This is a genomic window from Neolewinella aurantiaca (genome assembly GCF_008014675.1).
GTDB classification, from domain to species: Bacteria; Bacteroidota; Bacteroidia; order Chitinophagales; family Saprospiraceae; genus Neolewinella; species Neolewinella aurantiaca.
In genome coordinates this window covers 115,343-230,685 of record NZ_VOXD01000001.1, presented here as the reverse complement: position 1 = coordinate 230,685, position 115,343 = coordinate 115,343, and the positions used below count along the sequence as shown (strand labels likewise).

The window sequence follows — 115,343 nt, the reverse complement described above, 5'->3', positions numbered from 1 at the left end:
CTTGTTTGACCCAGTGGGTGAGGTGCGTGGTGATCGTGCTCCGGACCAGGTCCCTCAACTTAGCGATTTCCTCTACCGTCTTTCCTTCGCGGAAAAGATCAAGTGTCACCTTGCGGGTATCCGCCTTGGCGACGGAGAACAGGTCGGTCTCTGCCTCGTCTCGTTTGTCCAGGTATTCGCGGACGATCTCGATCAGCGCCAGACCAAACTCCTCGAAGCGCTTCGGCCCGATGCCGTTAATGCGGAGCATAGATTTCTTCTCCGTTGGTAACAGCGCAGCTATTTCAAGCAGGGTCCGGTTGTGGGCGATGTTGTAGGCGGGCACTTCCCGCTCTTCGCTTACGGCCTGCCGCCAGTCGGCAAGGCGTTGGTAGAGTTCGGGATGGGCCAGATCTTTCGGCAAAATGACCTTCTTCTTCTCTGGCTGCGCAGCAGACTTCTTCTGGTCTTTCTCAAAATCGATCTCAGCATTAGCGCGGGCAGTCAGGTAGGCTTTGGGGTCGAATCCGTTCTCGAGCGTTGCGAATCCCTTGAGTTTTTTGAACAGCTGGCGGATGAGCTCGTGGGAGCGTTCCTCAACTTGCATTTTCACCGATTTATTATCGGTCATCACCCCAAACATCGCCATGGCGGGCAGGAAGTCTTCGGCGAGGAACTTGGTGAAATAGCCCCCGGCTTTTTTCAGCCGATCGGTCAGTTCCGGGTTTTTACTCGGCAGCTCGTCGGCTTTACCGTACCGCTCGATATGACCGATGAAGCCATGACCGACCTTGATTGCCTTAGTCTGCAAATCTTCCTTCATCTTCCAGAACTCCCCGTGGGCGTCGCCCTGGATGGCGCGTTCGTGTTCGAAGAGCGCGCGGTGGAGCTGGTTGGCGGCGTAGTCGGCTTCCTTAAAGGTAAAGAGTTCTTTGAGGCAATCGATCTCGAACCGACGCCGATCTGCCCGCAGGGTTTCCTCCGTCGGCTGGTTTTTCTCCGCGTGGGCGGAGTAACTGCTCACGATGGCGTCGGTCTTCACCGAAGCATCTCCGATGCGGGTGCGGAGAACGATGCCCTCGAAGGTGCGGCAACGCGACAGGGCCACGTACACCTGGCCGTGGGCGAAGGCCGCGCCCGCATCGATCACGACTTTATCGAAAGTAAGGCCCTGGCTCTTATGGATGGTAATGGCCCATGCCAACCGCAGCGGGTGCTGCTCGTAGGTGCCGACCACGTCTTCCTCTACCTCCTTGTCTTTATTGAGGCTGTATTTCCGGTTTTCCCACTTCACGGGTTCAACGATGATGGCTCCTTGCCCGGGACAGCGAACGGTGATTTCGTCGCCGTTGATTGCAGAAATGGTCCCGATTTTACCGTTGAAGTATTCCCGCACCTCACCGGTATCGTTTTTGTTGAACATCACCTGAGCGCCGACCTTGAAGGTCAGTTCTTCCTCGTTGGGAAACATCGAGGCGGGGAAATCTCCTTCGACAACGGCTTTGAACTTACGGGGCTTTGCATCGAGTTCTTTCAGTTTCTCCTGGTTGATTTTCCGGGCCGTATTGTTGTGGCTGGACAGGGTAATATAGCCTTCTTCCTTGTCGGGACTGAAGTTCTCGACGTAGCGGCTGTTGAGTTGGTCCAGTACTTGCTGGTCCATCTTATTGTTACGAACCTTATTGAGCAGGCCGATGAATACATCATCTTGCTGGCGGTAGATGTGCTTCAGCTGAATCACCTGGGCGCGGGCTTTGCGCAGGGCCAGGCTGGCGAAGAAATAGCTTGTTTTGTAGACTTCGCGCATATCACGCCAGTCTTCGTCTTTCACGACTGGTGGCAGCTGGTGGAGGTCACCGATCATGAGTAGTTGTAAGCCGCCGAAGGGTTCCTCGCTGCGGCGCACGTAGCGCAGCACGGCGTCGATCGCGTCCAGCATATCAGCGCGGACCATACTGATTTCGTCGATGATCAGCAGATCGAGCCCCCGGATCAGGTCTCGCTTCTTGGCGCTGAAGCGGCGTGTTCTGACCTCGGTTTTCATTCGTTCCGGCATCAGCGTCCCGAAGGGAAGCTGGAAGAGGCTGTGGATGGTCACCCCCTTGGCGTTGATGGCCGCAACGCCGGTTGGTGCCACAACCGCCATGCGTTTTGGAATTTCAGACCGGACCTTGTGTAGAAACGTTGTTTTCCCCGTTCCGGCCTTCCCCGTCAGGAACAGATGGCGGTTGGTTTGGGCGATGTACTTGTAAGCTAATTCTAGTTCGGGGTTGGATTGCATAGTCTGTTAATCTGGGCGCGGGCGCGGGTGCAAAGAACGGTTTTCGGAGGCCATTCTTCAACTTTAAAGGACGGATTAAAAATAAGACCGGCCATCTTTCTCTATGGCTGGCTAAAAAATACGGGTTTGGATACCCGCAAAAAAGGCCCGGAGGGCCGTCTTCCGGACAATCGAAAACGATGGGTTACTCCCCCGTCGCTACGAGAAACAGAGCTCTGGCCCTTACACAATTTAGCAAACCTTGCAATTCAACCGTCCCCGGAACCTGCGTCCGCGCCGCCTCTATGAATTCCGGTAGTTTCGTCGATTACCTGTTTACCGGGACGTACCGAAGAAAGCGACTGTATAATTTTGCTACCACGAACCTACCCACGCTCCAAAAATCAGCCTTCCTATGAAAAACACGCCCATACTCCTCTTTTTGATCCTTCTTCTCATCAGTTTCGCAGTAACCGCCCAGACAGAAAACGTCGTTTATCCCAGGCCTTACGATTCAAAGCTCTCCGACGTGTACATAAGTGACAGCGGCGAAGGCCTAGCGGTAGGTTCCTGCGGCGTCATCCTGAGTACTACCGATGCAGGAATGAACTGGGACCTTGTTTCCGACGCCGGTGGCGGCTGGGATTACACGACCGTCGCCTGCCCCAACGACGACTGCAGCAAGGCCGTCATCATCGGCGACAATATTATCCTGCGCCGGCAACCAAACGGCAGTTTCACTACCGAAATCGACGAAATGTTCACCGACATTTTTGTCATTCATCACCTCACAGGCGGCGTGCTCGTCGGCGACCGAACGTTCAATGGCTACATCCGCAGCGGCGATGGAGGAGTAACCTGGACAGAAATGACCCTTACGGGAACTCCAAACCAGGACAACCGCATGTCTTTTGTCAATAACACGCTAACCGGCTATTCCTTCAATACGGAACATGAACTGCTGAAAACTACCGACGGTGGGCTGACCTGGGCACCTACCGGATTCGTTAACACGGATTCCCACCTGAATATGCACTGGCGCACCGAATCACTCGGCTGGGTCAGAAACGGATCGAGAGAGCCATTTCAACGTACCACCGATGGTGGCCAGACCTTCACTACAGTACCTACCGACCTGCAAACACGCCTCTACTTCCTGCAGTCCCTTTCCGACGACCACCTCGTTGGCCTGGGCTTCGTCAGTGAAGTATTCGAAAGTACCGACGGTGGTACAAGCTGGTCACAAATAAGCATGGGCAACGCCAATGGAACCCGGCCCAACTTTTACGGGAATTTCCACCGCCGGGGTGATGAGTTTTTCATGCCCGGAGACGGCTCCCAGGTCTTTTACTCCGCTGCCGGCTTCCAGGACTGGGAAGGCCTGATCAACGACGGCCGGGGCGGCAGCGGCCCAATTTCCTTCTTCAACGACGATATCGGCATCGTAACCGGCCCCACCAGCTTCATCATCAAAACCGAAGACGGCGGTAATACCTGGGCACCGCTGGTGACCAACAGCCCCAACCCCAACGCCCCGGTCAGCAGCATTGACTTCCGCAGTGAAAACGAATTTGTCCTCTACTACGGCAATGCTTACCCCCGGATTACAACAGATGGCGGAGCAACCTTCGAACAGTATTACGGCGAAGAGACCGGCATCAGCCAGGGAGAATCGGATGTTTTTCATAACTACGACGACGGAAGAATTCTCGTTATGGGGCGCTTTGATTATGCTATCTCCAACGAAGACCAAACTTCCTGGACCGTTAACACCCATGGCTTTGAGCGTACCATTTACGACCTCCACTTCTCTTCCCCTTCAATCGGTTATGCCGTTGGTGACAAACTTATAGCTAAGACCACCGATGGTGGCCTGACCTGGACAGAACTGCCGCTTCCCGAATTTCAACAGAACTCTATTTGGGAGAGCGTTCATTTCTATGATGACAACCGCGGAATGATCGGAAGAGCTAACCGCGAGGGTTTCCTCACCACCAATGGTGGCCAAACGTGGACCACAAAAGGTGCTGCCGCTGCAGGTATATACGCCTTCGATTCTACCAGCGGCACAACTTATAGTGTCTCTTATGAAACCGGAAACAATGGTTACCTCAACCGGAGCACAGACCTGGGTGAAACCTGGGAGCGCGTCTCCTACATGTGCGCAGCGGGCAGAGCCATCGCTCTGACGCCCTCCAACCAATTTGTCTTCTTGGGTGGAGATGGTGCCCACGTCGAGAAGCACCGGACAGCAGACCTGACAAGCACCCGGTCTACCCCCCGTGCTGTAGCAGACCTCCGCCCTTTTCCTAACCCAACCAGTGGCAGAATCAGCCTGACACTTCCCCGCTCTTCATCATCTACTCTGATTTCAGTTTACTCGGCCGAAGGCAGACAGGTCACGGTATCGACAGTTCCTGCAGGGACAGAAATCTTCGACCTCGACCTGTCTGGCCGAAGCCCTGGCATTTATTATTTACGCTGGTTGGATGCTGCCGGCGCGCAGCACACTGGTTGCTTTGTGTTGCGGTAGCCAGTAACTGGCTACCAGCGGGAAACCGAAAAATCAATTGCGTTTACCAACGTTTAGCCTCCCTGAGACGGTCTTACCAGCAAAGACCAAAACCATGAAGTACGCATTTTACCCCGCTTTACTGTTTTTCCTGGTTCTTCTCTCCTGCGAGAAGGACCAGCCGATTGTTCCTTCCGAACCGGAACGCAATCCTGATCGTCTCGACTTTCAGGCACCTGTCGTTGGCCAGTCCAATACTTTTGAGATTCGTTCTTACGAATGTGGCGAAGAAATTCCCACAACCGGAGGGGACCTTGAACTGAGTATTACCGCCGTAACCGATGAGGAGATTCAGTTCACCGAAAGTACCGGAAACGGTACGCCCTTCGTGTTCTCCGCGCGGCGCGCCGAAGGCGCGCTGGTCATTAGCCCTGAAGACCGGCAGCAAAGCCAACTGTTCTACTTCTACGGTTCGGATACTTTACGTCTGAGCGCTCCACCGGTCGTTGAGGTCACTTATCAGGACTGTGTTTTCTACAACGACGGTGAGAAGTTCACGGGCGACTACGTGGCCAGCCTCCCTTATCTGGAACTGGATGGAAAAACCTTCACCGATCAAAAGGTGGTGAGTTGTGTCCCCGTGGTACTCTCCCTCGATGGCTACTTGTTTTACGATGAACACGGCCTTTCGGCGTCCATCACCGTCACTGAAGGTGGCTTCGGCGAGTTGACCACATCCACCACGGCGTATTTATTAAAAGCCGAAGGAGAATAATACGGCGCAAACGCAGGTGCAGGGAACGTTAAAGGCCCGTAGGTCACCACCGCAAACAAAGAACGGCCTCCAACTTGCGTTGGAGGCCGTTTCGATTACCGTGTACCCGGAACGGGGGTCGAACCCGTACTTCCTCAATGGAAACTGGATTTTAAGTCCAGCGCGTCTACCAATTCCGCCATCCGGGCGGTACGTCGGCAAAGGTACTCCTTTAACTGAATTTTGCAAGCGTCCTTTTTATTTAGCGCTTTGCATATTCCAAAAGTTGCAGGATTGGTTATTACTGATCTATCGCTTTATCAGCTTTCGAACGATATGTCCGGAACCTTTCTGGTAAAAGTGTAAATAATAAACTCCCGAAGCCAAATCTCCGGTATTAACCCTAAGTTCTTCCGCCGCCATCGTAAGGCTGAATTCAGATAGTGTTCGGCCCAAAGCATCGATAAGAACGACCTTGAGGTTGCTGTCTCCTCCCGGGTATTGAACTGTAAGCTGATCGTTTACCGGATTAGGGTAATACCGCAGGTTTCGGTTCCAGAGAGGTTCATCGTTTCCGGAAATGACATCGGGCAGGCCACAAGGAGAGTTCTGGAGTGTATCCGGAGCGGCTCCGATAGCGATGTAATCAAAGTACAGGTCATTTCCGGGGAAGTTGTCATTGTTCTGGTCCAGATAAATCCATGCATCAAGCAGATCCGATTGATCGAATCCGGCAAGGTCCGTTTCAGAGAAGGTATACACCAGCGTGGTCCATGCATCCAGCGTTCCGTGTATAGTTTGGGTCATTACGTTAGTGCGGAAAGAGGGACTTCCATCTCCAGACCGAAGTACAACGGAGAGTGGCATATCCGCAGCACTACGCGCCCGGACGTAAACATTTACTTCGCCTTCCAACTCTTTGATATCTACTCCCTGCTCCGACACCGGGTTGATGACAAGCGGACGAAAAGCCTGCAACGGGGAGTTCTCCGGATCAGTAACAGAGACCATCAGTTCTTCACAGTCTTCGTTTACCGTCAGGCTTAATCTTGCGGCTTCCGTCCCGGTGAAAAGGCTGGCATTGTCCGTTTGCCACTGTTCAACAAAAGTCGAAGGCTCTTCGGAGGTGGTACAGGGAGAATTCCGGGCTGGATCTACCGCCCCGCCAATAGCGATGTGATCAAACTCAATGAAATTTCCGGGGAAGTTCGGTACACCCCGTTCCAGGTAAAACCAAAAATCACGGATATCGGCGGGGTTCAGGCCTTCGAGGTCTTCGGCCGTGAAGTTCACCTCAAACTCCGACCATTCAGCCAGGTTTCCTGGAACTACAATCTCCTTCAGGGCCGTCCGTTCGTCCGCAGAGCCACCGCCTGACCTGAACAATAATCCTACGGTTACGGTACCCGCCGAGCGAACGCGCATAGAGACCGTCATCCGGTCCGTCAAATCTGTTACCTGATTCCCCTGGGCATCGTTCACGCGAACGGCGTACGGGAAGTACTCTCCTAATGGGTTTTCTGCCGGGTCGGTTACCGTCAGGATCAGCGTTTCACAAGTGGTATCAATCGTGAAAGTGGTGGAAACTCCCGCCGAGCTTTCGGTATTGATGCTGATCAGGGAATCTCCCTCAAAGTAGTCCGCGAAGAATGGATCGTCCGTTATGCCGCCGCCGTCGAGAGAACAACCGGAATTTCTGTCACTGTCCGGCGCTCCGCCAACGGCGATGTGATCAATGTAGAGTTCGTTGCCGGCGAAGTTGTCTGTGCCCCGGTCCAGGTAGAACCACAAATCACGGATATCGGCCGGATTAAGACCTCCGAGGTCACCGTTCTCATAGGCAATGGTTACCTCGGTCCACATACTGTCCCCTCCCGGCACCTCAAAGGATTTTAATTCAGACCGTTCATCGGAGGTTCCACCTCCGGACCGGAAGAGGACGCTGATGGTCATTGTTACTGCTGAGCGTACCCGCATGGTGACGTTGAGGTTGTCCGTCAGGTCGGTCACCTGATTTCCGGCAATGTCCCTCACCCGGTAGGCATAAGCTGAGAAGCCCCCCAAGGGGGCATTGGCCGGGTCGTTAATGGAAACCCGGAGGGTTTCGCAGTCTTCATCCAATGTGAAGGTGCTTACCGTTCCCGCTGAAGTCCCTGTGTTGATTGAGGTGAGGGTATCTCCCTCAAAGTAATCAACAGAAAGTGGCTCTACCTGAGCCTTCAGCGAAGAAATAAACAGTGAAGTGAGAACGAGGACTGTAAAGCGAAAAGCATTGATCGATTTCATGTTATTCTACTTATTGATATGAGCATAATAGGCGGAAGGCGTCGTAAAGCGGACACCTTGTTTTTTGAGGTAGCGCACGATTCTTTTAAAGCGCCGAAACCTCTTTGGAGAATCAACCCAACTGCGTGGATGTCCCTGAATTATCAGTAATGGCTCGGTCCGGTTTTCTTTAAACCCAGCGCGTAGCTTATCTACTCTGGGAATATGTACCGGATACTCGATGTTGACTGCGTGAATACGCTTAAAGACATGCTTTTCCGTTGGAGCTGAAGTTTCTTTGTACATCCAGGTAGTGATGTCTCCGAGTTCTGCCAGAGCCCTTATGGTCGAAGAATCGGTGTTGTTGTACGGAGCGCCAAAACTCAGAAGTGTAAGACCGAGTTTTTCCCTGGCCAGTTGCTGTGTTTTCTGCAGGTTATCGAGTTGGTAAGCGTAACTGGTACCTCTGAACTCCCGAACTTCCTTCCCCGCAACCGTAGGCCGGCAGTGACAGTATCCGTGGTGCCATATTTCGTGCCCTTCGGCGTGCCGGCTTTTGATCCAGTTTATGTATTCCTGGTCACCTTTTTCTAACGAGTTACCGATCAGCCCGATGGCCCCCGTTACTCCCTCCTCATTCAGGAAGTCCATTACCTGTTGCCAGCCAGGATGTACCAAGCCGCTCTCGTTTTTCAGGTCATCGAGCTTCAGGATTACCTGAGGCGAATCCTGCCCCTGCAGTGGCCAATAAAAAGCCAGTACTACAGCCAGGAAATAAATGCGGTTTCTCATGATTTGCTACTTGATTATTTTAGCTATGAATTTTCGACCGTTTGCTTCCCGTCCCTGGACGATGTAGAGTCCGGAGGGCCATCCCGACGTATCCAACTCCTGTGAATTCTTCACCTCCGCGATTACCTGGCCCGCAGCGTTGTGTACGGCCAGGGACGCTAACGGAATTTCCGTTTCGATAAATAAGCGGTTAGTCACGGGATTCGGGTATACTCTGACACCCTCCGCTACGAGGTCAGAAGCAGATACCGACAGGCTGGTAGTTACCGGATTAGAGAATGGTGAAGGACAGTTGGGTCCCGTTGCATAAACCCGGTAGATCAACTCTCCTCCTGCCGGATTTTGGTGGACATAGCTGGTTGTATTGGCCGGCAGTGATGTTACCTGGCTAAAGTTTTCTCCGCCATCGGTGGAGTATTCTACTTCGTAACCGTTTTCGCGGCTGGCAATATCCAGCCAGTTCAACTCGATGCTATTTTCTCCGGTAACAGCCGTCAGCCGGGCCGGAGCATCCGGAGCGACACCGTTCAGTTTCCGCCGGGCCAGTTGTGTCTCGAACAATGAGGAAATCAAAGGGTCCTGGTTGGTTTGTTCTACATACCCAAGGGGTTTGATGAACATTCCGATGTTATCGACGAATGCTTTACATCCCACCGCATAGTTCTGCCGCAGAGGAGGTTTATGCAGTAAAATGTACCGCAACGGAGGCATAGTAATATTCCAGGCGACACTGTTGGTTGCCGACCATCCGTGTCCGGTTCCAAAGCTCCCCCGGTTGTACAGGCCAAGCAGGGTAAAACCGCGTGGTTCCAAAAAGGTGATATTATCGAAAAGCAGCCCCTGGCTCCACCGCCGGTGTCCTTCGCTGGCGTTGTAATCTCCGGTCGTCTCTCCGTCGTGAAATACGACTCCCCCAACACTACTCGCCCCGTTGGAAGCAAAAGTATGCCGGCCGTCTGAGGCGGTATTATCAGTAAACAAAACACTACCCGACTTACTGCCTACCGTGAAATTGTACCGGCGCGCTCCGATGATCGGAGAATGAGGCTCGAGCGCAGCACAACCAGTTACCGTGAGCCGGCTGGTTACCCGGGTATCGACCAGAGCGAAGCTGAAATGCAACGCCGTTACGTTTTTCACCCAAACGTCTTCCGTACCAATAAACTGGATTCCGTTTTTAGCGTGGTTCTCAACTTCTTCTCCTTCAGTGACGATGTCTATCCGCAGGTTCTCGACGCCAATGTTTCGTCGGATACCAGGCTCGTCCAGTACATATATTTCTGCCTGCGCCAGTGCGCGATCAAAATGATCGAAAATTGGTGCATCGAGGGTGATTTTCCCTTCGGGGATATTGACGTCGGTGATGTACCGGTTGAAGTAAATGTCGATTTCGCCGGGTGTCCAGGGAGCATCTACATCGGTGGCACCGTACTCTACGGAGGCGAGCCAGTCGTCGGTACTGGGATGGTAGACGATCACATTGTCTCCGACGCTGTAAAGCTCGGCTCCCGCTACCTCCAGCGAACGGGAACCCGCCGGCAAAAACGGATTAGTGATGGCCGACCGGGTTCCGGGTACAGCTCCCGTCCAGTTTACACCGGGGACGTCCCCAACGGTGATTATGTCCCGCATTACCGGTGTATCCCCGAGGCCACGGAGAATGGTGTTCGTTGACGGATCCGCGCCCTGCCCTGATCCGCGGAGCACCACGCCGTCTTCCTGAATATGAAGCGTCCCTTCAATATCGTAGACTCCCGGATTAAGCAATACTGCTCCTTTAACCCCGTCTGCACCTGCGTTCAGCGCCGCTACCTGATCAATTGCCGCCTGAATATGTGCAGTATTGTCTCCTTCAATGGCATCTAATGTTACCCGAACTTCGGCATCAGGAAGCGGAACATCACCGTTCCGGTACCCTACATGACTGAAATCCGGCAGGTAATTGTTTTCGGAATCCGCAACGTATCGCAGGCACCCTGAAGCATCTTCATAAACCAGTTTCGAGGCGGTCTGCGCGGCCAATTCTTTCCCGTAAGCAAACAGAGGAATAACAAAAAAAGCATAAGCAATGGTTTTAACCAGTGCCGGGCCATATTGGCCACGCAATAAAATTACATTCATAAAAAAAGTATTATGGATGATACATTCTCAGCATTCTGAAACCACCCCGATTAATTTAGCTATTACTTCTTATACCTATTTATGAACCTTGGCTCTGATGAGTCAGAATCGGCGAAAATCATTACTCGGCACCTCTGTTGATCGTCAGATAAGAGCCTTTGAAATCCTGGTTACGGGCCTCGAATACAGCGTAGCCCTCAGCGGGTTGCCATTCTATCGCTGCCTGGCCGTTTGCCATTTCCACCACCCGACTGCGGGTCGGTGTCCCGTAGTCGACAAGCAGTTCCCCGGCACCGTCGTGGCTGAAGTAAACGCGCCCCTCATAATCGAGCACCCGCAATCCGTTTTCGTCAACCATAGTGGCTTGTATCAGCTCGTTTCCATTGGCCAGGGCCCGGTGAGACAATACGATTTCCTTCGCTGTCCCCCCCTTTTCGTAGCGGTAGTTAATTTTCAGCGTATCACGGGCAATAACTTCATCCTCCTCGTACCCCAGGGCGATCAATTCATTGGTTCCCGGGGCGAACAATACCGGCCAGTGTAAACCGGCGGCGGGCAACTCCCCCACTTTCCGCTTTCTGGTCCCCAGGCTCATTCCGTTGTGGATGAGTTCCACATCCGTGCAATTGCTGTAAACGCTTATTTCGCGCGCCCTGCCTTCAGGTCCGCTACGTTCCGTCCAGGTGTGTGATTCGATGTAGGTGAACGGATCGTCTGACCAATAACTCTTGAAGACGTAGTAAGCATCTTTGGGCTTACCGGCCCTGTCAACGAGGCCTTTTTGATTCAGGTAAGGGATCGGGTTTTCCGGCCGGAGAGGCGTCCCGAAATCTTTGAAAGCCCATTGGGCATTACCGGCAAACCAATCTGTACTTTCGCTCACGCTGAGGTGCCAATCGAATAAATCGACAATGTAGTTTTCGGTCCAATCCCCCTGCTGGGCGATGTTTTTAACGTCCAGTTGGTTGATCGACTCCGCCCATTCGTCGGCGTCCACCACGCCATCGCCGGTGATCGGGGTTTCAGTATGGCGGCCTACATGACTCGACCCGCCGTATTCCATGTGCAAAAAGGCGGGATAAAGCGAACGTTGTTTTTCCAGCGTAGGCAGATAGTTTTTGTATACCCCTGCGTACCAGCCGGACCAAATAGACGGCGAGAAAACGTCCACCAGATCAGCACCATCGTAATACTTTCTGATGGCCGTAAGGCGCCCCGGATCGAGGGCGTGGGCACGGTCGTTCAGTTGGGTGAGAAATGCATTCATTTTTTCCGGATCATCGCCGCCCGGGAAATCGGGCAGCCAGTAAATCTCATTCCCGAGCGACCAGAAGAAAATGCTCGGATGATTGAAATTCTGCTCTATTTGCTCAACGAGTAACCGTTCGGTGTTTGCCTGCCACTCGGGGCCGCCAAGACCGCCACGGCACCAGGGCAGCTCATCCCAGACAATAATGCCCAGAGAGTCACAGGCACGGTAAACTTCAGGATCCTGAGGGTAATGCCCGAGGCGAAGAAAGTTTACGCCCATGTCTTTCATTTGGGCGACGTCGCGCAGGTGCAGGGTATTGTTAAGGGCAGCTCCGAAGCCGGCGTGCTCCTCGTGCCGATGGGTGCCACGCAGTAATAGCCGTTTACCGTTGAGGTAAAAGGGTCCGTTCTTTTCAAAGTGGTAATATCGGTACCCGAAGGTTTCGGTTACTTCGTCCGTCGGTTCTCCGTTCCGGATCAGAGTAAGCCGTAGTTGGTAACGATCAGGTTGATCCGGAGACCATAGTTTTGGGTTCCTGAGAGAGGGAAAATTCAGCTTTATTTCTTGTTGCCCATTCGCAAGTTTCACCCTTTCATAGCCTACTTTTTCTCCCGTTGATGGATCGATCAGTGTTCCCTCCAGACGAAAGTCTCCGGACTGAAGGCCGGTAGAAATATGAACGACAGCATTTGTTTCAGCTTCCTCGTCTGTCACCTTTGGCGTACTTACAGCCACCCGCTCAATGTGAGATACCGGAACGGTCTTAAGCCATACATCCCTCGTAAGACCACCATAAATGAAAAAGTCAGACTTCTGAGACGGGATGAGGTTTGGATCGTAGCCATTGTCCACCCGAACAGCTATGTCGTTGAACTCCCCCGGCCGGGCAGCTTCCGTCAGATCTACTTCAAAGCCGAGGTAACCACCTACGTGTCCGCCTACTCTTTTCCCGTTGCAGTACACATCGGCCTTTGTGTTGGCTCCTTCGAAATACAGGAGTATCCGGCGATCTTTCATTGAGGGGATAAACAGGCTTTTTTGATACCACGAGGCGTCTCTGCGGTAACCTGGCAGGTTGTCTACGGCATCCCACTGGTTCCAGGTATGCGGGAGGTCAACCGTCTCTCCCCCACCCCTGAAGGCAGAACTATCAGGCAACCGGGTATTATTCCCGAAGTATTTCCACCCCTTGTTTATGTTTTTCAGGGTACGCATTTCTGCTCCGGTTCCATTCTGAGGTATGATGGATACAGTAGCCGAAATGGTATACCCTACCAGGAACAAGCCGAGCACCAACAGAATTTTATCTAATCTCATGTTATTATCGTAAAAAATCATTGATATTATTAATTATCGGGTCAGGGTTTGCTCGATGTCTTTGAGCCTCAGTAGTGCTTCGATGTAGTAGTAGTCCGCATAAATAATGGGCACGTCGACTTCTGAGTTACCCGGTTTACTTCCGGTACTGTGGTCCAGGAGGAAAGGCGCCACATCCGATTGGTACTCCGGTAGCAGCAGGCTATCCATGATGGGATCCACCCATGCCAGGTATTTGTCCCGTTGGCCTGGGTCACTGTTGTACAGTGCGAGCAGAGCAGAAGCAGCAATAGTTGCTGCGGAGACATCGCGGGGGGCATCAGGCCCGGTAGCATCGAAATCCCAAAACGGGATGTTATCTGCGGGCAGATTCGGGTGGTTGAAGAAGAATTCGGCAATATTTCGGGCCTGCTCCAGAAAAACCGGTTCGCCCGTTTCTTCGTAGCACATTGCAAACCCATAAAGGGCCCATGCCTGGCCCCGTGCCCAGGCAGATTCATGCGCCTTACCCTGGTGGGTATGCCGGTTACGGACCTCCCCCGTTAGGGTGTCGTAGTCGATTACGTGATAGGAGCTGTAATTTGGGCGGAAGTGATGCTCCAGCGTCGTAAGAGCGTGTTGTCGCGCTACTTTTGCGAAGGAGGAATCACCGCTTATTCGCGTGGCGGCGAAGAGCATTTCGAGGTTCATCATGTTATCGATGATTACGGGAAACTCCCAGACGTCAGCGTTAAAATCCCAGGAGCGAATAGCTCCGACAGTAGGATTATATCTTTTGATCAGAGTTTCGGAAGCCTCCACAATTACCTGGCGGTACGGTTCTGAAGGTTCAACTTCCAGGCCTTCACCAAAACTGCAGAAGATTTTGAATCCCAGATCGTGGGTATGGGTATCGTGCTTTTCTTTTTCCTCCAGGCTAGTCCACTGCCGGGCTGCTGCAAGCAGCCTTTCGTCTTTGCTGTGCCGGTACAGTTGCCACAGCATTCCGGGGTAGAAACCACTGGTCCAACTCCTGGAGGTTGTTTTTTCAACGGCTCCCTCAGGGGTTCCTGCACGCGGAAAACCTGCTGCCTGCACGGGAACATGCTCTAGATAAGCGACACTTTTATTGGCTAATTCATTGAGTCTTTCCTCAGTACTCTTGGGTTTTTCCATCTGCTTGGAGATGGGATTTGCAGGACCGCAGCCTACAAGCAGCAGCAATAAGCCCAGCCAGGGGATTAATTTCATGGTATGGAGGTAATATTCGTGATCGTCGAAAACGGTAGTAAGGGCAGAAGAAATGAGCCCTACGTACCGGCATTCAACAGTTTACTTGCCGGCACCACTTTTCAACTTATGAAACAGTAGTACCAGCAAGTATTTACAACTGATTGATTATCTATCAGTAACGCGACAAACAGGTTTATTGAGAGACAAATTTCAATGACTGCTCACCCTGTCGGGTTTGCAGGCGGGCAACATAAATTCCTTTAGGCAAAGTACCGGCGGGCTGCCAGTCGACGCGTTGGATCCCGGCAGCCTGATTAGCATGGTGGATTACACTAACTTCGCGGCCTACGGCGTCGTAGATGGCAATCCTTACCGGACCAGCCTGGGCTAATTCGTAAATGATCGTAGTAAAGGCACCTACCGGATTCGGGCTGAGGCTGAACTTCAACTGACGGGTGAGCTCGGGCGCATACGTATCGGTAGAAAGTTCGGAGCAAAAATCCACCGCACCTACGGCTCCACCATCTGTAGCCGCAGTAGCTGAAATTGCAGTAGCAGGATAACAAGGAGAAAAAGTCGAGAAATCGAAGAGGTTACCGAAGTCGAGCGGTGTTCCCGCCAAAGAAATATCTTCAACGATAAAATCGTACATATCCGTTGCTGCGGGGTTAGCGTAAACATCTTCGATGTACTCCAGGATGCTTGGCGGTACGGCTTCAAGTTCTACTACTTCCTCGAAATACGTAGAAGGAGCACTGGCCCCCAGGTGCTGAAGGATCAGGTCGCTGTACACTTCCGGCCGGCTTACGGAGTCGATTGAATTGAACAGGTCAAGTACATCCTGAGTGTAGTAAATATTATTTGCGGCGAATTCCAGGTTTGCATCGTCATACAGGGTGTCCAGGGTGAACACCTTGAAAGACTCGTTATCCGGCTGAGTCTGCTCATCGGTAAAGGCCGGGGTGCTTCCCAGCAGGATCGGGTTGCGTAAAAGATTATTAGTGATTTTGACTGTTTTTGCCAATCCGAATTGGAAGCATCCGTGGCGGCCTACGTGATTGAAGATGGTATTGTGGTCAAATTCAATGTAATTGTGAGGCTCTACACCACCCTGGCTGCGGAGAATCCGGTCAGCAATATTGTGGAATACCGACTGGGTAACGACCAGCGAGTCGAAAGCATAGTTCCGGCCGTCAATTCCCCGGCCATTGCCCTGGAAGATTTTTCGGTTTCCACCGTTGCGGAAAATACTGTTATTGACGTAGCAGCGGATGTTATTGGCGTTAACCTGCAGGAAACCTCCCCGGTCTTTTTCGATGATACAGTGATCGATGACTACTTTAGAGTTTTCGCCGTACAGACGAATCTTTCCCCAGTCGTGCTGCGCACCTGGTCCTCTTTCTCCGGCGACAACCCAAAGGTTACGCAGGGTCATGTCACCTTCCGGCCAGAATACATTGGGGTAAACACCAGATGAATTCGGGATGCGGGTAATTCGTGGCTTATTTTCAGTATCCGTCAGGTCCTGTGCCTGAATTTGAAGCGGCCAATCAGGTTTGTTCACGATTTGGCGGCGAACGATGTATAACTCTCCGTTCTCAAGGGTGTAAATGGTGTTGTTGTCTGTCCGTTCTCCGGTGGCAGTCGTATCGCCCTGGATGATGGTGTAAATATCCACCGGTTGGTTTGGATCAGGGTTGGCAGGAATGTGGACAATGCGCTGGGCCGTGAGCGGCAGCAGACACAACAGGCACAGGATGCCAAAAGTGAATCGGGTTAAATTTTGCATACGAGTCTAAGTATTGAGTTGATTAAAAAATGATAAGAATACTGGGCGGGCACAACGGCTGAGGCTTAGTCAGAGAACTTTCCCTGCACCTGCGTTTGCGCCCTTACGGAACATGCTGCAGCCGGAAGAAAAACCTTGCGGCGGATGAGCTACAGTTTGTATTGTGCACCGATGGTGCCGGTCATCCCGTAGGTCTGAATACTCGAAATGAAGTTTTCATTCCGGATGTAGGAGATGTCCTGCTGATTGGTGACGTTGTTGAGGTTCAGAAAGAAACTGAGGTGGTCGCCCACTTTTTGCTTCACGGAAGCATCCCAGCGCCAGAAGCTCAGCGAGTAGCGGTCGAAATCTTTGTTTTGGCTGTATACCGAGGCTTTTGATCCCTGGTAGATACCGGATATTCTGGCGGAGAATTTCTTGTAATCGTAGCCTACCGACAGGTTCAGGTTATCGGGTACCTGGCTCGGCATGGTTACCTGACGCGCGTTACTTTCGTATTCCACCCTGAAGAACGGGAAGAAATAAGTCTGAGAGGTGAGGAAGTAAGTCGTTGTTTCAGAAAAGAGACGTGCGTAGTTCACATTCACGACCAGCCCATTGAAGGGAGCGGGCAGAAAGTTCAGGTTCGTCTGGACGTCGAATTCGAATCCGTATACTTTCGATTCCGGAAAATTCGAGTAACTGTTGAGCAGGTATTCCTGGTAATCAGGGAAGCCTCGCTCTTCCGCTAAACCATCAACCAATTGCAGGGACTGAGGAATGAAGATATTGTCGATATTCTTATAAAATGCACCTACAGAAATCAAGCCAAGCCCACCTTTATAGGCTGAAACCGAGAGGTCGAAGTTCTCGACCCGCATATGGCGCAGATTGGGGTTTCCAGAGTTTATGACAAGACTGTTGTCGTTGATCTGTGTGCGGGGCGTTATGTAAGAATAATCCGGGCGGGCCAGGGTTGTTGCGTACGAGAACCGGACATCCAGCCAGTTTTCAGGCTCGTACTTCAGATGGAAGTGGGGTAAAAATTCTCCGTATTGCTGAAAGGTGGTCGTATCCTTATAAAAGCCTTCCACGCCGGCAAATTCGTTGGTGATGGAGGATATTCCCGAACGGTATTCATTGTCGGAGTACTCGTAACGAAAACCAGGGGTCAATGACAGCTTTTTACCGATGTTGATTTTTGCCATCAGGTAACCAGCCGTTACACTCTCACTTACCCCGAAATTATCTATTCGTGAGTTGCGGTTGATGTTAAGTATGTCTTTCTGCTGATTGAACCAGTCTTCGACCAAAGCATCGTTAAGCACTACATCGAAATCAACCTGTTCTCCCTCCCGGTTCTCGAAGTCGATGGTTTCGCCAGCCTCAACGAAGTTGAGCAAGCTTATCTGCTGAGGATTAGCCTCTGAAAAGATGAGTTGTCCGTCGTAGGCATCCCGGGCATCCCTTGTCACTTCTCCACCGAGGTAATAGAAGTTCTCACCTAATGAAAAGACTTCACGCTCACGCTCGATAGACCGGTACCGTCCACCTGCCTTGAGGTAACCATTGATCTTGGGGGAAGCCTCAAAAGGAAGCTTGAGGTTCAGCGCAAATTCCTGATTATTTTCCAGGGTTTGCTTAGCCTCGTTTTCGTTATTGTTCAGGTAGGCACTCCGTAAATCAGGGTTCGCGGCGTCGTAATAATTGGCGGGGTTCCCTGTACGGTCCAGGCCGGAATCAAAGGGTTGTTGGTCATCAACTATTTGCAGCGTAAAATCGTAGGGAGTACCCGTATTTGAGCGGGAAGCAGAAGCCACCCAATCGACGGAGAGTTTATTCAGGCTGTGCACCCCGGTGAATGTCCCCATGAACAGGTCCAGGTCTGTCTTGATTCCGTTTGCATTATACTCTATACCATTGGAGGGGGCGTACCTGTTTTGCAGGATAAACTGATCGCGGCTCGTATTGCTGTACAGACCAAAGAAGCCGAAGGAAGATTTCCCGACGTCGTAATCGAGATTCACACTTGCGTTGTTTCTCCGCCGCTGCTCCGCGCGGTCTTCCAGCCGAAGGTTGGAACCGAGAATCGAAGTAGCACCTGTCTCTGGATTGGTTTCTCCCTGAGACCAGCCGTACGTGATAATGTCACCGCCCCGGTTGAATTGCTCGACGTTGGCCTGTGCAACAAGGCCAACCTTGTTCTTGAGGAAACGCTGGCTGTACTGCAGTACTCCTTTATAGTCGCCGAAATAACGGTTTACATCGTTATAGCCCACCAGACCACGTACAAGAAGCGAACGCTCTTCGGGTGCTTTCCTCAGGCGCAGGTTTACTGTACCACCTACCGATTCTGCGTCCATATCTGGCAAGGGCGATTTATACACTTCAATACCATCCAGGAGTTCAGGCGATATCATGGAGAGGTCTACTGAGCGATCGTTGCCAGCGTTGGCCGGCAGGCGGACACCATTTACCGTAATAGCGTTGAACTTGGGCTCCAGGCCCCGGATGACGACCTTCTGCCCTTCTCCCCCGCTACGATTGATGCTGATACCGGGAAGGCGAGCTACAGCCTCTGCTGCATTGACGTCAGGAAGTTCCTGAATTCGGTCGGCACTGACAATATTTGCAATAGACTCGGCATTCAGTTGCTGGTTGATGGCTTTGGCCTGCCCCAGCGCCTGGGCGGTAACCAGCACTTCTTCTCCGACAACAGAAGCGAACGAAAGCGCGACATCCTGAACGGTTACTTCTCCTGCGGCGACCGATACGGTTACCTGTTTTTCTTCGAAGCCTAAAAAGGCATATACGATTTGAAGCTCTCCTTCAGGCAAATCATTGAGGACGTACTGCCCGTCGATATCAGACACTGCTCCTTTGGCGGGATTACTAAGTAGATAGACACTCGTTCCTGGCAGTGTGCTGCCGTTCTCGGCATCTGTGATTGTCCCTTTTACCAGCCCCGCCTGAGCGCTTACACTGGTTAAAAGGCAGAGGAAGGCGATTAATTGGCCATATCGTTTGAGCATAAAATAACAGTTTGCATGATCGAAATAAACAAGCGCCGTCCCTTTTAAGGAGGGTTGTCCGGCTTGATGGTAAATGTAGGAGGAGCCCGGTAACGAAAAGTCCAGAAGAACCGTGACAAAAGTCTATTTCGTAACTATAGTCAGTAAACACTGGGGTTCCAGGCCAAAATACGCGGAGATTGTGAAGGAAAATTCCTCCCCATTTTTTGAAACCGCGCAAAAAAACACTACTTGCCCCTCATCCTGAACTCCGTAGGCGTCGCCTCAAAGTACTGTTGAAAGCACTTACTGAAGTACCTGACGTCTTTGAAGCCAACCTGAGCGGCAATACGGCTTACCTGAAAGTCGCTGTCAACAAGCAGCTGAGCCGCTCGCTTGAGTCGAAGTCCACGGAGAAACTTATTCGGCGTTTTGCCGGTAAGAGCTTTTAGCTTGGTAAAGAGCAAGGCTCTGCTCACCGCCAGTTGCCGGGCGAATTCTTCCACCTTGAAGTCTGAATTGCCGATGTTCTCTTCCGCGATCTCCAAAGCCTGTTGGAGAAAAGCTTCGTCAAGCGTAGTTACCTGCACGGGGCTCGGATCAAGAGACATCACCTTCCCGAAGCCTTCCCGAAACCGCCGTCTGGTCGTCAGCGTATTTTCCACCCGCAATCGGAGTTCCTCGGGGTTGAAGGGTTTTGTGATGTAATCATCGGCTCCCGCCCTGAGGCCGCCAATCTTGAACGGTTCGATGGACCTTGCGGTGAGCAGAATCACCGGAACGTGGCTCGTGGAAATGTCCTCCTTTATGTGCCGGCACATCGTTTCCCCGTCCATCTCCGGCATCATCACATCACTGATGACCAGGTCAGGCTGCAGGGAACGGGTTTGCCGAAGCCCCTCCTGACCGTTGGGAGCACAGACCAACCTGTAATAGGGTTTAAAGATGTTTTCCAGGTAGGCGCTCACCTCCGGATTGTCTTCAACGATAAGTAGTAAAGGCTCTGAAGACTCTCTACCCCGCTGTTTACCAGCCGGAGACTTACTAACAACAACTTTGCCGTCCTCGGAATCCGGCACTGCCAGCGCCGGAGACTGTATTTCCGTATCCGGAACATTAGCGAACGCAATGTGAGCCGTTGGTCCAAGCGGTAACCGGACAATAAAACGAGTCTCGACGCCCGGCTCGCTCTCTACCGTTATTTTCCCATCGTGAAGTTCCACCAACTGGCGCGAAAGCGCCAGTCCGATACCCGACCCGGCCCCGGTATTGTTCCCGGCGGTAGAATGATCTTCGTAAAAGCGTTCAAAAACGTGCGGTATGTTCTCGGGAGAAATCCCCCGGCCTGTGTTGCGCACGGAGACCTCGAACCGGGCATTCACCAAAGATGCGCACAGCGCAACCCTGCCTCCCTTCGGGGTAAAGGTGAAAGCATTGGACAACAGGTTGAAGAAAACCTTATCCAGCTTATCCCGGTCAAATTCAAAGTAAAGCGAGTCTGTCTCTACTTCCCACAAAAAATCGATGTTCTTTATCCTCGCGGTTTCTTTGAAAGACAGAAAGATATCCTTCAGCATAGCGATAACATCCTCCCGCGCGGTATTGAGCGGCGCATGGTCTGCCTCCATTTTACGGAAAATCAGAATCTGATTGACCAGATTAAGCAGACGTTTGGTGTTTCGCTCGATGCCAACCATCCTCTCGTAGTCGGAACTCTCCCGGTGTTTCTGCAACAAGTCCTGAAGTGGTCCCAAAATCAACGTAAGCGGTGTGCGGAATTCATGGGTGATGTTAGTGAAAAAACGGAGTCGCGATTCATGCGCTGCTTTCTGCTGTTCTTTAGCGATTCGCTCCAGATCGAGCCGGTGACGAAGCCTGACGAAACGGAACAACCCGTATACCAGCCCTATGACCAGAATGCTGTACGCCAGGTAAGCCCACCCTGAGCGCCACGGCGGTGGCAACACCTTAATACTGATCGTTCTTTCCGTGTTGTTCCAGACACCCTTGCCGTTTGCTCCCTTTAAACGAAAAACATAATCCCCGGACCGCTGTATCGTGTACGTTGCCTCAGACTCTCCCCTGCTGAAAGTCCAGTCCGGCTCCAGCCCTTCCAGACGATAGGCGTACTGGCTGTTGGCGGGATCCAGGTAATCGATCAGGGCAAAACCGATCGAGAAATTGGCGGAGTTGTAGTCAAAAACCAACTCATCGGTATAATTCAGGGCTTGTTGCAAAAGACCATCCTCGGAAATAGGGACTTTTCGGTTTGCGCGCTTCAAATCAGTAAACACTATCGTTGGTGGCGTGGAATCGGGCCGGAAATTTTCAGGAGAAAAGACCGTTAGCCCCTGCAAACCACCAAAAAACAAATCTCCGGATCCGGCTTTATAATACCCATTGAAGTTGTATTCCAGATTTTGCAGGCCCGCTGCTATCGAGAAAGCCGTAGCGTGCATGCTTTCGGGATCGAAACTGACAATTCCGTTATTTGTGCTCAGCCACAGCATCCCCTGGTTGTCCTGAAGGATACCGAATATGCTATGCCCCGGCAAACCATTGACCTCCGTGAACTGGAGCCAACTGAAATCATCCGGATCAAGGACAAATAGCCCATCGTTCAGGGTACCGGCCCATATCTTTCCGTCTGCGGCCTCAGTAAGTGAGTACACCCTTCGTCCCTGCAGGAGGCGCTGAAAGTGAGGTGTACTTCCGCCACCATCCACACGCAGATTAAGCCCGTTCTCGGTACCTGCCCAAAACCGGCCTTTACTATCGCGTAGTAACACCCGCCCCTGGTTAGAACTGAGCGAGGTGGAATCTAATCGTATAGTGCTGAAGTTTTCGAACTCTCCGGTTTCCAGGTTAAGCATATCCAGGCCCGCCCCGAAAGTCATTATCCAGAGTCGGTTCTCTTCCAGTAACAGATCGTACACGTTGTTGCTGCTCAGCCCGTTTTCCTTTCCCTCTTTATACTGGTATTGCTGCCATTCGTTTACATCCGGTTTGAAGTAGTTCAGGCCGGCATCGAATGTACCCACCCACAGGCCTTCTCCGTCCCAAAGCAATGATTTCACGTTATTGCCGCTGAGTGAGTTACGATTGTTTTCCTGATGCAGGAAAGCTTTGAAGGTGTTCGCTTCGTAATCGAAATAGTTGAGCCCACCACCTTCCGTACCTATCCAGAACTTGTTGCCTCCTGTGCCTACTATGTCACTGACGATATTGTTACTAAGAGATGCCGGACTTCCGTCCTGACGGTACTGCCGGAAATTAGCAAGATTGGGGTGATAATAGCTCACTCCGCCGTGATACGTCCCGGCCCAAAGCCCACCCTGCTTATCGATGAATATTTTGCGAATGGAATTATGGCTGAGGCTCGCCTGGTTGCGGTCGTCGTGTAGAAAACGTTGAAAAGCGGTCTCGCCGGCCACCAGTCTGTTCAAGCCCAGGAAGGTACCGATCCAGATGTTCCCCTTTGCGTCCTGGGCAATTGTTCGTACGTTATCGTTACTCAGTGAGGTCTTCTTGTTTCGGTTGTGCCGGTACACTACCGGGGATGCGCCGCTGTCGGGCCAACAGAACAATCCGCTTTTCTCCGTTCCTGCCCAGAATTTCTCCGAGCGATCAAAGAATACTACCTGTATTTCTTCTTCAGCCGGGGCCTCGGGATATGTGAGAGCTACTGTTCCGCCCTTTACTATGTGCGGTACGCCCGCCATGGATTCCTTCAGCGCAGCCAGCCCCGTGGCGGTACCCAGCCAAATCCGCCCCTGTTTATCTTCGGTTATACTATGCACCGCGGGAGCTTTTACTCCCGGCGCAGGCGCTACCTGCCGGAAACTGTCCGTTTCCGGATCATACAGATCAAGCCCGGCTCTCGTTCCTACCAGAAGTCTTCCGCTACGGTCTTCATAGATGGTCAGGATGTAATTGGAGCTCAATCCACTTACTCCGTATTTATAGTTCGTGAACCGGTTGGTAACCAGATCCAGTCGGCTTAGCCCTTCCAGCGTACCGATCCACATTGCCTTTCTGCCTGCGTCAAAATACAGTGCACGCACATCGTTACCTACCAATGTGTTTTCCTCGCCGTGTTTGTGATGATAAAGGGTAAAGTTATACCCATCGTAGCGGTTGAGGCCATCACGGGTCGCAAACCATAAGAAGCCCTGGTTGTCCTGCGCTATCGAAAAGACAGAATTTTGCGACAGTCCGTTCGACTGGCTGAAGCGGCGAAAAACCGCTTCTTCAGGTCCGATTGCTGCAAGCTCGATGTTGACGACAAAGCACAACGACAGGCTCAGCATAATTTTGACCCACAAAAATTTCTCTCTCTTCACTTTCAATAAAAGTAACTATTTCTGAATTTTATCGCACAGAAACGGATTAGGGCGCGGCCGCAGGTGCAGGGTGAAGTTAGTAACCCTTCCTCAGGAACTCCAGCTTTTAGTTGCTCCTCCGAAAAACTTAACACTGTACCTGCGGCCGCGCAAAAGGTACTCCTTAAACTGAACTTTGCAAGCCTGCTTACGGACAACCTGGAAGAATATTCTTTCCCGGAAAAGTTTCGGGCAGTGTAACTTCCTCTCCCTCCCGACAAAGCCTATATTGTCAGCGACAATATTTGCTCTGATCTGCCAAAACGATTTTTCGGCGGGTTGATTTTTCAGCTCACGAACTAAAACGTACCGCCAAAGAAACAGCCGGTGACCAGACCATCTTTTCGGGTGCTAACCAGATTGTCGCCCCCTCTCCCCAGCCTCCCCACATCGCGACGCTGGGGAGGAGCAATCGCGACAATCTGATTTGCGCCCATCTATTCCGTAAATCTTGTCGCAGTTCCCTTTCCTTATCTCCATAAATCTCAAATCCACCTCCCCATGAAAGTACGGTTTATCTATCTCAGAAATATAGCTGTATTCATCCTGTTTTGCTTGCCACTTTCCGGTTCAGGACAGCCGGAATGGAAAGCGGAGTTGCTCGACGAAAAACTGGAAGCCATCAGGGAAGCGACCAAAACCGTCGGCTACTCAGTCGCCGTTGTGCGCGGCGACAAAGTGATTTACGCCAAAGGCTTCGGCTACCGGGACCTCGCCCAACAACTGAAAGCCGACGTAAATACCGTTTACCCGATTGGCTCCACTTCCAAGGCGTTTACCGTCGCCCTCCTGGGCCTGATGGTAGAAGAAAAGGGCCTGAAGTTCTCCGACAGCCCCCGCAAATACCTGCCCGAACTGGAATTCTATAATGATGACCTGAACGCCAATGTTACCATTCTGGACATGGTAAGCCACCGGACCGGCCTGCCGAGACACGATTATTCGTGGTACTTATTCCCGACCGAAAACAGAGACAGCCTCCTGGCACGGGTAAAATACCAAGAGCCGTTCACCGGCCTGAGGGAGCAATGGCACTACAACAATTTCATGTACCTCGCTCAGGGAATGATTACCGAAAAGCTTACAGGCAAAAGCTGGGAAGAAAACATCGAAGAACGGTTTTTCGCTCCCCTCAAAATGGTGACCTCCAGCCTGAATATTGAAGGCCTGAAGCAACAGAAAAACGCCGCAAAGGGCTATAGCCTGAAGGACTTTACGACGAACGAACTCATGCCCTACTACAACATTGCAGCCATCAGTCCGGCAGGGAGCATTAACAGTAGTGTTGGCGAAATGGCTAACTGGTTACGCATCTGGCTGAACGAAGGCAAATTGGACGATACCCAGGTTTTACCCAAAAGCTACCTGCTCCGGGCCGTTAACCCGCTGATGCTGGTGGGTACCGGAATGCCCGATGCCAACTTCCCCGATCAGCACCTCAACAGCTACGGCTACGCCTGGTTCGTATCGTCTTATAAGGGCCAGTACCGGATGGAGCACGGCGGAAACATCGACGGATTTTCCGCCAACGTATCTATCTTCCCTGCTAACGACCTCGGGATAGTTGTGCTGGCCAACCAGAACGGCTCGGCCCTGCCGGCCCTCGCCAGAGACATCATCGCCGATGAGTTTCTGGGCCTGAAAGCAACCGACAGAGTAGCTTATTACAACGAAATGCTGGACAAACTGATGGAACAGCAAAAGACGGCAAAAGCGAACAAACTGTCCTCGCGGGTTGCCAATACCTCTCCGTCGCACACCCTCAATGAATACACCGGAGTGTACCATCATCCCGGTTACGGAGCGTTCAGCATTACGCTGAAAAACGATTCGCTCTGGGGCCAGTTGCCCCGGGAAAAAATTTACCTGAAGCACCTCCACTACGATGTGTTTGAAACTGTACCAGTCACCAACGGAATTGTAGCCGACGAAGAAGACGGAGGGCTCAACCTTAACTTTCAGGCCAACGATCAGGGAGACATCACGGGCGCAAAAATAAAACTTGAGCCCACGCTCGATCCTATCTCTTTTACAAGAACTCCTACCGTAACCGAAGTCTCTTCTGATGTGCTCGCGTCTTACGCCGGCTCGTACGCTCTGGCAGGCGCCGCCCTGAAGGTATCGCTGGCGGACGGTGGGCTGACCCTTCTGGTTCCCGGCCAACCGGAGTACACGCTATCTCCCGTTAGTAAAAATGAATTTGTGATAAAAGGCCTACCCGGTTACAAGGCAAAATTCGATACGACCAGTTCTCCGGTTAAGTTAATCCTGATCCAACCGAACGGCACCTTTTCCGCCGAAAAGCAGTAGTTACCTGAGATAAAAGAGCGTTTTCGAACCATCTCCCGCGCCCTTTGGCCTAAAATCATACATCATGAATCGTATTACCGTGGTAGGTTCCGGCATCATCGGGCTTACCTCAGCCCTGGAGTTGCAGAACGCCGGCTTTGACGTCAGAATAGTAGCGAAGAACAGACACAAGAACACCCTGTCTAATAAGGTAGGCGCCATCTGGTTTCCGTTTGCCGTTTCTCCGGTGGAGAAAGCAACGGTGTGGGCTACGGCGGCTTACTACCACTACCAACGCGAAATCCGGCCCGGTAACGGTGTTGCGTTCATACCTTTCATTACGGCCTATTCGCCGACGAGCGATACGAGCTGGACGAAGCAACTACCCGATGGAAAGGTCAGGGAAGCCAGACAAGATGAATTGCCACCGGGCATCAGCGCAGCCCTCGTTGCTGAAGTTCCGCTCGCCGAGCCCCATCTGTATTTGCCACATCTCTTCGCCCGTTTTGTGGCCAACGGCGGCATTTTAGAGGTCGAACACGTTAACTCCCTCCAGCAACTGTCAGCCCTGGATGAACTCGTGATAAACTGCACCGGACTGGGGTCCATCGAGCTGTGCAACGACACAGAGATGCAGCCGATGCGTGGACAAATTTTGCGTTGCAAAAAAATGGACCTCCCTTCGTTTGCGGATGCTACCCGCAAGGGAGCGCTGAGTTACGTCATCAACCGGCAGGAAGACTGCATCGTTGGGGGAACAGATTACGAGAACGACTGGAACGAGAGCGTAGAACAATCTGACACCGACCTGATTCTGAAAAGGTTGAATTCGCATTCCCCAAACGGCAACACACCCCAAATACTTGAAACCCTGGTGGGGCTGCGCCCCAAAAGGAGTGCGATCCGCTTTGCCTTCGACCCCGATTATCATAACGTTTTTCACAACTACGGTCACGGCGGCGCCGGCTTTACGGTGGGTTGGGGATGCGCCATAGAACTCGCCCGGACAATCAGTACCCGGAGCCAGGCTCTCCTGTGAACCACTTCGGATAATCAACAGACACCGAAGGCACAGCGAAGCAAAATTCTCACAGCCCCACCCGCGCATTGTAACCTCCACGGCACCTGCGCCCGCGCCTGAAAAAAGGACGGGTGTGCCGACAGCAGACATATGCCTAAGCCGGACTTCCGCGTTAAATCAGTCATTTTCAATCAGCACCGACGTCACCCCCCAAACCTTTATCTTTGGCCCTATGCAATACTTCACCTATCCGCTCTTCGCCGTCCTGCTTCTGTTCACTGCCTGCAATGGCAGTAATGAGTCTTCCTACGATATGCCCCGCGAGCCCTACGCCGTTTCGAGCATGGACGGTGACGCCCTGAACGTAATCGTCGAAATTCCGGCAGGAACCAACCACAAAATCGAATACAAAACCGAGACCGGCTTCAGTAATGACACCCTGTTGGGAGGTGCAACCCGGGTAATAAACTTCCTGCCCTACCCCGGAAATTATGGTTTTGTGCCTAACACATTGATGGACAAAGACCGGGGCGGCGACGGTGACCCGCTGGACGTACTCGTGGTCTGTGAATCCGTTCCCAGCGGCACCCGGCTTACCGTTAAACCGATCGCAGCTTTGCTCCTCCGCGACCGCGGAGAGATAGACACCAAGATAATTGCCGTGCCAACCGATTCCACCCTCCGGGTATTCAAACCGGAGAATTTCATGGAGCTTGCCCTTGAGCACGACGCGGCGCGCTCCATCATCGAATCCTGGTTCCTGAACTACAAGGGGCCTAAACAAACCGAACTGATCCGGTGGGAAGACGAGACCTACGCCTGGCGGGAAGTCCGGAAATGGAAGAGGGATTAATACATTTCAGTTAAATTAAATTGTCTGCACATACCATTCCCTCAACAAGTCGCGTTAAAGCCTTACTAAAAGTGACCACTTCCTAATCTATTTTCACAAAAAGGTGTTAAAAAAGGGCAATTAGAGGCAAAAAGGTGATGTCAAACGGGTATATCCGGTTACTACTTCCTTAATTTGCGTCTAACTATTTGAGAGTCTTGTCTTCCCCTCGGAACAAATCGTTTAATAATCCCCAACTTTTAAGATGAAATACCTACTCACATTTGCCCTGGCCTTTGTTGCCATCACGGCCAGCAACGCCCAGACATTCGAGTGGAATACTAAGTCCGCGGAGGCTCACCCTAACGAAGTCAGCCCCAACGATCCTTCCCGCATCGCTTTCGACAAGGCATACAACGAACGACAAATTGGTATGGCTGGCGTGTACAACCCCAACGCTCAGGGCCAGCGCACTGCTTACAACGAAACCTACGTAAACAAGCAACTGACCGCCAGTCATGCTTTGCTGCCGCTGGGTACTCTGGTTCGTGTTCAAAACCTCGACAACAACCGTTTCGTCAGTGTTCGGATCAATGATAAAGGCCAGGAATGCTCTGATTGCCTGCTGATGTTGAGCCAGGCCGCGGCCACGCAACTCGGCATCAACTACCGCGGTCGGGTTTCCGTCGAGCGTACCGGGTTCAGCAACTGGAACCCTGCTCCCCCTCCAACAAACTATACTGCAGCCGCTGCGCCTCAGGCTTACGGTACCCAGTCTTCAGTTACGCGCCCGGTACAGATCAACAACAGTCAGTGGCAGGCGCGGGGCAACAGTACTCCGTCTCCCGTAGCTTACGGTGCTCAGACCCAGAACACCCAGCAAGCGACTACTTACAGCCAGCCTTCAGCTTACGGTACAGCTAATGCACAAGCAACTTCCGGCAACTATGCGGTACTGAGTGCACCCACTACTCCGTCCGTCGTTTCCCGCGAGGTTCAGCCCGCTACGGTTTCGAACCAACCTACTACGTACAGCCGCTACCCAACTGCTGCAACGCCGGCGCCGACATACAACCAGCCACGCGTTTACCAAGCGGCACCGAGTACTTACAACACTCCGGCACCGGTTTACCAGCAGCCGGTTCCCGTACAACAGCAGCCGGTTACCCAGCAGCCAACAACGCAGCAAGCGACTCCCCCGCCATCGACGGTTAAACTTTACCAGGAGTCCAGAACTGTTCCTGCTCCCGCAACTTACCAAACACCAACGGCTTACAGTACGCCCCAGGCTTACAACCCTGCCAATGTTCAGGCGCGTGGTGTAGCAAATCCAACGGCTTCGGCGCCCGTTACCACGGCGCGCGAGTATGTCGTTCAGCTTGGTGCTTACAACAACGAAGCTTACGCCCAGGCGCGCGTGGATCAACTCCAGAAGATGGGCCTGAGCAATATCTTCTACCGCTCCGTACAAAAGCCGGACGGTCAACTGATCAATCGCGTTTACGCAGGCACCTTCGGCACAATGGCTGAAGCCCAGCAGGCTGGCAAAATCATTCAGGGTACTTACCAGATCGCTGGTATTGCTTCTGTACTTCACTAATAAGCAACTCTGTTTCGGGAACGCGGATCCTCTTTAGGGAGGGTCCGCGTTCTTTCGTTGTGGTGTTTCCGTTTCACATCGGCAGAAAACCGGTACTTTCAGCTTTTCTTCTCCGCCTTTGGTTATACCGATAAATCCCGTATACGCTATGAAAATCATCCAGAATAACGATATCCCCGCCCCGAAAGGTCATTATAGTCCGGTGGTAGAGCATAACGGAACGCTCTATATTTCCGGCCAACTCCCCAAAATGAACGATGGTAGTATCCCTGAGGGCATCGAGGCTCAGCTCGAACTGGTGCTTGAGAAACTCGACCATCTCCTCAGCCATTCGGGCAGCGACCGCAACCACGTTCTGTCGGTAAGAATTTACATTCCTGACGTAAAGTACTGGGACCAGGTAAACGCCACTTACGCCCGTTTTTTTGGAGACCACCGCCCGGCCCGCTGCGTTGTCCCCTCCGGGGAGCTGCACTATGGCTGCCTGGTTGAACTCGAGGCAGTAGCTTGTACCGTTTAGCGTACCTTTGCCGCCGGGAACCAACGTCAACCCACAACCGAATCACACAAATACAGTAAGTGGCGCGGTCGCAGGTGCATAGTTTAGGTTTCAAGAACGTATACTTCCGTAGCACCAACCTCCCCTTTTACCTCCCACACCGGAACGCAAGTTGCTTGTTCCTGGAACTCATTTTGCTATGACTTTTGCCGATCTCAACCTGAACAATCAGTTACAAAACGCCCTCGACGTCATGGGCATCACGAAGCCCACTGCGATCCAGGCTAAATCCTTCGGGCCGATTATGGCGGGCCGCGATGTGATCGGGATTGCTCAGACGGGTACCGGAAAAACGTTTGCTTACCTTCTGCCGTGTCTGCGGTTGTGGCGGTTTACAAAATCTCCTTTCCCTCAGATCCTGATCATCGTTCCTACCCGCGAACTCGTTCTTCAGGTGACCCAGGAAGTGGAAAAACTGACCGAGTTCATGTCAGTAGAAGTAGTAGGTGTTTACGGAGGAACAAACATCAAAAAACACAAAGCCGAAGTTGAAGTCGGGGTTGACGTACTGGTTGGCACCCCCGGGCGATTGGTAGACCTCCTGAAGGACGGCGTGCTCCGGCTCAAGAATATCAAGCAACTCGTACTGGATGAAGTAGACGAAATGCTTGACCTCGGCTTCAGAACCCAACTCAACGATATCGTCGACTTTCTGCCCAAAAAGCGCCAGCACCTCTTCTTCTCCGCAACTATGATTGATGAGGTGATGACCACCATCAGTCAGTTTACCGACTACTACGAGGTTATTGAAGCAGCACCTTCCGGAGCTCCTCTGGAAAACATTGATCAGTACGCTTTTGAAGTGCCGAATTTCAACTCCAAAGCCAACCTTCTGGAGCTACTCCTCCGAGAGCATCCTGAGATGAAGAAGGTTCTGGTCTTCGCCGCAACCCGCCGCATGGTAGATGCGCTTTACGAACGCCTCGAGCCTGTTCTTGGCGAAGAACTTGGCGTCATCCACTCCAATAAATCCCAAAACAACCGCTTCGGTACGGTTGCATCCTTCGAGGACGGAACTTACCGGGTCTTGATAGCGACGGACATCGTAGCCCGCGGCCTTGACGTATCCTCCGTAACGCACGTTGTTAACTTCGATGTCTCAGACAACGCCGAAAAGCACATTCACCGGGTCGGACGTACCGGCCGGGCAAAGGAAAAAGGAGTCGCGATTCTTTTTGTTTCCGAAAACGAAGCGGAGTTCAAAGCCAGCATCGAGGAACTGATGGGGCGCGAAATTCCCGTCCATCCGCTCCCCGCCGGCACCGAACTATCAGATGAACTCATTGCCCTGGAGAAGGAACCAGAGTTCGTAGCTGAAAATACGGAGTTCATCAAGATCGATCCTGAACGCTCCGCTTTCCACGAAAAGAGTGAGAAAAATAGCAAGGTCGCCGTCCGTCAGGGTCGCCGGGATAAAATGATGAAGAAGTACAAGAAACCTCAAACCAGAGGGCAGAAACCCCGAGGTAAGAAGAAGAAAAAGAGGTAGCAGTAGTTGGTTCGGGAAGAACGCTCGCGTTTAATTTTTCACACCACCGGGGCTACAACCTATAGCCCGGATGGCTACCCGGGTCAGTTCTCCAATCCGGCGGGGTGCCCGCATGGCAGAATAATTTACCGGAGAAAAGAACCACCGTTGCATAGCATTGGCGGCGTAAAGACGGAAGTAAGTATAGTTTCCGTTGTATTCTGAGGCCGCCCAGAGCCCCACCGCTTCTTCGTACCGGTCGCAGTCTAACGGATAGGCGGTTTGGTCGCAGAAGCGTGGTGTTTCTCCTTTACGCATATTAGACCGGATCCCCATGCTGAAGGGGCTCATGGATGTTTTACCGAAGTAGTGTAACCACTCCCGCCAGGGGATGTCGTTCTTATTGTCTTCTGGGTAAGCAGCAGCCCGGTAAGCGATGTACAGGCCGGTGGCACTGGCGGTAGGCTCCAGGGTACAACGGTTGGTAGCACTGAAAGCAGAGCAAGGCAACCTGGATTCGGCGTAATACAGCTCATCTTTCAGGTAAGTTGCCCAGTCGTTGTAATTGGCTTTGGTGTAATTTGTACCATACAACTGATCGAAAAGGCTTAGGGTGTACAGAGCAGCGGCATTATCTGCCGGTCTGAAGAAGTCTTCCCCCGGTCGGCTCAGGAGGTGCTTGTACCTCCCACGCTGCAGGCGTTTACCCAAGTGTTCTCCGATGTTTTTGAACGCCTGCTCGAATGTCAGATCATTCGTAACCAGTTGGTAGTGCCCCAGGGTTGCTCCCGCGTGGGCAAGGAAGTAAGCCTCACGGTCCCAGTTTGCATTTCGTTGCCACTGCCGCAGGTTGCTGCGGTCGGCTACCCAGGCCGCCATGATATAAAGCGTGGAATCCACGGCTCCTTTTCTTTCGGGAATATACGCCGCAGTGCGGTATAGAGCCTGGCTGCCGAGGCTGGTCAGCAGAAGCAACTCATCTTTGTTGGTGAGGTCATTCGCTACGTAGATGTCGGCTATACGGAGCTGGTCTAACAGGACCTCTGCGTCCGCAATCGCCTGTTTGTGGTTGGTGTCGTCCAGTTTTATTCCGAGGGTAAAACCGAGGAGGATCAGGCAGGTCAGGAACGGAACTGCTGCCCATGCGCGGAGCTCTCCCCGCCAAAGCCACCAGGTAGGCAGCAAAAAGAACATACTGAACAACAGCGCAGGTAGCATTGGTTAATGTTTTAAACATTTATATCCCGAGGCGACAAACATACAACGGCCCGGGATAAAACCCGGCCAGCAAGATCCCTTTGCATCAGAAAAGGCTGACGCTCCCCATAAAAACCTGCTGTTTAACGCATACTGCACCTGCGTACGCGCCTGCTTCTTGTTTTCCGGAGCACTACTTCTCCACGCCCGCTAAAAAAGGCACGAAACGGCAACCTCCCAGCTCTTCTTCAGTCCACTTTGTTTCGCTGACCCGACGAACCTTAAGCATTATCTGCTCCTCTCCGGCGGGGCCAACGGGGATAATCATAATACCCCCTATTTTGAGCTGTTCCCGTAGTTGTGGAGGTACCGCCGCGGCACCGGCAGTCGCCAGAATACGATCGTAAGGGGCCATCTCGGGCAAGCCTTTAGAACCATCACGGAGGTAACACCGGATGCGATCCAGTTTCAGTTTCTTGAGCGTCAGCTTCGCTTTTCGGTACAACGGTTTGTGGCGCTCTACGGTAAAAACACGCCCTCCCAGCAACGATAAAACAGCCGCCTGGTAACCAGACCCCGTGCCGATCTCGAGGACGTGCTGGCGCGGCAACAACTCCAGTTCAGTCGTTTGCCAGGCCACCGTACTCGGCTGGCTTATGGTCTGCTCGCAGCCAATCCGGAAAGCCTCGTCTTTGTACGCGAAGGCGTGAAAGGAACTTTCCAAAAATACGTGGCGCGGGATGTTAGCCATCACATCCAAAACCTTCGAGTCAAACCTGTTCTCAGCCCGAAGCTGATCAATTAGTTTTTTCCGCTGGCCGCGGTGGAGATAGCTGTCCATTGTTGAATTATCGGATAAAGAATGGCAATAAAGGAAAATATACGGAATTAGCCTGGCAAAAACGGAAAGGTATTTCGATAGCAAAAAACCAATTGCAGCACTGAAAGTACCACCAGTCAACTCTTTTCCTTTTACCAGGGCGGAGACCGCTCTGGCGGAAAGACTCAGGACCAGGAAGTGTTCGCGAACTGCAATTGGTTATGCATATGATTTTCTCGTTTTACCTTTCCAACATCCCTTTGATATCAGCCGGGGAATAATTGACGTTTTTGAGCACCTTGCGATCGTCTTCCCGGTACACCAGAAAAACATCTCCGCTTGTTTCGATGGAACTGTTCTGTCCGAGTTTGAGGTAGTGCGCAACGGTTGCCTCGGCTTCCTCGCGGGAAGCGCAGGTTTTACTCATGTTGGAGCGGTGTACTTCCTCGAACAATCCCCGGAACTTCTCCCCCAGGCCAAACTCGAGGATTGCACCGCTGAGAACGTATTGGATATCGGCGAAAGCATCAGCTGCTTCGACCAGATCGTTAGCGGCGATTGCTTCCTCGAGTTCTTTCAATTCCTCCCGCAGGAGATTGATACGTAGCCGGCAGCGGTCAGCATCCGGGATTTGCGGTGAATCAAGAACCGGCAAGTGAAAAGTACGGTGAAACTCAGCGACGTCTTCCAAGGCTTTCGGACTGGTCATATTTGTGTTTTGGTTCGTTGGTATGTTGGTTCGTCGGGGCAAGGTACGCCACAGCGATGTAGTGCCGAAGTTGTGCCGGAACTTAAAGCTTCCTGATCTCAGAACGCCCGCTTTCCACCAACCCACGTTTGGAGCACTTCAGTATCCATGATCTGATCATCTTCGCAACTCAGCAGGTTGTTGGAAAGAACGATGAAATCTCCGTTCAGCCCGGGAATCAACTGACCGAGTTTATCTTCCTGAAAAGCGCCGTAAGCGGCAGCCCCGGTGTAGCTGTGCAGTCCTTCTTCGCGCGTCATCGCCTGCTCGGGGAAGAACGTCGCTTTGCCGTCTGCCCGTTTGCGCGTTACGGTAGCGTAGAAACTCTCGATGGGATCAACGTCTTCAACGGGTGCATCGGTACCATTAACGATAACGGCTCCGGCATCGAGGAGGCTGCGCCACGGGTAAGCACCACTACGGGCACGTTCGGTGCCCAGACGATTTTCGGCAAAGAGGGCATCGGAAGTACAGTGAATCCCCTGCATAGCAGCAATTACGCCCAACTCGGCAAACCGTGGGATATCATCCACCGCCAGGTGCTGAGCGTGCTCGATGCGCCAGCGGCGGTCATCGTCACGGCTTATGTATTTCTCCATCACGTTGAGGGTTTCGTGGTTGGCTTTATCACCGATAGCATGGACACACAACTGCATTTTATGCTTATCGGCCAGCTGGGCGATACTATCCACCGTTGCCACCAGTGTAGTGTTTTGCCCCACGAAGCCGGGATTGTCGAAGTAAGGTTCGATGAGCCACGCACCGTAGGAGCCGAGTGCTCCGTCGAGCTCAGTTTTGATTGCTGCGCAGGTGAAACGGTTGCCGTAATGCGGCAGGTCATACTCAGGGATATAGGTGGCCATATCCTCATAACTATGCCGCAGCATTACCCAAAGGTTCAGGCGCAGGCTATCGGCCTCGTCCAGTTCCCGGTACCAGGTTACTTCCTGAAAATGCGTGCCTGCATCCTCGAAGCTTGTTACGCCTTTGCGCAGACACTCATCCTGCGCTTCCTTGATGCCCGCCAGCCACTCTTCCTTACGCGACTCGGGTGTCATCGTTTGAATCCAGTTCTGGTACGCATCAGTAATGAGGTCCATTGCCCGTTCCTCGAATACACCGGTAGGGTCGCCGTTGGCGTCCCGCAGTACCCGGCCTCCGCGGGGGTCGGGTGTCTCGCGGCTCACCCCGGCTATTTCCATTGCTTTGGCGTTGGCAAAAAGACCATGCCCGCTTGCGTGGCGTAAAACAACGGGGTGGTTGGCCGTCATCCGGCTGAGTTCGTCGTGTACAGGGTAGCCGCCCACCGAGTGGTCGTGCGGTTTGTCCCATTTTTCCTGATGCCATCCCCTGCCGCTGATCCAGTCACCTTCGGGCGTTTCTTCCGCCCGCTCTGCAACCATCGCTACAATTTCATCCCAGTTCTTTGAGCGCAGGAAGTTGAGATTCCGCAAAGAACTGCCTAGGCCGCTGAAGTGAGCATGACCTTCCACGAAGCCAGGCATCACAAATTTCCCGCCCGCGTCCATGCGTTCGGTGTCGTCGTGAAGCATGTCTTGCCACAGTGTGGTATCGTTACCTACGGCAACGATCTTCCCATTCCGGATCACCATTGCCGTGGCGCAATAATCATCTCCTGCGGCTGTTTCAACGCCGGAGCAGCCTTGGCCGGTCCATATTTTCGCGTTGTACACCAGCAGGCCGGCCTCGTCACCCGTAGCGGGGTCGTTGGGTTCACAGGCCCAGAAAAAGAATGGGGTAAGGAGTAAGAATAAGTGTTTCATTTAGTTGATTATTTTTTGGAATGGGTCTGGGTTGGTTCTCTACCAATCCCGGGGTTCGATCAGTTCTTCTACGTCTGCGTCAACAAATCCGTATGCGGAGGCTATGAATTCAAAATCGGCTGCGATGATCTCGCGAGCCACCGTGTCTAGTTCGCTGTCGTTCTCTAATAGTTCTTCTCCTAAATTGTTGAACAGCAATGTAGCCTGGTGAGTGAGTTGGTACAGACCAGCAAGATTTTTTGGTTGCTCTTTTTCCATGGCCAGGCATAAGTCTTCCAGTATTTTAACTCCCTTTAGTACCAGGGGCTGAGGGAAAAATGCATCGTCCATCATTTCGCTGAGGAAAGGATGTCTTTTTGCTTGCGGATTAAGAATTTCCATTCGTACTTGTCTGGGTTTTAGGATGCAAAATTTACTCTAACAGGTCTTTCAATTCGGACGGAGGCACAACCTGTACCGGCCGGTTGATTGATTCTTCGAGGGAGATGAAGGTTTCCGTTCGCTGGATGCCCTCGTACGCCTGGATACGCGCCAGCGTATCCCGTAAATGATCAGTATCCCGGCAGACAACCTTGAGGAAGATACTGTAATTTCCGGTAAGGTAGTGGGCCGTAACAATTTCGGGGATGTTGGTTAAGTAATCCGTAGCGTTACCGTACTGGCCACTGCTCTTCAGAAATACGCCCAGGAAGGCGGTTATATCGTAACCGATCCGGGCCGGATCGACCTGCAGCGCGGCCCCTTTTACCACTCCGGCAGCAATGAGCTTGTTCATCCGTACGTGAATGGTTCCTCCGGAGACGAAGAGCTTGGCTCCCATCTCGGTATACGGCCGTTTTGCGTTCTCCATGAGTAAGGCCAGAATTTTGCGATCAAGGTCGTCCAGTTCGTACGTTTTCTTCATTGTTTTCACTTTGCAGCCGGGAAGATAAGGGGGATTTTTTTGTGTCTCCGGCAGAATCTGATAAGTCGAACCTGCTTCAGCACCGGAGCATCTCGCTACCCAACCAGCCCAAACGGTAGCCCGTTTTCCCGGTCTCCTTCCGCAACGATTACCTGGTCCCCGGTTCCCATCAGTTGGAGGATGTGCGCTGCCACTTCATCATCGTAGCCGGTTTTCCGCTCTGGTGTTTCCATCCAGAGCACGAAAATAACGTTGTGGGTATCATCGCAACGGCGACGGGCTTCGGCCCAAAACCAATAGTTTGAATTAGGTGCAGGCTTCCTGCGCCAGGTGTACCACCACAGGCGGAACCTTCGCCACCAGTTTCCCCTCAGGTAGGCGTCTACTATTCGGATAAGGCGTTTACTGTCGTGGAACTTTGTCGAAATATCCTTTGCTAAAAGCGCAGGCGTTTTGCGGTTGGCCCGGTATTCCTGTCCGTCGCGATCGCTGATGCGGGGCCGGAAATTTTTCACCTCAATCAGCCAGAGCTTTTCATCCGGCGACAACGCAATGAAATCCACTCCTTTCAAACCATGCCCGCTCAACGATTGGTACGCAACGGTATCATCGTATTTCCGAACGATCCAGTCGTCGGGGAAATGAAAAAGCAGGTCCGACTCGGGAAAAGTAGCGACGGGAGACGATTTAGTAATTGGCTAAAGTTAGCGCTTTTCCGGCGATAAGGGATACGTCTTGAGCACCTGGTGCCGGGGTGCAGCACATACAATCCGGTAATCTCCGGCATCCCGTGCACGGAGCTCCATGGCCTATCCTTTGCCTTTCTTTTTCTTCTTCCGCTTCAGGGTTTCCTCTACTTCATCCATCAAAGCGCCAAGGTCCATGTTGTCGATCCGATTGAACTCTTTGGTTTGACGGTAGACGGCGCGGTCTACGTCGATGACCTTAATTTCGGTGCCGGTGTAATTTTCGACGGCGCGTAGTTTGTCGTGCTCTTCCGGAGCACAGAAGGTATAAGCGATGCCTTTGTTGGCGCCACGGCCGGTTCGGCCTACGCGGTGAACGTAGTTGTCTGGCTGGTCCGGCAGGTCGTAATTGATCACGTGCGTCACGTCGGGGATATCGATACCACGGGCACTGACGTCGGTGGCAATCATGAGCCGTTTTTCGTTGTTGCGGAAAGACTCCAGCGCGGCAACGCGGTCTTCCTGACTCATATCCCCGTGAAGGATCAGGCTACTGATGTTGGCCCGGTTCATGGCTTTGGCGACTCTTTCGGCGCGGACGCGGGTGCGAACAAAGCTTAGAATCTTTGCTTCGGGATGCTCCTTATAAAATCGTTCCAGAAAGAAGCGCTTGTCGTCCATCTCAATAAAAACGACGGAGTGCTCGACGTTTTTAGAGATGGGGTCTTTCGGACTGATCTGAATCCGGATCGGCTTCTTCACCAGGGTGTACGCCAGCTTTTTGATCTGCTCATTGATGGTAGCCGAAAAGAACAGGGTCTGTCGCCGCATTTTCAGGTGACCGAGCACCCCTCTGATGTCTTCGATGAAACCAAGGTCAAGCATCAGGTCTGCCTCGTCCAGGACGAGGATGTTGACGCGCTCCAGGCGCAGGACTTTCTGGTTCAGAAGGTCAAACATCCGGCCGGGGGTGGCAATCAGGATATCGACACCGTCTTGCAACTGTTGGATTTGGGGATCCTGCTCTACCCCACCGGTGAGGGCGAAGACGTTTACCCTTGTTCCCTTAGCGAGGCTGGAGAACACTCCGTCGAGCTGCATCGCAAGCTCGCGGGTGGGTACCATGATCAGGCACTTGATACCGTCTTTGCGGCGGGCGTTCTCCTTGCCGGTGTGGATCATCTGCAAAACAGGGATGGCAAAGGCAGCCGTTTTACCGGTTCCGGTTTGCGCAATACCCATCACATCCTCTCCCTTGAGGATGTTGGGAATGGCCTTGTACTGGATGTCCGTTGGGCGTTTCCAGCCGAGCTTGCCAATGCTTCGTTTGATTTCGGGGGCGAGGGGGTAATCTGTAAATTTCACAAGGCGAAGATAGCTCGTTCCCGCGGACTCCATCACTATCCGTCCCGCTGACTTTGCCGAGGCTGTCGCGTCCGGCTTCGTCCCCTGCCAATTATAGGGTACCGCTATGCTCGTATGAATGGCTACATCCTATTTATAGTTTCCTCGGCCACCCAGGTGATTTTTGGCGGCCGCTTTTAACATATGGCCAAAATTTCACCTTTTATGACCGGAGGCAACTATAGATCAATATTACCTTGACGTGCGGCTGGACGATGCTTACCAGTTGGTCGTTCATCCACCGCCGACAACCTCGAACTAGTCAACCAGCAACCTGCAACACAGTTTCAGGCGATCTAAGACAATACAATTTTAAGCCATGATTACTGGGCGCAAATCAAATTGAAGCGATTACTCCTCCCCAGCGCAGCGGTTTGGGGAGGCAGGGAGGGGGTTGAGCGACAATCTGGTTTGCGCCCTTTCAACCTTCCCTTGCACCCGCGGCCGCGCCAGCTGCTCCTACAAAGCCTCCAACAACTCCCGCTTGAGCTGGATAGCATTTAGTATTTCCGGCATCCGGGCGCAGGTATGTTCGTACCCCAGATCATGCATATCCTGCAGCCTGGTGAAATTGAAGATATTACAATCGTTGAGCATGGAGGGCTCAATGATGATATCGCAGACGTCCATCCCCGGAATCGTATTACTCATGATCGAGAGCTCGAAGGTGCGCCACACCACGTCGATTACCGTATTGATGTTGGCGGGCGGCAGCAAACCGTAGGGCATCAGGTTACTGCCTATAATGAAATCGGTATCATGCAGCAACGGTTCTACGGGCATATTGCGGATTACACCGCCGTCTACGTATTTATAGCCGTCGATCTCTACGGGCTTGAATACGAATGGGATGGAGCAACTTGCCGCAAGGATATCGTGCAATGGCCCCGTATTCACCAATTCCTGCTTTGCGGTATTGAGGTTTGTAACCCCAATGTGCAGGGGATACTTCAGGCCCTCAAAGGAATTGTCCGGCCAGATGATCGCAAGACGCTCTTTCAGATAATCCAGCGAGGTAAGTCCGGTCAGCGGAATCCCGAGTTTGATCACCCGCAGCATCGAGGATTCGAGGACGAATTTCAGCATCTCGTCCGGTGCCATCCCCGTGGCATACAGCGTTGCCACAATGGCGCCGGAGCTTACGCCCACCAGACGATTCGGGACCACTCCCGCTTCGAGGAGTGCTTTCAGCACACCAATATGGGCTGCTCCCCTGGCACCACCTCCGGAGAGGGTGAGGCCGATGGTTAGATCGGAATTTGACACGGTTTGATTAATTTCTCGGGCAAAGATAAGGCTCCGATGAGTTGAATTCCGGTCGTTGCCTTTTTTAGGTTCATGCCTAATAAAAATGAGGGGTTCCACCAACGGCTACCGCCGTTCGTGAAACCCCTCATTACGTCAGGTTTTCTTTGGGAAAGCTGGAATATTAAAGTTCCAGCTCGCCGCCTACTTCTTCGTTCCAGGGCAGGCCGTGCTTGGCCAGTTTTTTCAGGAACGGGTCGGGATTGAACTGCTCGACGTTGTAAACGCCGGCACCTTTCCACTCGCCGGTCAGGAACATCATCGCGCCGGTCATCGCCGGTACACCGGTGGTGTAGCTTACGCCCTGAGCGCGGGTTTCTTTATAGGCCTGTGCGTGGTGGCAGTTGTTCCAGATGTAGTAGGTTTGAGGCTTACCGTCTTTGATGCCCCGGATGCGGCAACCAATGCTGGTCTGCCCCACGTAGTTTTCGCCCAGATCACCCGGATCAGGTAGCACTGTTTTGAGGAATTCAAGCGGGATGATCTCCACACCTTTGTGCATCACCGGCTCGATACCCGCCATGCCGATGTTCTGGATCACACGCAGGTGGGTGAGGTACTCATCACCAAAGGTCATCCAGAAACGGGCGCGCTTGATGGTCGGGAAGTGCTTCACGAGGCTCTCAAGCTCTTCGTGGTACAGTACATAGCTGGCTTTGGGGCCAACGTCCGGGTAGTTCAGGTCCTTGCGGATACTGAAGGGCGGGATTTCAATCCATTCGCCGTTTTCCCAGTACTTACCGTTTTGGGTAATCTCCCGGATGTTAATCTCGGGGTTGAAGTTGGTCGCGAAGGCCTTGCCATGGTCGCCGGCGTTGGCGTCTACGATGTCGAGATAGTGCATCTCGTCGAAGATGTGCTTCGCGGCGTAAGCCGTGAAGACGCCCGTCACGCCCGGATCGAAGCCACAACCGAGGATGGCAGTGAGGCCAGCCCGCTTAAAGCGGTCATGGTATTTCCACTGGTGGCTGTACTCGAACTTAGCCTCTTCTTTGGGTTCGTAGTTCGCGGTATCGAGGTAGTGAACGCCGGCGGCAAGACAGGCTTCCATGATGGTAAGGTCCTGATAAGGCAGCGCAACGTGAATGACCATCACCGGCTTGTATTCTTTAAGCAGGTTCGTTAGAGCAGGAATGTCCTCCGCATCAACTGCGGCGGTGGTAATCCGGTCGTAACCGAGGTCCTCTTTGATGTCAGCCTGAATCTCCCGACAGCGGGCGACGGTACGGCTGGCAATCATAAACTCACTGAATATCTCCGGGTGTTCGGCACATTTATAGGCAACCACGCGGGCGACGCCTCCGGCGCCAATGATCATTACTTTAGACATGGGTAGGAATATTGATGGTAGGCAGCACGAAGTGCTGTCACAGATTGGAAAAGGATAAAGACATTGAGCCTTATCACTTACGCACGGGCGGAAACTTCCGGGATCGGTTAGTGCCTTTATATTCGGACATAACCTCCCCCGTTATTCGTTTCGTATGCCTCTCGACTAAGGAAGATCCGGAAAATCGACTTTTGAAGGACGTGGTACCGGAGCGAGCATAGGCAGCCCGACAACTTCGGCCTCCTGGGGCCCGATGGTCATGAAACGCATGAAACCACCGTGTGCCTCAGCAATGTGCTTAGAGAAGGACATGAAGCTTTTGTAGTACAGGTAACCAAACGGAAGGTCCAGTTTAGTCAGGATTGAATTGAGCATCGAGAGACGGGCAACCACTTCGTTCTGGCGTGGCTCCAGTGCATCGGGTAATTCTTTGAGTAGTTGTTGAATGCGATCGGTCAACCCCTCATCGATTGTCTCGTAATAAGCAATGATGTGTCCCCGGTTGTTGAAACTCCGAATGTCTGCCAGACGCTGAGCCTCGGCGAGTTCCACCTCGTCGATGTCGTCGTCAGCACCAGCTACGAGGATCACGATCAGAGGGATGGCATCGAACATTTGCTGTTGCTCGGCGGGGGTCAGTTTTTCGAATTCTATTAGCATAGTTAAGGGTTAATTTGGCGCAAATATAAGCGGTTGTTTGTTGTCTGTTGCCGTTGGCGCCAATATACCAACGTTCAACCAGCTACCAACATTACCTTCGCCGTTATGCAACATCTTCCCTTTTACCTACTCGCCATTGCGGCGGGCCTGATGCTACCAATTCAGGCCGGACTGAATTCCGAAATGGGCCGCGCGCTGAAAAGCCCGGTCTACGCCAGTATCGTGTCCTTTGCCGTTGGCCTCATCGCACTGCTGCTCTATGCCTTCATTACGCGGATGCCCTTCGGAAACCTTCGCGACGGCCTTACGCTGCCCTGGTATTATTGGATAGGAGGAATACTGGGAGCCTTTTATGTCTATGGTATCATCGTCCTGACCCCGCGCCTTGGTGTAGCGCTCACTTTTGGTCTCACGGTGGCGGCTCAGATGCTTTTTGGTCTTATGATGGATCACTACGGCTGGCTGGATATTCCTGTCTCACCGGTAAGCTGGCCCCGGATCGTTGGTGTCGTAATGATTATCGCAGGTGTGGTCCTTATCCGTTCTTACTGAATTCCGGCAGGCGCGGCCGCAGGTGCCCGGGCGGGTTGACGGGCCAGGGTCTTCGCTTAAAATATAGCATGCTGAGCTATAAACAATTCTCGGTATCCTCTTATCTTCCCCCAATGAAAAGGTTAATCTTCTCCTCGCTGTCGCTCCTTTTGGTGCTTCTGTTCTGTTCGTCGTGCAACAACGACGCACCTAAGTCGTCACAGCCAATGGCCGAAACCACCGGACCGCCCAATATCCTGGTTATCAATTGCGAAGACATCAGCCCGATGCTTCCTATGTTCGGCGACAGTACCGCACGAACGCCCAACCTGAGTCGCCTGGCGGCCCGCGGAATCCGTTATCCCAATACCTTTTCGGTAGCCGGCGTCTGCGCACCGAGCCGTCACTCCCTAATCACGGGTATGTACCCCATCAGTACCGGAGCCCATCATATGCGTACCGTCTGGAGCAAAGAAATTCTCGCCAAAATCGGTCTGGAGCCTTACGGTGCCCTGCTTCCGCCAGAAGTCAAAGTCGTTTCCCAAATCTTTCGCGAAAACGGTTACTTTACCTCCAACAACAAGAAGACGGACTACCAGTTCCATCCGCCCAAAACGGCCTGGGACGAGTCTGGCCCTAAAGCGCACTGGCGCCACCGGACCAGGCCGGACCAACCTTTCTACGCAGTCTTCGATCTCGAAATCACCCACGAGAGCCAGATTTGGACAACACACAGAAGTAAGCTCCGATTTCAAAACGGCTTCGAAGAAGCCGTAGAAACAACATTCAAACGGAGCGACGTACTTCCTCCGGGTGAACGCCCGCCGCTAACTATACCGGCAGATGCAGATTTACACATACCTCCCTATCTCATCGACTCAGAACCAACCCGCACTGATATCAGAAGGGTGTACTCCAACATCGAAATTATGGATCAGCAGGTGGGGGTACTCATCAAGCAACTCGAAGACGACGGATTACTGAACAACACCATAATATTTTTCTTCAGCGATCACGGAGGACCTCTCCCCCGCCAGAAACGGCTCATGTACGACAGCGGACTACGCGTCCCTCACATCGTTGCTTTCCCCGACAACCGTCAGGCGGGCAGCATCGATTCCAGTCTCGTAAGCTTCGTTGATATGGCGCCAACCATGCTTAACCTGGCTGGCATCCCGCTGCCGAGCCACCTGCAGGGACAAGCCTTTCTCGGCCCCGAACTTCCATCGGCCCGCAAATACGTATTTGCGGCCGTAGACCGGACCGATGAGCACTACGACCGCATCCGTGCCGCCCGTGACCGGCGCTTCAAGTACCTCCGCAATTATATGCCCCAACAGAGCTATTATCTCCCTCTCGAATTCCGCGAGCAAATGGCTTCTATGCAGGAACTTCTCAAAGCGCGTGACGCAGGAACGCTCAATGATGCCCAGGCCCAGTGGTTTCGGAAATCGAAACCCGCCGAAGAACTCTTCGATACCCAGGCTGATCCGCACGAGCTGAACAACCTCGCTGGTAATCCGCAGTACGCCACTAAACTGGCTGAGCTGCGCTCCGCCATGGACAACTGGCTGAATGAAGTCGGCGATCTGGGCGCCGAAGACGAACGTGAAATGGTTTCCCGCTTCTGGAACGGACAGCCCGAAATGCCGACCACTGGTCGGCCTCAACTGAAACGGGACAGCATGGGGCGTTTCGTTCTCGAAAGCAAAACCGAAGGGGCTCAAATAGCCTATCAGATCACCCCTCCGGGCCAGCGGCCCGGGAAGTGGCAGGTTTACACCGGCCCGTTCGAGTACCAGAGGGGCGACAGCCTGCGGGCCGTCGCGCACCGGATCGGCTACAAAGAAAGCGGAGAGAGCATCGGCTGGTAAGCCTCTCTGTGTCAACACTTTGATTGACGAAAGAGAGTTGATCGATTCAGGATTACTAATCGATTCGCTCGCTCCGCCACTCCCCCTTTACCATCAATGGTCTTTCGTTCAGCTGCATGAAATGTTTATCGAGTTCCTGAGAGCGGATATAGCGCTTGGCGGGTATGTCCGTATAATCGGCAACTTCTTCAATAATGGTATTGGGCTCGGTTGAGAAAGAGAAATTCCGTTCTTTCAGCAGGTTACCTTGTTTATCGCTCAGGCTGTGAGTTACGGAGTACCCATGTTCGCCAGCTTCAAATTCTTCTATTTTCAGCATTCTCCCGTCTTCAGCGCGAAAATTCCGCGATTTGATCTCGGCGTCACCCTCACTGGAATCATCCATAGAGAGGAGGTCCCAGTTTTCAAGTTTGAAATGTCCGAAAACGGGAAAATCAAATTCTTCATTGCTGATAACTGCATTCCCTTTCATCGCTCCTTTTTCCTTCACGGCTCCGCCGAAGACCCATCCGTTCTTACCGTCGGCTGTAGTAATCCGGTACCAGGGTTCGTTGTAGGCGACACCGCGCAAAACGATGGTTTCTGCCGAGGGAGACGTCTCGCCGGTCAGGGTAAGCGGTTCTTTGGACGTTACGCGCGCCACCACCTTGCCTTTCGTGCCTGGTAAATCCCTTACGTTCAACTGGTCCACCCAGGTGTAGCGAATTTTGCCGGACGTAGTAATAGCGTCAGTGGGCTCGGCAGCAGGTGCAGGGTCGGTTGAAACAGCAGACTCCTCCGGGCTCACCGCTTTGTCGTTCTTGCAGGCCGTCAGCGCGAGGCCAATAAGCAAGCAGTGGAAGACGTGTTTGATCATAATGATAGTATTTCAGTCTCAAAACAGGTGGAAAGGCCGGCAGGAAGATGTGCCTGCTACAACTCCCGGACCCAAATATTACGGTAAGCCACCAGGTTACCGTGGTCCTGAAGGCTGATACTGCCGGTTTCGGGGTGCGCCGTGTACTTGTGCAGGCCAATGTAAGCGGTCGTGCCCTTGATTTCCCAGTGGTTCTGCACCAATACACCGTTATGGAATACGGTCACGTAAGCCGGGCGGATCAGCATACCATCGTCGTTAAAAACCGGAGAGCTGAAAACAATGTCGTAGCTGTTCCAGTCTCCCATTTTCGAAGTTGCGTTGACGAGGGGTGGGTTTTCTTTGTACACCGAGCCGGCCTGGCCATTGGTATAGGTGTCACTTCCATTGCTCTCGAGTACCTGAACCTCGTAACGCCCGTGAAAAAACACACCGGAGTTACCCCGTTGCTGGCCTTCTTTATTGGGTTCATTGGGGCTGCGCCACTCAATGTGCAGTTGTACGTCACCGAATTTACGGCGGGTCTGGATGGCTCCTGCACCGGGCTTAACGACCAGGGCGTCACCTTCTTTGGTCCATTCTACTGCTCCACCTTTGCCGTTGGTCCATTCGCTGGCGTCTGCTCCTTTCCCCAGCAGAACGATCGCATCGGAAGGGGCAGGCGTTGTAACCGGAGCGGCCTGGACTTTAGGCGGTACCGGCTCGTAAAATTCGGTGGCTTTGGGGTCTGTGATTTGGGCGGACATTGCTCCGGCGATCAATAGAAGGAGAAGAGTCAGAAGTTGCTTTTGCATGATATTGGGTATGTTTTGCGGCAAGATAGGAAATGGTTAGCAGCTGTTCGGCAGCACGCACAACCAGTTCGGCTAAAAATCAATCCGATCCGTAAAAGTGCATGAGGCCGCTGTGGTTATCTCTTCTTACCAGGTTGCTAAAACAAGACAGCGCCACCCGACGAGGTCGGGTGGCGCTGTTCTGTAATTTCGATAACCCGCAGCCCGGGGCTGTGGTTACTGGTTTATACCATGAGGCGGATCGGGTCTTCGAGGCAGGCCTTCACGTCGTTGAGGAAGGCGGCGGCAGAAGCGCCGTCTACTACGCGGTGATCACAGCTGATGGTAACCTTCATCACTTTTCCGGGGACTACCTGTCCGTCACGAACAACGGCTTTGTCCTGGATGCCACCAACGGCGAGGATCGCCGCGTTTGGTGGGTTGAGGATGGCGGTAAATTCTTCGATGCCGAACATTCCCAGGTTAGAAATGGAGAAAGTGCTCCCGGTCATTTCTTCGTTGCTCAGCTTCCGTGCCTTTGCCTTACCTACGAGCGCTTTCACGTCGAGGTTGATCTGGCTGAGCGACTTCATGTTGGCGTGGCGAACCACAGGCATCATGAGGCCATCGGGGATTGCGACAGCACAGGAGATGTGCACCTCACCGTTTTCGCGGATGGTATCGCCCTGCCAGCTGGAGTTCATAACGGGGTGCTTCAGCAAGTTTACGGCACAAGCCTTAACGACGAGGTCGTTGAAGCTGATTTTAACCGGGGCTACTTCGTTAATCCGCTTGCGGAATTCCCAAACTTTATCCATCGCGATCTCGACCGTCACGTAGAAGTGAGGTGCGGTGAATTTAGAGTTGGAGACGAGGCGGGAAACTGCTTTGCGCATCTGGCTTACCGGTGTGTCCACGTAGTTTTCTCCGCTTGCTCCGAATGCGAAAGCGGGAACGTTAGGTGCAGGAGCTGCTTCGGGAGCAGGTGCAGCGGGGGCAGCAGCTGCTGCGGGAGCCGGAGCCGGAGCAGCTTGTGCTTTTTCGACGTCAGCCTTCACGATCCGGCCACCTTCACCAGAACCGGTGATGGTAGAGATATCGATGCCGGCTTCTTTAGCCATCGCCTTAGCAAGTGGACTTGCCTTCAGGCGGTCATCCGAACCGGATGCGGGGGCAGCCGGAGTGCCGGGCGTTCCGGACTTGGAGTTATCGGCCGTGGGGGTCGGGTGAGAGTAGTCCGTGGTAGTGGCAGGAGTTTCTTCCTTCGGAGCTTCTGATTTAGCAGGGGCAGCATCGCCGCCGTCAGCTTCGAGAGCCGCTTTCCAGTCTTCTCCTTCTTCTCCGATTACGGCAATCACTCCGTCTACGGGTACGGCACCGCTTTTCACAGCGATGTGCAGGACTACACCTTCGAAGTAAGAATCCAGCTCCATAGTAGCTTTATCAGTTTCTACTTCAGCCAGGGTCTGGCCAACTTCAACACTATCGCCCTCGGCAACGAGCCAATCGACAATATTGCCTTCTTCCATAGTGTCGCTCATCAGGGGCATCCGAATAATATCAGCCATTTGGTATCTCTTTTGGGTTCCTTTCTTTTTAAGATCTTTTTGAGTCGGCAAATTTGCCACTTATTTATGGGTATTGCAAACCGGGAAGGTGATGGTTTGTTGTGTTTTACAGCCCCATGAACTTAATTCGGTTCAAATCATAGCTCTTTTAGCGTTCTTTGCATCCTGCGTGCGCGCCCTTATCAGTCTGTTAGTCCGTCAGGTAGTTGGTTATTCTCCCCGCAAAACCTTCTACCGAAACAACTGAAGACTGGAATACTAACAGACCAACAGACTACAATGGAGTTCTCCTCAAAATTAATCGAAGAAGCCGTCAATTCCTTCGCCTCCCTGCCCGGAATCGGCAAAAAGACAGCGTTGCGGCTCGTGCTTCATTTGGTACAGCGCCCTACCGAAGACAGCGTTCATTTTGCGCGGTCCATCGCCTCAATGCGTGAAAACATTCAGCACTGCACCACCTGCGGCAATTTGTCGGATGATCACATTTGCTCTATTTGCCGGGATGAGCGCCGCGACCAGTCAATGATTTGTGTAGTTGAAAGCATTCGTGACGTGATGGCCATCGAGGACACCCGTCAGTTTCGGGGGCTCTATCACGTGCTGGGTGGTATCATCCAGCCCGTTGAAGGCATCGGGCCAGCCGATCTCAACATCGACACGCTCGTTGAGCGTGCGCGGAAACCAGAATGCCGGGAGATCATCATGGCCATCAGCCCCACCATCGAGGGCGACACTACCATCTTCTACATCAATAAGTTACTCAACGGGATTGACGTTTCGGTCAGTAATATTGCCCGCGGTGTATCATTCGGCGGCGAACTTGAATATGCCGATGAGGTAACCCTGGGTAGAAGTATCGTGGCGCGCACGCAGGTGCACTAGCTGAGGACAGGGAGCAGAGAGGTAGAAAGCGAAGGGCAGAATTCAGAGAGCAGAGCACAGAAGGCAGAACTCAGGGTGCAGAATGCAGCTTGGTTTTTCGGCGATGCCTGCCCGATTGACACTAATAAATTCGTGTTAAGTAGTCCCGTAAAGACATCTCTTTGGGGATTTGGTACGTCTTTAGGCTGATTACAACAACGCGCCTCCGGGCATGACACCCAATGAAACTACAGCTCCTTTCCCTTTTCCTGCTGTTCTCCGGCCTGCTTACCGCGCAATCCGTTGCGGGGAAAGTAACCAACGAATTCGGCGAACCTGTACCCTACGCTAACATCCTGGTTCAGGAGTTGGGCACCGGTACCACCACCGACGATGAAGGCAATTACGTCCTCAACCTGTCTACCGAAGGCAATTATCGTCTCATTTTCTCCAGTCTGGGTTATACGAGTACCAAAGAGAATATCATCCTTACCCTTGAACCCCTCACGCTGGACGTGAAACTCAATTCTTCCGATCTCCAGCTTCAGGAAATCACCGTTTCGGCCGGTAAGAAAGACCCCGCTTACGGCATCATCCGTAAGGTGGTGGAGCGAAAAGCGAAACACCTGCGGGCAGCCGATTCGTACCGGACCAAAGTTTACGTCAAAGCCGTCGAGGAGGTAGAGCGCCATAAAAAAGGAAAACAAACCGACGAGGTCCCCGCAACCGGTGAAGAGCCGATGAATGCACCGGACCCTTTCGCACAGGAAGCCAAAGAGCGGGCAGAATTGCTCGGCAGTCTCAACTTTCTGGAAATGGAGGTTACCCTTAACTTCCAGCAACCGCGCAACTACAAAGAGGAACGGACCGCGTACCAGGCGTACGGAAATACGCGGGGCTTATTTGTACCCCGCTTCGGCGAGACGGATTTTAACTTCTACCGGAACATGGTGCAGCTCACCAATATTTCCGATGCTCCCGTCATCTCTCCGCTGAGCAGCACCGGTATTCTTTCTTATAAGTTCAAGCTGGAAAGCACTGATCTGGAAGGCGATCAGATCGTCTATAAGATCAAAGTGATTCCACGCAAAAACGGCAACTCCACCTGCCGGGGCTACTTGTGGATCAACGAGGATACTTACACCATCAATCGCCTTGATCTGGAGTTCAGCAAATACCCGCTCAAATTTTTCGATGAGTTCCGGCTGAAGCAGGAATACGTCCAACACGAAGACAGCCTGTGGACCGTCGGGAAGCAAGTCTTCGACTACGTGGCCAAGCAGGGTAAACGTGCCACCTTCCGGGGCAACACCACGCTACGTTACTCGGACTATGAGCACAACTTCGAGTTTCCCGCTAAGTTTTTCGGCAACGAGGTAGCGGTAACCACCCGCGAAGCTTACGATCGTGACAGTACCTACTGGGCAACCGGACGTACGGTACAGCTTACGGAGAAAGAGGCCAAAATAGTCCGCATCCGCGACAGCATCGAGGCCGTGGTGAACAGTAAAGCCTACCAGGACAGCATTCAGGACCGGTACAATAAGGTTACTCCCCTCGAATTGATCTGGGACGGAGTCGGCTTCCGGAACAATGAAAAAAAGAGCCATCTCTACGTTGGCTCGATTCCTGAACTGATTGGGTACTCAGTAGTTGGGGGCTGGGAGATCAACCCTTACGTGAGCTACAACCGGCGATACGAGAACGGTAAAGTGCTCAGTACTTCCGGTTCTCTGGGGTACGGTTTTCTCAACCAAAACCTGACCGGCGACTTCAGCATCTGGCATCGGTACGATGCCTTTAACCTGGGTGAGGTTGCCCTGAGCGGCGGCCGTAGTTTCGAATCCATCAACCAGAACGACGCGTACCTCAACCAACTTAAGGCATCGAACTATATTCTTAAGGATGCCTTTCGGGTCGGGCACGGCATCGAGGTGGTCAACGGTATGATCTTCAGTGTCAATGCCGAGATCAGTGCCCGCCGGCCAATCACAGGTTTCAAGACCAGCAATCTCTTCGGAGGTATTATCGATGACGACGAAGAGCCGCTCGATTTCGAAGCTTATGAAGCCTTCATCACCACCACCTCGCTTTCCTACACCCCCGGCCTGAAGTATATGCGGGAACCGGACCGTAAGATTCGCCTGGGCAGCAAGTGGCCCACCTTTACCCTTTTGCACCGCAAAGGGTGGCAAGGCCCGCTCTCCAGCGACATCAACTTCGATTACCTGCAGGCCTCCGTTAGCCAGAACCTCCGTTTCGGGGTGCTGGGAAACTCCAATTACGAACTCAAGGCCGGTAAATTCATCAATACACAAGATCTGCGGTTTGTAGACATTAAGCGCTTCCGGGAATCAGACCCCTTACTGCTCTCAGACCCGACCAATACCTTCAACGCGCTGGATACCTCCCTGAATACTTCCAATCTTTTCTTTGAGTTTCATCACATCCACCACTTCAACGGTGCCCTGATCAACAACATTCCGTTGCTGAATAAAACCCGGATCAAGACCGTTGCGGGAGGAGGGTTTCTCTACCTTCCTTCGGAGAAGTTCCGTTATCAGGAAGTATTTGTTGGGCTGGAGCGGGTGTTCAAGGTCGGCGCAAGGCGCCGGCTGCGGGTAGGCACCTACGCCGTCCTTGGCGACGACAACAACGGGCGGGCCAATACCTCCTTCAAGGTCAGCTTCGACCTGATTGATCTCTGGAAAAAAGACTGGAGTTTCTAACTCAGGCCGAGTCTTTCCACCCGATCCCCAACCGTGACGCGAATCATCTCTCCTTCCAGATCAGCGAAGGATTCCGGCCCGGCACTCTTCACGAACAGACCATCCCTCAGCAGATGAATCTCGTCGCAGGTGTCGGTCAGGGTTGAATAGATGTGGGAGGAGATCAGAACCGTTTTGCCCAACCTGCGCAATTCCCGGATGATTTCGGCGATGATGATGTTGCTCTGGATGTCGACACCATTGAAGGGCTCGTCGAGGATCAAGCAGTTATTACCTTGCAACAGAACACCGAGGAGCGCGAGTTTCTTCTGCATCCCGGTGGAGTAATTGCGGGCGTATTCGTCTAAAGGAAGGTCAAATATGTTACGGTCGTCGAGGTCGCTTACCGGCAGGTGACGGGCCCGAATCAGCAACCGGAGGTACTCCCGGCCGGTCATCATGGGGAGCAACAGATTATTGGTCTGAAGAAAACCGAGGTGATGGTTGAAGTCTGCCGGCGCTTTGAGGATTTCTCCCTCAAAAGGAATCAGGTCAGCGATGCAACGGAACAAAGTGGTCTTTCCTGCACCATTCTCCCCGACGATACCGTAGACTTTACCGGCGCTGAAAGTAGCCGAAATGCCTTTCAGCACTTCTTTAGGTCCGTAGCTTTTGCGTAAGTTTTTCAGTTCGAGCATCATCAGGAAGTTTTTGGGGGCCGGTTATCGTCCAGGGAATTTAACCGGGGAAGCTGAACCGCCAGAACCGGCAAAGCGCGGAAATAATAATAGGGCAACAGAAAAAGTAAGAACGGCCACAAAATCAGGCCGGTCATCAATGCCAGCGAATCGACGATGTTGAGCGGGTGCGGAAAGACGCTGTATTTGATGAACAGGATCAACGCCAGGTTCAGTCCCGCAATTACGGGACCAATCAGCAATGACCAGCCAACTTCCGGAAAGAAGAAAACGATACTGATCAGGAACGGAATAGCCAACAGTAATTGGTAGCCCAGGGCTACGGCAAGTTTACGGACTAGAAACTGCTGCGGTGTATCCGCATGAATCCAGACGTAGAAGGCTGGTTCTGGTTCCGAATAGAACATCAAATACAAAAACATCAGCCCGCCGTAACTGAAGATCGCCAGTTGCATATTATCGGCCCGAACGCCCATTACGAGCAGAAAAACAGCAACGGCAACCAACCACCAAAACCGCCTGAAACCTACGGCGGCTTCGAATGGGTAGGCACCGAAAGGTGTAGGAATAGTAAAAGCCGAAGTTGGTGCTAAGCGCAGAGAGCTCATTGCTATCCCAACCCCACCCTGCACCAGCGCCAGCGCCCAGTCGCCTTTAGCTAAAAGAACCACCAAAAACGGAAGGCAGACTATGCTGTTTTCCAGCAGCCGGATTTTCCGGTACGCAGCCCGGTCGAAAGTGATGGCGAGGAAATCGTTTCGTTCCCGCCCGCTAAGCCAACCAAGCAACCAGCCCCCCACTGCCAGTATACCGTAACCCGCAAAACCGGTGCGTGAGTACGCCAGCAAGCAAAGACCGAGAAAAAGACCTATGCCCAATACATAACCAAGCCACGGCCGAACGCCCCAGGCAACCAGATGGCGGTCAATTATCGTTTTTTGAAGCTGAAAGTAATGTTTCACTTAACGGTAAAGTTACGGAAGCGGATGTATTGGCAGCGCTACCAGGCGCTGAACTCCACCACGTGCAGGTTAGGATTGGCGCTGTACCAGGTACAAGAAATCCTTGTTTAGCTACAAATCAACTCCGGTTTTCCAGCCTTGCCAGCCCTAAGATTGGACGTTAAAAGAGGATTAGCCGAATGGTTAGGAACAACACATAATTTGCCGTCCAGCATTCGGTAACATGGTTAAACGACCAGCAGGCCGTAGGCCCTCACCATTTCCATCTCTTCGGTGTACCAGAATTCTTCGAACGATTCGCCCGTTACCGTTTCAAAACTGAACCTGAAACGTTCCAACGACAAAGGCTCCTCTTCGGCATCCCCCAAGTCTATCAGTTTGTCGTAGAGCCACTTACCGATCTCCAGCGGAAGTAGCAGGTGGTCTGCATCACGACGGTCGAACAGGCTGAGTTCCAGTACTCCGTCTTCCAGCGTCAGGCAACTCGGCTCTCCGCCCAGCCATACGATACGGGCGTTGGAACGACTCAGTTGATCGTGCTCGTAATCAAGGCAATCGGCGATAAAATCAGGCGCGATGTTGGTCTGCGGAATCGGAAATTCAAACCACTCGGAAAGCGGATAATCGAAGCACAGGCCGTGCATGTAATTGAGCAGTGACTTTTTCAGTCCGTAACTGAACTGCTCGTGATCGATGCCCGTAGCATCCGTAAACTGGACGTCGTTGTTGGCAAAGGTAATTTCGTTGTAGTGTGGTATGATGTTGTAACTGTCGGGGTCGAGGCCAACGGGACTATGCGCGGTGAGCGCAAACTGGTGCCAGAACCCGGATTGAATCACTCCCGCCTGAAAGAGTTGCCGCACCATCTCCAGGCTGTCGACCGTTTCCTGAACCGTTTGGGTTGGATAGCCGTACATCAGGTAGCTGTGCACCATTATTCCTGCATCGGTGAACGCGCCGGTTACGCGCGCAACCTGGGTAACGGTTACGCCTTTTTTGATGAGGTCGAGCAGGCGGTCCGAAGCGACTTCCAACCCTCCGGAAACAGCAATACATCCGCTGGCCTGAAGGAGGCGGCAAAGATCGGGCGTAAAGCTTTTTTCGAAGCGGATATTCGTCCACCAGGTCACCCGCAGTTTCCTGCGGATTATTTCCAGGGCCAGGTCGCGCATGAGGGCCGGTGGCGCTGCTTCATCGACGAAATGGAAACCTGTCTCTCCGGTCTGGTCTATGAGTTCTTCCATTCTGTCTACCAGCATCGTTGATTGTACGGGTTGGTAGTTGCCGATATAGTCGAGGCTCACGTCGCAGAAGGTACATTTCCCCCAGTAGCAGCCGTGGGCCATGGTGAGTTTGTTCCACCGGCCATCGCTCCACAGGCTGTGCATCGGGTTGGTGATCTCGATGACCGAGACGTAACGGTCAAGCGGAAGCCCCTTATAGTCGGGTGTCCCGACTTCGCTCTGGCGGTAATCGCGTTGCAGGGCAAAGTCATTGTAAATAACCTCGCCGTTTTCGAGGTGAAAGGTCCGTTTAAATAGTGGCTTAACGGGCTCGGCAGCAGGTGCAGAGAGATGGTTGATGAGCAGTTCGAGGGGCAACTCTCCGTCGTCGAGGGTGATGTAATCAAAATAGCCAAAAACCCTTATGTCACTTACCGAGCGGAGTTCGGTATTCGGGAATCCGCCGCCCATCGCCGTTTTCACCCCGGGGTAATTAGACTTGATGTGCTGCGCACAGCGGAAAGCTGAATACAGGTTGCCGGGGAAAGGGACGCTGAAGCAGGCTAAAGGATATGCAATTGGCGATTGGCGATTGGCGATATTTGATTTAGCTGCCGCCTGGGGGAAACTCTTCGCAAGTTTTTTGTCCAGCAGCTCAAGCGTGATGGTATCGATATAGGTTGGAGGCTCCTGTAGTTTAGCGTGGAGTTCATCGAAGTTATTGGCGGAGCGCCCCAGGCGCTCGGCGTAGCGGCTGAAACCGAAATCAGGGTCGATGCACTCAACGATAAAATCGGACAGGTCTTCGAGGTAAAGCGTAGCGAGGTGTTTGGCTTTGTCCTGGTGCCCCATTGCTCCGAAGGCGAGGTCGAGTTCAGCGAGTTGATCGAAGCGTTTTGCCTGCGGCAAAAAATTCTCGCTGGCGATCTGCCGGGCGAGTGTAGGTTGCTTTCCCTGCAGGAAAGCGATCACACTGCTGATGGTTGCCAAATACTCTTCGCGTAACGCGAAGATGCGGGCAACGTTGGCCGTCACGTCCCCACCCTGCACCTGCGGCCGCGCCATCTCAAACATTTCGCTCAGCCTGTCCGGCGTGAACAGTTCGAGAATGACCTCGATGCCGAGGTCCATCTGGTCGGCAGGGATTCCTTTCTTTTTGAGAAAACCCATCAGGTAGGCCGTTGCCGGATACGGGGTATTCAGCTGCGTGAAAGGAGGCGTTATGAGAAGAAGTTTCGGCACGGGGGCGAAGGTACGGATTGCAACGATGGGGCTCTTACGGCTGCGCTTTGGTAACAAGCAAGGCAGGCGATTACTGCCTGCCGTTAAGCCAGCGAATCATAGATCAGTATCCCGAAAATAATCGCTGAAGTCATGGCGGAGAGCATCACACCCGCCGCTGCAATATCCTTGGCTTTTCCGGCGAGTACGTGGTACTCCGGCGAGACCAGATCAACAACGTACTCTACCGCTGTATTCAAAGCTTCGGTGGTGAGCGTGAAGCCGATGCAGAAAACGATAGCCACCCATTTCCAGGTCGGGAAATCCAGAAACCAGGCCGTGCCAAGCGCTACGACGATGGCCGCGAGGTGGACCAGTACAGGCTCCTGGTACAGGAGCAGGTCAACCAGGCCATCCCAGGCGTATTTGAAGGCTTTTAAACGGGAAACAATAAAATTAATCAACAGATAGTGAGCTTTTGTACGGAGGTCTAATTCCCGAATCCAATCGATTTTTTACCCTCCGGTTTTTCTTTACGAAGCGCAGCCATGCGCAGTGCTGTAACCGCTGCTTCTACCCCTTTGTTCCCGTGCTTGCCGCCCGCACGATCTACTGCCTGCTCGTGGGTGTTCGGCGTCAGCAGACCGAAGATGAACGGCCGGCCGGTAGAGATGCTGAGGTTCATCAGCCCCTGCGCAACGGCATTGTTGATGTACTCGTCGTGCTGGGTTTCGCCCTTGATTACACACCCTAAACAGATCACCGCGTCGAGTTTCTCGCGGCCGGCAAGAATACGTGCGCCAGCGGGGAGCTCAAATGCCCCCGGCACCTGAGCAACAGAAATATTCTCTTCCTTCGCGCCGTGTTTCAGCAGTGTTTCCATGCACGCTTCGTAGAGCGCATGGGTGATGTCCCGGTTCCAATCGGCAACAACGATGCCGAAGCTTAACTCGGTTGCATCGGGGATATTGGAATCGTCGTAAGTGCTCAGGTTCTTTAGGGCGGAAGCCATGGATAGAAGTTAGATGGTTAGAAATTGAAGGCTGGAAACAGAGATCGGTGGGCAAACTTACCGAGTCTCCTTATTCCGAGAAACAATACAAACGAGACATTTACTTTGTTGCTGTATTTCTTATTCCCTTACCAGCACGTTTTGCGGTCTTTACACCTCTGGCTTCACGAGTCAGGCTTTGCTCCATACGGCCAAAGCGGACAATTTCAGCGAGTACATCAGCAATTGAATTTCCCCAAAGGTAAAAGATTCGGGTCTACGAACGTCGGTATTTACTACCTTTGGCGGACTTCAATACAACCCACCCGGAATCACATCCCTTCCATGTCTAAAAAGATCAAGCACGTAGCAATCGCCGGAAACATCGGCGCCGGAAAAACAACCCTGTGCAGTAAACTCGGCCAGCATTTCGACTGGGACGTCCACTACGAAAGCGCCGACGACAACCCCTATCTATCTGACTTTTATGATGATATGAAACGCTGGAGTTTCAATCTTCAGGTTTACTTTTTGCACAACCGGTACGGCCAGATCCTCGGAATCCAGGAAGGCGAACGGACCGTTATTCAGGACCGTACCATCTACGAAGATGCCTACATTTTCGCGCCCAACCTTCACGATATGGGCCTGATGACCACGCGTGATTTCAACAATTATACCGAGCTTTTCGAGAAAATGACGAAGCGCATCAGCCCTCCTGATCTGCTTATTTACCTCCGTGCCGGTATCGGAACACTGGTGGCACACATCGAAAATCGCGGTCGTGACTACGAAGGCAGCATGAGCCTCGATTACCTCAAGAAACTCAACAACCGCTACGAGTCCTGGATATCAACCTATACCGAGGGAAACATCCTGATCATCGATGTGGACAACCTTGATTTTGCCAACAAGCCCGAAGACCTCGGCATGGTAGTTGAAAAAGTACAGGGGAAATTGCACGGACTCTTCGAATAGCCCCCAATTGCTCCGCTGACTGTTGAATACTGAAATATGAACCTCAATGCAGACCTCGGCGAAAGCTGGTACAAAAACACGGTAGGCAACGACCAGGAATTGATGCCTCTGCTCGACAGTTGCAACATCGCCTGCGGCTTCCACGGCGGAGATGCCTACACCATCCTCAAGACCATTGAACTGGCCGTGGAGCACGGCGTAGCCGTCGGTGCCCACCCTTCTTTTGCGGATCGGGAAAATTTTGGCCGCAAGCGGCTTGAGGTGGAAGACGAAGTGCTTTACGCGCAACTTTTGTACCAGGTCGGGGCGCTGAAATCGATGGTGGAAAGCCTTGGTGAAGAACTAAATCACCTGAAGCCCCACGGAGCGCTCTATCATTACGCCAACGAATCCCCCGCAGCGGCGCAATCCATCGCGATTGTCGCGGCGGAGCTGGAGATACCGATCATTTACGGTCCGCCGAAAGGGTATTTGCGGGAATTCGCGGAAGCTGAAGGCCTGGAGTTCTGGGCCGAGGGCTTTGCCGACCGTGCCTATGAACCCACCCTGCACCTGCGCCCGCGCAACCAACCCGGAGCCGTTCTGGAAAGTGAAGAGGCGGCGCGCACGCAGGTGCAAAATATGTTGAAAGGCCATGTCGTCGCTACCGATGGTAAATCCTACCCGCTGGAAGTACAAACCATCTGTATCCACGGCGATCACGAAGGTGCCGTCGAACGGGCAGAAGCCGTGCGGGAAATACTGAATTCAGCTCCGAAATCCCGTATCAGGAAAAAATTGCAGTGAGTCTGCATTCGTCGACAATAATAACAGCCTGGTAAAACACACTCTCCATGAAACTACCACTGGATTGCACGGTCGATTATCTTAGTAACTTCCTGAGTACAGAAGAGAGCGAAGAACTGTATGCTACCCTGATTGATCAGTACAGACTGAGTCAGGCCAGGCTGATCATAAAAGCGGGTGACAACCTGATTGAAACCGATAGCTATAAAATTCTTTTCCTCACCGAAGAACTCATCCGGCAAAACAGTTACCCCGAAACTGTTCATGGGAAATCCCACGTATGGTCCGGCCCGCTGGCCCGGCTGAGAACGAAAGTTGAGCAACACCTGGACAAGACCTTTGAAGTAGCCATGTGCCTCTATTACCCAGATGGCAGTTACTTTGCGCCCTATCACAGCGATCAGGAGACCTCCGGAGTCAATACTATCTTGCCATCTATCAGTCTTGGCGCAGTGCGGGAGTTCAGTTTCAAGTCCAAATCAGACGAAGAGGATGGCTACAGCCTTGACCTCGCCAACGGAAGCTTATTGGTAATGGGAGCCTACTGTCAGTCACGGTACGTTCACAGCCTGCCCCGAAACCCTGAGTACAAGCACGGGAGGATTAATATCACCTTCAGGGAGCCGGCCTTTAAATAAGCGGATCACCCACAATGAAGTCTCAGTTCTTTTTCTTCTTTTTACTGGCCTTCGCCTGAGGATTGAACGCTATACAGAGGTCCAGCCAATAGCCTAAGGCGCTATCGTCCGTCATCCCTTCGCCAACTACGAAAATATACCCACGTACAGGACGGCCGGTAAAGTTCGTCTCCTGCGTAAATTCTTTCTCTATTTCCGTTGCATATGCCTCCTCTCCTACCCTGGCCATCAGCAGGTCTTCGCCGGTATGTTTTTCCCGCAGAAGCGCGCAAAGCAACTTACCGTGGAGCATGAATATCCTCCCTCCCATCATCGGCTTTTCTGTAAAATGAGGAGCCTTTACCGTAAGGAGATTAGAGATACGTGCGGCAAGCAGAGGGTCGTAGGGCATGGTGGATACTTGGAGTGCAGAGTGCAGAGTGCAGAGTGCAGAAAAAAATCACATTGTTGGGGATAACCAAATGTGTGATCAGAATGCTGCACTCCGACTTTTACCTCGAGGCGTGGATCAGTCCTCCGCCGACAACGTCGTCGCCTTCGTAGAAAACGGCGCTCTGGCCAGGTGCGACACCGCGCACATCGGCGTAAAAATCGACCGCAAAGCGGTCGGCGGTGTCGCCGATTTGCTCAACGAGGCTCATGGTCCCGCTGTCTTTGTACCGAACCTTAGTGATGAGTTCCAGCCCGGCGTCGGGGAGTTTGTCGTACTTCTGCAGGGTTGCTCCGCCGATCATCATCCCGTTGCGGATGAGGTCGTCTACGCGGCCAAGGGTGACCTGATTGGTCGCTGCGTCAATTTTGGTTACGTACATCGGCTCTCCGAAAGCAATGCCAAGCCCCTTGCGCTGACCGATGGTGTAAAACGGATATCCCGCGTGCTTACCGAGCTTTTTTCCGTCGACGGAGACGAAGTCTCCGCCCGCAACCTGCGCTTCCAGCTCCGGCAAACGCCGCTTCAGGAAACCGCGGTAGTCGTTGTCGGGGACGAAACAGATTTCGAAGGATTCTGCTTTTTTGCTCAGTTCTTCGTGGCCCCAATCGTAGGCGAGCTGCCGAACTTCGGGCTTGGTCATATGGCCAAGCGGAAAGCGGCTGCGCGCCATGCATTCCTGGCTCAGCCCCCAGAGTACGTAGCTCTGGTCCTTGTTTGCATCTGCGGATTTACGGACATGCCAGCGGCCGGCATCCGTTTGGTTTAGCTGCGCATAGTGGCCCGTAGCGATAAACTCGCAATCCATAGCATCGGCGCGCTTCAGCAGCGCCGACCATTTGATGTGAGTATTGCACAGAACGCAGGGGTTTGGCGTCCGGCCGGCCATATATTCGTCGACAAAGTTGTCGATTACGTGGTCACCGAATTCATCACGGATATCAATGATAAAGTGAGGAAAACCCATATCGACAGCCACCTTACGGGCATCGTTGATGGAATCGAGGCTACAGCAACCAGTCTCTTTTTTAGAGCCTCCGCTATTGGCGTAATCCCAGGTTTTCATAGTAATCCCTACAACTTCATAGCCCTGCTCATGCAGGATCATGGCTGTAACGGTAGAATCGATGCCGCCACTCATGGCGACGAGTACACGTCCGTGCTTGCTCATATTCAATGTTTTACGCTCAGGTTCAAGGGCCTGGCCTAAAGTATATTCATTTGGCCTTGGGTAAAGGAAGCATCTCAGCGGGATGCCATACCCCAAAAACCGCGCAAAGGTAACGATTATTCTAAGCAGGTAGTTGCAATTCGTTTATCGGGCGCAAAACGCAGGTGCAAAAATCCGTTTGAAGGCCGTTTACACCTACGGGAAACACGGTTACAACCCCGTTATCCTATGTTCTCCTGGAAGGTGAGTGCGTGCGTTTTCAACTCCAGCGCACACAAGTGATGCATGCCACGGGAGGCCGGGGCGAAGCAGCCGTTATCAATATTGATCACCGGAACGCTTTCCAGGTCAAGGATGCTTTGTTCAATCTCCGCCCGGCTTACAGGAGTATGCCCGTGTACGAGAATGCGTCCATCTAACCATTCCTTGTCCTGCGGTTCGTACCACCACCGGGACCATATAAGGCTGTGTGTATCCGCCAGCGGATCATCCACACGCGTGTCGAGGCCTGCGTGAACGAAGAGGTACCCCTGGGTACTAAGGTGATAAGGCAGTTCGTCCATCCATTGGCGGTAGGGTTCAGGTACGAACCATTCACCGTGCGTACCGAAGCTGCTACAAGCTTCCTTTCCGCCGTTGTTCAGCCACATCCGCCAACTATCGTTGCCGTATACTGCATCCAGTGCCATTTGCTCGTGGTTGCCACGCAGGCAATGAACCTGGTGGCCGGTGGCCCTTAATTCCTCCACGTAGTCGATAACGCCCTTACTGTCCGGCCCCCGGTCAATGAAGTCTCCGAGGAGAAACAGCTGGTCATGGACGGAAAAGTCAAGTCGTTGCAGAAGGGCCTCAAAGGTTTTCAGGTGGCCGTGAATGTCTGTGATGGAGAATTGGCGCATTAAGGGTTTAGATTAGGGTTTATTGAGTTTCAACCGTTAAACGATGAAGAAGTTGAATGGAAAGTGGTGGGCTGTATTTGGGGCTGATTGAACGTCAACTCGGATATATCGACTTGTCGGTTTATCGACTTGTCGATAAGTCGACAAATCGACAAAAACTAGTGAGAATTCAATCCCGCCACAACGCCAACCGCCTCCTCCAGCCCGGCCACCGCCCGGTAGACATCGCCCCGGCCAAACCAAGTAACCTGACGCTTGGCGTACCGCCGGCTGTTTTGTTTAATTAGTTCAACGGCACGATCCCGGTCATAAGTTCCCTCGAAATACGGCCACCATTCCTGATAACCAACGGTCTGCAGCACCGGCAGGTGACGAAAACGGAACAATTCCCGGGCTTCTTTCTCTAGTCCTGCCTCCAGCATGAGGTCCACCCGCTGGTTGATCCGTTCGTAAAGCAGCGGCCGCTCCGGATGAAGGCGCAGATAAACACAGCGAAAATCGCGCTTGCTGCGCTTGCCCAGATAGGAAGAGTAAGGCCGGTTTGCCGAGTAACACACCTGCAATGCACGCTCCAGCCGCCTGGCGTTTTGCCGGTCGACTTTCGCGTAGTACTCAGGGTCCAGTCGCTCAAGCTCAGCCTGAAGACCAGAGAGACCTTCTTGTTCAACCAGTTCCTGCACCTGCGTCCGCGCCGCCTCCGATACGTCGGGAAATTTGTCGAGTCCTTCGCAAAGTGCCCGTAGATAAAGCCCGCTGCCGCCCGTAAGGACGGCGTAGTCGTTGCGGGCAAAAATGCTGTTCAGGCATTCAAGCCCTTCCCGCTCGAAACCTCCGGCGGAAAGCGGATTGGCGATGCTGCGGTCAGCAACGAAGTGGTGTTTTGCAGCGCTGAGCTCTTCCTTATCCGGCCGGGCGTTACCGATTTCCATCTCTTCGTAAAACTGCCGGCTGTCGCCACTGATAACTTCAGTGTCGTAATGCTGCGCCAACTGAATTGCAAGACTGGTTTTTCCGGAAGCAGTAGGTCCGCCAAGTACGATCAGGGTTTTCAGAGGTTCGAAATTTTAGGGTGTTTGGGGATTTTTCCGGGGTGAGTTATTTCGGGTAGAGACACCTTTTGCATATAAACATGTTTATATGCAAAAGGTGTTCCTACACACAAGATAAACCACCCGCGGGGGAAAATCATTACGGGCGCTTGCTCATCAGCAGACGGTAGGCAGCGGCAAAGTCTGGCTGCCCCCACCCCCGTTCGTTATCTGGTGCATCGGCCTGGCTTGCGGTCGCCCGCACGGCATCCAGTATTTCCTGATTGGTAGCGTCGGGCACGGCCTGCCGCAGGCAGGCCATCAGGCCCGCCACCAGCGGAGAAGCAAGACTCGTTCCGTTGGCCGAAGTGAGTCCGCGACCATTAGAGGCCACCGCAGCTACGTCTACGCCCAGGGCGCTGACGTCGGGTTTTATACGGCCATCGGCCGTAGGCCCGTAGCTGCTGAAGTACGCCCTGCTGCCATCGCTGTTGAGCGCCCCAATGGAGAATGCCTCGGGGCTATCGGCCGGGGTGCCGATGTATTTCCACGGGTCCGATCCGGAGTTTCCGGCACTGGTAACGATGATCATCCCCCGCTCAAACGCTGTAGTGATCGCACGGCTGGCCGGACTCGTTTTCCCGTCGAGATCGCTGTATTTGTAGTTCATCGATTTAGAGCTGAAGGTCGTATAACCAAGCGAACTGTTCACCACATCGACGCCGATGCTATCGGCAAGTTCGAGCGCAACGGCGTAATTGATCTCTTCCAGCCGGTGTTCGCCTTTACCGTTTTCGGTTTTGAAGAGTACGTACTTCGCTTCGGGAGCAGTGCCGATGAAAAAAAAAGGATGGTTGGCGGCCATAGTACTCAGCACGGTCGCACCGTGCGTTGATCCGTCCAGGGCAGTGCTGTCCTGCTCCACGATATCATAATTGGCCGGCACTTCGGCCTCCTCCCGGTACCCAAGAAAATCTTTGTAGTTGACGCTGGGGAAGCCGCCGTCGAAGACCGCAACCAAAACGCCTTTCCCCCGGAAGCCCCAGCTGTGAAGGCTATCACCTTTCATACCCGTGAGGTTATCCCAGCCATAGCCGTAAAAGCGGGAACTAACGGGTACCGGATCTACACGCGGTTCCGGCCGGTCGAGGTTAGGAACAACCGGAAGCGTAGATGCGCGGCTGTACTGAACGGGCGCTACAAGCTCTACCTCGTCCACAAAATTAAGCTTATTGAGCTCTTTTACCTGCGGACCGGCAGCAGCAACCACCACACCGTTCATCCACTTGCTCTGCAACCAGAGCGTAGCACCGGTCTCTGCTACTTCAGCGAGGTGATCCGGGCTGAGCGGGAGGTCCACCTCCGTGATTTCAGCACCATGGGCAGCCCTGCGGAGCAGGGCCCGTTCGCTCAGAAATTCTTCGGGACGAGAGACGTCATAGGTCGTACCTTTTTTGTTTTTGAAGGTAACCAGATACATGCCGGTTTCAGTGGTCTTTTGGGCAAAAGCCGGCAAAGAAAATACGAGGAAGGCAACAAGAAAGAGAAGCTTATTCATTTGGTTGGTATATCAGGGTTAAAAGACGCGGCCCGCTGATGAGAGATCGGAGCCCGGCAATGCCATCCGGGCGCTGACGCAGGAGCAAGGCAGGGTTTATGGGGCGAACTCCCCTACCCTTCGTTCCCGAGCAGACGTACAAGCAAACGTTCTACCTCTGCGTTTGGGTCTGCAAGCGACAGTTGAATCTGTGCTTTTTCGTACTGAGGTCTCCGGGAAGCCAGTTTCCGGGTGATGAAAGCCCCCAATTCCTGTGCCGGCTGAAGTAACGGCCGGTGATCGCGGCCGGTTTCCAGGCGCTGTAACAGCACTCCGACGGGCGGATCCAGAAAAACGGTAACGCCGTGGCGGTTCATCCAATCCATATTGTCGTTGAAACACGGGGCGCCGCCACCGGTAGATACAACTCCCGGAGGATCGTTTGCGGTTGCGCGCAAAGAACTTGTTTCCAGTTCCCTGAAAGCAGATTCTCCCTCTTCCGCGAAGATCTCACTAATCGTCTTACCAGCAGTGGTTTCGATGACAGCGTCAAGATCGATGAAAGGCAAGCCCAGGCGCTCGGCAAGCAGCTTACCCGTATGAGATTTTCCGGAACCCATAAAGCCCGTCAGGTAGATGGTTTTCATTGGGCCGCAAGGTAGTAAATGTCGGGTATCCCGGATCAACAACCCAAAGAGAGAATTCCATCCCGGTCTTCCTCGGAGCAAGCGCGGGCAATTGTCCGGATTCCTGAAGACCGAAACCTAAAAGTAACGCGTACCGTTTACTACCTTTGCCCCGCTTCTGAACCAACCTAAGTAAATGTTGCTATCATCTGCCCTCCGGCTCTTCCCCGTCTTTGCCCTCACCCTGCTCCTTGGTTGTGAGACTGCACCTGCGTCCTCGCCAGAAAACGATTCTGAGTCAAAAGAGCTGGGCCCCGTTGCATCGATCATACGCAACCCCGTCGACGTAGGAGCCGAAGACGTGGATACCAGCAACATTGCCAAACTTCAATTCGAAGAGACCGAGTTCAAATTCGGAGAAGTCAAAAGTGGTACAGTCGTAAAGCACGATTTTCCATTTACCAATACGGGCTCGGTTCCCCTCCTGATCACCAAGGCACGCTCTACCTGCGGCTGTACTGTACCGAGCTACCCGGAAGCCCCACTCGCTCCCGGCGAATCCGGAATAATCAGTATTGCTTTCGACACTAAAAACAAATACGGCCACCAGCGTAAGCCGGTCACCATCATTGCCAATACTTACCCTGCTATGACCACTATTTATGTGGACGGCAAAGTAATTAACGAATAATCAATATGACTTCTCTTTTTCTGCAATCCGTCACCGACACCCTCGGTGGTCTCCTGCCAATGTTCCTTATGCTTGGTGTGATCGTCGTCTTCATGGTCATTCCGCAGCGCCGCAAAGCCAAAGAACAGAAAGACTTCCTCGATAGTCTGCAAAAAGGCAAGGAAGTAGTAACCGCCAGCGGAATCCTGGGCCGTATCGATAAGATCGAAGATGCTATTGTTACCCTCAACGTCGGAAATAAGACCTACATTCGGTGTACCAAGAATGCTATTTCCAAGGAACTAACCGATGCGATCTATCCTCCGGACACTGCTAAGTAAGAACCCACTCAAGGAGATGGCCGACACCGACCGTAAGGTGTTGGCCATCTGCATTGGTGCAGCCTTCGTTTTCTGGCTCATCCTGAATCTTTCACGCGACTATACAATCAATCGGCAGGTCCCCGTCAGCTACCTCGTAGATCCCGAGCGTGTTCTTGTTGGCCGGATGCCCGACCTCCTCGATGCCACGATTTCCGGTAGCGGCTGGAACCTGCTTTGGGAAACACTACGCCGCGACAATCTGGTACTGGAAGTAAACGTCCAGAATAAAGAAAATAAACGCCTTACCGGTACATCGTTGGAACGGGAGCTGAGCCGAAAATTGTCGAGCAACGAAGTCTCCATCGCCCTCCCCGGGTTTGAGTCCGTTCCTGTTCTTACCACCCCCAAAGAAGGAAAGCGTGTTCCTGTCGTCAGCCGAATCAAAGTAACTTTTGCGGAAGGTCACCTGGCCATCAGCCCGCCGGATATCCGCCCCGACAGTATTACCGTCAGCGGAGCCACGGATGCCCTGGAGGAAATCTCCGAATGGCCCACCGAGGCGCTGACCTTTACGGAACAAAACAAAACCGAAGCACGGGTGGTCAGGCTGGAATCCCCGCCCGAAGGAATCACCCTTTCACGAACCGAAGTAAGCTATAGCCTTGAAATTGAAGCTTTCATTCAGGAAACCATCACCGTGCCCGTAACCCTGGAAAACGGCCCGGAAGGGAAAAAGTACGAATACAGCCCTAAAACGGTGGACCTGATTATCAGTTTGCCCCAGAGTGCATACGGCACCGTTACGGCCGACGATTTCAGATTGGTAGCAGACCTTACCGGACTCACCGCAGGAGAAAGCGCAAACAGCGTCCCTATCTCCGTAGAACAGCAACCCGAAGTAATTAAAGGCCTCCGCTTTTCACCGAGAGTTGTGGAATATTACCTGGTCGACTAAACAGTCTGAAGGACCTGGCAATTCCTCCCCCCCTCCCTCGAAGCCTCCTGTCTGGAGCAAGCCGGGAAAGACTTATCTCCGCCCGCGGATAACGGAAACAGGCATCAGCTCATCGTAGTTACCCGTCAGGGTTGGTGTCTGGATGTTCCCCGTATACTGGCGCACCTCGCGGTGCACGTAAGAGAATAGTTCCTGAATAGAAACCAGTTTGTCTCCGTTGGAATCTGCTTCGCCCTTCATCCCCCGGATGAGGAAGTGGCTGAAGATGCCACTACGCAAGCCCCCGTCTTCGAGGCTGATCTCTTTTCCTTTACTTGACAGTAGAAGTGCCGTAGATGCCTGAGCGTTGTTCAGAGCAGAATAGTAAGCATTGAGTGTAGCGTCGGTTCCGCCACCACTTTTGGCATTTTGTGCATCTCCGTTTCTTCCCGCCAGGCTGCCACTGTGGCAAGCATCGGCAATAACCAGTTTATGGCGGGCACGGCTGGCCAGCAGCGCATCCTTAAGCTGGTAGTGCTCGAGTTTATTGACGTAGCCGTCGTAATCTACGGGGAGGAACGATCCCTCAAGACCGTGGCCACTGAAATAGAACAGGATCACGTCGTTTTCGTCGGCGCGCTGGTAAACTTCGCGCATAGCCATAATGATGTTGCGGTGCGTCGCGTTTTCATCGATCAGGACCCGGACCTGTTCGTCGGGCAGTGCCCCACCCTCGATACTGCGCAGGAAGCCGGCAAGCTGGTAGGCATCGTCGTCGGTGTACAGCAGGGTCCGCATATGCGTGTAGCGGGCTGCCCCTACCACTACTGCCCATACTTTCACCTCCGGATCGAAATCCGGCTGAATGTTCTGCGCCGGACGGCCCATAGCGGTAAATATCTTGCGGTACAGCCCGCCGCTTCTCCAGATTCCGCCGTGCATTTCGCCGTCGGCGTAGTACATGATACCCAGCCCTTCGGGCTGGTGGCCACTGAAGTTACCGTGATACGTATTTCCGTTGGTGTACACTACGGTTCCGGTACCGGTAGGCATCCCCGACTCTACGTTCCCGTAAAAAACGGTACCGTTCGGATAGCGGTATTTTCCTACGCCTTCCGGGCACCCGCCGTTGCAATCGGTGGCGTTGGCACGATCTCCCTGGAAACCGAGCCGGCTCCAGTCGGCGTGGTAGTTGTCGCCCTCCCACTGTCCTTTCAGTGTGGTCCCGTCTTCAAAAGCCATTGTTCCTTCGCCGTTGCGCTGGTTGTTTTTCCATTCTCCGGTGTAAACATCCCCACTAACGTAATTCATAGTGCCATAACCTTCGATGGTCGTGCCGTTCATTTCGCCCTTGTAATAATCACCGTTGGCAAAAGTAAATGTCACTTCACCCTTTACCTTATCGAATGCAAACTCGGCCTTCATCTGGTTACGGTTCGCGAAAGTGATCACACCTTCGCCATGACGCTTACCGTCATGAAAGCCACCAATGTAGCTGGTACCATCCGCTTCGGTCATCCGGCCACGGCCCTCCTGCACTGATTTGTGCCAACTGCCAACGTACATCGCTCCACCGGGGTACTTCATGACACCGGTACCCTGGAACTTGCCTCTGCGAAAATCTCCGTCGTAGGATGCTCCGTCAGGAAATACCATTTTGCCGTTTCCGTCGAGGCAATTACCTCTGACGCAGTTGCCCTGAGCAGACAGCACTAAACAGAGTAAACTGAAGCTCAGTGTGAGAAAAAATCGTGACATGCTTTTGGGAATTTGAATACTGGGGTAAATCGGTTGTCTATTTAGCTCCATAAGATGCCTAAAAATTGCCCAAAGAAATGTTAAGAACAGGACAGGCTTAGGGAACGGTGGCTTTAGGGTGGTGAATGGCAGATTACTACACTCTAATCCCCCTTAAATATTCCGTGCAGGAGCAACCTCCAGTCTTCGCCGACCGAGTAATCCCGCGCGTAGAGAAAGTTGACCTGATGCAGTGTAGCCGGATCGGTAACTCCCGTGCCCGTAGCCGGAGAGAAAACAGCCGGCCTCAGCACGGGCAGGGCGTCCAGTTTCGGGTCAGGAAGTGCGTAGCCGACCCAACTTCTGCCTCCCGTAAGTACCCGGAAACAGTTCCCTGCAAATGCACCTTTATTTTTGACCAACCAGATGAGAACAGGAAAGAGAACAATCATCAGCAGAGAGGTTCCCTTATCGAAAAGCCATTTTGCCCGTCGGTTGCTGGCCTCATCGATCCGGAGGTTTGCGTTGATGGTGTAAAGGGTGCCTCTCTGATCAGAACGATGACTACCGATGATACTGCTACTGGCTTCGGGGAGAATCCGGTATTCGAGCGTTGGACCAAGCCGGCTCATCCACCGCTGAATGGACTCCATGCTCAGATCGGCCGAACAAAAGATTATCTCATCGGCGCGGTATATACTCGCCAGTTCTTCGAGTTGGTCGGTACGCCCAACGTGGTTGGTTTCGGCGACCTGCCCACCAGCTACGGTTCCGGGTGCGATTCTTCCGAGGTAGTTGCGCCGCACTCCAGCCCGCTGCAACAGGCTAAGCGTTCGTTCGGTCTCTTCCTGACTACCGATGATGAGCAGGCGCTGATCTGATTCGCTCGCAACCCTGAGATGGCCGTGCTGAAGCAGGTGAGCCCCCACCCGGACCAGACACGTCCAGGTCGCCGCCCAGGCGGCCCCGAGGAGCAATAAGGCGCGGCTTGGGCGGAGGTCTTCGGGCAGTAGCCCGTATACGGCGAAGAGCAATAGGGTCCCGATGCCAAGGCTCCTGAGCAGGCGACCGAAATCGAAGGGTTTATCGTAGCCACCACCCAGAAAAATGCTGCCGGTCCAGAGTAAAGTGTAAGCCGGGAAGTGGAGGTAGTTGATGTGCTCCGGAAAGTAGTTGAGGTCATCGAAATGGTACTCCGACCAGAGTGACTTCAAGAGTAAGAGGCCCAGATAAATGCCCACGCCATCCAGTAAGGGGAATTTCAGTGCCCGCCATATATTAGCCACTACGGTGAGGACCGCCCTGAGGTAAATACCGAGTCGCATCAAACCGATCATCGCACCTGCGTCTGCGCCCGCAAAATGCTTGCGCGCAAAAATGATCATGGCCTGATAGAAAACCCGGACGTAGTTAAGGCTGCCCCGCTTCGTGCTTTCGCCCTTATAGTGGATGATGTTGGTGGTGGGCAGGTAATAGTTTTTATAGCCGCCTTTAAGCAGGCGGTAAGAAAGGTCGATGTCTTCACCGTACATGAAATAGTCTTCGTCGAGCAGCCCGACTTCGTCCAATGCTTTGCGCCGCATCCACATGAATGCACCCGACAGTATTTCTATCTCATGTATCTCATTTTCAGCAAGGTACCTGAGATGGTAATGCCCGAAACGTTTGGATTTCGGGAACAAGCGGGCCAGCCCGAATGCTTTGGTGAAAGCTACCCAGGGCGTCGGCAGGCCACGTTTACTTTCGGGCAAAAAACGCCCCCTTCCGTCGATCATCCGAACCCCGAGACCACCGCCGTCAGGGTGTTCTTCCATAAAATCATAGCAGCGCCGGAAGGTGTCTTCTTCCACCACCGTATCGGGATTCAGCAACAAAACGTACTTCCCGGTTGCCTTCCGGATGGCCTGGTTATTAGCGATACTGAAGCCGGGATTGTGCTTGTTCGCAATTACCCGTACCCAGGGGAAGCGTTCCCGGACCATCTCCACCGATGCGTCGGCAGAATTGTTGTCTACAACCCAGACTTCAGTCTCCAGGCCAACGATGGCCCGCTCCACGCTGAGTAGTGCCTGCTCCAAAAAGTAGCGCACGTTGTAGTTTACAATGACGATGGATAAGTCCATAGGGACGAAGGTAGTCAAACCATCAAATAATCGCCGTTGCTTCGGTCTGTTTGCCCCCTGTACTACCGGTTCCGGATATTTATCCGGTGCAGGTCCCGGAGGCGCGCACGCAGGTGCCGGGAAGGTTGGAAAGGCCGTCTGGTAAAGCGAACCGCCGGTTTCCTTTACGGAAACCGGCGGTACACGTCGTGGAATCGGTATATTCTCCCTTTTCCTGAGCGATTTAGCGCATCAGCACGAAATCTCCCTTGTACACGATTACCTCTCCGTCGGAGAAGTGAACCGTTGCGGTATACACCAGAACCTGAGGGTTCATCGTCTTGCCATTCAATGTACCATCCCAGCCGAAGGCTGGGTCGTTGGGCAGGAAGCCTTCTCCGACCGTTCCTCCCATTCCGTCGGTTCGGTTTTGCGGGCCGGTGTAAACGGCTTCGCCCCAACGATCGAAAATGAGGAAGTTACTGATGTAGTCGATCTGATCCAGATCGCCACCGATGAAGAAGATGTCGTTGATGTTGTCACCGTTCGGGCTAAAGGCCGTCGGGAAGTAAACCGGACGATCACGGCGCACGAGCAGCATCATCTGGTCCGTCGCCGTACAGCCCAGTTCGTCCACTACCGTTACGGAAATCATCTGGGTCTCGTTGGCGATGAAGCGGATACCATTCTGTCCGTCACCAACGGTTACACTGTCGGGCTGCCAGATCAAAGTATCCAGCGAGTTGCCACCGTTTACGCTAGCCGTGATAAAGATCTCTGTTCCTGCGGTGGTTGAGGTACTGTCACCCGGGAACTGAAGCCGGACCGTGAGCTCGTCGGGCTGTGTCAGGTCAAGGATGACGTTACTGAAACAGCCGTTCGCATCCGTAATCTGCACGTCGTGCGAACCGGGTTCCAGGTTGGCAAAAAGAGTGGACTGCCCACGGTCTTCACCGTTGAGTCGGTAAGTGTAAGGAGGTCGTCCGCCGCTGACATTCGTCACACTGATGGCACCGTTGTCGGACGCAAAACAGGTAATGTTACTTACCTCCAGCTCCATAACCGGAGCCTCGGTTTCTGCGGTCACGGTTACTTCACTTACCGCAGAACAACCAATGGCATTGGTTACACGCAGTTGGTAAACGCCGGGTTGACCAACGTCGATCATTTGCTGGTCGGCATCGGTGATTATGACATTGGGGTCTTCGCTGGTCCAGAGGTAAGTGTATCCGTCGCCGGATTCTGAGTTGGATCCGTCGAGGCTGACCATCCCCATGTTACAGGTGAGACGTTGCCCCGGCCCGGCATCAGCAATTGGTGCAGCGAGCAGGTTAACGGTTACTTCGGCGACGTCTTCGGGGCAGCTTCCACCGTCTACCGTGTAGGCGAAGGTGTACGAACCTGCAGCCAAACCGCCGGGGTTGAGGCTACCGGTCGTTGCGTTGAGGTTGCCGTTAGGTACGCCACCGGAGGTAGTCGACCAGGTACCGCCTTCTGTTGCGTTAACTACTCTGGAAGACAGGTCTATCAATTCACTTGTACCGGCGCAGATATCGAGGGCTCCGCTGACCGGAGTACCAGCCGACACTTCCTCTTCGACCGCAATTGTCGTGGTCGCCGTGTTCATACATCCGTTGCGTTCTGCAGTAAGGGTAACGGTGTACGTTCCTCCTGCGGAGTAAGAAACTTCGTAGTTCTCATTACCGAGATCGCTTACTGTTGCGTTGCCAAATTCGAAACTATATTCAGTTTCCGGATCGCGTGTACCATCGAGGCTGAAGGTAACCATGGTTCCGGTACAGGTAATGTTGGCTCCCTGAGTGATCGCAACAGCAGGGGTGGCGTTTACCGTCATTTCCATGGTTTCGGAGTAAGAACAAAGGGCTTCCTGAACGTAAGTGACGGTTAGTGTATGGGTTCCCACACCGGCCATGACCGGATCAAAGGAGAACTCTCCGTTATTATTGACAACACCGTTTCCGGTCCATTCAAGGTCTCCGGTTCCGTCGTCGCCGGCCAGGTTGGCGCTAAGTATTACGGGTTCCGTTTCATCGTCGCAGAATACCGTTTGCGATGCAGCGGGTGCAAAGGTTACGTCCGGACATTCACGTGCGGCACAGTCTACCGCTGTGCTGGGTGCACTCTGGTCACAGTTGGTTCCGCTCCGTACCGAGATTACATTAATCGTGACGTTTTCACCGAAGTCAAGATCTCCTACGTAGAAACTGGTAGAGTCCTGCACCGAACCGTAGGGGCCTCCGTTCACACTCACGCGGTAGCCTTCAGAGGCTGCCGGCACATCGGCCCAGGTAAAGAGCACGCCGTCCAGGTCCTGGCGGGTACAGTTCACCAGCGGAGCTTCCAGGGTAGGTGTGATGTCTATTTCGAAGTCTGCGGAGGCAGAACAGTTACCGTTTACCGTCAGGGAAACCATATGAAGGCCGGGAGTATCCCAGCGTACAAGGTAACTTTCATCGTTAAGGTCGTTCACCACTGCACCGTCGAAATCCCAGACAAATTCATCGCCCGTTTCGGCGGTCCCCGTGAAGAAGATATTGAACTCTTCGCCCTCGCACAGTTGTGCGGGCATCGCGTTAAAACCGATTACGGGTACATCGAAAAGGGTGAGGACAACACTGGCTTCGGAGTCACAATTGGCCGGTCCGTCGTAGTTGACGGTTGCGGTGTAGTCTCCGGCAGCGAGCCCTGTGGGATCAAAGCTGAAGGTGCCATCGCCGTTGTCGACAACTCCTGTTCCTGACCAAGCGACGGTTCCGTTGAACGGATCACCCGAAGTAAGGCTGGCTTCCAGCAGGATCGCCGATTCCGTTCCGTCAAGACACTGACTGCCGGCGGGTGTATCGGACTGGACTACTCCTCCGGGGCAATCCATTGTCCGGCAAATCAAAGTTTGTACCGGGCCATCACCACACGGTGCATCGCCTAATGCATTAACGGTAAAGGTTACATCCGTAGACGGCAGGAGGTTGACAGCAGTATAGGAGGTAGAACCGGCCGGCAGGGTTTCACTCTGTTCGTTGCTGGTTGTTACCACGTAACCGGTAGCACCGGGGATGTCGGCCCAGGTAACTTCTACCGTTTCAAGCGTCGCCGTGCCACAAACCAAAGCAGGCGCAGGTAGCGGTGCAATGACTTCGATATCAAGCGTCACCTCCTCGCTGGGGCAACCGCTGATATTGCTGATTACGGTGGCGGTAATCGTTCTGGTACCCGCAGTAGGGAATACAATCAGATACTCTGTATCGTCGGGGTCTCCGTCGGGAATTATCGTACCATCGGCAAAGTTGGTCCTCACATCGTTGTTGGCGACGAAGTTGGTACTACCAACCCGTACCAATGTTGTATCACCCAGACACTGTGCTCCGGGATCGGTGAAGAAAGCCATCGGACGGCGGAAGACCGTGATATCGAAAGTCGTGTCCAGCGGACAAGGGCCTGCCTCCCCGTACATCATCGAAATGGTATAAGTCGTCCCCGCTTCGTTATAAGGCACCGTAGCGGCATAAAAGGTATCATTGACAACTCCGGCACCGTTGAAGGTAAAGTTACCCGTACCAAGGCCTCCGGTAACCACTATGTCAGTAAGAGCGATGGTCTCGTCACCATCGAGAATACAGATTTGTTCCGGTACGGAGGAGAGATCCGCAGTAAGCGACGGACAAGGTTCAGAACTACATTCCATCCGTCCTGATGACGGGCTGTCTCCACACTGGTTACTTGAAATAGCAACCACTTCCAAGCCGAAGGATTCTCCGGGCTGCAGACCGGTTGCAGTGTACTCAAGGTCGGTAGTTGTCGTCGTCGAGCCATCATCGAAGGTCAGGAGGTAACCCGATGCATTAGCTACTGCGTTCCAGGTGAAGAGAATCGAATTCAGATCAACCGGAGAACAGTCTACTACCGGTGCCTCCGGCGGTGCGCTGCAAACGATATCGAAACAGGTCATCTCGCTGGTACAACTGTCTAGTTTCACCTCAAGGCAGATCCTGTAGGTTCCTGCCATTTGGTACATACAATTGTGCGATTCGAAACCGAAAGTGTCGATTGGGGTTGGCAGTTGGTCATCAGGCGTGTATGTCCAGCAGAAAGTGGCACTGTCCTGAGCGGTCATGTTTCCGGTGTATTCGACACTAAAGGACTCACCAACACAAACGTCTATTACTCCGGAGGTAGAACCGTTTACGGTGAAATCACTCGTAGGGGTTTGGGTTACGGTATAGGTAAAAGTCTCTGACCCCATGCACATCCCTTCTTCGAAGTCTACCGTAATTAAATGCTCCCCGACACCAGCAGAGTCGATATCAAAAAAGTAGTCGTTTCCTACCTGAATCACACCAGGGCCGCCGGAAAACGTAACCATTCCGGCTCCGTTGTCCCCGGTTATGATGGCAGTAAGCGGGTATTGAAGCGGTCCGTCCATAGAACAAAATGTGGTATCGGCAGGAGGAGTAATCGTGAGTGAAGGACAGGACACCGTGGTACAACTTCCCGTGCCCGCAGCGGGCAGGGCACAAGGCCCTTCGCCAATGGCTTGTACGCTGATGCCGACAGTCTGTCCGACGCCAAGACCACCAACGTACAGGGTGGTGGAATCCTGGAAGAAGACAGGTCCTCCATCAATTGAAATGGCAAAACTATCTGCATCCATCTGGTTGGGCCAGGAGAAGACAACGAATTCCATATCTACAGTGTCACACTGTACTACGGGAGTTATTAACGGAGTAGCTACGTCGATGCTGTCAGTAAAGGTTTCACCGATACAGCCCTCGTCTGAAGTGACGGTGAGAGAGACGTATTTCCGTCCCGGAGTTGTCCAACTGAAGTTCATAGAGGCATCATCTGCTCCGGGTGAAGTGACTGCACCTGGCGCCGAGAATTCGTACGTGAAACCGGCTTGCGCTGCACCTGCGACCGCGCCCAAAACTTCCGTATTGATACAAATCGGACCGTCGGGCAAGTCAAAAGCAGAGGACGGTACCGGATTGATCACCAGTTGAATAGATGCACGGAAATCACAGCCTTCGTCGAGCAGCGCATCTATGGTATAGCTGCCAGCCCCTAAGACCGAAGGATTGAATGTGCCCGAGAACGGAGCACCGTCGATTTGCCAGCTCAGAATTCCCGATCCGTCACTGCCCTGAGCCGTAACGGTGAAGTCGATGTCCTGATCTACGCTTTCGCAGAAAGTTCCCGGATCATCAATCGAAAGGGTGATATCCGGACAAGATTCAGCCACACAGGACGCAATTTCGGAAACTACATCCGGACAGCCGGCCGATACTCCCGTTACGGAAATCATCACGACATCATCAACACTGAGGTTGGTAACCGATACTGAGTTTCCGTTGCGGGTAACCACACCTCCGGCAGGAATATCAATCTCATTGACCGTGTAACTGTCGTGGCCCGTGTCGTTCCAGATGAACGTTACGAAGTCCAGCCCTACAGAACCACACTGAATGACGGGGGCGGGCAATGGTGCAACGAGGGTAACCTGGGCCCTGAAGGTATCGACACAGGCTGCGTCCAAAGCATTTTGGGTAGTCAGCACCAGGGTATGAGTACCCACCGAGTCGATGGTGATATCCCAGGTGCCGAGGCCACCGGAGGCTACGCTCCCAACGGCCGGGTTTTCCAGCTGAAGGTCGTACACATCCGTAACGGTAGCTGGCGTGGTGAGGGTCGCTGTAAAATCAGCAGAATTACCACAGACCGAAATAGCATCCAGCGAAAATTCAGCTTCCGGAGCACGAACCGCAGTAATCTGGATGGTTGTATCAGAAGGACAGCGGCCACCAACGCCTTCGTAGGCGATATCAACCGTATGAACCTGAGAGTTGGTTCCCGCCGGCAGGCCAGGAATCAGAATAGTAGTGGAACCATCTGCGTCCGCCAGGCTGTCCGTAAGGCCTAAAGAGACTGAATTCATGACAAAAGTACCTTCTTCGCCAGCGGAAATCCCGAGTTCGATAGAGCTGCCACCATCTTCGGTACAAACAGGGTCGGGAAAATCGACCACAAAACCTGGTGTGGAAAACAGAGGTGTATCACATGACCTGGACCGGTCCGGCCCCTCACAGTTGTTTACTGCGTCCCCGGCGAAGGGGACGACACGTAATTCCACCATATCCCCGGGATTCAGACCGGTGAAAAGATACTCCAGATCGGTGTAATTATCCTCGATGAGCATTTCGGGGCCGAAATTGATCCTGGCGTATAGTTGGAAGAAGCTTGCCCCCGATTGGGTCCAGTTAAAGCGTATTTCGCTGACACAAACAGGTATACAGCTCAGGCTCGGGCGAACCGGCGGAGCGCTCAGAAATACGGAGCCCAATTCACTGTAATTGATACATCCGTTGGCATCGGTGATGGATACATCGAAGTCAACCATCTGTAAGGTGTAGGGAGGCTCGACGGTATAAGTATCTCCCGTGACGATGTTCTCCGGCCCCCAGACATAGCTGAAAGGAGGCGTTCCGGAAATTGGCGTCGCGACAACCGTTGCGGTCTGCCCCGAGCAGATACTCTGTTCTACGGGATCGATGGAAACCTCGGGGAGTGCGTTAACTGTATACGGATGATCGAACTGAAAAACACAGCCATCACCGTCAATTACCTCCAGTACTGCAATCTGAGGTCCGTTTCCGAAGGCTGAAAATGTATAGGTGGGTCCACTTCCTACTCCGCCATCCCAGGTCATCGTCCAGTCGTTGGGGATGGGCATCCCGTTGGTCTGTGCAGCGGTGAAGGTTATGATATCGAACTCACAGTAAGCAGTATCGTAGGGTGTGATGTCCAGCAGAACGTTATCCCCAACGAACAGGTCAAGTACGAAAGCAGTGTCACAACCATCTCCGTAATTTACGTTGATACTGTATTCGCCACCATCGGCTGCGGTCGCTTCTGCTATGGAATATGAATTACCATTGCTCACCGGAGTACCGTCCAGCGTCCAGATGATGGAGTTTACCGTTGCGTTGGTTACCGTAATACTCATGTCAATGGGTTCTCCGTGACAGAAGAACTCTCCGTCCGGGGGGCCCATGTATTCCAGTACGGGAATCGTCAGGTCGAGAACAACATCCACTGCTTGTGAAGCACACCCCGGGCGGGATACGGACACGGTATAATTACCCTCCGGAAGGCTGGCGAACTGGCCCATAGCAACCACAGAGCCAGAAACGGCATCCTGCCAAATAACATCGAGGCCGTTAAAATTGCCGCCGCCGGGGAAGAATGCTTCGAGGTTGAAGTTTTCACCCGGGCATGGTTCGTTAAGTACTCTGGTGTCTACCTCCCCGATTTCGGGGAAACAAATGTCGGGCAGGTCTGTACAGGGTGAACGACAAAACCCACCCTGGCCACCTGAGTACCCACCGGAAACGCCATCAGCAAGTACCCGTACCTGTACGGAATACGCATCGGCTGCAGGCACCCCACCCGCGTCGACAACTTCGACTTTCCAGCAGAAGACCAGACCACAGTTCCCGGGTCCGTCACCATAGTTATTACCGGGATCTCCATCGAGTACACCCGGGTCTCCACAACTTTCACCGGTACCCTCCGAACTATCGAAAGCATAACCATTATAGAAAGTAGATGTGGTAGGGCAGTTCGTCATACACCGCGACCACGTATCGTAAAAAGCCCAGTTTCCCGCAGGGCGACAGGCAGTTGGCGGCGGGCCGGAAGGGACGACAGAGCCGAACTTGAAGCCTGGACCAACCGATGCGATAAGAACGGCATGAACCCATTCCGCATCGGGCGTCTGAAATTGATTATCAAGCGAGAAACACAGCTCAACGGAATCTCCTTCCGCATAGTAAGTGCTGGGCCGATCCGCAAAATCAAAACCATCGTAGGTCATCGAACCAGTGTTTGCATCAGTACACTGAGCGTGAGCCAAATTGCTGCAACTGGTTAGAATTAGTAGAAAGGTTAAAACCTTATATAGAAATGACATTAACAATAACACTGTGTAGAAACAAAGCAAAATCAACATTCGAACCAGGGTCGAACGGGTTGTGTGTATATTTAGGTGTTACCAGAACTTTTTAGTGGTGAAAGCTTAGCTAGTTTAGGACCTGAGTACGAAAGTGAATCTTGCGCTGTTTGCGCTACGATTGATAAAAATAAAAATGGGTAAAAATTCATTTTAGCCCAGTAATTGACCGCAAAATACATCTTTAGTCTTCATTTATGAAACCACTCCCCTCCTATTATAGAACAATCACCGTTCCGGAAAGACCGGCCCGGCTCTTTCTGGCCATGCTTGGTGCCTTCCTTATACTGGCTTTGCTGGTGGCAATTGTGGGTTCCGGCCTGAGCTCTGCAGGGTTGATCAACCTGGCAGATATAGCCGGTCAGACAGCTACCGGAACCGGCCGTCAATGGCTGCGTTTCTATCTGTTGCTTAGTAATTTACTGCCCTTTGCCGGCACCGCTGTTTTGGCCCTTATTTTTGTGTACAGGAAACAATGGTGGCCAGCCGCAGGGCTGGCAACTTCGCCCCCCAAAACCTCCGTAGCGGTCACCACATTTTTCTTCGTTTGCGCATTGCCTTTTGTCGGCTGGCTGGCATATTTAAATCTGCAGGTTCCCCTCCCCGAGTGGATGCAGCGTAACGAAGACAATACGGATTTGTTGCTCAAGGGAATTCTCGACATGCCGGCCGTCCCCGAATTCATCCTCACTTTTATAACCGTCGCCGTGACGCCCGCCGTAGGAGAGGAACTTTTGCTGCGGGGCGTGGTTCAAAGGCGGATTCTCCAACCCTGGTTCGGTAGCCCGCACGCGGCAATCTGGCTCGCGGCGATTCTCTTCAGTGCAATGCACCTCGAATTTGCGGGCTTTGCCCCCCGATTATTGCTGGGTGTCTTGCTGGGGTACGCCTATTACTGGTCACGTTCTCTATGGGTTCCTGTTGGTTTACACCTGCTGTTCAACGGTATTCAGGTGGTTGTCGCGTACGTTTCCGGAGATTTCAACCCCGACGCAGCACTTTCCGAGACGCCCCCATGGTGGTTGGGCGTTGGGAGCCTGATCGTGGTTTCCTACATCGGCTGGTGGGCCAATAGCAGGTACGGACACCAAGAGGTTCTGGCAGGCACCAACCACCAATAATGCAGGCAAAACACTAATTTCCGGGCGCGGCCGCAGGTGCAAAGGCTGGTTAAGCGCTCAGGTTGAAGCCCTGGTGGGAGGTTGAACCTGAAAATATGCTAGCTCGCTCCGCCCGGAACCTCAGCCCCTCTCCAGCAAGCTTCGCCTCCGGCTCAGCGGAGAGGGGAGACGATAATTCTCGCTCCCGCTCGTAAGAATTGACAGCAACCATTTGGTTGTTAAGGGAACAACCTCAAAACATCCCTACGCGCCGGCCTGAGGGGACACACCTCCGCTCGAAACCTCACCGGTTTACAATGCTCAATATGCTAGTGGGCCAGCCAGTAAATATCGTGCCATGTAGCGCAGGTATTTTGTGTGCTGGCTAGGCGACAAAACACTTGCATAGCCGTCGCTACGGAAGTGTTTTGGTAACGACGCCAGCGCGCAAAAGACCAAGCTAGATGGTAACGATATTTGCTGGCTTGTCCACTAGTATGTAACTCGTCCAGTCTGGTTGGTCATCGTTCGTCTGAGAACGATATACGTTCACACCGTACCTTCCAGCTTCATTAAAACCCAGTTTCTGTATGAGCTATCTCGACGTAACCCAACAGGCCGGTGCACGCTTCTTCGGAGGGAATACCTCCGGCCCCGTCGTAATGCTTAATCTTCTTCGGTTTCGCGACACGGCAGTCTTCCCCGCGGGCAAGGAGCCACCCATTCCTATGTCCGGCCGCGAAGCTTACCAGAAATACACTGAGGCAACGAAGCCTTTTCTCGAAGCTGTTGGCTCCGAAGTCATCTTTTCCGGGCAGGCGGACCACTTCCTGATCGGGCCGGAGGAAGAGGTGTGGGACCTGGCCCTGCTGGTTCGCCACCCCTCCAAAGAAGTTTTTCTGCAATTTGCCCAAAATGAGGGCTACCTGAAAACGCTCTCCTACCGCACGGCAGCACTTGCCGACTCGCGGCTGCTGCCTATCGTTCCTGGTACAGAAAGCTAATGCAGGTCTGCGGTGCTCCTTAATCCCCTCTTTGCACCTGCGTGCCCGCCACCAGAGAATGTACGGGCCAAACGGGTTTCCGGCTCCAATAACACATCATCCACCATAGCTCAACGGCACTTTTCTGCCTGCTCACACGCCGTATATCCTGCCGATTTCAGCTCGCTGGCCAACGCCCCGGAAAAGTGTATCTTCGCCCCCGAAACTTCAAAATATCCAAACCATGTCTAAGAAAACTTTCCGCGCCGGAGTACTGCACGGCGACGAAGTGACGGAACTCTTCCGTTACGCCAACGAAAACAAATTCGCCATTCCCGCCGTAAACTGTACCAGCAGCAGTACCGTAAACGCCGTACTGGAAACCGCAAAGGCCCTGAACAGCCCGGTTATCATTCAGTTCAGCAACGGTGGTGCCGCCTTCTTTGCCGGAAAAGGCATGAGCAACGACGGACAGAAAGCAGCCATCGCCGGCGGCCTCTCCGGTGCAATGCACGTTCACACAATGGCCGAAGCTTACGGTGTTCCGGTTGTACTTCATACCGATCACTGTGCCAAAAAACTCCTCCCCTGGATCGACGGACTGCTCGACGCAGGCGAGAAGTTCTACGCTAAGCGTGGCTTCCCTCTCTACTCCAGCCACATGCTTGACCTCAGCGAAGAGCCCCTGGAAGAAAACCTCGAGATCAGCAGCAAGTACTTTGAGCGCATGGCGAAAATCGGCATGACCATCGAAATCGAACTCGGTGTTACCGGCGGAGAAGAAGACGGAGTAGACAATACCGGCGTAGACAGCAGCAAGCTCTACACCCAGCCCGAAGAAGTGTTTGAGAGCTACCAGGCACTCAGCAAAATCAGCGACCGCTTTACCATCGCCGCCGCTTTCGGTAACGTTCACGGCGTGTACAAGCCCGGCAACGTTGAGCTCACCCCGAAAATCCTGAAAAACAGCCAGGAGTACCTGAAGGAGAAACTTGCTATCGAAACCGATAACCCCATCAATTTTGTCTTCCACGGCGGATCAGGTTCCAGCCAGGAGGAAATCCGCGAAGCCATCGATTACGGCGCCATTAAGATGAATATCGATACTGACCTGCAGTGGGCTTACTGGGACGGTGTACGCAAGTTCGAAGCCGAAAAGAAGGATTACCTGCAAGCCCAGATCGGCAATCCCGAAGGCGACGACAAGCCGAACAAGAAGAATTACGACCCCCGCAACTGGGTTCGTAAAGCTGAGTTGTCTTTCTCCGCCCGCCTGAAGCAGGCTTTTGAAGACCTCAACTGCGTCGACGTACTCGGTTAAAGAAAACGAAGAACCGCCGGGTTGCTCGCGTATTGTTATGCATTTCGCGCCAGTAACCCGGCGATGCTTCATTGTTCATTACTAATGTACCAAAAAAAAGAGGATCCGGACTTAGTCCGAACCCTCCTAGAAAAACACCTAAAACCCATATTCATATCATGAAAAACCTAATGTCTTGTCCCTTAGAGTGATAGAAAGTTTTCATCAAAAAAACTTTTCCACTAATAGACATTTTTCAGACGTAAGTAATTCAATTTAGTAACATTAAAAGTCGCGAAGAGCGACTGTTTGTTCATAAATGTGAGCGGAATCTTACTTCCTGAGCCCGATTTATGACGCGCAAACTATAAATTAACAAGCACGTTACAATCAGTTAACGAGCGAGTTACACATTTAGTTTTTGCAACATCCTTTCGCGTCCCGAGATTAACGTTTGCTAAGGAACTGCAAAAGTAGCAATTTGGTTGGAAATTGTAAAAGACCTATCCACCAAAAAGACGAAAACAGACACTCCCGTGAATATTCAAATCAGTGATTTCATTGATTTGTGTAGTAACAAGTACCGATAAGGTTATCGGCGAGTAGCCTGTTTTATGTTCCAGTTAACGTACGAAAATAAAAGTTGTTCTGGATTCAGGTATTTAACCTCTCATTTGATCCCCGCTAATGTATAACGACCGCGTCCGGACAACCCTGTGTGGTTATCCGGACGCGGTCGATATAGTCTTAAGCGCTGGAACAGAAGGCTAATCATTCTGACCGCCCTTCGGGGAAAGCAATCAGATTACTGGATAAGCCAAACGTAAGCGGTTAAGAAATTCTTACTTTTTGGTCACCAGTACGATGCCGAGTTCGAATTCGTCGTAGATCGTCTTATCACCAAGGTTGTCGATGAAAGAACCTGAGCCGTAGCGTACCCCGAAATCGGTACGATCGATGGTCAGGTCTGCTTTTGCGGTGTATTTGCCCATTTCTTCGGTCACCTTGGTGTTGAAGCGAATCGTCTTGGTGGTTCCCTTGATGGTCAGGTCTCCGGTTACGCGGTAATCGCCAACGCTACCGCGGCTTACTACCTTAGTAATCGTGAAGGAGGCAACGGGAAAGCTCTCGGTACCGAAGAAATCATCGCTTTTGAGGTGGCCCTCCAGATTGGCGGCGGATTCTCCGGTGATATCGGTGGCTTTGAGCGAAGCCATATCGATGGTGAAAGCCCCTCCGGTAAGAACACCGTCGGTAAAATCGAGGCTTCCCTCTTTAAGCGAAACTGTGCCCTCGTGGCTACCGGTTACTTTGTACCCCTTCCAGGTTACCTGACTTGCAGAGGTGTCGACGGCTACGTTCAGCGTTACAGCGGTAGCGAAAATCAGGGTACTGAAAAGAAGAAATGCTTTGATCATGGTTTAAATAATTTTGATCGTTGAAATGAACTGAGGCAGCTATGACCCGATGGACGGTACAACCGAAGATTAAGGCCGCTAACGGCCTCCCCGGAAAACACGCGCTGCACCTGCGTCCGCGCCTCAAAATGATGAACTCTCGTTCGTTAAATTCAATGTATATACATCTATTGTCGATACACAGTTCACTCATTTCGATAAAAAACTGAACATTTGCCTCAATTTTAACGATTGAGGACAGGGTGTGTACTAAACCAACCCATTCTGGTCGTTAGCGGATCAACCGTTATCTTGCCTCCGGAAAGTCGACTTTTGAAAAGCGACTTGCCTGATTTTTTTATTCGAATACCCACCATGCATAAGATTTTCCAACCGGCACGCCGGCTTCCGCTCCTTTTGTCCGCTCTTTTTCTTATTGGTTTTGTCGCTCAGGTAAGCGGTCAGGCCACCACCATATATACCGATGCCTGGCGCACGTATAAGAAGGCGGAAGCTGATTTTCAGGACAACCTCCTGGCCAAGGCCCAGCGCGAGTACGGCGAAGTGATTGAAATGGTTTTACCCCTGCAACAGCCGGAGGCACTGCTACTGCGCCAGAAAGCCGAACTGATGCAGGCCAAAATTGCAGTTCGTCTCGGTAAAGTGGAGGGCGAGAAACTCATCCTTGATTTTGTGCGGCGCTACCAGCCCGACCCCGTTGCGAACGAGGCACTGCTGGAAATTGCCAACTACTATTTCAACGACAACCAGCTCGATAAAGCGCTCGACTACTACAACCGGGTACCCGCCGAACTGCTCACCACCGAGCAACGGGCGGAGTTGAATTTCCGGCTCGGGTACGTCAACTTTGTGAACAAAAAGTTCCCCGCCGCTAAGCGCTACTTTCAGTTCAGCAAAAGCAACCAGGGTGAATTCTACTACCCCACCAACTACTACCTCGGTATAATTTACTTCTTTGAAGGTAACTACGATGCTGCCGTGGGCCAGTTCAAGATTGCGGAAAAATCACCTAAGTACGACGATTACATTCCTTACTACCTCACGCAGATCTTCTTTGCGCAGCGCCGCTTCGATGAGTTGATCGCCTACGCTGCACCGATTCTGGGCTCGAACCCACGCATCAAAAACAGCAAAGAAATGAGCCAGCTGCTTGGCCAGGCTTATTTTGAAAAAGGAGATTACGCACGTGCGCGTCCTCTGCTCGAAGAATTTGCCCGCAACAATCGCAAACTGGAAGAGGAGCAACTCTACCAACTCGGTTTTACGCAGTACAAACTCAACGATTTCGAGGCTGCCGGAAAGACTTTCCGCGAGCTTGCGGCTCAGAACAGTCTGGTGGGGCAATCGGCCAGCTACTACCTTGGCAACGTGGAGCTGAACCGGCGCAACGGTGACGCGGCCCGCCTGGCGTTTGGTACTGCTTCGCGTCTCAATTTCGACCCGGCGATCCAGCAGGAAGCCCTTTTCAACTACGCTAAACTGAGCTACGAACTCAACTACCCGGCGGATGCCATAACGGCGATCCAGAGCATCGATCCCAGCAGCCAGTACTACCTGCAGGGCCAGGAGTTACTCGGCGACGTGTTCGCCACCACCGAAGATTACGAGCGTACGCTGGCACTGCTGGAACGCTTACCCAACCGCAGCCCCCGGCTCGAGGAATCTTACCAACGGGCAGCCTTCAGTCGTGGTCTGGAACTACTCAATAACGGCGATGACGCAGGTGCAAAGACCCTTTTCGAAAAAAGTCTTCAGCGCCCGGTGAGCCCGGTTTTACGGGCCCAGGCCCTGTACTGGCTGGCCGACCTCGCCAACCGCCAGGAAGACTACCCTACTTCGATCAACCTTACCAACCAGTTCCTGACCCTCGCCCGTGGCATTCAGGACCTTCCCCCGCAGAGCAGCCTCTACACCGGCAACTACCTGCAGGGCTACAACTACCTCAAACAGAAAAACCCTGCTGCTTCACTGGATTACTTTAAGGCAGCCGTGGAAGGCATTGAGCGTAACCTCCCTTACATCACCGACGCCGACGTGCGTGAACGTGTACTCGGCGATGCTGTACTGCGGGCCGGAGACGCGCACTTTAGCCGTAACCAGTACGATCAGGCAGCTCGCTACTACGACAATGCTGTTCAGCGCCAGAGCTCTGGTTTTGTTTACGCGCTTTACCAAAAAGCAGTCATCGAAGGCCTGAGAGGCCGTACGGCCAATAAAGTGCTCAACCTCGAGCAGTTGGTGAGCCAGTACCCCAACAGTGAATACGCCGACGATGCGCTTTTCGAGTTAGCTGAAGCATATCAGCAACTCAACCGTCCTCAGGAAGCCCTGGCGCCTTTGCGGAGCATTGTGAGTAATTACAAACAGAGCTCTCCCCTCGTGAACCAGAGCTTACTGAACCTGGGCCTGATCAGCTTCAACCTCGGCAACCAGGAAGCTGCGATAAACTACTACAAACAGGTCTTTAGCAACAACCCTACCGCTGAAGAGTCGGAGCGGGCCAAAGAGAACCTTCGTGAAATCTACGTCGACAAGATGGGCCGCCCAGACCTGTTCTTCGAGTTCTTCGAAACCCTTCCCGGGCAGGAAGTTAACGCCGATGGTCGCGAGGCGATCACTTTCCAGGCGGCCCGCTCTCAGTACGAGAATGGTAACTATGACAGAGCAGTATCGGCCCTGACCGACTACCTTCGTCAGTACCCCAACACCCCGAATGCGCTTGCCGCCACTTATTTCCGCGGCGACAGTTACGTTGCTGCGCAACGGTACAGCGAAGCCCTGGCCGATTTTGAAAAAGTTGCAACCTCCGGTCCCAGCGGCTACTACCTGCCAGCCCTGAACAAAGGCAGCCTCATCGCCTACCGCCACGTAAAGGATTACAACCGATCGTTCCGCCTCTTCCAGGCCCTTGAAGGTGCCGCTCCTTCGGAAGACATCCGGATCGACGCCCAGGTAGGAGCTATGCAGTCTGCATACCAGTTAAACGATCAGCGTAGTGTGGAGGACTATGCCGCCAAGGTGGCCAACAACAGTGGTGCCTCCGCTACCCAGCGTCTGATCGCCAACTTTTACATCGCAAAAATCGCCTACGACCGCCGCGATTACCGGACGGCACTGCCCGCCCTCAATCAGGTTATCGAAAACTCCGACGACGAGCGTACCGCCGAAGCCCGCTATCTGCGTGCCAATATTGCTTACCTCAACAACGAACTGACTAAAGCGGTAGATCTTGCCCTGGAGGCTAACCGCGAAAGTTCCGGTTATCCCTACTGGGTTGCGAAGACAGTGCTTGTGCTATCCGACGCCCTGAAAGATCAGGGAGGAGACAACCTCTACAACTCGGAAGCCGCCCTGGAAGCACTACTGGAGAACTATAACGGCGATGCCACAATAGTTGCCGAAGCACAACAGCGACTGACCGTAGTCCGAAACCTGATCGCTGCCAGCAGCCGGATCAACAACACCCCGGTCGATCCTAACCGTTTTGAAATTGACAATGGAGGAGGGAAGTAGAACTGACTGAACCGTAGGAATAAAAACTCAGCCCCTGATTTTGTCTTCCTGGTTTTTCGCTCCCTAGTTTCTAACTTTTAAGATTATCCAAACTTATGTTTTCCAAATACCTTCTTCTTTGCGGACTGTTCTTAACCGCCACCACTACCTTTTTTGCTCAAACTGATCTCGACGATAATGAGGTAACGGTTGTTTCTAATTTCGAGGCCCGCCTGTCTGACGCTAACCGCGTCCGCGTAGTAGGCGTAAAGCCAGCGGCCGACACCAGCCGCCGTCAGCAGCAGTACTACGTGGTTGACCGCCCGATTGCGATTGATTACCCCGCGCCGGTTATCCGTCCGCGTGGTGTTTCCCGCGACAAAGCCGAGCCTGGCAAAAATGGTTACATCGGTATTGGCGTCGGCCTCCCCGGCGCACTTTACGGTGACCTAAGCTACGATCTCAGCACCGTAGACAACGCCGAACTGGGCATCTACGCCAATCATCACAGTTTCAACAATAACGGTAAAGTAGAAAACCAGAAATCGAGCGACACCAAATTCGGCGTAGGCGGTACTTATCTGTTCGATCAGGGCTTCGCTGTAAGCGGCGGAGCTGATTTCACTTCGCAGAGCCGGTATTACTATGGATACAACTTCCCCGAAATCGAAACGGACTCTACACCAAGCTTTACGGACGACCAGGTTCGCCAGCGTTTTAATATTGTCGACATCAACGCCAACATCTTCAATGGTGTACGGACGGCTGCCGATTTTGACTACAAAGCAGGCGTCTCTCTCTACCTGATGGATGGTGACCCGGCAGTACGTGAATCTAATATCGACCTCAACGTACAGGCTACAAAGTGGATCTCCGATAAGCAGCCACTGGATATTAAGCTCCGGGCAGATTTTACAACCTATAAAGACACCAGCAACCAGAAGCTAAACAACATCTACCTGAGCCCAAGCTATACAACAGCAATTGCCGGGCGTTACCGCCTGAAGATAGGGGTGAACCTGACCAGCCAGGACGATGATTTCGACGTTTTCCCGGACATTAGCCTGAACGCTCCCATTATCGACGGCCTGCTCTCCGCCTTCGTCGGAGCTGAGGGAAGTCTGCAGAAAAACACGCTGCGGAGCCTGAGTGATTACAACCCCTGGGTTCGCCCCCGGTTGCGCGTACGCACTTCAGAGTACACCCGTTTTTACGGTGGAGTTGAAGGTACTTTTTCCGGAATATCCTACCGGGCTGAAGCCAGTTACAAAAACCTGGACAACCTGGCTACCTTTCAGCTTGACCGCACCCAGGCCATCCCTCAGTTTATGGTTACTTACGACGACGGAAGCATCTTCACCCTCCAGGCCTCCGGCACGATGGAGCCAATGGAAAACCTGCAGGTCAACGCATCCATCGCGCAACGATTTTACAGCCTCGACAATCAGGAGAAGGCATGGCACCTGCCTAGCTTCAGCCTCAACGGTGGTGCCGCGTACAAATTGGAAAAGCAAAACGTCACCCTCGGAGCAGACCTCTTCATCGAAAACGGTCTTCCGTACCAAGATGCAGCCGGAGAGGCACAGACACTCTCTGCACTCGTTGACTTAAACCTGAACGGTGAATATGGTTTCAGTGAAAACTTCAGTGCGTGGCTGCGGGTAAACAACCTCTTGGGCAACAACCGCGAGCGGTTCGTGCAGTACCCAACCATTGGACTGAACCTGCTGGTTGGAATATCGGCTAAGTTCTAATTTGGTGGGAGGGGGAATATTGCTATCGGTTTAATGGGAAGGAGCTGATGGAGGACATCGGGCTGTATGACTATGGTGCTAGATATTACGATCCGGCAGTGGCGAGATGGACTTCAATAGACCCACTGGCTAGCAGTTATGCCCCTTATAGCCCGTACAATTATGTTCTAGGCAACCCAATAAGCTTTATTGATCCTGATGGGAGAAGTGTAAGTGGAATTATAAAAGATGAAAATGGGAAAGTGCTAGGAAGCGATGGTAAGGTAGGAAGTGATGGTAAAGATGACGGCAAAGTATATGTCGTAAATACCCAGACATCTGACTTCAACGGAGTGCCGGGTGCTGGATTAAGTAAGGCAAGGGCAAAAGAAATTAAGAAATTTGTCAAAGCCAACTCTGGTAATGCTGCTGCCTTTGAGGGTAGCGATATTTATAATGATATAACTGAAGTTGAAGGAGGTGAAGCTACTCGTGGTGCAATGGTTGATGCCGTAAGTGGTGATAATGGAAATGGCGGTACGTCACCGGAGAATAATCGTGAGTACGGAGGGAGTGTGATGCCAGATGGTAGTGTCGTTCCAGGAGAACCTGGACCGGTTACCACTCCTCAGGAAGGAGCTACTTTTGATGGTTATACTCCCGGAGACAAGACTAGATTCCATTCTCATCCAAGCGGAACAAGTAGTAGTTCTACACCTTCTGACGGAATGGGTAGTGGTTCAACAACAGGAACAACTACTATAACACCGTATCGTCAGCCCCCTTCTAGAAGAGATGTTAGTAACGCGGGAAATCAAGTGCGGTACGTTTTCGGAAAGGGGGGTGGAAGAGTTTATATATATAATAATCAAGGAGTCCAGGCTACTCTTCCGATAAGGAAGTTCAAATAGGGAAAAGATGAAAGAATTGTTTACTGTTGCTTTGTTTGCCTTATCGTCGTTTTTATGCGGTCAGGATACTCTCATCGTTACGGATGTTTATACCGAATCTCTAAAAGCACATATAGCTGATTTTGAAAACTATTTGCCTGGTATTGATACTTTTTATGTTTTTAAGAAGAGCTACCATACCTCATACAAAGGCAGCCTAAATGGGGTATACGTGCTCACGATCAGCGAAGATGAAGCTAAATCAAGAACTAAAAAGGGAAAATCATTCACTTCGACCGTGATATCTCCAATACAAGTTGATAGTAATGGAGAGCTTTATATACTAGTCAAAGACTTCGACGTAAGCCGAAAAGGAAGAAAATTACACTTTGCTGGTACTGATGCAACATGGTGTTACCTTATCTATAGCTGTGAGAAACAGAAGTATCATGTTGTGAAAAAGTGACTACGCGGCTGCATAAGCTTTCCTTGTTTTAGCGTCCCGCACACAAGCATCCAGAACCACCATAATCGCCTTCCGCATCTCTTCGGGCATCTTGTCCACTTCCCGCAGAAAGGAAAGTAGTTCTTTATCCTGGATCACATCTTCCCGATCACTACCAAGCAGGTAGTCTGCCGAAACGTTCAACGCGTCGGCGATAGCTTTGAGCGTAATGGCAGAAGGAACAACACCGTCGTTCTCGTATTTAGAGATATTTTTTTGATGGACCTCAGCACGGCGAGCGAGGTCCGACTGGGATAGCTTACGCTGTATCCGGACCAATTATGCGCGGCCGCAGGTGCAAAGCGGGTTAAGGATAAGTGCGTCTACCCTATCTTCGCCCTCAGATGAAAACTTTACTGAACCAACTCTACGCCCGCGAGCCCCTGAGCCGCCAATCTGCATACGAAACCTTGTCGCGCATCGGCAACGGGAAAGCCGGAGATATGGAAATTGCTGCGGTTGTTTCTGCCATCAACATGCGCCCGGCAGTCTTGTCCGAAATCCAGGGATTCCGGGATGCAATGCTGGAACTCGCCAAACCGATCGACCTGCGCGGCCAGGAGACGATAGACATCGTCGGGACGGGCGGCGACGGCAAGAACACCTTCAACATTAGTACGCTATCGAGCATGGTCGTTGCCGGTGCTGGTTATAAAGTTACCAAGCACGGTAGTTACGGGGTAAGCTCCAGTGTAGGAAGCAGTGATGTTCTGCTTGCACTCGGGTACGAGTTCACGAACGATGAGAATGTACTCATGAAAAGCCTGGATAAGGCTGGGATCTGCTTCTTCCATGCTCCCTTGTTCCACCCGGCGATGAAGAACGTTGCCCCGGTACGGAAGTCCCTCAAAGTACGAAGCTTCTTCAATCTGCTCGGCCCACTGTTGAACCCGGCCAGGCCACGTTATCAACTATTCGGCACCTACAACCGGGAAGTCTCCCGGATTTACGACTACATTTTACAAGACGAGCTCTCCCGCGAGTACAACATCGTGCATGCGCTGGATGGTTACGACGAAATCAGCCTGACCGGAGCAGCGTCGGTTCGCAGCCGCGAGCGGCAACGTCTCCTCCACCCTGCCGATTTCGGGTTGGACCAACTCACTCCCGAGTCTTTGCACGGCGGAGAAACGGCGGAAGAAGGCAAGGCGATCTTCCTTTCCGTGCTGGAGGGGAAAGCCACCCCAGCCCAACGCAACGTAGTTTGCGCCAATGCCGGGCTGGCCATTCATACCATCAAGCCAGAAACCAGCTTGCAGGACTGCGTCGCAGAAGCTGCTGAAAGCATCGATGCGGGCAAAGCGCTGGGTGTTTTGCAGCGGTTGGTTGCTTGATACCAACGCCCCGATCTTTCCGTCCGGCAGGCTACTGCCGCCCAACCTTTCCTCTGCACCCGCGTTAGCGCCCCGACCTTATATCTTTTAATTTACCAATATTACCGATGACTATTCTGGACCGTATCAACGATCATAAACTGCTCGAAATCGCCCGCCGCAAGGAACAAACCCCGGTAGAACGGCTTATCGACAGCTACGGCTACCGTTTAGAGCGCCACAGCCTCGTGGAATCCATCCGTACGAGTAAGGACTACGGCATCATCTCGGAGTTTAAGCGCAAATCACCAAGCCAGGATAATATCAACATTGATGCCGACCCGGCACTGGTAAGCAAAGGCTACCAGGATGCCGGAGCGGCGGGTATTTCCTGCCTGACCGACGTTCACTTCTTTGGTGCCCGTTCGAACGACATTGACGTTGTTCGTCGCAGCGTCAAGCTTCCTGTAATCCGCAAAGACTTCATCCTCGACTCTTACCAGCTGCACGAAGCCCGCGCAATGGGTGCCGACGCCGTCCTCCTCATTGCGGCATCCCTGACTGCCGGCCACCTCGACGACCTTGCCGCCGAAGCAAACGAACTCGGCCTGGAAGTTTTGTGCGAAGTGCACAACGAAGAAGAAGTGGCCAAAATCAGCCCCGAAGTAAACATCGTCGGGATCAACAACCGTAACCTCAAAGACTTTTCGGTGAGCATCGAAAACAGTCTTCGCTTGGGCAAGATGCTGCCTCCCGGGCTGCCCAAAATCAGCGAAAGCGGCATCGAAGACCCGCAAACGATCGTTAAACTCCGCTATGAAGGCTTCGACGGATTCCTGATCGGAACCTATTTCATGCGCCAGGAAAACCCAGGACAGGCCTGCGCCGATTTCATCGCTAAAGTGCGGGAGATTGAAGGATTGTACGACAATGCGATTGCGTAGTAGCTTTTCTTTTCTGCCAACCGGCGTCAAACAGACCGTAAAGTCCCGCCGGGTACACCAACTGGCCAACCATTACAACCTGGTCTTCGTTGTCATTTTCTGACATCAAATAACAAAAGCCACCATGAAAGTAAAAGTTTGCGGCATGCGCGATCCCGAAAACATCCGTGAGGTACTGGCCCTCGGGGTCGACCTCGTTGGCTTTATCTTCTACAACAAATCAAAGCGCTTTGTCGGCAAAACGGAACTATCAGAGTGGATTTCCGCTAACGAAAATCTTTTCGGCGAAACCAAAAAAGTCGGCGTTTTTGTCAACGCCGAGCTGGACTACATTCTGAATGTAGTCCACGATTATAAGCTCGATTACGTTCAGTTGCACGGCGACGAAAGCCCCGGATACTGCCGGGAACTGAAGCTGCTCTGGTCGGTCAGCACGCTGCGCAAAGCCCGGCTCATCAAAGCTTTCCCTATCACCCCTGACTTTAACTTTCAGGACACCAACGCATACGCGGACAGTTGCCCGCTGTTCATTTTCGACACCGGAGGCCATACCGAAAAAGGGGGAACCGGCGCAAAATGGGACTGGTCGAAACTGAATGAATACAACGGCCTCGTCCCGTTCCTTCTGTCGGGCGGTATCGGCCCCGAAGATGCAGAACAGATAAAGGCCCTGGATCACGTCCAAATGCTCGGCGTAGATCTGAACAGTGGTTTTGAAGAGTCGCCGGGACTGAAGAACCCTACCCTGCTTCGTTATTTCCTCAAAACGGTTAAATATACCTAAGTCAGAATGGTTTGGGACTTTTTCACTCGCTATCGCGCTAATTGTCCCAAACCACTCCGGCTTAGGTATAGCTCTTTTTCTTCCGTGAGGATTCAAGTCAGCCACCTCTCCAAACGGCCTGAAAGCTCCCTTCGCCGTAAAGACGAAGGGTAAGCCACAATCAAGCGACTTACCCTCCGGTATAATTTGCTGAAAACAGGTTTCTGCTTCAGGAAAACGCTAGTGGACCAGCCAGAAGTGCCGCTGGCGGCTTACTACCATTTCTTCTTCTTTTTGAAACCTCCTGGTTTGAAGGGTTTACGTTTACGGGGCGCGAAGTCGCGCGGACCGTCAACTTTGGTTCCGCCCTCAAACATACGAACGTTCAGTTCGGTGCCCTTGTCTACAGCACCTTCCATAGCGGCAACGACCTTTTTGGCCTCTTTGCTGTCTACGCCAACGTAGGTCATATTATTCTGGATATCGATCTTTCCGAAGGCAATTTTCTTACCCGGAACCATGCGGTTGATCATCCCGATGATCTGAGGCACGTTGTAGCCTTTATTCCGTCCGGCAGCCATCGTGATGGTGGTATAGTCGATGTTGCGTCCTTTCTTATCGGGCCGATCATCATCTTTAGCTTCCCGGATTGGCTTCTGGCCACTGAGCTGCTTGCTCAGGTTACCGAGGCCGTAGCCGAGGATTTTCTGAATCAGTTCTTCGCGCTCCATACCGTCGAAGGTTTCAATGACTTCGGGCAGGAATGCGGCCACTTTATCGTCCAGCTTGGCATTTTTGACTTTGTCGGCAAAACGCAGTGCCCGAATCTTGTACACATCATCCTGCTTAGGCACTTCCTTGATCTCGAACTTGATCTTAGAGTAACGCTCGATGTCACGAACCTTCCGCACTTCTTTACCGGTTACGATGCTGAGGGCGGTACCTTCCTTACCGGCACGGCCGGTACGGCCTGAGCGGTGAACGTACACTTCCGGGGCATCAGGCAGGTTGTAGTTGATCACGTGGGTGAGATCGGATACATCGAGACCGCGGGCAGCCACGTCGGTGGCAACGAGCAGTTTGATGCGTCCTTTACGGAAGCGGCGCATCACGTCGTCGCGCTGGGCCTGGCTCATGTCACCGTGCAGGGCATCAGCGGCGTGGCCGGCAAAGCGAAGGTCTTCGGCAACACCGTTCACCTCGCGGCGGGTGCGGCAAAAGATTACGGCGTACATATCGGGGTCCAGCTCGATGAGCAGACGCAGTAACGAGAAACGGTCGGAGGCGCGTACTTTGTAGTACTGGTGAACGATGTTCGAATTACCCGCATCGGAGTGACCAACGCTGATTTCGGCAGGGTCGGTCATGTAGTCCTGAGAAATCTTTTTGGCTTCCTTTGGCATGGTTGCACTGAAAAGCAGGGTTTGCTTTTCTTCGGGGGTTGCTCCCAGGATGGAATTGAGTTCTTCCTGGAAACCCATGTTCAGCATCTCATCGGCCTCGTCGAGAACAACGCGCTTCAGTTGCCCGACCTTAAGTTTCTTGCGGTTGATGAGGTCCAGCGTACGACCGGGGGTTCCAACGACAATCTGAGCGCCGGCCTTGATGTCTTTGATCTGGTGCGTAATCGGTGCACCACCGTAAACCGCCACAACGTTCACACCCTTGCGGAACCGGCTGAAAGCAGCGAGGTCCTTGGCGATCTGAAGGCAAAGTTCGCGGGTAGGACACAGAATCAGCGCCTGGACGGCATTGATGTCGGTGTCGATGTCGTTAACGACGGGGAGGCCGAAGCCTGCAGTTTTACCGGTACCGGTGCGGGCGAGCGCAACGAGGTCGCGATCTGATTCCATGATTACCGGAATGGCGGCTGCCTGTACGGGGGTGGGTTTGATGAAGCCGAGTTCTGCAACGGCTTTTTTGACGTCATCGCGCAGGGCGCTGTCCTGATAAGTTTCCAATTCGTCCTTGTTTTGTGGTCCCGTGATTGAACGCCGGCGATCTCCATTATAGTCACACGGAGGCGTATCGAAACCTTGATTAGCGGGCGAATTGGTTTACCACAACGGATTCATCGATGAGCGGAATCAGACCTTGTAAACCGGGAGATGCCCTGTTTGAGGGTGCAAAGGTACGCTTTTTTATTTATGTATCAGCTTTACCCTGAATCGGGGTGTATATCACGAGATGCACGGATCCCCCTCTCCCCCGGCCCCTCTCCTCGGGAGAGGGGAGACGTGACAAGCGGAAAGTTCGTGATAGTAGTGCATCTCGTGATACACCCTGAATCGGGTGTTCTATCAAATGCACAACAAGACTGTGGAAGCAGCCTCACATTACAAGAAACGGACCTCAACAATCCTCGGCTATTGGCTTAAGATTCCTACCTGGCAGGCTACGGTTATGTGTATTTTTCCATCCTAACTAAAATCCACCTCGTGTCTTTTTTCACCAGAATACCGGCTGCCGTCCTCTTTTGCCTGGCCACTCCGGCTTACCTGCTCATCTTCCTGATGTTTATGGACCAGTTTTCGTTCATCACTTTTTCACCTCGGTCAGTTCCTTACGATGAAGCAGTGCCGTTGCTGGTTTCCCTCTCGCTACTGGCAATTGCCAGTTGGCAATTTGCTGTTATCCGAAAAGCATCCAACAGGCAGGGCCTGAAGATCCTGCTACTCCTCATTGCTGGCGTCAACATCATCCAGTGCAGCTTTCTTCTCATCATCAGCATTGATAATATATTAAGGGCGGCGAACATCGCATCGACCGGCAACGCGCGCGAACTGCTTCGTTCTGTGCGCACAGTCATTACCCCCGACCAGTTACTGGCACTCATTCTCAGCGGGTTGGTACTTGCTCCATTAGCGGCCGCAGTAGCTCTTACCGCCGGGCTCGAAAAAAAGCCCGGTTTTATGAGATGGCTGCTCGCTTCGGTAATGATCCTGCTTTTTCCTCTTGGTATCTGGTGGTTGCAGCCTCGTGTCATCAGGGCGATCCCGGCAAAAAACACCGGAATAACGGACCACTTCGGGATATAGGGCGCGGCCGCTGGTGCAAGGAACGTTTGAAGGCACAATTGTTCTCCGTACGGTAAGGCCGGAACCTCCTTTACATCACCGGGTTCATCGGGGCTGCAGAGGTTACTTTAAACAGATATCCAAACCGGCAGAAAAGATCGGGGCGATCAGTCAGTCAAAGACTTATCCAGCGACTTCAGTTTCTCTGTCAGTACCTCCGCTAACAGATCGTAGCCTCTGCCTCTAGCTCCCATGCGGTCGGTACCATCGTAAGCACGAAGCTTCAGCGGACCATCTTCAAGGATTTGAAGGCCAGACATATACATCTTCACGTAACGCCCTTTTTCATCGTCACGATTCAAAACATCATCGATGGTATAATCACTTACCTGTTTGTACACCTCGAGCGTGAAAGCACCTTTAGCCTTGTCGTTATAAATACAGTTGACGAATTCCATCCGGTTGGTCCCGTAACGTTTCATCACTTCCCAGAAGGCAGGGTCAAGAATGTGGAGTTCAGTCTTTTCTCCCCGCGCCAATAGCGGCTGGAAGGAAAAGCCCTCTAATTCAGAAAAAGTGAGGTAATCGTTGATGTTCGTTTTCTTGAGCTCGGGCAAATAAAGGAAATCCCGGTCTTCAAAAGACGTGGCGGCCTTTTCCATAGCCGACCGTAAAGGTTGTTCGTCTCCTTCGTGCCAAACGGCAATGTCATCTACTCCGTGCTTGATAACAGGCATCAGCCTGTGGAAAATCGTCAGCTTTCTTTTCGGAAGCGCTTCGTATATTCCATCATTCAACAAGGCTTCGGCGAAATTCCGGTACCTGATGTCTTCAAAGGCAAGATATTCCTCCAAAAACTTATTCCTTAGTTCAGGATTGAAAGACAGGCTCAGAGCGTTAGACAGCGTACACTCGGGCTCTTTCAGCGCTTTACCAACTTTATAGAAAAACTGATACGCTTCTTCGTTGGTCGTGAATTTTGGGCTATCCCAGTAGAATTTCGCCATCACCTGGCTGTAACTGTTGGAATCCATCGACAGAATCCCCGGCCGGAACCGGTCGAAAAAGTTTCCTTCGATCTTTACTTTTTTGTGCCCTCCGCTCTTTGTCTCCACTACGTCGAAGTAGTTGTGAGCCAGGAACTTTTTGTTCCACATCGTCACGTCCAGGTAGCAGCTCCTGCGGATAGCTTCCATGGCGTAATAAACATAAGTAGGATTGTTGGGCTCGAATAAGTGAAAGCGGAAAGCTTTTTCCAGGCAACTTTGATAGTTGAAACCGGCCAGAAGATATTTCAGTACTTCAGCACGGGCTTCTTCCCGAAGCTTTTCGAAAACGGCAGAAGAGCCAGGATCTGCCGCAGCAGATTCTTCTTCTGCAGCCATCATTTCGTGGATGCGCTCAATACGCCGGCCCGAGCTCGGGTGGGTTGTTTCCTTGATCTCCCAAACATCCTCCATCGTGAGAAGTGCCCGGTCTTCCTGGCGTTTAAACACCGCAAAAGTCTCCGCCAGCCCGTTCAGGCCATACCCCGCGCGGCGCAGGTGCTCGGCAGCCTGGGAGTCGGCATCGAGTTCGTTGTCGACCGAAAAAGCGCTGATTGCTTTACGGCTGTTGAAGAGGATACCGCCCTTGAATTCATCATTTTCAGATTTCACGTAACGCTCAAGTCCGTGGCGCAGCTCGTAATGTGCCAATTCGTGGCCGATGATCCCGGCCAGATTCGCCTCCGATTCAATCTCGGCGATCATCCCGATGTTGATACAGAAAATACCGGATGGCATCATGAACGCGTTCGGCGAACCATCTTTGATGACGTAAGCCCGGACGAACTTCTTGGCCCGAAGCTCTTCCGGAATCACCCTCTGTAGTACACCATTGACATACTCGTCCATTTCATCCCAGCCATTATACACCCGCCCGCCGGAGAGAACATCGATGGAAGACCTGGCCATTTGGTCCGCAAAACGGTACGCAGCCCTATCGGTCATCTGGTCCATGTATTCCGCAGGAATATCGTCGAGAATGTACTGGGTAAGTTCTTCGGCCGAAACCTTCAGGCGATCGTTCAGTTGGTTGTCATCAACCCTGCCAAAATCAACTTTAGACTGAGCGAACAGGCCACAACAAAGGCAGCTGTAAACTAAAAATAGGGTAAAACGCATTATTATCAGGTGTTAATATGAAACGGTGTAGGTTCAGCTCAAAGTTAAGAATTTCCAGCCCACCTCTTCCCCTTTTTTCAGCACAATTTTTTTGTTACATCGCCATAGTAAGCGTGGCTTAATGTACTGGCTCGGATGCACATGGGCGCAAACCAGATCTTCGCGATTGCTCCTCCCCAGCGCAGCGGTGTGGGGAGGCCGGGAGGGGGTTGAGCGACGATCTGGTTTGCGCCCGATGCACATTATTGAATATTAAGCCTTTAACCATTCAGGGCGCGGCCGCCGGTGCAAAGAACGGTTGAAGGCACGGCTTCTCTCTGGCAGGAGACCGTTGATCGAAAGCCCTGCATCAACGAGTCAGCGGCTGAAGCCGCGACAACTGTGGGATGGTTGAGAGGCACAGTTAAAGACCAGTTCTCTCCCATTTCCGGTAGCCTTCCACCATTTGAATGACCTTGCCGTAATTGAGCAATCCTTCGTGGATGCCCTGGGCTTTCAGGTAGGTATCGTAGGCAGCATCCCGGATGACGGGCGCGATGTCTTTGTATAGTTCGGAGTTGTCGTAGATGGCCTGCAGGTCGTTCCGAACGCCGGCGTCGAGGTTTGCAGCGCGCCACTCCCAGTAAGCCTGCGGTTCCTGCTGCCGGAGTTTCCCCGCAATGCGCCGCCAGTAGTCCAGTTTGAATGCATAGGCGGCAACCGGGTCTTTGGTTTCCTGCCCTGCGAGCCAGGCCCAGAAGGTGCATGTTCCTTCGTCACCAAAGCCATACGCGTGGGCCAGTTCGTGAGCGCCGACGGGATATTTCTGCAGCGGATGCAGGCCTGCGTCTATGTTGCCCTCGCCCGCCCAGGGCCAGTAAACGCCAGCGGTGCTCCATTTCAGCAGGATGCCCCTGGGGCGAAGCTGACGCAGACGGGGCCGGCCCGGGTCGGGGTACCCATGATAGGTGAGTGCCCGGCGGACCAGGTGCCTCACCGCGTCTTCCGGCTCGATGAAATGCTCCGGGCCAAGAGCGGTCGTGTCGGAGGTGATGCGTTGCCGCCAATCGGCCAGCCCGGCCGCTTCGGTGTAAACGCGCTGCCGCAATTCATCGAGGATGGGCTGGTACATTTCGAAGCCTATTTTGTCGTTCACCTCTACCCTGCCGTAGTTGAACCCCCAGGCCAGAAGGAAAACCGACACCAGCAACGCAACAGAATTCAGCAGCCGGAGACCGAACTGCTTCCACTGCTTTTTCACCCCCCCCTGCATCCTGCGTGCGCGCCAAAAAAGGACCCCGGTACGGACAATCCACACCAAAACACCCAGCCAAAAGACGTAAAACAGAGGTACCGGCAACTGTGGCAGCGTATAGTCCCAAACGTTCCGGACCCCGACGAAGACGCCACGGCTGTACACTTTTTCGATGGCTGCCGCGGGCAAAAGCCAACGCAAAAGCAATAAAATCGCCAGCAGCCCTACGGGCCAAAGGCGAAGAAAACGGGAGCTTTGGGGCGGAGTGGCGTCGGATGCAGGCAATTGAACGATTCGTTTGGATGAGAAGATTCAACCATCCCTAAAGAAGGTTGTTGTTAATAATGTGTGATTTACACAAAACTAAATACCAATTAATAATGGCTCTTCAGTTAACTGACTCCAACTTCAAAGAAACTGTCCTCGATAATGAAGGCGTAACGCTCGTTGACTTCTGGGCACAATGGTGTGGCCCCTGCCGCGCTATCGGCCCCGTCATTGAGGAACTTCATACTGCTTACGAAGGCAAAGCTCAAATCGGCAAAGTCGATGTTGATGACAACCCAGAACTCAGCCAGAAGTATGGCATCCGCTCTATCCCGACCCTCCTGATCATGAAGGGTGGCGAGGTAGTAGACACTATCGTCGGCGCACCAAGCAAGCAAACGCTGGTAGACAAACTCGAAGCTCAGCTGGTAGCGGCGTAAGCCCAGCCACCTGTTGTAAAACTTACAAAATGAGCCCCGCAACCTTTGGTTGCGGGGCTTTTATGTTTGTGGGGCAAACCTCCCGGTTTTCATGGAGGTACGGCGGAGTAGCAACCCTTAACTTTGCTTTGCACTAACCCGTCATTCCCTTATGCGTTTTCTAACTTTTTTCATCCTGGCTTTTTTAAGTAGTACCGTTGGTGCTCAAATTGCGACTCCCATTCTGCTCGAAGCCCAGCAGGGGAAATCGCTCGCCTGGGAGGGCCAGCTCGAAATCGGAGCCCCGCTTACGTCGCTCAACTGGGCCTGGAGTTCCCAAAACGCCTGCTTCGTAGAGCCGCGCGTTGATCACTTTTCGGGCAACAACGTTTTTTACCGAACCGAAATCCCTAAGTACTCCACGATGGTCATCCGGCTTACACCGAAGGATATAAACACCGACCTGAGCCTTTACGCTTACTCCGGCGGCGGAGGTGCGTTACCGCCGGAACTGTACAGTTGCGTAAGCTGCGAAGCCGATTTCAGGATGACGCGCAACGTTCTTGGCCGGACGCGCAAAAGCTACGTCCGGGAGGTGGAGCTCCGGGCCGTGAACCGGCCCTACCCCGTCACCATCGGCGTCGTCGGCGCCCAGGGATTGAGTTCTGGCGATTACATTCTGGAAATCTCTGTGGTCAAGAACCGCTAAGGGCGAACAGAGTCGATCAGTTGGATCCGGCCTTTACGAAAGCCATCACCGCTGCGGCGAACACCGGAGTTTTGTAGGTATTGTTGTGGTCTCCGGGCATCATGGCCAGTTTACCGTGGCGAAACAGCCGCTCCAACGCTCCGGGGTCACCATTGTCCTTATCCGAACTCCCCACAGCCACCAATACCGGTACATCGATGCTTCGCAGTTGATCCAAAGAAGTGACCGGCTGGTGCTTCTGGAGCAGGTGCAGTGCTTTGAGGTCGGCATTGACTGATTTTGCGTATTCGACGGCACCTTCGGTTTCGGGGGTGGTTTCTCCGGCAAAAGCTGCGGCAAATTGTTTGCGCCGGGGCCAGTCCGGATCGGTAAAATCGACGCCCATTCCTCCAAGTACGGCGCGGGATATCCGCTTATCTTCCGTCAGGAGTTTTGCCAAAACGATCGAGCCCCGCGAGTAGCCAATAGCGATGTAGGAATCAAGTTCGAGTTCATCGGCGAGTATCATCAGGTCTTTTACTTCCGCGTCGTTGGCGTAGGCTTCGTCGGTGTGCGGCTTCGCCGAAAAGCCGTTGCCCCGCATATCAGGGATAATTACCCGGTAGCCACTGTTTACCAACTGGCCATAAAGTTGGGTCTGCAGCCAACTGGAACCATCGTTGATGAAACCGTGGAGAAGCATCACTGCCGGGCCGTCTCCGCCGTCCCGGTACGAGATCTGCTGACCGTCAAAGGACTCGAAAGTCGGGTTACCACCCGCCTCATGGCCGGTCGCTCCCGAATCGGAGGCGCACTGAAAAAAGGACAGAAGCAAAATGATAATGGCGGGTACTCGGAGAGACATGGTAAGGCAGTTTCCGGTAAGGTAAATCAAAAATGCAACAGCAGTCTCGTGAAACCACACCTCACCAAAAAACAGAAGGTCCGGACTTAAGTCCGGACCCTCCTAGAAAAACACCTAAAACCCATATTCATATCATGAAAAACATATCTTGTTTTCCGGGGGATAACATTTGATTTCTCCTCCGGATACAGTTTTAAGACGTAGTACAATCAGAAAGTCACTCACTTTCGGGAGACGGAACAACGTTAAAAGGTGTTAAAATGTCTTCGCCTGCGTTGATGCCTCTTTTAATCAGACAACCTGAAGAAAGAAATCCTTCGCCCGAAGCGAAAAAAAAGCGGAGTAACTGTTTAAGTAGTCAGACCTTCGAAGAGGAAGCTACGCCCATCCATGGCGGCGAGAAGTTGCTCATAAACAGACAAGGCATGCTTTCGGACTGTCGAACAAAAGCCTTTGATACGAGCATATCGTTTGGCCCCGTCGATCGTAGGTAAGCAGCCACTCACTTTGAGCTTGGTTTTCCACAGACGAATGTCTCGCTCGGCTAAGTTGTTAGAGGGCGGGACGTTTTCCTTCATCGTAAAATTGAGCACGTAATCCTCATACAGTACCAATCGGTCCATTAAGTTGCGCCCCTTTGACTTTTTGGGCCGACCTTTCTTTTTGATGATCAGCGGGGGCTCTTCTTTATCGGCAGCAGCCAGAATTTCATGACGTAAGCTCGTACAAAGCGGCAATAAAAAATAAGTCTACCTTAGCACCGCACCTGTTTAAGAAAAGATCATGCAAGAACTTACCGCTTACATCGCCGAATTTGTGGGCACCACCCTCCTGTTGTTGTTTGGTTGTGGCGTTAACGCCAACACCTCCCTGAAAGGGACCTACGGCAAATCGAGTGGTTGGATCGTAATATCCTTCGGCTGGGCGATGGCCGTTTTCATTGGTGTTTTCGTGGCCGCGCCCGCATCGGGCGCGCACCTCAATCCGGCGGTTACGCTCGCGTTGACAATCACCGGGAAGTTCGATCCCGCTCTTATACCGGGCTACATCATTGCCCAGTTGCTGGGCGGTATCCTGGGCGCCACCCTGGCTTGGATGCATTACCGGCCGCACTACCGGGCCGAGGAAGACCAGGCTACGATTCTCGGCACTTTTGCCACAGGGCCAGCTATTAAGGATACGCCCTCTAATTTCATGTCCGAGTTTCTCGGAACCTTCGCCTTTCTCATTGCGGTTCTTTACCTGACAGCTCCCAACTTCGGCACACCGGAGGGAAAGCTCGGCTCGCTCGACGCTCTGCCTGTGGCGCTCGTCGTTTTGGCCGTAGGCCTGAGTCTGGGGGGAACCACCGGCTACGCCATCAACCCGGCAAGAGACCTGGGGCCTCGTATCGCCCATGCTATCCTTCCCATTCCCGGCAAAGGGAGCAGCAACTGGTCTTACGCCTGGATTCCGATCGTGGCCCCACTGGGGGGAGCCGCCCTCGCTGCATTTGTCTGGATGACGCTACAGTGAGTGGATTCCCCTGAATAAGCCGCAACGGCGGCCCTTTCCCAAAAAAACCGGTCAACACAGTTATTATACCTGAAACGAAGTGGTTCAGGTATATTCCTTACCGTACCGATTGTACTGGTACATCTGCGGCACTTACCTTTGCTCCGTGTCATTGATTATGCTCATCATCCTTCTCCTATGTGTACTCGGCGTACTCCATACCTACGTGATCTATCCGCTGTGGGTGGTTTCGGGGTCATCGGGTACGGCACCGGGGGCGGGGCCGCAGGTGCAAAAAACGGATAACGGGCACAGCTCCTGGCCCGCAGTGGCCGTTCTGATGGCGGCCCACAACGAAGAGACGGTACTTCCGCAAAAGCTCGCCAGCCTCGCAGCTCAGGATTACCCCGGCGAGTTAAACTTCTTCATCGGCAGCGACTGCAGTACCGATGCCACCAACCAAATGCTGACCGAGCAGGCCGACGCCGACGCCCGCTTTTGCCCCTCCTTGTTCACTACCCGCCAGGGCAAACCGGGCATCATCAATCAGCTTGCCGCCTCCAACCAGCATCCGGAAACCATCTTCATCATTACCGATGCATCGGTGATCCTGCGCCCCGATACCATCAGCGAACTGGTTCGTCCTATGTTGAACGACGCCCGCATCGGCGTCGTTGATGCAACCATGGTCCAGACCGGAGGAACGGAGGAAGGCATCGGGCAGGCCGAAGAATCGTACATCCACCGCGAAGTTGAAATAAAGCGGGCCGAAGGCCGGCGCTGGGGCGCAATGGTTGGCCCCTTTGGCGGCTGCTGGGCCGTGCGCGCCCGGGCATATACCCCTGTACCGGAGAACTTTCTGGTCGATGATTTTTTTCTCTGCATGGCCGCTTACGAGCAAGGCTTTCTCGGCCTCAGCAGCCCCCGGGCGGTGGTGGAAGAAGCCGTAGGGCAATCGATTCAGGACGAGTTTCGCCGCAAGGTGCGCATCAGCAGTGGCAACTGGCAAAACCTCGTACGTTTCCGCAAACTATGGTGGCCATTCTGGAAAAATCCGCTGGCCTTTGCCATCTTCAGCCATAAAATCCTGCGGTGGTGGACTCCCTTCCTTCTCCTGATTGGGTTGATGGCGTGGGTCCTCTTTGTGGTAACTTTAGGCCCCGAAAACAACTATTGGCCCGGGTTGCTGTTGCTTGTTTTGTTGGGAATGATCTTACTGCTCGTCGGATTAGATCAGGCCCTGACACTGCTCAACGTCCATTTTCGCCCTGGCCGTTTCACAAGCTATTTTATTGCCATGAACGCCGCTCTCTTAGTCGGTTTCTGGCGTTACCTAACCGGAATCAAATCCAATGTCTGGCAACCATCTCAACGTCACTGACGACACCTCCGCACCGACTAACCAACGGCTGCAACTCAACACTATCGAAGAAGCCGTAGCCGACATTCGGGCGGGAAAAATTGTCATCGTTGTAGACGACGAAGACAGGGAAAACGAAGGCGACTTCGTTTGTGCCGCCGAGCGCGTTACGCCCGAACTGATCAACTTCATGGCCACCTACGGCCGTGGGCTCATCTGTACGCCCATCGAAGAAGAAAAGGCCGACCGCCTTGGCCTCACCAAAATGGTAGAAGCCAATACAGACGTTCACGAAACGGCCTTCAGCGTCACCATCGATCTGATTGGTCACGGGTGTACCACTGGTATATCCGCTTACGATCGTGCTACCTGCATCCGCCGGATGACCGAGCACTCCGCCAAGCCGACTGACTTTACCCGCCCCGGGCACGTCTTTCCGCTGCGCGCCGTCAAAGGTGGCGTTCTGCGCAGAACCGGACACACCGAAGCGGCTGTAGACCTCGCCCGGATGGCCAACCTCTACCCCGCCGGAGTAATCGTCGAAATCCTCAAGCCCGACGGAGAAATGGCCCGCCTGCCTTACCTCATCGAACTGGCCAAAGAGCACGACCTGAAAATCATCAGCATCGAAGACCTCGTCGCCTACCGCCTGCAAACGGAGCGGCTCGTTGAGTGCGAATTCAGCATGGACCTCGAAACCCGCTACGGGCCATTCAAGCTCTACGCTTACCGCCAAACAACCAACAACGACGTTCACCTGGCCCTCACCCACGGTGAGTGGCTGCAGGACGAGCCCGTACTTACCCGCGTACACAGCAGTACCAGCAGCCGCGATTTGCTGCACAGCCTCCTGTCTGGTTACAGTACCGGGCTGCACGGCCCGCTGGAGAAAATCAGCGAAGCCGGTAGTGGTATTCTGCTTTTCATGCGCCCTCATCAGGATGGCAGCGAGATCATTGCCGGTCTCCGGCTCTTGAAAAGCCGGATGCAGGACGGCCAGGCCGCCAAGCTCTCTCAGCCCGCCAGTATGGACCAACGGGATTTCGGGATCGGTGCGCAGATTCTGCGCGACCTTAAGGTATCCAAGCTTCGCATCCTCAGCAACAGCCCGCGTAACCGCATTGGGCTGGAAGGCTACGGCCTTGAGGTGGTAGAGTTTGTGGGGATGTAGAATTGGATCTGGTTACCTTCATGCGATGAAACGATTACTGACGTTCCGTGCCTGGAAATTTTTTTTCATTACTGCAGGTTTACCCATTCTGTCATTCCTACTGGGCATTGTCTGTATCATTGTCGTCTTGCTTGTCGCAGGAAGTGAGCCAAGCTATGGAGAAGATGTTGCTACGGTATTGGTATTTGCTGGCCTGGGAACTGGCCTCGTGATCTTCCAGTTGTGGGCAGTTACACTTGGCCGGTACTTATTGCATCTCATTGAACCCAAAGCCTGGCTAAAGTGACTGTTTTGGATCTCATGGCTGATCGCTACAGCGACACTTGCTCTTATTATACCGGAAACGAAGTGGTTTGGGACAATTAGCGCGCCGTTAGCGTGGTGGCTGGTTAGGCGCTGAAAGCCGCGCCTAGCCTGAGCTAGGTAAGGTTTTTAGCAACGCCGCCAGACGCCGCGATAACAAGCGATAAAGTCCCAAACCACTTTGGTTCCGGTATATATGGCAACTGTTGGTCTTTGCAATGGATGTGCCTCCGATCAAGGCAAGTGAGTCTCTCGGTGGCGCAAGTACCGTTCCAAACCAGACCAGTTACTGGTTTTCGGTGATGCTAATCCTGGGCACATGGTTTATCCCTCGCTTGGTGGTCTACGGAGTTTTAGCCAGCTTACTGATGCGGGCAGAAGGGCACCGGCGCTGGCTCTCTCTTTTCATTTTATTCATTCTTTGGCCCGTCGGTATCTGGTTCCTGCAACCCCGCATTCAAAAGATCTTTCAGAAACCGCAGGAGCGGGCCATTGCCGACCATCTTGTCTGAAAACCTTCTTTGCATCCTGCGTTCTCGCCAAAAAAGCCATTCGGCGCGCACGCAGGATGCAGGGTTTGGTAAAAAACAGCTCAGTTGAACGACCTGTTAAAAAACCACCACTCACACGAATTCCGCCCTCACGAATCCCGCTAAGCGTTCGCACGGCATCGGCCCCTTAGGGCCCGTGCACATCCTGAGAGCTGAAGATTTCATCTTTTCAGAAGACGGCATGAGCATTACGCTGAAGGTAAATCCGGAGCCCCGAAAGAGGTGCCAGCTGGTTTTCGAAGAAGGCTACCGAACCAGGGAAAACATTCCGCTCACTCCTTTTTTATTGAACTTCGCCACCCGGTAATTTGTATACGTCCCAGACATCAAATTCTGACACATGGAAATTCGGATAGCAAAAATCGAAGAAATTTCGTGGAAAAAAGTCGTTTACCGTAGCCTGGGATTTGCCGTTCTGGCTACCTGTCTGTCGTCATTCATTCCTGAATTTGGAGTCGCAGAAGATGCATGGTACGCTGACTTTTTATTCTGGCTGGTGGTTGGGGTATTCTGGTCGTTTACCATCTGTAGGTCGAAGGACTTCATTGACCGGAAAAACGCCCGCTGGGAAGAAAGGAGAAACGATGGTGTGTATCACGAGATGCACGGATCCCCCTCTCCCCCGGCCCCTCTCCTCGGGAGAGGGGAGACGTGACAAGCGGCAAGTTCGTGATAGTAGTGCATCTCGTGATACACACGAAACGATGAAATTGTGTAGTGATCAGGGAATGTAACCTATCTTCCCTTCATGCCCATCAAGAAAATAATTCTCGGCCTGTCGATTCTGCTGGCCCTTTACCTTATCTTTTACCCTGCTCCCATCGATCCCGCTGCGCGGACCTGGCCAGAGTTGTGAAGACATTTCCATCGGGGGCAATCAACTAACGATCATTACAGCACGTTTCAAAAAACATGAAACCCTGGATTAAAACCTACATTACCGACGCGCCTTGGCGGTCGATATTGCTTTTCGCTCCGTTTTTTGCTGTCTTTATGGTTTTTCTGCAATCCAGAAGTAACCCTGACTTTTATGGTGGCAAGTGGAAATCAGAACTGGCCCTTTGGTCTGTGGCGGGCTTAGCAATAGGTTATTCGACCTGGCGGGCAGAGGGATCACTAGAGCGCAAAAACGCTCGGTGGAAGGAAAAAAAACAGCAAACAAAGAATAAAAATTAAACGGGTTGAGCCCCAAAGCGCGATAGAAACTTCGCGCTTTGAGGACTCAACCCGTTTAAGACCTAACCTTTCGGACCTGCATCAATAACGGCCTGATCGGCTGCGTCAGCAAAGACCTGGAAATTGTTATTGAAGAGGTCGGTAAGCTTTTTAGCGGTAGCGTCGTACTCTTCTTCGTTGCGCCACGTATCGCGTGGGTTGAGGATCGCGTTCGGCACATCCGGGCAGGTACGCGGAATCGACAGGCCGAAGAAAGGTTCTTCGTGAAACTCGACATCGTTGAGGGCGCCGGTAAGAGCGGCCTTAATCATTGCGCGGGTGTAAGTAAGCTCCATCCGCGACCCGGTGCCGTAGGCACCGCCGGACCAACCGGTGTTGACGAGCCAAACGTTGATCGGGTTACCTTCGGCGGCGGCTTCTTTCAGTTTATTGCCTAGCATATCGCCGTACTTGGTCGGGTGCAGCGGGATGAAAGGTGCACCGAAGCAGGCCGAGAAGGTGGCCAGTGGTTCGGTAATGCCTGCTTCCGTACCGGCAATCTTGGCGGTGTAGCCAGAGATGAAGTGGTACATTGCCTGCTCCGGTGTAAGGCGGCTGATGGGAGGCAGTACGCCAAAGGCGTCGCAGGTAAGGAAGAAGATGTTGCGGGGCAGATCACCACGCGAGTTGTACATGATGTTATCGATGTGGTAGATCGGGTAACTCACGCGGGTATTCTGCGTGATCGTACTCTTCTCGTAGTCGGGGGTGTGGCCATCTTCCTTGAGGTCGATGTTTTCCAGCATCGCACCGTAGCGGATGGCTTTGTAGATCTGAGGCTCTTTGGTTTCAGAGAGGTCGATCACCTTCGCGTAACATCCTCCTTCGAGGTTGAAAACATTTGCCTGGCTCCAGCCGTGCTCATCGTCGCCGATCAGGCGACGGTCGGGGTCGTTACTCAGGGTCGTTTTACCCGTTCCGGAAAGGCCGAAGAACAGGGCAGTATCGCCTTTGGTACCAACGTTGGCCGAGCAGTGCATGCTGAGTACGTTGCGTTCGGTAGGCAACACGAAGTTCAGCACGGAGAAAATCCCTTTCTTGATCTCTCCGGTATAAGCAGAACCTCCGATGATAATGGTTTGCTTAGAGAAGTTGATGATGCTGAAGTTCTCCTGGCGGGTACCGTGGATGGCCGGATCGGCCATGCAACCGGGGAAGGCAAGGATGGTCCATTCGTCCGTCTTCAGGTTCTTATGCACTTCGCCGTCGGGGCGGAGGAACATATTGTAGGCGAAGAGGTTTTGCCACGGCTGCTCGGTGTAAACCTTGATTTTGATCTGGTACTTCGGGCTGGCACACGCGTAAGCATCGCGGACGTAAACCGTGTCGCGTTCCTGGGCGTAAGCCAGGATTTTGCTTTCCAGGGCGTCGTAGTAATTCGGCGCTATGGGCTGGTTGATCTTTCCCCAGTCGACAGCGTCGCGGGTGATATCGTCTTCGACGATGAAACGATCCAATGGAGAACGGCCGGTGAATTTCCCGGTGTTAACGATCAGTGCGCCGGTATCGGAGAGGTGCCCCTGATCGGTGCGAATGGTTGCTTCAACGAGTGCGGAGACCGAAAGATTCTCCTTCAAATTTGGGTGTTGCATTGATTGACTTGGTTAAGTGCACAAAAACAGGATTCGAGGCCAATGATGGTGGTGGTGCCCCATGAATCTGATGCGAAGGTAACCAGCGTGGCCGATACGATGTTTAAAATCAGGGCAATTCCTTTTGCGCAAACGCAGGTGCAGAAGAAGGTTGAATGAGCAGCGATACAGAAAAACCTGCGATCCGACTTATCCCCGAAAATACACTATCTAAAGCTCATACAGTTTCCCCGTCCGGCTGAAAACCAGACCAGAGCAAACCACCAAACGAGGGAGTTGACACCGCAACCCAAGCGGAGAAAATCACGTTACACCTGCATGAAAATCTATACCAAAACCGGCGATGAAGGCCAGACAGGACTATACTCAGGAAAACGCCTCAGTAAAGCGCATCCGCGGGTGGAAGCTTACGGAACAGTAGACGAGCTCAACGCTTTCGTTGGTCTGCTCCGCGACCACGTTGAAGACGACGCCATCAGCGCAGAACTCCTGGCCCAGCAGCACCACCTTTTTGCCCTTGGGGCCGCAATGGCCGATGACCGGCCGGGCCAGGCGTACCAACTACCCGAAGACGCCGCCACCAACCTCGAAGCACGAATGGACGCCATGAACGAGTCGCTGCCTAAAATGACACACTTCATCCTGCCCGGAGGAGCCCCCGTACTCAGCTACGCACACCTGTGCCGGACCGTCTGCCGCCGCGCTGAGCGCCGCACCGTCGAGCTCGCCGAAGTAGTGGAAATGGATCGTAGCATCGTCGTTTACCTCAACCGCCTTAGTGATTACTTCTTTGTGCTGGGCCGGTACCTGGCGCAGCGGGGAGGTATCGAGGAGGTGAAGTGGATTTCGTAACCGGCAGTCTTCAAGCCCGGGTAAAACTCCCCCGCCAATACGGCCGCTTTTACCTCCGGCGAACAGACTTACAAGCCAACTCCTCTGCGAAACTCCATCACCCTTTACCGGATGGCCATTTTTTTTCGGACCTTGCAGTTCAACTAACCAAACCACCACCACAATGAATATATCAGTAATAGGCGCCGGACAAATGGGAGCAGGCATCGCCCAGGTCTTCGCCGCTGCCGGTCATAATGTTAGCCTGAACGACATCAATCAGGCCGCCATAGACCGCGGCATTGCCGCCATTGCATCCAGTCTGGACCGGATTGTGAGAAAAGAAAAGATCACCGAAGACGACAAGAACGCAACGCTCGCCCGCATTGCTGGCTACACCGATCTTGCCGAAGGAGTTGGTAAAGCCGACCTCGTCATCGAAGCCGCTACGGAGAATGTAGACCTCAAACTCAAAATTTTTGCTCAGTTAGACTCCCTTGCACCTGCGGCCGCGCCTCTTGCCACCAATACCTCCAGCATTAGTATCACCAAAATAGCAGCGGCGACCAAGCGCCCCGAAAAGGTAATCGGGATGCACTTCATGAACCCCGTTCCCGTCATGAAACTTGTGGAAGTCATCCGTGGGTACGCCACCGACGATGCCACCACAAAACTGGTGATGGACCTGAGCCGCGAACTCGGCAAAACCCCTACCGAGGTGAACGATTACCCCGGCTTCGTAGCCAACCGCATTCTGATGCCAATGATCAACGAGGCCATTACTACCCTATTTGAAGGCGTGGCTGGTGTCGAAGAAATCGACACCGTAATGAAACTCGGTATGGCGCACCCGATGGGTCCGCTGCAACTGGCCGACTACATCGGCCTCGACACCTGCCTGGCCATCCTCAACGTAATGAAGGACGGTTTCGGACGAGCTCACCACCAACCTTCCCCGCTACTGGTCAATATGGTCATGGCCGGTAAGCTCGGTCGTAAATCCGGAGAAGGGTTCTATGATTACTCCGGTGGAGGAAAAGAACTCGTCGTTAGCGGAAGTTTCCGGTAAACGTGGCGCGAACGCCGGTGCAATGTTGGTTGGACCGGCACAGCCACTAAAGTCATAAATAACCGTAAAAAAACCACGCGCCACCCCATCCGTTCGGATTGGGGTGGCGCATTTTAACTAGTCTGCAGTAATAACCGGAGATCAGTTCTTTACCGGGCAAGTCCGGATGCCCAACAGGCTGTAGAGTGGACAAACTCCCACAAGACTGGTCAGGAGGAATACCGCAGACAGCACCAGAAGTACAATCCCTACCGTACCGGTTACGGTTCCGGTGAAGTAGAGCGCGATGAAGACGATGGCGAGCAATGGGCGGATGATGCGATCTGCTTTTCCCATATTGAGGGTCATAATTACTTATTTAAGGTGGGATAATGATTCGATAATCAGCGCAATACAAAAAGCGGGACCAACGCAAACCAGACAGAGAAGGATCAGTTTTTGCCACAAGGGCCATTCTTTTACCGGAGTCATAGTTGGGAAGTTGATGATGCACGTTTAGCAGCACTACGACAAAGGTCTGCTTAGCCACAAAAAGCTTATGTAACCCTGATTACATTAGCAAAATGAACCTCACCGCAGAATACCTAAAGAAGCACCTGCCCGACATCCGACAGGATAATTTGATCGACGATATTGTGCAGCACGGGTTGCTGCAATCCCTGCCCGCCGGACAGACGATTCTGACGGACCGGCAATACATCGATCACATTCCACTCATCAGCAAGGGCGGCCTAAAGGTTGTCCGCCACACCGAGGAGGACAACGATCTGTTCCTGTACTTTCTGCGGCCGGGAGAAACCTGCGCAATGACGCTGAGTTCCTGCCTCAAACGGGAGACCAGTAAAGTCAGGGCAAAAACCATTACGGCAACCGACATTGTCATGATTCCGGTGGAACGGGTTTACTATTACACCCGTCACTTTGCCGGCTGGAACGAGTTCACCCTGCTGTCTTTTCAGCTCAAATTCGACTCAATGCTAGCGGCTTTTGAAGGATTAGCCTTCCTCCCGCTGGAGGAACGGACCACGGCCTACCTGCGGGACATCGCCATCATCAGTGGGAACAACGACCTGACGGTCACCCACGAAGCCCTGGCGGAAGACCTTGGGGCTTCCCGCGTAGGAATGTCGCGCATTCTGAAACGGCTTGAAGAAGAAGGCATCCTGCGGCTCGGGCGTGGCCACATCACCCTCTCCGATCCTCTGCCTGAATAAAGATCAGAAACGAGGTATTGGGGATGTTACCTGGCGGGAAGGTCTCGTCAACCACGCAACCCCGGGGACGCGTAGAACTTACAGTATCCCAGCCCTGCATCCATCGACCCCGTTTTTCGTCCACAAAAAGTTGTCGTTCGTCGATAACGCAGCTCATTACTTGTTCCTTAGGATTGCCCGCCCGACTATTGCACTGTATTACTTCACTAATACACCCAAACAATGATCCTCCAGGCAAATTCGATACACCACAATTACGGCAGCGGTCAGGACATCCTGAACGGAGTCGACCTTACCATCAGCCAATCCGGCATCACCGGGCTCTGCGCCCCAAACGGCGAAGGAAAGACCACCCTCCTGAAGCTCATCGCCGGGCTACAGTTCCCCTCTAAGGGAGACATCAGCGTGCTGGGCCAGACCCCGTCTGATCGCCCCTTAGACCTTCTCCAACGGCTGTACTTTCTGCCCAGCGAGCCCTTCTTCCCCAAGTGGACGCCGCGCAAGATTGCCGCCTACTACGGTCCGTTCTACCCCAATTTCAACAACCAGCTCTTTCTGGAAACACTGAGTGACTTCCGGGCGGATCCGGACAAGCCGCTGGATAAAGTCAGCTTCGGGCAAAAGCGCCGTGCCCAGCTTGCCTTTGCCCTCGCCACCAGAACCCAGATACTACTCCTCGACGAGCCGACCACCGGCCTCGACATTCAGGGAAAAGACCAGTTTCGGCGTACACTGATTGCCGGCACGGAAGCGGGGCAAACCATCATTATCGCGACCCATTTGCTGAGCGAGATTGCCCCCGTGCTTGATCACGTGTTGGTACTCAACGATGGCAAAATTCACGCTCACCTGCCTCTGGAGCTGGCCCAACGATTCTACAGCTTCAACCTCACCACCTCTCCCCTGCCCTACGGTGATAAAGGCTACGCCCGACGGGTTCCCGGCGGCTGGCTGACCGTCCATGCCGATGGCCGCCAGGGCAACGCCGCCTTCGATCTGGAAACCCTCTACCTGGCCCTTACCGATGGCGGACTTCCGCAGCCGGGCTTCGACCTTAACACCAAAAACTTTCAGGCATGAGCTCATTAAAACGAATTTACCTGGCTTGCCGTGTAGCGATTGCCGAGCTGAACCTGCGCAACTACCTCTTGTCTGTCAGCATCCTCATTGGCAGCTTCATCCTGGGGCTGTTAGTTAATAACGATTCAAACAACGGAGTGATCAGTGTTCTCCGAAAAGAATACCTCTTTTGGGACCCGCAGACGCTGAACATCACAATTGCGATTGCAGGTTGGATCAGTGGCCTGATCATAAGCGGAACACTTTATAACAATTGGTTCAAAGAAGAAAATCAGACTATCAGAACACTGACCCTGCCACTTTCCAACGCTGAAAGATTTGCGGCAATGACGTTACTGTACTTTGTTTATGCCCCCCTGACCACGCTTCTTCCTCCATTATTACTAACCATGGCAGCATGCATGATGGCCCCGGAGGCGTTCATTCTACCGGCTCCGGTATACCTGTGGGAGGCCCTCATCATTGGCTGGCTTGCTCACGCAGCGACTTGCATCGCCTGGTTGTTCCCCTCCATTGCCTACGGGAAAAAAGTAGGTTTTGTCTTAGTAGGAATTATAGGAGCCGTCATCCTTTATCTTAACCTGACCTACTCTACTATTTCGGATGTAGCCAACATTCCTTACACCGCTACGGCCATGCTTGACCAGAGTGTAGTCGGGCTCAGCGACCAGAGTTTTCAACTCTCCGAAGCGCCCCGGACCACAGTCAGGGTCGCCTACGATCCCGACCAAAGCCTTTACCCCTTCGCTCAGTTGGTATTTGCGCTAATGATGCTTGCTGCTGCCTATTTCGCGCTCACCCGAAAAACAACCTAGCCATGCAAATTCAACCAACCAACCAGGGTATTTACCGGCAGATTGCAGACTTCGGCATCGAACAGGTGCTCGCGGGAATATGGAGCAATGGCGAGAAAATTCCGTCCGTTCGTCAGTTGGCGATGGAAGTCGGGGTGAACCCAAACACCGTAATGCACGCCTACGACTACCTCAAGGACCTCAACATCATCGAGACGCGCAGAGGGCTGGGCTTCTTTGTCTCTTCAACCGGCCATAAAGCCGCCGTCGCGCTCCGGCGTTCGGTTTTTCTTGAAGAGGAGTTACCACGTTTCCGGCGAACGCTGGACCTACTCGGCATTGACACCGAAGAACTTATTCAAATGCTAAATCCTAACCCTGAAACAGATAACTAATGAAAATCTCAGCTTTACTATACTTTGGCGCCTTTGCGGCCATGTTTGCCGTAGACTACCTGTTCGGCTTCCGTCCGGAAGCTTCATTTTATGAAGCTGGAGCGGAACACCCTCAGGTTGTAGAATTCATCGACGGTCTCGACAAGCCTGTAGACGCAACGGCCGAGAAAACGGTGGAGCGTCGCTTTTCGGAAGGATTCATTTCCCGGGTAGACGTCAACGCCGGTTTCCGGATCATCCATGATACCGGTTTAGGAAAGGAGGTTATTGCCCGGGGCCCGGCAACGGCTCTAGACCTGATTTCCCTGAGCCAGCAGGAAGGCCATTTTGAGCCAGCTTTTAAGCAGCCGGTACGGCTACAAGAACTGGTCGAAATCCGGGTCAACCTGAACCGGCACGGCAGCGGGCGCATGCGCATCAACTGTATTCTGGAGGACCGCCGTACAGCCTTATTGCCCGTTTTCGCAACCGAAGGTCCGCTTAAGTTTCACTTTCTGGAATTGGTTAATCTTTCCCCGGGGCGGATTGAGGTTGACGCGCGGGACCTCCTTCTACGGAACAGAAAGTACGCAAATAAAGTAACCGGAAGCGTGGAACGGCTGGAGGTACTATACGACAGCCCCAGCGTTCCTGACATGGAATTCTCTCAGTTGAACGCAAAGGAAAAAATCCGGTCAAATTATGGTGCTTCCGGAGCAGTTCCGTCGGAAGACGAGTTCGATAAGAATGAAGCAAATCGGATAATCGACAGCTTACAGAACGTGATACAAACGATGCAGCACGACACCGTTTCCCAGT

General features: G+C 52.9%; 90 protein-coding genes and 1 tRNA gene (2 of these 91 running past the window's edge). 44 read left to right on the top strand and 47 right to left on the bottom strand.

Features of this window, described 5'->3' with window-relative positions; genetic code table 11:
• Positions 1-2,260 carry the 5' portion of a helix-turn-helix domain-containing protein gene (locus tag FUA23_RS00905; RefSeq protein WP_147928817.1) on the bottom strand. It extends 158 nt beyond the left edge of the window, so 2,260 of the gene's 2,418 nt are visible here — the first part of the coding sequence; it begins with the start codon at positions 2,258-2,260; the stop codon falls past the left edge of the window.
• Positions 2,261-2,654: 394 nt separating this feature from the next.
• Between FUA23_RS00905 and FUA23_RS00900 the strand changes: the two genes are divergently transcribed.
• Both FUA23_RS00900 and FUA23_RS00895 read left to right on the top strand, forming a co-directional pair.
• Positions 2,655-4,772 (top strand): YCF48-related protein, encoded by a 2,118-nt coding sequence (locus FUA23_RS00900; protein WP_147928816.1) that lies wholly within the window; start codon positions 2,655-2,657, stop codon positions 4,770-4,772.
• Between the two features lie 94 nt (positions 4,773-4,866).
• Entirely contained in the window at positions 4,867-5,526 is a 660-nt protein-coding gene (locus FUA23_RS00895; protein WP_147928815.1) for a hypothetical protein, read from the top strand.
• A gap of 103 nt (positions 5,527-5,629) precedes the next feature.
• On the opposite strand, the gene FUA23_RS00890 is transcribed toward FUA23_RS00895, so the two are convergent.
• The 9 genes from FUA23_RS00890 to FUA23_RS00850 all read right to left on the bottom strand — a co-directional run bounded on the left by FUA23_RS00890 (position 5,630) and on the right by FUA23_RS00850 (position 23,586).
• Positions 5,630-5,714: transfer RNA gene (locus FUA23_RS00890), tRNA-Leu, on the bottom strand.
• Between the two features lie 100 nt (positions 5,715-5,814).
• Complete coding sequence (locus tag FUA23_RS00885) at positions 5,815-7,791, bottom strand: T9SS type A sorting domain-containing protein (protein WP_147928814.1); 1,977 nt, start codon at positions 7,789-7,791, stop codon at positions 5,815-5,817.
• A 6-nt stretch (positions 7,792-7,797) separates the two neighbouring features.
• Entirely contained in the window at positions 7,798-8,562 is a 765-nt protein-coding gene (locus tag FUA23_RS00880; protein WP_147928813.1) for a DUF2334 domain-containing protein, read from the bottom strand.
• A 6-nt stretch (positions 8,563-8,568) separates the two neighbouring features.
• On the bottom strand, positions 8,569-10,683 hold the full coding sequence (locus FUA23_RS00875) for a T9SS type A sorting domain-containing protein (RefSeq protein ID WP_147928812.1): 2,115 nt from the start codon (positions 10,681-10,683) through the stop codon (positions 8,569-8,571).
• A 121-nt stretch (positions 10,684-10,804) separates the two neighbouring features.
• Positions 10,805-13,252 (bottom strand): glycoside hydrolase family 2 TIM barrel-domain containing protein, encoded by a 2,448-nt coding sequence (locus FUA23_RS00870; protein WP_246143959.1) that lies wholly within the window; start codon positions 13,250-13,252, stop codon positions 10,805-10,807.
• Positions 13,253-13,285: 33 nt separating this feature from the next.
• Positions 13,286-14,482: a glycoside hydrolase family 88 protein gene (locus tag FUA23_RS00865; RefSeq protein WP_147928810.1), complete on the bottom strand. Its 1,197-nt coding sequence runs from the start codon at positions 14,480-14,482 to the stop codon at positions 13,286-13,288.
• A gap of 175 nt (positions 14,483-14,657) precedes the next feature.
• A complete protein-coding gene (locus tag FUA23_RS00860; protein ID WP_147928809.1) occupies positions 14,658-16,253 on the bottom strand; it encodes a T9SS type A sorting domain-containing protein in 1,596 nt (531 codons plus the stop codon).
• A gap of 149 nt (positions 16,254-16,402) precedes the next feature.
• Complete coding sequence (locus FUA23_RS00855; RefSeq protein WP_147928808.1) at positions 16,403-19,264, bottom strand: TonB-dependent receptor; 2,862 nt, start codon at positions 19,262-19,264, stop codon at positions 16,403-16,405.
• A 227-nt stretch (positions 19,265-19,491) separates the two neighbouring features.
• Positions 19,492-23,586, bottom strand: coding sequence for a hybrid sensor histidine kinase/response regulator transcription factor (locus FUA23_RS00850; protein ID WP_147928807.1), 4,095 nt, complete (start codon positions 23,584-23,586; stop codon positions 19,492-19,494).
• 540 nt (positions 23,587-24,126) lie between these two features.
• Between FUA23_RS00850 and FUA23_RS00845 the strand changes: the two genes are divergently transcribed.
• The 6 genes from FUA23_RS00845 (at position 24,127) to FUA23_RS00820 (ending at position 31,415) form a co-directional block, all read left to right on the top strand.
• Positions 24,127-25,935: a serine hydrolase gene (locus FUA23_RS00845; protein ID WP_147928806.1), complete on the top strand. Its 1,809-nt coding sequence runs from the start codon at positions 24,127-24,129 to the stop codon at positions 25,933-25,935.
• A 64-nt stretch (positions 25,936-25,999) separates the two neighbouring features.
• Positions 26,000-26,953, top strand: coding sequence for an FAD-dependent oxidoreductase (locus tag FUA23_RS00840; protein WP_147928805.1), 954 nt, complete (start codon positions 26,000-26,002; stop codon positions 26,951-26,953).
• 214 nt (positions 26,954-27,167) lie between these two features.
• Entirely contained in the window at positions 27,168-27,788 is a 621-nt protein-coding gene (locus FUA23_RS00835; RefSeq protein WP_147928804.1) for an inorganic diphosphatase, read from the top strand.
• A 244-nt stretch (positions 27,789-28,032) separates the two neighbouring features.
• The gene (locus tag FUA23_RS00830; RefSeq protein WP_147928803.1) at positions 28,033-29,367 is read left to right on the top strand and encodes an RlpA-like double-psi beta-barrel domain-containing protein; all 1,335 of its coding nucleotides are present in this window, start codon (positions 28,033-28,035) and stop codon (positions 29,365-29,367) included.
• A gap of 148 nt (positions 29,368-29,515) precedes the next feature.
• Positions 29,516-29,887 carry a RidA family protein gene (locus FUA23_RS00825; RefSeq protein ID WP_147928802.1) on the top strand — a complete coding sequence of 124 codons (372 nt, stop codon included), beginning with the start codon at positions 29,516-29,518 and terminating at the stop codon, positions 29,885-29,887.
• Between the two features lie 178 nt (positions 29,888-30,065).
• Entirely contained in the window at positions 30,066-31,415 is a 1,350-nt protein-coding gene (locus FUA23_RS00820) for a DEAD/DEAH box helicase (protein WP_147928801.1), read from the top strand.
• A 30-nt stretch (positions 31,416-31,445) separates the two neighbouring features.
• On the opposite strand, the gene FUA23_RS00815 is transcribed toward FUA23_RS00820, so the two are convergent.
• From FUA23_RS00815 to FUA23_RS00765, 11 genes are all read right to left on the bottom strand, one after another.
• Complete coding sequence (locus FUA23_RS00815) at positions 31,446-32,612, bottom strand: hypothetical protein (protein ID WP_147928800.1); 1,167 nt, start codon at positions 32,610-32,612, stop codon at positions 31,446-31,448.
• Between the two features lie 172 nt (positions 32,613-32,784).
• The gene (locus FUA23_RS00810; protein WP_147928799.1) at positions 32,785-33,432 is read right to left on the bottom strand and encodes a protein-L-isoaspartate(D-aspartate) O-methyltransferase; all 648 of its coding nucleotides are present in this window, start codon (positions 33,430-33,432) and stop codon (positions 32,785-32,787) included.
• A 220-nt stretch (positions 33,433-33,652) separates the two neighbouring features.
• The gene (locus FUA23_RS00805) at positions 33,653-34,120 is read right to left on the bottom strand and encodes a pyrophosphohydrolase domain-containing protein (RefSeq protein WP_147928798.1); all 468 of its coding nucleotides are present in this window, start codon (positions 34,118-34,120) and stop codon (positions 33,653-33,655) included.
• A 98-nt stretch (positions 34,121-34,218) separates the two neighbouring features.
• Positions 34,219-35,943: an amidohydrolase gene (locus FUA23_RS00800; protein WP_147928797.1), complete on the bottom strand. Its 1,725-nt coding sequence runs from the start codon at positions 35,941-35,943 to the stop codon at positions 34,219-34,221.
• A gap of 39 nt (positions 35,944-35,982) precedes the next feature.
• Complete coding sequence (locus FUA23_RS00795) at positions 35,983-36,324, bottom strand: DUF5713 family protein (RefSeq protein WP_147928796.1); 342 nt, start codon at positions 36,322-36,324, stop codon at positions 35,983-35,985.
• Between the two features lie 31 nt (positions 36,325-36,355).
• A complete protein-coding gene (locus tag FUA23_RS00790; RefSeq protein WP_147928795.1) occupies positions 36,356-36,847 on the bottom strand; it encodes an Lrp/AsnC ligand binding domain-containing protein in 492 nt (163 codons plus the stop codon).
• Positions 36,848-36,942: 95 nt separating this feature from the next.
• Positions 36,943-37,410, bottom strand: a complete 468-nt coding sequence (locus FUA23_RS00785) for a hypothetical protein (protein WP_187270837.1) — start codon at positions 37,408-37,410, stop codon at positions 36,943-36,945.
• Positions 37,411-37,656: 246 nt separating this feature from the next.
• Positions 37,657-38,898: a DEAD/DEAH box helicase gene (locus FUA23_RS00780; RefSeq protein ID WP_187270836.1), complete on the bottom strand. Its 1,242-nt coding sequence runs from the start codon at positions 38,896-38,898 to the stop codon at positions 37,657-37,659.
• Between the two features lie 498 nt (positions 38,899-39,396).
• Complete coding sequence (locus tag FUA23_RS22995) at positions 39,397-40,203, bottom strand: patatin-like phospholipase family protein (protein WP_187270835.1); 807 nt, start codon at positions 40,201-40,203, stop codon at positions 39,397-39,399.
• A gap of 163 nt (positions 40,204-40,366) precedes the next feature.
• Positions 40,367-41,572, bottom strand: a complete 1,206-nt coding sequence (locus FUA23_RS00770) for a saccharopine dehydrogenase family protein (RefSeq protein WP_147928792.1) — start codon at positions 41,570-41,572, stop codon at positions 40,367-40,369.
• A 165-nt stretch (positions 41,573-41,737) separates the two neighbouring features.
• Positions 41,738-42,232: a hypothetical protein gene (locus FUA23_RS00765; protein WP_147928791.1), complete on the bottom strand. Its 495-nt coding sequence runs from the start codon at positions 42,230-42,232 to the stop codon at positions 41,738-41,740.
• 105 nt (positions 42,233-42,337) lie between these two features.
• Between FUA23_RS00765 and FUA23_RS00760 the strand changes: the two genes are divergently transcribed.
• The gene (locus FUA23_RS00760; protein ID WP_147928790.1) at positions 42,338-42,784 is read left to right on the top strand and encodes a DMT family transporter; all 447 of its coding nucleotides are present in this window, start codon (positions 42,338-42,340) and stop codon (positions 42,782-42,784) included.
• A gap of 113 nt (positions 42,785-42,897) precedes the next feature.
• Positions 42,898-44,637, top strand: coding sequence for a sulfatase family protein (locus tag FUA23_RS00755; protein ID WP_187270834.1), 1,740 nt, complete (start codon positions 42,898-42,900; stop codon positions 44,635-44,637).
• Between the two features lie 55 nt (positions 44,638-44,692).
• On the opposite strand, the gene FUA23_RS00750 is transcribed toward FUA23_RS00755, so the two are convergent.
• From FUA23_RS00750 to FUA23_RS00740, 3 genes are all read right to left on the bottom strand, one after another.
• A complete protein-coding gene (locus FUA23_RS00750) occupies positions 44,693-45,493 on the bottom strand; it encodes an SH3 domain-containing protein (RefSeq protein ID WP_147928788.1) in 801 nt (266 codons plus the stop codon).
• A 56-nt stretch (positions 45,494-45,549) separates the two neighbouring features.
• On the bottom strand, positions 45,550-46,287 hold the full coding sequence (locus FUA23_RS00745) for a 3-keto-disaccharide hydrolase (RefSeq protein ID WP_147928787.1): 738 nt from the start codon (positions 46,285-46,287) through the stop codon (positions 45,550-45,552).
• 224 nt (positions 46,288-46,511) lie between these two features.
• A complete protein-coding gene (locus tag FUA23_RS00740; RefSeq protein WP_147928786.1) occupies positions 46,512-47,834 on the bottom strand; it encodes a dihydrolipoamide acetyltransferase family protein in 1,323 nt (440 codons plus the stop codon).
• 279 nt (positions 47,835-48,113) lie between these two features.
• Here FUA23_RS00740 and recR point away from each other — a divergent pair, with 279 nt between their 5' ends.
• Together recR and FUA23_RS00730 are read left to right on the top strand one after the other, a co-directional pair.
• Positions 48,114-48,716, top strand: a complete 603-nt coding sequence (gene recR, locus FUA23_RS00735) for a recombination mediator RecR (protein ID WP_147928785.1) — start codon at positions 48,114-48,116, stop codon at positions 48,714-48,716.
• A gap of 221 nt (positions 48,717-48,937) precedes the next feature.
• Positions 48,938-51,424 carry a DUF5686 and carboxypeptidase regulatory-like domain-containing protein gene (locus tag FUA23_RS00730; protein WP_147928784.1) on the top strand — a complete coding sequence of 829 codons (2,487 nt, stop codon included), beginning with the start codon at positions 48,938-48,940 and terminating at the stop codon, positions 51,422-51,424.
• Here FUA23_RS00730 and FUA23_RS00725 read toward each other — a convergent pair.
• The 5 genes from FUA23_RS00725 to ribH form a co-directional block, all read right to left on the bottom strand.
• Complete coding sequence (locus FUA23_RS00725; RefSeq protein WP_246143956.1) at positions 51,421-52,104, bottom strand: ABC transporter ATP-binding protein; 684 nt, start codon at positions 52,102-52,104, stop codon at positions 51,421-51,423. The two genes, FUA23_RS00730 and FUA23_RS00725, sit on opposite strands and share 4 nt — an antisense overlap.
• The gene (locus FUA23_RS00720; protein ID WP_147928783.1) at positions 52,104-53,063 is read right to left on the bottom strand and encodes a hypothetical protein; all 960 of its coding nucleotides are present in this window, start codon (positions 53,061-53,063) and stop codon (positions 52,104-52,106) included. The genes FUA23_RS00725 and FUA23_RS00720 overlap by 1 nt, the downstream gene beginning before the upstream one ends.
• A 227-nt stretch (positions 53,064-53,290) precedes the next feature.
• Positions 53,291-55,528: a B12-binding domain-containing radical SAM protein gene (locus tag FUA23_RS00715; protein ID WP_147928782.1), complete on the bottom strand. Its 2,238-nt coding sequence runs from the start codon at positions 55,526-55,528 to the stop codon at positions 53,291-53,293.
• Positions 55,529-55,611: 83 nt separating this feature from the next.
• Entirely contained in the window at positions 55,612-55,971 is a 360-nt protein-coding gene (locus FUA23_RS00710; RefSeq protein WP_147928781.1) for a diacylglycerol kinase family protein, read from the bottom strand.
• A 26-nt stretch (positions 55,972-55,997) separates the two neighbouring features.
• A complete protein-coding gene (gene ribH, locus FUA23_RS00705; protein ID WP_147928780.1) occupies positions 55,998-56,519 on the bottom strand; it encodes a 6,7-dimethyl-8-ribityllumazine synthase in 522 nt (173 codons plus the stop codon).
• Between the two features lie 324 nt (positions 56,520-56,843).
• Between ribH and FUA23_RS00700 the strand changes: the two genes are divergently transcribed.
• From FUA23_RS00700 to FUA23_RS00690, 3 genes are read left to right on the top strand one after another with little or no spacing between them, the layout of a single operon-like run.
• Positions 56,844-57,476, top strand: a complete 633-nt coding sequence (locus FUA23_RS00700; protein WP_147928779.1) for a deoxynucleoside kinase — start codon at positions 56,844-56,846, stop codon at positions 57,474-57,476.
• A 36-nt stretch (positions 57,477-57,512) separates the two neighbouring features.
• The gene (locus FUA23_RS00695; protein ID WP_147928778.1) at positions 57,513-58,262 is read left to right on the top strand and encodes a 5-oxoprolinase subunit PxpA; all 750 of its coding nucleotides are present in this window, start codon (positions 57,513-57,515) and stop codon (positions 58,260-58,262) included.
• Positions 58,263-58,309: 47 nt separating this feature from the next.
• Positions 58,310-58,900 (top strand): alpha-ketoglutarate-dependent dioxygenase AlkB, encoded by a 591-nt coding sequence (locus FUA23_RS00690; protein ID WP_147928777.1) that lies wholly within the window; start codon positions 58,310-58,312, stop codon positions 58,898-58,900.
• Positions 58,901-58,922: 22 nt separating this feature from the next.
• Here FUA23_RS00690 and FUA23_RS00685 read toward each other — a convergent pair whose 3' ends face one another.
• The 6 genes from FUA23_RS00685 to FUA23_RS00660 form a co-directional block, all read right to left on the bottom strand.
• Entirely contained in the window at positions 58,923-59,291 is a 369-nt protein-coding gene (locus FUA23_RS00685) for a TfoX/Sxy family protein (protein WP_147928776.1), read from the bottom strand.
• A 100-nt stretch (positions 59,292-59,391) separates the two neighbouring features.
• Positions 59,392-60,501, bottom strand: a complete 1,110-nt coding sequence (gene mnmA, locus FUA23_RS00680; protein ID WP_147928775.1) for a tRNA 2-thiouridine(34) synthase MnmA — start codon at positions 60,499-60,501, stop codon at positions 59,392-59,394.
• A 221-nt stretch (positions 60,502-60,722) separates the two neighbouring features.
• Positions 60,723-61,400: a metallophosphoesterase family protein gene (locus FUA23_RS00675; protein ID WP_147928774.1), complete on the bottom strand. Its 678-nt coding sequence runs from the start codon at positions 61,398-61,400 to the stop codon at positions 60,723-60,725.
• A 158-nt stretch (positions 61,401-61,558) separates the two neighbouring features.
• A complete protein-coding gene (miaA, locus tag FUA23_RS00670) occupies positions 61,559-62,440 on the bottom strand; it encodes a tRNA (adenosine(37)-N6)-dimethylallyltransferase MiaA (protein ID WP_262713684.1) in 882 nt (293 codons plus the stop codon).
• Positions 62,441-62,588: 148 nt separating this feature from the next.
• Complete coding sequence (locus FUA23_RS00665) at positions 62,589-63,986, bottom strand: S8 family serine peptidase (protein WP_147928772.1); 1,398 nt, start codon at positions 63,984-63,986, stop codon at positions 62,589-62,591.
• A gap of 113 nt (positions 63,987-64,099) precedes the next feature.
• On the bottom strand, positions 64,100-64,612 hold the full coding sequence (locus tag FUA23_RS00660) for a shikimate kinase (protein ID WP_147928771.1): 513 nt from the start codon (positions 64,610-64,612) through the stop codon (positions 64,100-64,102).
• 175 nt (positions 64,613-64,787) lie between these two features.
• On the opposite strand from FUA23_RS00660, the gene FUA23_RS00655 reads away from it, so the two are divergent.
• From FUA23_RS00655 to FUA23_RS00645, 3 genes are read left to right on the top strand one after another with little or no spacing between them, the layout of a single operon-like run.
• Complete coding sequence (locus tag FUA23_RS00655; RefSeq protein ID WP_147928770.1) at positions 64,788-65,282, top strand: DUF1573 domain-containing protein; 495 nt, start codon at positions 64,788-64,790, stop codon at positions 65,280-65,282.
• 5 nt (positions 65,283-65,287) lie between these two features.
• Positions 65,288-65,602, top strand: a complete 315-nt coding sequence (yajC, locus tag FUA23_RS00650) for a preprotein translocase subunit YajC (RefSeq protein ID WP_147928769.1) — start codon at positions 65,288-65,290, stop codon at positions 65,600-65,602.
• Positions 65,571-66,539 carry a CdaR family protein gene (locus FUA23_RS00645; RefSeq protein WP_147928768.1) on the top strand — a complete coding sequence of 323 codons (969 nt, stop codon included), beginning with the start codon at positions 65,571-65,573 and terminating at the stop codon, positions 66,537-66,539. Before yajC ends, FUA23_RS00645 begins: the two co-directional genes overlap by 32 nt.
• A gap of 72 nt (positions 66,540-66,611) precedes the next feature.
• On the opposite strand, the gene FUA23_RS00640 is transcribed toward FUA23_RS00645, so the two are convergent.
• The 3 genes from FUA23_RS00640 to FUA23_RS00630 all read right to left on the bottom strand — a co-directional run bounded on the left by FUA23_RS00640 (position 66,612) and on the right by FUA23_RS00630 (position 78,245).
• Positions 66,612-68,276 (bottom strand): caspase family protein, encoded by a 1,665-nt coding sequence (locus FUA23_RS00640; protein WP_147928767.1) that lies wholly within the window; start codon positions 68,274-68,276, stop codon positions 66,612-66,614.
• 143 nt (positions 68,277-68,419) lie between these two features.
• Complete coding sequence (locus FUA23_RS00635; protein ID WP_147928766.1) at positions 68,420-70,378, bottom strand: glycosyltransferase family 2 protein; 1,959 nt, start codon at positions 70,376-70,378, stop codon at positions 68,420-68,422.
• A 223-nt stretch (positions 70,379-70,601) separates the two neighbouring features.
• Complete coding sequence (locus tag FUA23_RS00630) at positions 70,602-78,245, bottom strand: PKD domain-containing protein (protein ID WP_187270833.1); 7,644 nt, start codon at positions 78,243-78,245, stop codon at positions 70,602-70,604.
• 332 nt (positions 78,246-78,577) lie between these two features.
• On the opposite strand from FUA23_RS00630, the gene FUA23_RS00625 reads away from it, so the two are divergent.
• From FUA23_RS00625 to fbaA, 3 genes are all read left to right on the top strand, one after another.
• The gene (locus tag FUA23_RS00625) at positions 78,578-79,501 is read left to right on the top strand and encodes a CPBP family intramembrane glutamic endopeptidase (protein WP_147928764.1); all 924 of its coding nucleotides are present in this window, start codon (positions 78,578-78,580) and stop codon (positions 79,499-79,501) included.
• A 569-nt stretch (positions 79,502-80,070) separates the two neighbouring features.
• Complete coding sequence (locus FUA23_RS00620; RefSeq protein ID WP_147928763.1) at positions 80,071-80,484, top strand: DUF1330 domain-containing protein; 414 nt, start codon at positions 80,071-80,073, stop codon at positions 80,482-80,484.
• Between the two features lie 223 nt (positions 80,485-80,707).
• Positions 80,708-81,784: a class II fructose-bisphosphate aldolase gene (gene fbaA, locus FUA23_RS00615; RefSeq protein ID WP_147928762.1), complete on the top strand. Its 1,077-nt coding sequence runs from the start codon at positions 80,708-80,710 to the stop codon at positions 81,782-81,784.
• A gap of 821 nt (positions 81,785-82,605) precedes the next feature.
• On the opposite strand, the gene FUA23_RS00610 is transcribed toward fbaA, so the two are convergent.
• A complete protein-coding gene (locus FUA23_RS00610; protein ID WP_147928761.1) occupies positions 82,606-83,181 on the bottom strand; it encodes a YceI family protein in 576 nt (191 codons plus the stop codon).
• A 354-nt stretch (positions 83,182-83,535) separates the two neighbouring features.
• Between FUA23_RS00610 and FUA23_RS00605 the strand changes: the two genes are divergently transcribed.
• The 4 genes from FUA23_RS00605 to FUA23_RS00590 all read left to right on the top strand — a co-directional run bounded on the left by FUA23_RS00605 (position 83,536) and on the right by FUA23_RS00590 (position 89,762).
• Complete coding sequence (locus tag FUA23_RS00605) at positions 83,536-86,694, top strand: tetratricopeptide repeat protein (protein WP_147928760.1); 3,159 nt, start codon at positions 83,536-83,538, stop codon at positions 86,692-86,694.
• 95 nt (positions 86,695-86,789) lie between these two features.
• Positions 86,790-88,427 (top strand): TonB-dependent receptor, encoded by a 1,638-nt coding sequence (locus tag FUA23_RS00600; protein WP_147928759.1) that lies wholly within the window; start codon positions 86,790-86,792, stop codon positions 88,425-88,427.
• Positions 88,427-89,317 carry an RHS repeat-associated core domain-containing protein gene (locus tag FUA23_RS00595; RefSeq protein WP_262713683.1) on the top strand — a complete coding sequence of 297 codons (891 nt, stop codon included), beginning with the start codon at positions 88,427-88,429 and terminating at the stop codon, positions 89,315-89,317. Before FUA23_RS00600 ends, FUA23_RS00595 begins: the two co-directional genes overlap by 1 nt.
• A gap of 7 nt (positions 89,318-89,324) precedes the next feature.
• Positions 89,325-89,762 carry a hypothetical protein gene (locus tag FUA23_RS00590; RefSeq protein WP_147928757.1) on the top strand — a complete coding sequence of 146 codons (438 nt, stop codon included), beginning with the start codon at positions 89,325-89,327 and terminating at the stop codon, positions 89,760-89,762.
• Here FUA23_RS00590 and FUA23_RS00585 read toward each other — a convergent pair whose 3' ends face one another.
• Positions 89,763-90,080 carry a helix-turn-helix domain-containing protein gene (locus tag FUA23_RS00585; protein WP_147928756.1) on the bottom strand — a complete coding sequence of 106 codons (318 nt, stop codon included), beginning with the start codon at positions 90,078-90,080 and terminating at the stop codon, positions 89,763-89,765.
• 65 nt (positions 90,081-90,145) lie between these two features.
• On the opposite strand from FUA23_RS00585, the gene trpD reads away from it, so the two are divergent.
• The 3 genes from trpD to FUA23_RS00570 all read left to right on the top strand — a co-directional run bounded on the left by trpD (position 90,146) and on the right by FUA23_RS00570 (position 92,842).
• Positions 90,146-91,135, top strand: coding sequence for an anthranilate phosphoribosyltransferase (gene trpD / locus FUA23_RS00580; protein ID WP_147928755.1), 990 nt, complete (start codon positions 90,146-90,148; stop codon positions 91,133-91,135).
• 107 nt (positions 91,136-91,242) lie between these two features.
• Entirely contained in the window at positions 91,243-92,058 is an 816-nt protein-coding gene (trpC, locus tag FUA23_RS00575) for an indole-3-glycerol phosphate synthase TrpC (protein WP_147928754.1), read from the top strand.
• A 124-nt stretch (positions 92,059-92,182) separates the two neighbouring features.
• Positions 92,183-92,842: a phosphoribosylanthranilate isomerase gene (locus tag FUA23_RS00570; RefSeq protein WP_147928753.1), complete on the top strand. Its 660-nt coding sequence runs from the start codon at positions 92,183-92,185 to the stop codon at positions 92,840-92,842.
• A gap of 254 nt (positions 92,843-93,096) precedes the next feature.
• Here the strand turns inward: FUA23_RS00570 and FUA23_RS00565 are convergent, their stop codons facing one another.
• Positions 93,097-94,782 carry a DEAD/DEAH box helicase gene (locus FUA23_RS00565; protein ID WP_147928752.1) on the bottom strand — a complete coding sequence of 562 codons (1,686 nt, stop codon included), beginning with the start codon at positions 94,780-94,782 and terminating at the stop codon, positions 93,097-93,099.
• 477 nt (positions 94,783-95,259) lie between these two features.
• On the opposite strand from FUA23_RS00565, the gene FUA23_RS00560 reads away from it, so the two are divergent.
• Positions 95,260-95,859 carry a hypothetical protein gene (locus FUA23_RS00560; protein WP_147928751.1) on the top strand — a complete coding sequence of 200 codons (600 nt, stop codon included), beginning with the start codon at positions 95,260-95,262 and terminating at the stop codon, positions 95,857-95,859.
• Positions 95,860-96,005: 146 nt separating this feature from the next.
• Here FUA23_RS00560 and FUA23_RS00555 read toward each other — a convergent pair whose 3' ends face one another.
• Together FUA23_RS00555 and FUA23_RS00550 are read right to left on the bottom strand one after the other, a co-directional pair.
• Positions 96,006-98,003, bottom strand: a complete 1,998-nt coding sequence (locus FUA23_RS00555; protein WP_147928750.1) for a M48 family metallopeptidase — start codon at positions 98,001-98,003, stop codon at positions 96,006-96,008.
• Positions 98,004-98,406: 403 nt separating this feature from the next.
• Positions 98,407-99,522, bottom strand: coding sequence for a DUF3810 family protein (locus FUA23_RS00550; protein ID WP_187270832.1), 1,116 nt, complete (start codon positions 99,520-99,522; stop codon positions 98,407-98,409).
• A 95-nt stretch (positions 99,523-99,617) separates the two neighbouring features.
• On the opposite strand from FUA23_RS00550, the gene trxA reads away from it, so the two are divergent.
• Entirely contained in the window at positions 99,618-99,944 is a 327-nt protein-coding gene (gene trxA, locus FUA23_RS00545) for a thioredoxin (RefSeq protein WP_147928748.1), read from the top strand.
• Between the two features lie 151 nt (positions 99,945-100,095).
• On the top strand, positions 100,096-100,632 hold the full coding sequence (locus FUA23_RS00540) for a hypothetical protein (RefSeq protein WP_147928747.1): 537 nt from the start codon (positions 100,096-100,098) through the stop codon (positions 100,630-100,632).
• Between the two features lie 16 nt (positions 100,633-100,648).
• Here FUA23_RS00540 and FUA23_RS00535 read toward each other — a convergent pair whose 3' ends face one another.
• Together FUA23_RS00535 and FUA23_RS23015 are read right to left on the bottom strand one after the other, a co-directional pair.
• A complete protein-coding gene (locus FUA23_RS00535; protein WP_147928746.1) occupies positions 100,649-101,476 on the bottom strand; it encodes an alpha/beta fold hydrolase in 828 nt (275 codons plus the stop codon).
• Between the two features lie 350 nt (positions 101,477-101,826).
• Positions 101,827-102,213, bottom strand: a complete 387-nt coding sequence (locus FUA23_RS23015) for an IS66 family transposase (RefSeq protein WP_147928745.1) — start codon at positions 102,211-102,213, stop codon at positions 101,827-101,829.
• Between the two features lie 46 nt (positions 102,214-102,259).
• Here FUA23_RS23015 and FUA23_RS00525 point away from each other — a divergent pair, with 46 nt between their 5' ends.
• The 6 genes from FUA23_RS00525 (at position 102,260) to FUA23_RS00500 (ending at position 107,531) form a co-directional block, all read left to right on the top strand.
• Positions 102,260-102,991, top strand: a complete 732-nt coding sequence (locus FUA23_RS00525; protein WP_147928744.1) for an MIP/aquaporin family protein — start codon at positions 102,260-102,262, stop codon at positions 102,989-102,991.
• Between the two features lie 145 nt (positions 102,992-103,136).
• Positions 103,137-104,351, top strand: coding sequence for a glycosyltransferase (locus tag FUA23_RS00520; protein WP_147928743.1), 1,215 nt, complete (start codon positions 103,137-103,139; stop codon positions 104,349-104,351).
• Positions 104,323-105,501, top strand: coding sequence for a 3,4-dihydroxy-2-butanone-4-phosphate synthase (ribB, locus tag FUA23_RS00515; RefSeq protein ID WP_147928742.1), 1,179 nt, complete (start codon positions 104,323-104,325; stop codon positions 105,499-105,501). The genes FUA23_RS00520 and ribB overlap by 29 nt, the downstream gene beginning before the upstream one ends.
• A 25-nt stretch (positions 105,502-105,526) precedes the next feature.
• Positions 105,527-105,787 carry a hypothetical protein gene (locus FUA23_RS00510; protein WP_147928741.1) on the top strand — a complete coding sequence of 87 codons (261 nt, stop codon included), beginning with the start codon at positions 105,527-105,529 and terminating at the stop codon, positions 105,785-105,787.
• Between the two features lie 908 nt (positions 105,788-106,695).
• Entirely contained in the window at positions 106,696-107,010 is a 315-nt protein-coding gene (locus tag FUA23_RS00505; RefSeq protein ID WP_147928740.1) for a hypothetical protein, read from the top strand.
• Between the two features lie 257 nt (positions 107,011-107,267).
• Positions 107,268-107,531 carry a hypothetical protein gene (locus FUA23_RS00500; protein WP_147928739.1) on the top strand — a complete coding sequence of 88 codons (264 nt, stop codon included), beginning with the start codon at positions 107,268-107,270 and terminating at the stop codon, positions 107,529-107,531.
• 62 nt (positions 107,532-107,593) lie between these two features.
• On the opposite strand, the gene pckA is transcribed toward FUA23_RS00500, so the two are convergent.
• Entirely contained in the window at positions 107,594-109,162 is a 1,569-nt protein-coding gene (gene pckA / locus FUA23_RS00495) for a phosphoenolpyruvate carboxykinase (ATP) (protein WP_147928738.1), read from the bottom strand.
• 318 nt (positions 109,163-109,480) lie between these two features.
• Between pckA and FUA23_RS00490 the strand changes: the two genes are divergently transcribed.
• Together FUA23_RS00490 and FUA23_RS00485 are read left to right on the top strand one after the other, a co-directional pair.
• Positions 109,481-110,014: a cob(I)yrinic acid a,c-diamide adenosyltransferase gene (locus FUA23_RS00490; RefSeq protein WP_147928737.1), complete on the top strand. Its 534-nt coding sequence runs from the start codon at positions 109,481-109,483 to the stop codon at positions 110,012-110,014.
• A gap of 163 nt (positions 110,015-110,177) precedes the next feature.
• Positions 110,178-111,062: a 3-hydroxybutyryl-CoA dehydrogenase gene (locus FUA23_RS00485; protein WP_147928736.1), complete on the top strand. Its 885-nt coding sequence runs from the start codon at positions 110,178-110,180 to the stop codon at positions 111,060-111,062.
• 141 nt (positions 111,063-111,203) lie between these two features.
• On the opposite strand, the gene FUA23_RS00480 is transcribed toward FUA23_RS00485, so the two are convergent.
• Positions 111,204-111,410 (bottom strand): YgaP family membrane protein, encoded by a 207-nt coding sequence (locus FUA23_RS00480; RefSeq protein WP_147928735.1) that lies wholly within the window; start codon positions 111,408-111,410, stop codon positions 111,204-111,206.
• Positions 111,411-111,625: 215 nt separating this feature from the next.
• Here FUA23_RS00480 and FUA23_RS00475 point away from each other — a divergent pair, with 215 nt between their 5' ends.
• The 5 genes from FUA23_RS00475 to FUA23_RS00455 all read left to right on the top strand — a co-directional run.
• Entirely contained in the window at positions 111,626-112,276 is a 651-nt protein-coding gene (locus tag FUA23_RS00475) for a Crp/Fnr family transcriptional regulator (RefSeq protein WP_147928734.1), read from the top strand.
• Between the two features lie 222 nt (positions 112,277-112,498).
• The gene (locus tag FUA23_RS00470; protein WP_147928733.1) at positions 112,499-113,356 is read left to right on the top strand and encodes an ABC transporter ATP-binding protein; all 858 of its coding nucleotides are present in this window, start codon (positions 112,499-112,501) and stop codon (positions 113,354-113,356) included.
• Positions 113,353-114,171 carry a hypothetical protein gene (locus FUA23_RS00465; protein ID WP_147928732.1) on the top strand — a complete coding sequence of 273 codons (819 nt, stop codon included), beginning with the start codon at positions 113,353-113,355 and terminating at the stop codon, positions 114,169-114,171. The genes FUA23_RS00470 and FUA23_RS00465 overlap by 4 nt, the downstream gene beginning before the upstream one ends.
• Positions 114,172-114,173: 2 nt before the next feature.
• Positions 114,174-114,545 (top strand): GntR family transcriptional regulator, encoded by a 372-nt coding sequence (locus FUA23_RS00460; RefSeq protein WP_147928731.1) that lies wholly within the window; start codon positions 114,174-114,176, stop codon positions 114,543-114,545.
• Positions 114,545-115,343: the 5' portion of a hypothetical protein gene (locus FUA23_RS00455; protein WP_147928730.1), read on the top strand. It continues 2 nt past the right edge of the window; 799 of the gene's 801 nt are visible here — the first part of the coding sequence; the start codon lies at positions 114,545-114,547; only part of the stop codon is in view: it crosses the right edge, with 1 base visible at position 115,343. The genes FUA23_RS00460 and FUA23_RS00455 overlap by 1 nt, the downstream gene beginning before the upstream one ends.

Excerpts from the sequence above, each read along its gene's own strand:
- FUA23_RS00900 (WP_147928816.1), top strand. The coding sequence starts at position 2,655 with ATGAAAAACACGCCCATACTCCTCTTTTTGATCCTTCTTCTCATCAGT.
- FUA23_RS00895 (WP_147928815.1), top strand. The coding sequence starts at position 4,867 with ATGAAGTACGCATTTTACCCCGCTTTACTGTTTTTCCTGGTTCTTCTC.
- FUA23_RS00885 (WP_147928814.1), bottom strand. The coding sequence starts at position 7,791 with ATGAAATCGATCAATGCTTTTCGCTTTACAGTCCTCGTTCTCACTTCA.
- FUA23_RS00880 (WP_147928813.1), bottom strand. The coding sequence starts at position 8,562 with ATGAGAAACCGCATTTATTTCCTGGCTGTAGTACTGGCTTTTTATTGG.
- FUA23_RS00875 (WP_147928812.1), bottom strand. The coding sequence starts at position 10,683 with ATGAATGTAATTTTATTGCGTGGCCAATATGGCCCGGCACTGGTTAAA.
- FUA23_RS00870 (WP_246143959.1), bottom strand. The coding sequence starts at position 13,252 with ATGAGATTAGATAAAATTCTGTTGGTGCTCGGCTTGTTCCTGGTAGGG.
- FUA23_RS00865 (WP_147928810.1), bottom strand. The coding sequence starts at position 14,482 with ATGAAATTAATCCCCTGGCTGGGCTTATTGCTGCTGCTTGTAGGCTGC.
- FUA23_RS00860 (WP_147928809.1), bottom strand. The coding sequence starts at position 16,253 with ATGCAAAATTTAACCCGATTCACTTTTGGCATCCTGTGCCTGTTGTGT.
- FUA23_RS00855 (WP_147928808.1), bottom strand. The coding sequence starts at position 19,264 with ATGCTCAAACGATATGGCCAATTAATCGCCTTCCTCTGCCTTTTAACC.
- FUA23_RS00845 (WP_147928806.1), top strand. The coding sequence starts at position 24,127 with ATGAAAGTACGGTTTATCTATCTCAGAAATATAGCTGTATTCATCCTG.
- FUA23_RS00840 (WP_147928805.1), top strand. The coding sequence starts at position 26,000 with ATGAATCGTATTACCGTGGTAGGTTCCGGCATCATCGGGCTTACCTCA.
- FUA23_RS00835 (WP_147928804.1), top strand. The coding sequence starts at position 27,168 with ATGCAATACTTCACCTATCCGCTCTTCGCCGTCCTGCTTCTGTTCACT.
- FUA23_RS00830 (WP_147928803.1), top strand. The coding sequence starts at position 28,033 with ATGAAATACCTACTCACATTTGCCCTGGCCTTTGTTGCCATCACGGCC.
- FUA23_RS00825 (WP_147928802.1), top strand. The coding sequence starts at position 29,516 with ATGAAAATCATCCAGAATAACGATATCCCCGCCCCGAAAGGTCATTAT.
- FUA23_RS00820 (WP_147928801.1), top strand. The coding sequence starts at position 30,066 with ATGACTTTTGCCGATCTCAACCTGAACAATCAGTTACAAAACGCCCTC.
- FUA23_RS00815 (WP_147928800.1), bottom strand. The coding sequence starts at position 32,612 with ATGCTACCTGCGCTGTTGTTCAGTATGTTCTTTTTGCTGCCTACCTGG.
- FUA23_RS00810 (WP_147928799.1), bottom strand. The coding sequence starts at position 33,432 with ATGGACAGCTATCTCCACCGCGGCCAGCGGAAAAAACTAATTGATCAG.
- FUA23_RS00805 (WP_147928798.1), bottom strand. The coding sequence starts at position 34,120 with ATGACCAGTCCGAAAGCCTTGGAAGACGTCGCTGAGTTTCACCGTACT.
- FUA23_RS00800 (WP_147928797.1), bottom strand. The coding sequence starts at position 35,943 with ATGAAACACTTATTCTTACTCCTTACCCCATTCTTTTTCTGGGCCTGT.
- FUA23_RS00795 (WP_147928796.1), bottom strand. The coding sequence starts at position 36,324 with ATGGAAATTCTTAATCCGCAAGCAAAAAGACATCCTTTCCTCAGCGAA.
- FUA23_RS00790 (WP_147928795.1), bottom strand. The coding sequence starts at position 36,847 with ATGAAGAAAACGTACGAACTGGACGACCTTGATCGCAAAATTCTGGCC.
- FUA23_RS00770 (WP_147928792.1), bottom strand. The coding sequence starts at position 41,572 with ATGTCTAAAGTAATGATCATTGGCGCCGGAGGCGTCGCCCGCGTGGTT.
- FUA23_RS00765 (WP_147928791.1), bottom strand. The coding sequence starts at position 42,232 with ATGCTAATAGAATTCGAAAAACTGACCCCCGCCGAGCAACAGCAAATG.
- FUA23_RS00760 (WP_147928790.1), top strand. The coding sequence starts at position 42,338 with ATGCAACATCTTCCCTTTTACCTACTCGCCATTGCGGCGGGCCTGATG.
- FUA23_RS00755 (WP_187270834.1), top strand. The coding sequence starts at position 42,898 with ATGAAAAGGTTAATCTTCTCCTCGCTGTCGCTCCTTTTGGTGCTTCTG.
- FUA23_RS00750 (WP_147928788.1), bottom strand. The coding sequence starts at position 45,493 with ATGATCAAACACGTCTTCCACTGCTTGCTTATTGGCCTCGCGCTGACG.
- FUA23_RS00745 (WP_147928787.1), bottom strand. The coding sequence starts at position 46,287 with ATGCAAAAGCAACTTCTGACTCTTCTCCTTCTATTGATCGCCGGAGCA.
- FUA23_RS00740 (WP_147928786.1), bottom strand. The coding sequence starts at position 47,834 with ATGGCTGATATTATTCGGATGCCCCTGATGAGCGACACTATGGAAGAA.
- recR (WP_147928785.1), top strand. The coding sequence starts at position 48,114 with ATGGAGTTCTCCTCAAAATTAATCGAAGAAGCCGTCAATTCCTTCGCC.
- FUA23_RS00730 (WP_147928784.1), top strand. The coding sequence starts at position 48,938 with ATGAAACTACAGCTCCTTTCCCTTTTCCTGCTGTTCTCCGGCCTGCTT.
- FUA23_RS00725 (WP_246143956.1), bottom strand. The coding sequence starts at position 52,104 with ATGATGCTCGAACTGAAAAACTTACGCAAAAGCTACGGACCTAAAGAA.
- ribH (WP_147928780.1), bottom strand. The coding sequence starts at position 56,519 with ATGGCTTCCGCCCTAAAGAACCTGAGCACTTACGACGATTCCAATATC.
- FUA23_RS00700 (WP_147928779.1), top strand. The coding sequence starts at position 56,844 with ATGTCTAAAAAGATCAAGCACGTAGCAATCGCCGGAAACATCGGCGCC.
- FUA23_RS00695 (WP_147928778.1), top strand. The coding sequence starts at position 57,513 with ATGAACCTCAATGCAGACCTCGGCGAAAGCTGGTACAAAAACACGGTA.
- FUA23_RS00690 (WP_147928777.1), top strand. The coding sequence starts at position 58,310 with ATGAAACTACCACTGGATTGCACGGTCGATTATCTTAGTAACTTCCTG.
- FUA23_RS00685 (WP_147928776.1), bottom strand. The coding sequence starts at position 59,291 with ATGCCCTACGACCCTCTGCTTGCCGCACGTATCTCTAATCTCCTTACG.
- mnmA (WP_147928775.1), bottom strand. The coding sequence starts at position 60,501 with ATGAGCAAGCACGGACGTGTACTCGTCGCCATGAGTGGCGGCATCGAT.
- FUA23_RS00675 (WP_147928774.1), bottom strand. The coding sequence starts at position 61,400 with ATGCGCCAATTCTCCATCACAGACATTCACGGCCACCTGAAAACCTTT.
- FUA23_RS00665 (WP_147928772.1), bottom strand. The coding sequence starts at position 63,986 with ATGAATAAGCTTCTCTTTCTTGTTGCCTTCCTCGTATTTTCTTTGCCG.
- FUA23_RS00660 (WP_147928771.1), bottom strand. The coding sequence starts at position 64,612 with ATGAAAACCATCTACCTGACGGGCTTTATGGGTTCCGGAAAATCTCAT.
- FUA23_RS00655 (WP_147928770.1), top strand. The coding sequence starts at position 64,788 with ATGTTGCTATCATCTGCCCTCCGGCTCTTCCCCGTCTTTGCCCTCACC.
- yajC (WP_147928769.1), top strand. The coding sequence starts at position 65,288 with ATGACTTCTCTTTTTCTGCAATCCGTCACCGACACCCTCGGTGGTCTC.
- FUA23_RS00645 (WP_147928768.1), top strand. The coding sequence starts at position 65,571 with ATGCGATCTATCCTCCGGACACTGCTAAGTAAGAACCCACTCAAGGAG.
- FUA23_RS00640 (WP_147928767.1), bottom strand. The coding sequence starts at position 68,276 with ATGTCACGATTTTTTCTCACACTGAGCTTCAGTTTACTCTGTTTAGTG.
- FUA23_RS00635 (WP_147928766.1), bottom strand. The coding sequence starts at position 70,378 with ATGGACTTATCCATCGTCATTGTAAACTACAACGTGCGCTACTTTTTG.
- FUA23_RS00630 (WP_187270833.1), bottom strand. The coding sequence starts at position 78,245 with ATGACCTACGATGGTTTTGATTTTGCGGATCGGCCCAGCACTTACTAT.
- FUA23_RS00625 (WP_147928764.1), top strand. The coding sequence starts at position 78,578 with ATGAAACCACTCCCCTCCTATTATAGAACAATCACCGTTCCGGAAAGA.
- FUA23_RS00620 (WP_147928763.1), top strand. The coding sequence starts at position 80,071 with ATGAGCTATCTCGACGTAACCCAACAGGCCGGTGCACGCTTCTTCGGA.
- fbaA (WP_147928762.1), top strand. The coding sequence starts at position 80,708 with ATGTCTAAGAAAACTTTCCGCGCCGGAGTACTGCACGGCGACGAAGTG.
- FUA23_RS00610 (WP_147928761.1), bottom strand. The coding sequence starts at position 83,181 with ATGATCAAAGCATTTCTTCTTTTCAGTACCCTGATTTTCGCTACCGCT.
- FUA23_RS00605 (WP_147928760.1), top strand. The coding sequence starts at position 83,536 with ATGCATAAGATTTTCCAACCGGCACGCCGGCTTCCGCTCCTTTTGTCC.
- FUA23_RS00600 (WP_147928759.1), top strand. The coding sequence starts at position 86,790 with ATGTTTTCCAAATACCTTCTTCTTTGCGGACTGTTCTTAACCGCCACC.
- FUA23_RS00590 (WP_147928757.1), top strand. The coding sequence starts at position 89,325 with ATGAAAGAATTGTTTACTGTTGCTTTGTTTGCCTTATCGTCGTTTTTA.
- trpD (WP_147928755.1), top strand. The coding sequence starts at position 90,146 with ATGAAAACTTTACTGAACCAACTCTACGCCCGCGAGCCCCTGAGCCGC.
- trpC (WP_147928754.1), top strand. The coding sequence starts at position 91,243 with ATGACTATTCTGGACCGTATCAACGATCATAAACTGCTCGAAATCGCC.
- FUA23_RS00570 (WP_147928753.1), top strand. The coding sequence starts at position 92,183 with ATGAAAGTAAAAGTTTGCGGCATGCGCGATCCCGAAAACATCCGTGAG.
- FUA23_RS00555 (WP_147928750.1), bottom strand. The coding sequence starts at position 98,003 with ATGCGTTTTACCCTATTTTTAGTTTACAGCTGCCTTTGTTGTGGCCTG.
- trxA (WP_147928748.1), top strand. The coding sequence starts at position 99,618 with ATGGCTCTTCAGTTAACTGACTCCAACTTCAAAGAAACTGTCCTCGAT.
- FUA23_RS00540 (WP_147928747.1), top strand. The coding sequence starts at position 100,096 with ATGCGTTTTCTAACTTTTTTCATCCTGGCTTTTTTAAGTAGTACCGTT.
- FUA23_RS00535 (WP_147928746.1), bottom strand. The coding sequence starts at position 101,476 with ATGTCTCTCCGAGTACCCGCCATTATCATTTTGCTTCTGTCCTTTTTT.
- FUA23_RS00525 (WP_147928744.1), top strand. The coding sequence starts at position 102,260 with ATGCAAGAACTTACCGCTTACATCGCCGAATTTGTGGGCACCACCCTC.
- ribB (WP_147928742.1), top strand. The coding sequence starts at position 104,323 with ATGTCTGGCAACCATCTCAACGTCACTGACGACACCTCCGCACCGACT.
- FUA23_RS00510 (WP_147928741.1), top strand. The coding sequence starts at position 105,527 with ATGAAACGATTACTGACGTTCCGTGCCTGGAAATTTTTTTTCATTACT.
- FUA23_RS00505 (WP_147928740.1), top strand. The coding sequence starts at position 106,696 with ATGGAAATTCGGATAGCAAAAATCGAAGAAATTTCGTGGAAAAAAGTC.
- FUA23_RS00500 (WP_147928739.1), top strand. The coding sequence starts at position 107,268 with ATGAAACCCTGGATTAAAACCTACATTACCGACGCGCCTTGGCGGTCG.
- pckA (WP_147928738.1), bottom strand. The coding sequence starts at position 109,162 with ATGCAACACCCAAATTTGAAGGAGAATCTTTCGGTCTCCGCACTCGTT.
- FUA23_RS00490 (WP_147928737.1), top strand. The coding sequence starts at position 109,481 with ATGAAAATCTATACCAAAACCGGCGATGAAGGCCAGACAGGACTATAC.
- FUA23_RS00485 (WP_147928736.1), top strand. The coding sequence starts at position 110,178 with ATGAATATATCAGTAATAGGCGCCGGACAAATGGGAGCAGGCATCGCC.
- FUA23_RS00480 (WP_147928735.1), bottom strand. The coding sequence starts at position 111,410 with ATGACCCTCAATATGGGAAAAGCAGATCGCATCATCCGCCCATTGCTC.
- FUA23_RS00475 (WP_147928734.1), top strand. The coding sequence starts at position 111,626 with ATGAACCTCACCGCAGAATACCTAAAGAAGCACCTGCCCGACATCCGA.
- FUA23_RS00470 (WP_147928733.1), top strand. The coding sequence starts at position 112,499 with ATGATCCTCCAGGCAAATTCGATACACCACAATTACGGCAGCGGTCAG.
- FUA23_RS00465 (WP_147928732.1), top strand. The coding sequence starts at position 113,353 with ATGAGCTCATTAAAACGAATTTACCTGGCTTGCCGTGTAGCGATTGCC.
- FUA23_RS00460 (WP_147928731.1), top strand. The coding sequence starts at position 114,174 with ATGCAAATTCAACCAACCAACCAGGGTATTTACCGGCAGATTGCAGAC.